The sequence below is a fragment of the Afipia sp. GW821-FHT14H12 genome, assembly GCF_058803465.1.
Genome location: NZ_JBXAOZ010000002.1, coordinates 173015 through 288357, shown reverse-complemented (window position 1 = coordinate 288357; position 115343 = coordinate 173015). Strand labels below are relative to the sequence as shown.

At 61.4% G+C, this 115343-nt stretch carries 96 protein-coding genes and 2 tRNA genes (1 of these 98 cut by a window edge); 50 read left to right on the top strand and 48 right to left on the bottom strand.

All coding sequences use genetic code 11. The features are described from left to right. On the bottom strand, positions 1–891 hold the 5' portion of the coding sequence (locus tag AC1RNA_RS12920) for a L,D-transpeptidase (protein ID WP_492951370.1). It extends 453 nt beyond the left edge of the window; the window shows 891 of its 1344 coding nt (coding positions 1–891); its start codon is at positions 889–891; its stop codon lies off the left edge, out of view. Here AC1RNA_RS12920 and AC1RNA_RS12915 point away from each other — a divergent pair. Then, positions 824–1102: a hypothetical protein gene (locus AC1RNA_RS12915; protein ID WP_492951561.1), complete on the top strand. Its 279-nt coding sequence runs from the start codon at positions 824–826 to the stop codon at positions 1100–1102. The genes AC1RNA_RS12920 and AC1RNA_RS12915 overlap by 68 nt on opposite strands. A gap of 9 nt (positions 1103–1111) precedes the next feature. Beyond that, positions 1112–1642: a CreA family protein gene (locus tag AC1RNA_RS12910; protein ID WP_492951369.1), complete on the top strand. Its 531-nt coding sequence runs from the start codon at positions 1112–1114 to the stop codon at positions 1640–1642. A gap of 75 nt (positions 1643–1717) precedes the next feature. On the opposite strand, the gene AC1RNA_RS12905 is transcribed toward AC1RNA_RS12910, so the two are convergent. Genes AC1RNA_RS12905 through AC1RNA_RS12895 form a run of 3 tightly spaced genes read right to left on the bottom strand, consistent with a single transcriptional unit; the run spans position 1718 to position 2464 of the window. Further along, positions 1718–1957 carry a DUF6719 family protein gene (locus tag AC1RNA_RS12905; RefSeq protein ID WP_492951368.1) on the bottom strand — a complete coding sequence of 80 codons (240 nt, stop codon included), beginning with the start codon at positions 1955–1957 and terminating at the stop codon, positions 1718–1720. Between the two features lie 14 nt (positions 1958–1971). Beyond that, positions 1972–2121 carry a hypothetical protein gene (locus tag AC1RNA_RS12900; RefSeq protein ID WP_009339314.1) on the bottom strand — a complete coding sequence of 50 codons (150 nt, stop codon included), beginning with the start codon at positions 2119–2121 and terminating at the stop codon, positions 1972–1974. Between the two features lie 10 nt (positions 2122–2131). Next, entirely contained in the window at positions 2132–2464 is a 333-nt protein-coding gene (locus AC1RNA_RS12895) for a DMT family transporter (RefSeq protein WP_197083248.1), read from the bottom strand. A 230-nt stretch (positions 2465–2694) separates the two neighbouring features. On the opposite strand from AC1RNA_RS12895, the gene AC1RNA_RS12890 reads away from it, so the two are divergent. The 6 genes from AC1RNA_RS12890 to AC1RNA_RS12865 all read left to right on the top strand — a co-directional run bounded on the left by AC1RNA_RS12890 (position 2695) and on the right by AC1RNA_RS12865 (position 13272). Continuing rightward, on the top strand, positions 2695–5886 hold the full coding sequence (locus AC1RNA_RS12890; RefSeq protein WP_492951367.1) for an efflux RND transporter permease subunit: 3192 nt from the start codon (positions 2695–2697) through the stop codon (positions 5884–5886). Beyond that, entirely contained in the window at positions 5876–7054 is a 1179-nt protein-coding gene (locus AC1RNA_RS12885; RefSeq protein ID WP_492951366.1) for an efflux RND transporter periplasmic adaptor subunit, read from the top strand. The genes AC1RNA_RS12890 and AC1RNA_RS12885 overlap by 11 nt, the downstream gene beginning before the upstream one ends. 286 nt (positions 7055–7340) lie before the next feature. Further along, a complete protein-coding gene (locus AC1RNA_RS12880; protein ID WP_492951365.1) occupies positions 7341–8456 on the top strand; it encodes a methyl-accepting chemotaxis protein in 1116 nt (371 codons plus the stop codon). A gap of 235 nt (positions 8457–8691) precedes the next feature. After that, on the top strand, positions 8692–9897 hold the full coding sequence (locus AC1RNA_RS12875) for an efflux RND transporter periplasmic adaptor subunit (RefSeq protein ID WP_492951364.1): 1206 nt from the start codon (positions 8692–8694) through the stop codon (positions 9895–9897). Next, complete coding sequence (locus AC1RNA_RS12870; RefSeq protein ID WP_492951363.1) at positions 9894–13064, top strand: efflux RND transporter permease subunit; 3171 nt, start codon at positions 9894–9896, stop codon at positions 13062–13064. The genes AC1RNA_RS12875 and AC1RNA_RS12870 overlap by 4 nt, the downstream gene beginning before the upstream one ends. Before the next feature lie 58 nt (positions 13065–13122). Next, positions 13123–13272: a hypothetical protein gene (locus AC1RNA_RS12865; RefSeq protein WP_084292415.1), complete on the top strand. Its 150-nt coding sequence runs from the start codon at positions 13123–13125 to the stop codon at positions 13270–13272. A 3-nt stretch (positions 13273–13275) separates the two neighbouring features. Here AC1RNA_RS12865 and fabG read toward each other — a convergent pair whose 3' ends face one another. Together fabG and AC1RNA_RS12855 are read right to left on the bottom strand one after the other, a co-directional pair. Continuing rightward, on the bottom strand, positions 13276–13956 hold the full coding sequence (gene fabG / locus AC1RNA_RS12860) for a 3-oxoacyl-ACP reductase FabG (RefSeq protein WP_492951362.1): 681 nt from the start codon (positions 13954–13956) through the stop codon (positions 13276–13278). Between the two features lie 38 nt (positions 13957–13994). After that, complete coding sequence (locus AC1RNA_RS12855; RefSeq protein WP_492951361.1) at positions 13995–14543, bottom strand: hypothetical protein; 549 nt, start codon at positions 14541–14543, stop codon at positions 13995–13997. Positions 14544–14905: 362 nt separating this feature from the next. Between AC1RNA_RS12855 and AC1RNA_RS12850 the strand changes: the two genes are divergently transcribed. Next, positions 14906–15148: a pentapeptide MXKDX repeat protein gene (locus AC1RNA_RS12850; protein ID WP_492951360.1), complete on the top strand. Its 243-nt coding sequence runs from the start codon at positions 14906–14908 to the stop codon at positions 15146–15148. Between the two features lie 54 nt (positions 15149–15202). On the opposite strand, the gene AC1RNA_RS12845 is transcribed toward AC1RNA_RS12850, so the two are convergent. Beyond that, positions 15203–16063 carry a hypothetical protein gene (locus tag AC1RNA_RS12845; RefSeq protein ID WP_492951359.1) on the bottom strand — a complete coding sequence of 287 codons (861 nt, stop codon included), beginning with the start codon at positions 16061–16063 and terminating at the stop codon, positions 15203–15205. 379 nt (positions 16064–16442) lie between these two features. On the opposite strand from AC1RNA_RS12845, the gene AC1RNA_RS12840 reads away from it, so the two are divergent. Both AC1RNA_RS12840 and AC1RNA_RS12835 read left to right on the top strand, forming a co-directional pair. Further along, positions 16443–16748 carry a hypothetical protein gene (locus AC1RNA_RS12840; protein ID WP_009339326.1) on the top strand — a complete coding sequence of 102 codons (306 nt, stop codon included), beginning with the start codon at positions 16443–16445 and terminating at the stop codon, positions 16746–16748. Positions 16749–16852: 104 nt separating this feature from the next. Next, positions 16853–17074, top strand: a complete 222-nt coding sequence (locus AC1RNA_RS12835; RefSeq protein WP_009339327.1) for a hypothetical protein — start codon at positions 16853–16855, stop codon at positions 17072–17074. A gap of 64 nt (positions 17075–17138) precedes the next feature. Here AC1RNA_RS12835 and AC1RNA_RS12830 read toward each other — a convergent pair whose 3' ends face one another. Both AC1RNA_RS12830 and AC1RNA_RS12825 read right to left on the bottom strand, forming a co-directional pair. After that, the gene (locus AC1RNA_RS12830; protein ID WP_492951358.1) at positions 17139–18509 is read right to left on the bottom strand and encodes a sigma-54-dependent transcriptional regulator; all 1371 of its coding nucleotides are present in this window, start codon (positions 18507–18509) and stop codon (positions 17139–17141) included. Next, positions 18506–20365, bottom strand: coding sequence for a sensor histidine kinase (locus AC1RNA_RS12825; RefSeq protein WP_492951357.1), 1860 nt, complete (start codon positions 20363–20365; stop codon positions 18506–18508). Before AC1RNA_RS12825 ends, AC1RNA_RS12830 begins: the two co-directional genes overlap by 4 nt. A gap of 232 nt (positions 20366–20597) precedes the next feature. Between AC1RNA_RS12825 and AC1RNA_RS12820 the strand changes: the two genes are divergently transcribed. Together AC1RNA_RS12820 and oxlT are read left to right on the top strand one after the other, a co-directional pair. Further along, on the top strand, positions 20598–21929 hold the full coding sequence (locus AC1RNA_RS12820) for a dicarboxylate/amino acid:cation symporter (protein WP_492951356.1): 1332 nt from the start codon (positions 20598–20600) through the stop codon (positions 21927–21929). Between the two features lie 250 nt (positions 21930–22179). Beyond that, a complete protein-coding gene (gene oxlT / locus AC1RNA_RS12815) occupies positions 22180–23496 on the top strand; it encodes an oxalate/formate MFS antiporter (RefSeq protein WP_492951355.1) in 1317 nt (438 codons plus the stop codon). A 158-nt stretch (positions 23497–23654) separates the two neighbouring features. Here oxlT and AC1RNA_RS12810 read toward each other — a convergent pair whose 3' ends face one another. From AC1RNA_RS12810 to AC1RNA_RS12800, 3 genes are all read right to left on the bottom strand, one after another. Next, entirely contained in the window at positions 23655–24140 is a 486-nt protein-coding gene (locus tag AC1RNA_RS12810) for a hypothetical protein (RefSeq protein WP_492951354.1), read from the bottom strand. Between the two features lie 87 nt (positions 24141–24227). After that, on the bottom strand, positions 24228–25019 hold the full coding sequence (locus AC1RNA_RS12805) for a hypothetical protein (RefSeq protein WP_492951353.1): 792 nt from the start codon (positions 25017–25019) through the stop codon (positions 24228–24230). Between the two features lie 13 nt (positions 25020–25032). Next, positions 25033–28785, bottom strand: coding sequence for a vitamin B12-dependent ribonucleotide reductase (locus AC1RNA_RS12800; RefSeq protein ID WP_492951352.1), 3753 nt, complete (start codon positions 28783–28785; stop codon positions 25033–25035). 654 nt (positions 28786–29439) lie between these two features. Between AC1RNA_RS12800 and AC1RNA_RS12795 the strand changes: the two genes are divergently transcribed. Further along, the gene (locus tag AC1RNA_RS12795) at positions 29440–30375 is read left to right on the top strand and encodes a DMT family transporter (RefSeq protein ID WP_492951351.1); all 936 of its coding nucleotides are present in this window, start codon (positions 29440–29442) and stop codon (positions 30373–30375) included. A gap of 63 nt (positions 30376–30438) precedes the next feature. Here the strand turns inward: AC1RNA_RS12795 and AC1RNA_RS12790 are convergent, their stop codons facing one another. Continuing rightward, positions 30439–30864, bottom strand: a complete 426-nt coding sequence (locus tag AC1RNA_RS12790; protein ID WP_009339334.1) for a BA14K family protein — start codon at positions 30862–30864, stop codon at positions 30439–30441. Between the two features lie 240 nt (positions 30865–31104). Between AC1RNA_RS12790 and AC1RNA_RS12785 the strand changes: the two genes are divergently transcribed. Both AC1RNA_RS12785 and AC1RNA_RS12780 read left to right on the top strand, forming a co-directional pair. Further along, positions 31105–31515 (top strand): NADH:ubiquinone oxidoreductase subunit NDUFA12, encoded by a 411-nt coding sequence (locus tag AC1RNA_RS12785; protein ID WP_009339335.1) that lies wholly within the window; start codon positions 31105–31107, stop codon positions 31513–31515. 128 nt (positions 31516–31643) lie between these two features. Beyond that, entirely contained in the window at positions 31644–32564 is a 921-nt protein-coding gene (locus AC1RNA_RS12780) for a DUF2155 domain-containing protein (RefSeq protein WP_492951350.1), read from the top strand. A 15-nt stretch (positions 32565–32579) separates the two neighbouring features. Here the strand turns inward: AC1RNA_RS12780 and aat are convergent, their stop codons facing one another. From aat to AC1RNA_RS12735, 9 genes are all read right to left on the bottom strand, one after another. Next, complete coding sequence (gene aat / locus AC1RNA_RS12775) at positions 32580–33266, bottom strand: leucyl/phenylalanyl-tRNA--protein transferase (protein ID WP_048756189.1); 687 nt, start codon at positions 33264–33266, stop codon at positions 32580–32582. 31 nt (positions 33267–33297) lie between these two features. Continuing rightward, positions 33298–34380 (bottom strand): sensor histidine kinase, encoded by a 1083-nt coding sequence (locus AC1RNA_RS12770; protein ID WP_492951349.1) that lies wholly within the window; start codon positions 34378–34380, stop codon positions 33298–33300. Then, positions 34377–34817, bottom strand: a complete 441-nt coding sequence (locus AC1RNA_RS12765; protein ID WP_009339339.1) for a response regulator — start codon at positions 34815–34817, stop codon at positions 34377–34379. The genes AC1RNA_RS12770 and AC1RNA_RS12765 overlap by 4 nt, the downstream gene beginning before the upstream one ends. Continuing rightward, positions 34810–36345 carry a sensor histidine kinase gene (locus AC1RNA_RS12760; protein WP_492951348.1) on the bottom strand — a complete coding sequence of 512 codons (1536 nt, stop codon included), beginning with the start codon at positions 36343–36345 and terminating at the stop codon, positions 34810–34812. The genes AC1RNA_RS12765 and AC1RNA_RS12760 overlap by 8 nt, the downstream gene beginning before the upstream one ends. A gap of 75 nt (positions 36346–36420) precedes the next feature. Next, positions 36421–37776 carry an acetyl-CoA carboxylase biotin carboxylase subunit gene (gene accC / locus AC1RNA_RS12755; protein ID WP_492951347.1) on the bottom strand — a complete coding sequence of 452 codons (1356 nt, stop codon included), beginning with the start codon at positions 37774–37776 and terminating at the stop codon, positions 36421–36423. A 37-nt stretch (positions 37777–37813) separates the two neighbouring features. Next, positions 37814–38305 (bottom strand): acetyl-CoA carboxylase biotin carboxyl carrier protein, encoded by a 492-nt coding sequence (gene accB / locus AC1RNA_RS12750; RefSeq protein WP_009339342.1) that lies wholly within the window; start codon positions 38303–38305, stop codon positions 37814–37816. Between the two features lie 35 nt (positions 38306–38340). Continuing rightward, complete coding sequence (gene aroQ, locus AC1RNA_RS12745; protein ID WP_009339343.1) at positions 38341–38796, bottom strand: type II 3-dehydroquinate dehydratase; 456 nt, start codon at positions 38794–38796, stop codon at positions 38341–38343. Positions 38797–39053: 257 nt separating this feature from the next. After that, a complete protein-coding gene (locus tag AC1RNA_RS12740) occupies positions 39054–39818 on the bottom strand; it encodes a DsbA family protein (protein ID WP_009339344.1) in 765 nt (254 codons plus the stop codon). Positions 39819–39847: 29 nt separating this feature from the next. Then, positions 39848–41254, bottom strand: a complete 1407-nt coding sequence (locus tag AC1RNA_RS12735) for a M48 family metalloprotease (RefSeq protein WP_492951346.1) — start codon at positions 41252–41254, stop codon at positions 39848–39850. A gap of 162 nt (positions 41255–41416) precedes the next feature. On the opposite strand from AC1RNA_RS12735, the gene AC1RNA_RS12730 reads away from it, so the two are divergent. Next, a complete protein-coding gene (locus AC1RNA_RS12730) occupies positions 41417–42604 on the top strand; it encodes a pyridoxal phosphate-dependent aminotransferase (protein WP_492951345.1) in 1188 nt (395 codons plus the stop codon). A 116-nt stretch (positions 42605–42720) separates the two neighbouring features. Here the strand turns inward: AC1RNA_RS12730 and AC1RNA_RS12725 are convergent, their stop codons facing one another. Further along, entirely contained in the window at positions 42721–45645 is a 2925-nt protein-coding gene (locus AC1RNA_RS12725; RefSeq protein WP_492951344.1) for an Rne/Rng family ribonuclease, read from the bottom strand. Positions 45646–46340: 695 nt separating this feature from the next. On the opposite strand from AC1RNA_RS12725, the gene AC1RNA_RS12720 reads away from it, so the two are divergent. The 4 genes from AC1RNA_RS12720 (at position 46341) to AC1RNA_RS12705 (ending at position 52216) form a co-directional block, all read left to right on the top strand. Beyond that, positions 46341–47657, top strand: a complete 1317-nt coding sequence (locus tag AC1RNA_RS12720; protein WP_492951343.1) for an N-acetylmuramoyl-L-alanine amidase — start codon at positions 46341–46343, stop codon at positions 47655–47657. Positions 47658–47820: 163 nt separating this feature from the next. Beyond that, complete coding sequence (locus AC1RNA_RS12715; RefSeq protein WP_009339349.1) at positions 47821–50310, top strand: penicillin-binding protein 1A; 2490 nt, start codon at positions 47821–47823, stop codon at positions 50308–50310. Between the two features lie 92 nt (positions 50311–50402). Beyond that, positions 50403–51534 (top strand): peptide chain release factor 2 gene (gene prfB / locus AC1RNA_RS12710; RefSeq protein WP_492951342.1). Its coding sequence is split into 2 segments (ribosomal slippage): positions 50403–50471 and positions 50473–51534, totalling 1131 coding nucleotides; the frame shifts between segments, so codons are not numbered across the junction. A gap of 22 nt (positions 51535–51556) precedes the next feature. Beyond that, the gene (locus AC1RNA_RS12705; RefSeq protein WP_492951341.1) at positions 51557–52216 is read left to right on the top strand and encodes a dihydrofolate reductase family protein; all 660 of its coding nucleotides are present in this window, start codon (positions 51557–51559) and stop codon (positions 52214–52216) included. Between the two features lie 16 nt (positions 52217–52232). Here the strand turns inward: AC1RNA_RS12705 and AC1RNA_RS12700 are convergent, their stop codons facing one another. Continuing rightward, complete coding sequence (locus tag AC1RNA_RS12700; RefSeq protein WP_492951340.1) at positions 52233–53579, bottom strand: peptidoglycan DD-metalloendopeptidase family protein; 1347 nt, start codon at positions 53577–53579, stop codon at positions 52233–52235. Between the two features lie 70 nt (positions 53580–53649). Further along, the gene (locus AC1RNA_RS12695; RefSeq protein WP_492951339.1) at positions 53650–54243 is read right to left on the bottom strand and encodes a peroxiredoxin; all 594 of its coding nucleotides are present in this window, start codon (positions 54241–54243) and stop codon (positions 53650–53652) included. 263 nt (positions 54244–54506) lie between these two features. Here AC1RNA_RS12695 and AC1RNA_RS12690 point away from each other — a divergent pair, with 263 nt between their 5' ends. After that, positions 54507–58085 (top strand): YhdP family protein, encoded by a 3579-nt coding sequence (locus AC1RNA_RS12690; protein WP_492951338.1) that lies wholly within the window; start codon positions 54507–54509, stop codon positions 58083–58085. A gap of 3 nt (positions 58086–58088) precedes the next feature. Here the strand turns inward: AC1RNA_RS12690 and tyrS are convergent, their stop codons facing one another. After that, positions 58089–59342: a tyrosine--tRNA ligase gene (gene tyrS / locus AC1RNA_RS12685; protein WP_492951337.1), complete on the bottom strand. Its 1254-nt coding sequence runs from the start codon at positions 59340–59342 to the stop codon at positions 58089–58091. 82 nt (positions 59343–59424) lie between these two features. Here tyrS and AC1RNA_RS12680 point away from each other — a divergent pair, with 82 nt between their 5' ends. Next, positions 59425–60522 (top strand): anhydro-N-acetylmuramic acid kinase, encoded by a 1098-nt coding sequence (locus AC1RNA_RS12680; RefSeq protein WP_492951336.1) that lies wholly within the window; start codon positions 59425–59427, stop codon positions 60520–60522. A gap of 5 nt (positions 60523–60527) precedes the next feature. Here the strand turns inward: AC1RNA_RS12680 and AC1RNA_RS12675 are convergent, their stop codons facing one another. Continuing rightward, positions 60528–61175, bottom strand: a complete 648-nt coding sequence (locus AC1RNA_RS12675) for an alpha/beta hydrolase (protein ID WP_002716045.1) — start codon at positions 61173–61175, stop codon at positions 60528–60530. 204 nt (positions 61176–61379) lie between these two features. On the opposite strand from AC1RNA_RS12675, the gene AC1RNA_RS12670 reads away from it, so the two are divergent. The 8 genes from AC1RNA_RS12670 to AC1RNA_RS12635 all read left to right on the top strand — a co-directional run bounded on the left by AC1RNA_RS12670 (position 61380) and on the right by AC1RNA_RS12635 (position 68624). Further along, positions 61380–62561: a cysteine desulfurase family protein gene (locus AC1RNA_RS12670; protein ID WP_492951335.1), complete on the top strand. Its 1182-nt coding sequence runs from the start codon at positions 61380–61382 to the stop codon at positions 62559–62561. A gap of 96 nt (positions 62562–62657) precedes the next feature. Then, complete coding sequence (sufB, locus tag AC1RNA_RS12665; RefSeq protein ID WP_009339359.1) at positions 62658–64157, top strand: Fe-S cluster assembly protein SufB; 1500 nt, start codon at positions 62658–62660, stop codon at positions 64155–64157. Positions 64158–64210: 53 nt separating this feature from the next. Further along, on the top strand, positions 64211–64432 hold the full coding sequence (locus tag AC1RNA_RS12660; RefSeq protein ID WP_009339362.1) for a hypothetical protein: 222 nt from the start codon (positions 64211–64213) through the stop codon (positions 64430–64432). Then, positions 64432–65190 carry a Fe-S cluster assembly ATPase SufC gene (gene sufC / locus AC1RNA_RS12655; protein ID WP_048756168.1) on the top strand — a complete coding sequence of 253 codons (759 nt, stop codon included), beginning with the start codon at positions 64432–64434 and terminating at the stop codon, positions 65188–65190. Before AC1RNA_RS12660 ends, sufC begins: the two co-directional genes overlap by 1 nt. A 12-nt stretch (positions 65191–65202) precedes the next feature. After that, positions 65203–66513: a Fe-S cluster assembly protein SufD gene (sufD, locus tag AC1RNA_RS12650; protein ID WP_492951334.1), complete on the top strand. Its 1311-nt coding sequence runs from the start codon at positions 65203–65205 to the stop codon at positions 66511–66513. Beyond that, the gene (locus tag AC1RNA_RS12645) at positions 66510–67757 is read left to right on the top strand and encodes a cysteine desulfurase (RefSeq protein ID WP_198007814.1); all 1248 of its coding nucleotides are present in this window, start codon (positions 66510–66512) and stop codon (positions 67755–67757) included. The genes sufD and AC1RNA_RS12645 overlap by 4 nt, the downstream gene beginning before the upstream one ends. Then, positions 67754–68140 (top strand): SUF system Fe-S cluster assembly protein, encoded by a 387-nt coding sequence (locus AC1RNA_RS12640; protein ID WP_009339370.1) that lies wholly within the window; start codon positions 67754–67756, stop codon positions 68138–68140. Before AC1RNA_RS12645 ends, AC1RNA_RS12640 begins: the two co-directional genes overlap by 4 nt. A gap of 76 nt (positions 68141–68216) precedes the next feature. Next, positions 68217–68624, top strand: a complete 408-nt coding sequence (locus tag AC1RNA_RS12635; RefSeq protein ID WP_009339371.1) for a HesB/IscA family protein — start codon at positions 68217–68219, stop codon at positions 68622–68624. Positions 68625–68636: 12 nt separating this feature from the next. Here AC1RNA_RS12635 and AC1RNA_RS12630 read toward each other — a convergent pair whose 3' ends face one another. Beyond that, positions 68637–69704 (bottom strand): GGDEF domain-containing protein, encoded by a 1068-nt coding sequence (locus AC1RNA_RS12630; RefSeq protein WP_009339373.1) that lies wholly within the window; start codon positions 69702–69704, stop codon positions 68637–68639. Between the two features lie 107 nt (positions 69705–69811). Beyond that, positions 69812–71230: a DEAD/DEAH box helicase gene (locus tag AC1RNA_RS12625; RefSeq protein WP_009339375.1), complete on the bottom strand. Its 1419-nt coding sequence runs from the start codon at positions 71228–71230 to the stop codon at positions 69812–69814. Between the two features lie 288 nt (positions 71231–71518). Between AC1RNA_RS12625 and AC1RNA_RS12620 the strand changes: the two genes are divergently transcribed. Beyond that, on the top strand, positions 71519–72763 hold the full coding sequence (locus AC1RNA_RS12620) for an FAD-dependent oxidoreductase (protein ID WP_492951333.1): 1245 nt from the start codon (positions 71519–71521) through the stop codon (positions 72761–72763). Here the strand turns inward: AC1RNA_RS12620 and parE are convergent. Further along, positions 72760–74829: a DNA topoisomerase IV subunit B gene (gene parE, locus AC1RNA_RS12615; protein ID WP_492951332.1), complete on the bottom strand. Its 2070-nt coding sequence runs from the start codon at positions 74827–74829 to the stop codon at positions 72760–72762. The genes AC1RNA_RS12620 and parE overlap by 4 nt on opposite strands. A 180-nt stretch (positions 74830–75009) precedes the next feature. Here parE and AC1RNA_RS12610 point away from each other — a divergent pair, with 180 nt between their 5' ends. Beyond that, positions 75010–75546, top strand: a complete 537-nt coding sequence (locus AC1RNA_RS12610; protein ID WP_492951331.1) for a DedA family protein — start codon at positions 75010–75012, stop codon at positions 75544–75546. A 235-nt stretch (positions 75547–75781) separates the two neighbouring features. Further along, positions 75782–76840 carry an N-acetyl-gamma-glutamyl-phosphate reductase gene (gene argC / locus AC1RNA_RS12605; RefSeq protein ID WP_009339383.1) on the top strand — a complete coding sequence of 353 codons (1059 nt, stop codon included), beginning with the start codon at positions 75782–75784 and terminating at the stop codon, positions 76838–76840. Positions 76841–76877: 37 nt separating this feature from the next. On the opposite strand, the gene AC1RNA_RS12600 is transcribed toward argC, so the two are convergent. Continuing rightward, entirely contained in the window at positions 76878–77276 is a 399-nt protein-coding gene (locus AC1RNA_RS12600) for an MAPEG family protein (RefSeq protein WP_009339385.1), read from the bottom strand. A gap of 142 nt (positions 77277–77418) precedes the next feature. Continuing rightward, positions 77419–79218, bottom strand: coding sequence for a PHA/PHB synthase family protein (locus AC1RNA_RS12595; protein ID WP_492951330.1), 1800 nt, complete (start codon positions 79216–79218; stop codon positions 77419–77421). 178 nt (positions 79219–79396) lie between these two features. Between AC1RNA_RS12595 and AC1RNA_RS12590 the strand changes: the two genes are divergently transcribed. The 6 genes from AC1RNA_RS12590 to recJ all read left to right on the top strand — a co-directional run bounded on the left by AC1RNA_RS12590 (position 79397) and on the right by recJ (position 86119). Then, positions 79397–79762 (top strand): hypothetical protein, encoded by a 366-nt coding sequence (locus AC1RNA_RS12590; RefSeq protein WP_492951329.1) that lies wholly within the window; start codon positions 79397–79399, stop codon positions 79760–79762. Between the two features lie 113 nt (positions 79763–79875). Next, complete coding sequence (locus tag AC1RNA_RS12585; RefSeq protein WP_009339389.1) at positions 79876–81093, top strand: LL-diaminopimelate aminotransferase; 1218 nt, start codon at positions 79876–79878, stop codon at positions 81091–81093. 24 nt (positions 81094–81117) lie between these two features. Continuing rightward, positions 81118–82440, top strand: coding sequence for a homoserine dehydrogenase (locus AC1RNA_RS12580; protein ID WP_492951328.1), 1323 nt, complete (start codon positions 81118–81120; stop codon positions 82438–82440). Between the two features lie 50 nt (positions 82441–82490). Further along, positions 82491–83486, top strand: coding sequence for a class II fructose-bisphosphatase (gene glpX / locus AC1RNA_RS12575; RefSeq protein ID WP_009339391.1), 996 nt, complete (start codon positions 82491–82493; stop codon positions 83484–83486). Positions 83487–83505: 19 nt separating this feature from the next. Beyond that, a complete protein-coding gene (locus tag AC1RNA_RS12570; protein WP_492951327.1) occupies positions 83506–84216 on the top strand; it encodes a haloacid dehalogenase type II in 711 nt (236 codons plus the stop codon). A 61-nt stretch (positions 84217–84277) separates the two neighbouring features. Beyond that, entirely contained in the window at positions 84278–86119 is a 1842-nt protein-coding gene (gene recJ, locus AC1RNA_RS12565; RefSeq protein WP_492951326.1) for a single-stranded-DNA-specific exonuclease RecJ, read from the top strand. Positions 86120–86124: 5 nt separating this feature from the next. Here recJ and AC1RNA_RS12560 read toward each other — a convergent pair whose 3' ends face one another. Then, positions 86125–87348: a lytic murein transglycosylase gene (locus AC1RNA_RS12560; RefSeq protein WP_492951325.1), complete on the bottom strand. Its 1224-nt coding sequence runs from the start codon at positions 87346–87348 to the stop codon at positions 86125–86127. An 80-nt stretch (positions 87349–87428) separates the two neighbouring features. Further along, a complete protein-coding gene (gene efp / locus AC1RNA_RS12555; protein ID WP_009339395.1) occupies positions 87429–87995 on the bottom strand; it encodes an elongation factor P in 567 nt (188 codons plus the stop codon). Between the two features lie 141 nt (positions 87996–88136). Here efp and epmA point away from each other — a divergent pair, with 141 nt between their 5' ends. The 5 genes from epmA (at position 88137) to AC1RNA_RS12530 (ending at position 91232) form a co-directional block, all read left to right on the top strand. Further along, on the top strand, positions 88137–89174 hold the full coding sequence (gene epmA, locus AC1RNA_RS12550; RefSeq protein ID WP_492951324.1) for an EF-P lysine aminoacylase EpmA: 1038 nt from the start codon (positions 88137–88139) through the stop codon (positions 89172–89174). Further along, on the top strand, positions 89159–90232 hold the full coding sequence (locus tag AC1RNA_RS12545; protein ID WP_492951323.1) for a lysine-2,3-aminomutase-like protein: 1074 nt from the start codon (positions 89159–89161) through the stop codon (positions 90230–90232). The genes epmA and AC1RNA_RS12545 overlap by 16 nt, the downstream gene beginning before the upstream one ends. Before the next feature lie 34 nt (positions 90233–90266). Then, positions 90267–90548 carry a hypothetical protein gene (locus AC1RNA_RS12540; protein WP_048756152.1) on the top strand — a complete coding sequence of 94 codons (282 nt, stop codon included), beginning with the start codon at positions 90267–90269 and terminating at the stop codon, positions 90546–90548. Between the two features lie 205 nt (positions 90549–90753). Further along, positions 90754–90828: transfer RNA gene (locus AC1RNA_RS12535), tRNA-Glu, on the top strand. Positions 90829–90896: 68 nt separating this feature from the next. Continuing rightward, positions 90897–91232 carry a hypothetical protein gene (locus tag AC1RNA_RS12530; RefSeq protein ID WP_492951322.1) on the top strand — a complete coding sequence of 112 codons (336 nt, stop codon included), beginning with the start codon at positions 90897–90899 and terminating at the stop codon, positions 91230–91232. 191 nt (positions 91233–91423) lie between these two features. Here AC1RNA_RS12530 and AC1RNA_RS12525 read toward each other — a convergent pair whose 3' ends face one another. Together AC1RNA_RS12525 and AC1RNA_RS12520 are read right to left on the bottom strand one after the other, a co-directional pair. After that, entirely contained in the window at positions 91424–91873 is a 450-nt protein-coding gene (locus AC1RNA_RS12525) for a VOC family protein (RefSeq protein WP_048756150.1), read from the bottom strand. A gap of 238 nt (positions 91874–92111) precedes the next feature. Continuing rightward, complete coding sequence (locus AC1RNA_RS12520) at positions 92112–92375, bottom strand: hypothetical protein (RefSeq protein WP_492951321.1); 264 nt, start codon at positions 92373–92375, stop codon at positions 92112–92114. Positions 92376–92686: 311 nt separating this feature from the next. Here AC1RNA_RS12520 and AC1RNA_RS12515 point away from each other — a divergent pair, with 311 nt between their 5' ends. The 3 genes from AC1RNA_RS12515 to AC1RNA_RS12505 all read left to right on the top strand — a co-directional run bounded on the left by AC1RNA_RS12515 (position 92687) and on the right by AC1RNA_RS12505 (position 94096). Then, the gene (locus tag AC1RNA_RS12515) at positions 92687–93352 is read left to right on the top strand and encodes a cold-shock protein (RefSeq protein ID WP_040298275.1); all 666 of its coding nucleotides are present in this window, start codon (positions 92687–92689) and stop codon (positions 93350–93352) included. A 129-nt stretch (positions 93353–93481) separates the two neighbouring features. Further along, positions 93482–93964 carry a DUF192 domain-containing protein gene (locus AC1RNA_RS12510; RefSeq protein ID WP_492951320.1) on the top strand — a complete coding sequence of 161 codons (483 nt, stop codon included), beginning with the start codon at positions 93482–93484 and terminating at the stop codon, positions 93962–93964. Positions 93965–94019: 55 nt separating this feature from the next. Next, positions 94020–94096: transfer RNA gene (locus tag AC1RNA_RS12505), tRNA-Pro, on the top strand. Between the two features lie 222 nt (positions 94097–94318). Here AC1RNA_RS12505 and AC1RNA_RS12500 read toward each other — a convergent pair. From AC1RNA_RS12500 to AC1RNA_RS12490, 3 genes are all read right to left on the bottom strand, one after another. After that, complete coding sequence (locus AC1RNA_RS12500; protein WP_009339404.1) at positions 94319–94708, bottom strand: hypothetical protein; 390 nt, start codon at positions 94706–94708, stop codon at positions 94319–94321. Between the two features lie 192 nt (positions 94709–94900). After that, positions 94901–95164 (bottom strand): hypothetical protein, encoded by a 264-nt coding sequence (locus tag AC1RNA_RS12495; protein WP_492951319.1) that lies wholly within the window; start codon positions 95162–95164, stop codon positions 94901–94903. Between the two features lie 30 nt (positions 95165–95194). Continuing rightward, a complete protein-coding gene (locus AC1RNA_RS12490; protein WP_492951318.1) occupies positions 95195–95551 on the bottom strand; it encodes a hypothetical protein in 357 nt (118 codons plus the stop codon). Between AC1RNA_RS12490 and AC1RNA_RS12485 the strand changes: the two genes are divergently transcribed. Continuing rightward, positions 95525–102808, top strand: a complete 7284-nt coding sequence (locus AC1RNA_RS12485; protein ID WP_492951317.1) for a DUF5801 repeats-in-toxin domain-containing protein — start codon at positions 95525–95527, stop codon at positions 102806–102808. The genes AC1RNA_RS12490 and AC1RNA_RS12485 overlap by 27 nt on opposite strands. A 65-nt stretch (positions 102809–102873) precedes the next feature. Here AC1RNA_RS12485 and AC1RNA_RS12480 read toward each other — a convergent pair whose 3' ends face one another. The 6 genes from AC1RNA_RS12480 to AC1RNA_RS12455 form a co-directional block, all read right to left on the bottom strand. Then, positions 102874–103905: a transglutaminase-like cysteine peptidase gene (locus AC1RNA_RS12480; protein WP_492951316.1), complete on the bottom strand. Its 1032-nt coding sequence runs from the start codon at positions 103903–103905 to the stop codon at positions 102874–102876. A 235-nt stretch (positions 103906–104140) separates the two neighbouring features. Next, positions 104141–105394 (bottom strand): HlyD family type I secretion periplasmic adaptor subunit, encoded by a 1254-nt coding sequence (locus AC1RNA_RS12475; protein WP_492951315.1) that lies wholly within the window; start codon positions 105392–105394, stop codon positions 104141–104143. Then, positions 105381–107621, bottom strand: a complete 2241-nt coding sequence (locus AC1RNA_RS12470) for a type I secretion system permease/ATPase (protein WP_492951314.1) — start codon at positions 107619–107621, stop codon at positions 105381–105383. The genes AC1RNA_RS12475 and AC1RNA_RS12470 overlap by 14 nt, the downstream gene beginning before the upstream one ends. Positions 107622–107809: 188 nt before the next feature. Further along, complete coding sequence (locus AC1RNA_RS12465) at positions 107810–109492, bottom strand: TolC family outer membrane protein (protein ID WP_492951313.1); 1683 nt, start codon at positions 109490–109492, stop codon at positions 107810–107812. Positions 109493–109822: 330 nt separating this feature from the next. Further along, positions 109823–110284 (bottom strand): hypothetical protein, encoded by a 462-nt coding sequence (locus tag AC1RNA_RS12460; RefSeq protein ID WP_009339410.1) that lies wholly within the window; start codon positions 110282–110284, stop codon positions 109823–109825. Between the two features lie 47 nt (positions 110285–110331). Next, positions 110332–111477 (bottom strand): OpgC domain-containing protein, encoded by a 1146-nt coding sequence (locus AC1RNA_RS12455; protein WP_492951312.1) that lies wholly within the window; start codon positions 111475–111477, stop codon positions 110332–110334. A 178-nt stretch (positions 111478–111655) separates the two neighbouring features. Here AC1RNA_RS12455 and AC1RNA_RS12450 point away from each other — a divergent pair, with 178 nt between their 5' ends. Continuing rightward, the gene (locus tag AC1RNA_RS12450; protein WP_009339412.1) at positions 111656–111961 is read left to right on the top strand and encodes an ETC complex I subunit; all 306 of its coding nucleotides are present in this window, start codon (positions 111656–111658) and stop codon (positions 111959–111961) included. 93 nt (positions 111962–112054) lie between these two features. Here the strand turns inward: AC1RNA_RS12450 and AC1RNA_RS12445 are convergent, their stop codons facing one another. From AC1RNA_RS12445 to dctP, 3 genes are all read right to left on the bottom strand, one after another. Then, complete coding sequence (locus AC1RNA_RS12445; protein ID WP_009339413.1) at positions 112055–113371, bottom strand: TRAP transporter large permease; 1317 nt, start codon at positions 113369–113371, stop codon at positions 112055–112057. After that, positions 113368–113895 (bottom strand): TRAP transporter small permease subunit, encoded by a 528-nt coding sequence (locus tag AC1RNA_RS12440; RefSeq protein ID WP_492951550.1) that lies wholly within the window; start codon positions 113893–113895, stop codon positions 113368–113370. Before AC1RNA_RS12440 ends, AC1RNA_RS12445 begins: the two co-directional genes overlap by 4 nt. 128 nt (positions 113896–114023) lie before the next feature. Continuing rightward, positions 114024–115013, bottom strand: a complete 990-nt coding sequence (dctP, locus tag AC1RNA_RS12435) for a TRAP transporter substrate-binding protein DctP (protein ID WP_492951311.1) — start codon at positions 115011–115013, stop codon at positions 114024–114026. Between the last annotated feature and the right edge of the window lie 330 nt (positions 115014–115343).

The following is a 115343-nucleotide window of genomic DNA, read 5'->3' as shown; positions in this document are numbered from 1 at the left end:
AGGCGTTTGCGGCGCAGTGGTTTCAGGCTTGGCTGCATCGCCCTTGGCGGGCTCGATCGCCGTCCCGGACGTGGCGAGCGGAACGGTACCGCTGGCGTCCGCGGTGCGGATCGGCGCGGCGATGCTGTTGGTGGTTTGCAGGCTGGTTTCCAGATTGAGGATCGGTTTCAGCTCCGGCAGGGCGTCGGTGGTGTCGCTCCTGTCGGCGGCAGCCGTCACCTTGGGCTCGGGCCTGTGGGTGAACAGGAGCGGGTGTGCGAAATCGACCGGCGACAATTCACCGGGCGCGATCACGACGCGCGCGCCCATCCGCGTCCAGCCATACATCCGGACCGCGAAGTTCATCGGCATGCGGATGCAGCCGTGCGAGGCGGGGTAGCCCGGCAGCACGCCGGCATGCATTGCCACGCCTGACCACGTGATGCGCTGCATGTAGGGCATCGGCGCGCCGCTGTAGATGTTGGAGCGGTGAAACTTCTCCTTGCCGATCACGCTGAACACGCCCATCGGGGTCGAGTGGCCGCGCATGCCTGTGGAAATCGGCGTTTCCGCGTACAGGCCGTTTGAATCGTAGATCTTGAGCCTTTGTTCCTCGATCGAGATCGAGATCAGGAGCGGGCCCTTCGGCTTGGCGGTTTCCTTGATGACGATCGGCTTCTGCGCCTTGCGGACGTGCTTGACGCGCGGCTGTTCAGGCTGCGGCGCCGGAATAACCCGATCGGAATCGAAACCATCACTGTCCCAGAAGAACTGCGCGTGCGCGGCTGAGGGCAGGACGACCAATGCCATCGCCGATACCAGGGCGATCCGCCGGATCGCGGCCATGGAATTCAATGTCTGCAAGACCTGCTGCCTGGTGCTCATGACAGATAATTGGTTATTCACGCCCATTCCCGCTATTGGCTGCCTGGTGCCTGAATCTTGGTGTCGCGAACCGCCCGGCGGGTTCACCGCCGAATCGACTGGGGAACGCTATCCGTTGAGGGCTGATATCCGATTAATAAACCCCGGCTTCTGGTCACAAACACGTTTCTTTTCCCCAAAAGCTGCCTATTTGCTGTTCAGTCTGCCGCCTGCGCCCGTGTGGGTTGTGCCAGCCTGAAAGGCCCAAATGTTCCAGCCAAGTTGTTTCTGGCGCGGTCTTGTCTCCGCCGCCGTTCTGTCTGTTTCCCTCGTTGCACCCGCGCTGGCGGCCGATGAGCCCGACCTGATCTTCCGCCGCTCGACCGTGTTCAAGTTGCTCAGCCCCGATGACAAGCTCGCGACATACGGGATCGACGATCCTGATGTTGAGGGTGTCGCTTGCCATTTCACGGTACCGGAGAAGGGCGGCTACAAGGGCTGGCTCGGACTTGCCGAACAGGTTTCAGACATTTCGCTATCCTGCCGTCAGATCGGGCCGATCCGCATCAAGGCGAAGTTCGAGCAGGGTGAGGATATGTTTCGCCAGCGCCGCTCGCTGTTCTTCAAGAAGATGCAGATCGTGCGAGGCTGCGATGTGAAGCGCAACGTGCTCGTCTACATGGTGTACTCGGACAGGCTGATCGAAGGTTCGCCGAAGAATTCGACCTCGTCGGTGCCGATCATGCCATGGGGGAGTGCGGACTTGATTCAGAAGTGCGGAGACTTCCTCTCGAAGTAGTGCGGGCTAGTGTCCCGAATCCGAAGTTCGCCTCACTATGCGGCATCTTCCGTAGCGAACTTCTGAACCACCACACTAGTTCGGCCGCGGACCCTTGCGGGAGACGCACTGCTTGACGGTGCCGACGCCCTGTGGCGTCAGCTTGGTGCCGGTGATCTGCTTGATTTCGCCAGCCTTGCAACTGCCGTCGTCGACCCAGATGCGCTGTCCGAGCCGGATGCTGGTGATGTCGCTCTCGCGCGAGACGATCTCCGCGGAGGCGGGCACCATCCACGCGACGAATGCCAGCGTTGTGAGGATCAATCCGGCCCGCATCGATATCTCCCGCGTTACTTGCTCTGCACCTTCAGGCCATCCGGCCCGACATTGATCTGCAAGCCCTTCGGCTCCTTCTTGGCCTCATAAAGGTTGTAGCTGAGGATGCCGATGCCGGCGATCAGCACCGCGATGATGAGAACCAGGATGTTGCGGTTGGGCATGTGGTTGTTCCTAATGGGCCACGGTTTTTGAGAATAGATTGATGACCGCGACGCCAGCAATGATGAGTCCCAGCCCGAGGATGGCAGGCATGTCCAGACGCTGGCCGAACCAGACCAGCCCGACCAGGGTGATCAGCACCACGCCGAGGCCTGACCAGATCGCATAAGCGATGCCGACCGGCATTGTGCGCAGCACCAGTGACAGAAAATAGAATGCCGCCATGTAGCCGAGCGCGGTCAGGATCAGCGGCTTTGGCCGCGTGAACTGCTCGGACGCTTGCAGTGCAGCAGTTCCAATGACCTCAAAGATGATGGCCATGATCAGGTACAGATAGGTCATGATCTATCGTACCGGTGCATGGCTGATTCTAGAAGCCGGACAGCGGTGCGGCGCGATGTGCGAGGACCGATAAATTGGACGTTCTTACAGCCACCTAGAGGTTGTGGAACACCAGACTGTGACCGTTGTGACATTGCCTCATGCCCCCTGAATTCCGTATAGATTGTGCGTGGCTCTGAGCCTCTTTCCCTTCGGGGATTTTCACAAAGATCGCCGGTCGGAATGCGCTGTCCATGAACAAGCTCGTCAGTATTGCTCTGCAACGGCCATATACGTTCGTGGTTCTTGCTCTGTTGCTGATGATCGCGGGTCCACTGGCGGCGCTGCGCACGCCCACCGACATTTTTCCGGATATCGGAATTCCGGTGATCGGTGTCGTCTGGAACTATACCGGCTTGCCGCCGGACCAGATGGCTGGCCGCATCGTGACGCCGTTCCAGCGCGCGCTCACCACCACCGTCAACGACATCGAGCATATCTCGGCCAATTCCTATACCGGCATCGGCATCATCAAGATTTTCTTCCAGCCCAACGTCGATATCCGCACAGCCAACGCGCAGGTGACGGCGATCGCGCAAACCATGCTCAAGCAGTTGCCCGCGGGCGCGACGCCGCCGCTGATCCTGAACTACAGCGCATCGACCGTGCCGATCCTGCAGCTTGCGCTGTCCGGCGACGGGCTGACCGAGCAGAACCTCGCCGACTTTGCGACCAACCAGTTGCGCACGCCGCTCGTCACGGTGCCGGGCGCGGCGATCCCGTGGCCCTATGGCGGCAAGATGCGGCAGATCCAGATCGACCTCGACGCCACCGCGCTTCAGGCGCGGGGTCTTTCGGCGCAGGATGTCGCCAATGCGCTGGCGGCGCAGAATCTGATCACGCCGGTCGGTACCCAGAAGATCGGATCGTTCGAATACAGCATTCAGCTCAACAACTCGCCGCTGAAGATCAACGAACTGGGTAACCTGCCGATCAAGGCGGTCAATGGCGCGATGGTGTATATCCGCGACGTCGCGCATGTGCGTGACGGCAACCCGCCGCAGACCAACATCGTGCATGTCGACGGCAACCGCTCGGTGCTGATGATGGTACTGAAAGCGGGCTCGATCTCTACGCTCGACATCATCGACGGCATCAAGAAGAAAATCGTCGAGGTCAAGGACACTTTGCCGGAGACGCTGAAGATCGGGCTGGTCGGCGACCAGTCGATCTTCGTGCGCGGTGCGATCTCTGGTGTTGCCAAGGAGGGCATCCTCGCCGCGATCCTGACCAGCATCATGATCCTGCTGTTTCTGGGGAGCTGGCGTTCGACGGTCATCATCGCGATTTCGATCCCGCTGTCGGTGATGGGGGCGATCATATGCCTGTCGCTGATCGGAGAGACGCTCAACATCATGACGCTTGGCGGTCTGGCGCTGGCGGTGGGCATTCTGGTCGATGACGCCACGGTGACGATCGAGAATATCAATTACCATCTGGAGCAGGGGAAGGAGGTCGAAGCCTCGATCCTCGACGGCGCAGCGCAAATCGTGACACCGGCTTTCGTTTCGCTGTTGTGCATTTGCATTGTGTTCGTGCCGATGTTCTTCCTCAACGGCGTCTCGCGCTTCCTGTTCGTGCCGATGGCGGAAGCGGTGATGTTCGCGATGATCTGGTCGTTCCTCCTGTCGCGCACGCTGGTGCCGACGATGGCGAAGTATCTGTTACATCCGCACCCGCACGACGAGAACGGAAACCCCATCCCGCCAGCTCCGAGCAACAATCCGCTGGTACGTTTCCAGCGCGGCTTTGAACGGCGTTTCGAGCGCTTCAGGGCCAGTTATCGTGCGCTCCTGGAAATGGCGCTGCACCATCGCGGTGTTTTCGTCGCGGGATTTTTCGGATTCGTCACGGTGTCGTTCCTGCTGGTGCCGTTTCTCGGCCGGAACTTCTTTCCATCCGTCGACGCAGGCCAGATCCTGATTCACGTCCGCACCCAGATCGGCACGCGGGTGGAGGAGACGGCCAATCAATTGGCGGACATCCAGAAGGCCATCCGTCAGGCCATCCCGCCGGACGAACTGGATACCATGACCGACAACATCGGTATCCCGTACAGCGGCATCAACATGACCTATAACAACACCGGCGTGATCGGAACGCAGGATGGTGACATCCAGATCAAGCTGAAGGAAGGTCACCAGCCGACGGATATCTACGTCAAGGCGCTGCGCGAGCAGTTGCCGCGCGCGTTTCCGGGCGTGACGTTTGCGTTCCTGCCTGCGGACATTGTCAGCCAGATCTTGAATTTTGGCTCGCCCGCACCGATCGACCTGCAAATTCGCGGCGCCAATATCGACGCGAATTTCAAATATGCCAACGATCTCTTGCGGCGTATCCGCCGTATTCCCGGCGTGGCGGATGCACGCATCCAGCAGTCACCGAATGCTCCCGCATTTCAGGTCAATGTTGACCGCACGCGCGCGCAATATGTCGGCGTGACCGAGCGGGACGTGACCAACAGTCTCGTCGTCAATCTGGCTGGCTCGTCGCAGGTGGCGCCGACCTATTACCTCAATCCGCAAAACGGCGTGTCGTATTCCGTGGTCATGCAGACGCCGCAATACCAGATCGACTCCCTGAACAAGCTCGAGACTCTGCCGATCAATGCCGCCGGTGCAACGAGCCTGCCGATCCTTGGCGGCATCGCCGATATCAAGCGGGCGGCCACGAGCGCGGTGGTGACGCAATACGACATCCAGCCGATGGTCGAAATTTACGCGATTCCGCAGGGCCGCGATCTCGGGGCGGTCGCCGCCGATATTCACAAGGTCCTGAACGAGACAGCGAAGGATTTGCCGAGAGGCAGCTCCGCGGTGCTGCTCGGGCAAGTGCAGACCATGAACAGCGCGTTCTCGGGACTGCTGTTCGGTCTGATCGGCGCGATCATTCTGATCTATCTTCTGATCGTGGTGAACTTCCAGTCATGGTCCGATCCATTCGTGATCGTCACGGCGTTGCCGGCGGCACTGGCGGGCATCGTCTGGATATTGTTCGCGACCGGCACGACACTATCCGTGCCTGCCTTGACCGGCGCGATCATGTGCATGGGCGTCGCTACCGCCAACAGCGTGCTCGTTATCGCGTTTGCCCGCGAGGAGCTGGATCGCCTCGGCGATCCGATCGAGGCCGCGCTGGAGGCAGGTTTCGTGCGTTGCCGTCCCGTGCTGATGACGGCGCTGGCCATGATCATCGGCATGACGCCGATGGCGCTCAGCCTGGGCGAGGGCGGCGAACAGAACGCGCCGCTCGGCCGCGCCGTGATCGGCGGCCTGATATTTGCAACCGTTGCAACCCTCATGCTCGTCCCGGTGGTGTTCAGCATGGTCCACCACAAGCGTTATGCGAAGCCGCAGGCTTCCCCGGAGATATCTCATGCCGTCTGATCCGCGCGTCCAGATTTCACAGCGCAAGCTGCGCCTCGCCGGAATCGCCGCCGGTGTCGTGATCGTGGTGACCGTCGTCACGGGAATCGTGCTGCGCGAGAACGGGAATGCGCGGTTGCGCGAGTGGACCGATGCGCAGGCGATCCCGACCGTTGCCGTCTCCAAACCCAGCGTCAAGGCGCCGAGCGCGCACCTGACTTTGCCGGGTCGCCTCGAGGCTTATTATCGCGCGCCGATCTATGCGCGCGTCAGCGGCTACCTGAAGAACTGGTATGTCGATATCGGAGCCCAGGTGAAGGCGGGCCAGTTGCTCGCTGAAATCGATGCGCCGGATCTCGACCAGCAATTGTTGCAGGCGCGCGCCGACCTTGCCAACGCAGAGGCGGCTTCGAAGCTCTCTGCCGCGACGCTGAAGCGCCGCCGGGCGCTGCTCGCTTCCAACTTCGTATCGCTGCAGGAGATCGACGAGCGCACCGCAGATCTGTCCAGCAAGGATGCTCAGGTCAAGGCAATGCAGGCCAACGTCGATCGGCTACAGGCGCTGGCAGGATACAAGCGTGTCGAGGCGCCGTTCGACGGCGTCGTGACCGAGCGCAACACCGATGTGGGCGCACTGATCAATGGGGGCACCGGCAGTGGTGCGGCGATGTTCGTCGTCTCCGACATCAAGAAGCTGCGCGTCTACGTCAACGTGCCGCAAAGTTACCTGTCGGCTATCAAGGTTGGCAGCACGGCGTCGATCCTGGTGCCGGAATATGTCGGGCGTTCGTTCCCGGCGGTCGTCGAATCGTCCTCCCAGGCGGTTGATGTAGGCTCCGGCACATCACGAATGCAATTGACACTCGATAATGCCAGCGGGGAATTGCGGCCCGGCTCCTATGCCGATGTCACGCTGAATCTGACAAGCGAGAACAATCTGCTGACGATCCCGTCCAGCGCTCTTATTTTCAACCGGGACGGCTTGAGCGTGGCCACGGTCGATGACGATGATCGCCTTCGCTTCAAGAAGGTGACGATCGCGCGCGATCTGGGCCGCGAGATCGAGATTGCGACCGGGCTCGCGGCGCAGGATCGTATCGTGGTGACACCCGCTGACGGCGTGGTGGATGGCGATCGCGTTCGGATCGCGGGAAAGCAGACGGGCGAGAAGACTTCCAGCGCCCAATAACACTCAAACGGCCTGAACGAGACGATTTCCCCGGTGTTGGCGCGCAGCGCCGGGAGAGGCCGTGCGCGCGTGGCCGGTTTTGTTTGGTTAAGGGAATCACAATCAATCGGGGGTACTATTTTGCCGCTCTGATACTTTGATTCTTTCCCCGGGGGACATGATGTCGCTTCTCGATAGATTTTCGCTTGTTGCCAGAATGGGATTGGTCGCTGCAATTGCGACCGCGCTGGCCGGAGGCTTGGGTTTTTATGCGGGAAGCGCGTTGGAGGCAGGATCGGTCTCGAGCATGGCCGTTATAATCGGCGGGGTATGTATCGGCACAGGCCTCGTCCTCTGGGCCGTCAAAAGCGGCCCGATGCGGGCCATTCAAGCGCTTGGCGAGAGCTTGCAGGCGATCTCGGCGGGGCGGTTTGGCGGCAGCATTCCTTATGCCACACAGGGCGGCGAGCTTGGCACACTGGCGGCGGCCGTTGAGACAGTCCAGAGCAGGATCGCTCATTTGCAGATGATGCAGGGGCAGAACGATGCTGCCCAGCAGCGTTCGGCCGAGGAGCGGCGGGAGGCGATGGCCTCGCTCGCTGACCGGTTCGAAACCAGCATCAACGCGGTTGTCGAGGCGGTTGCAACATCCGCGTCGCAAATGCAGTCGACGGCTGAATCGATGGCGGCGAGCGCCAGCAACAACAGCGATCGCGCCTCCGTCGTCGGCAGGGCTTCAGACAATGCGCGACAGAATGTGCAGACCGTGGCTGCGGCCGCGGAGGAATTGAACGCTTCGGTCTCGGAAGTCTCGCGTCAGGTGATGCAGTCGAGCGAAATCGCGCGCAAGGCGGTCGGCGAAGCCGAACAGACCAATTCCACGGTGCAGTTGCTCTCGGGTGGGGCCGAGAAGATCGGACTTGTTGTCCAGCTTATTCAGAGCATCGCCGAACAGACCAATCTTCTGGCGCTCAATGCTACCATCGAAGCGGCGCGCGCGGGCGAAGCAGGGCGCGGCTTCGCCGTGGTCGCTTCCGAAGTGAAGGCGCTCGCGACACAGACGGCGAAGGCGACCGAGGAAATCGCGTCGCAAGTCACCAACATGCAGTCCACCACGGCGGATGCCGTTCTGGCGATCAGCGGCATCGCCGGTACTATCAAGCAGATGAGCGATATCGCGGGCGAAATCTCGTCGGCGGTCGAGAAGCAGGGTGCCGCGACCGGCGAGATTGCCCGCAGCATTCAGGCGGCCGCTACGGGCTCCAACGAAATCAGCGAGCATATTGGCGGCGTCGGCGAGGCCGCGGCTGCGACCGGCGCGACGGCGACAGAAGTGCTCGCGCGGGCGCGCGATCTCGATCGGCAGGCGGGCTTGCTGCGCCGCTCTGTCGAGGAGTTCCTCACGCAGGTACGCGCGGCGTAATCAGCATCTATCGTGCCGGATTTGAGAACCCGACACCTTTGATTCTCTTCACAAAAGAATCATCTTGGTCTTTTGGCTAGAGGTGGTTGCGCGGGTTGCCCCGCGTGACCATCTTGCCCCGACCGGCATTCGCCGCATGACACACTTGCTCTCCGCTTGACCCAAGCGCGATTGCAAATCTCATCTGGATCGTTTCAGATGACGGTGCGTGTTGTTTCTTTCGGGGCTGACTTGAATGATTGAACGATCCGCGACGCTTTTTCCTTTTCATTCCGTTCGCCTGCCTGCCATCGCGCGTCTTGCCGCCGTGGTAGCGCCGTTGATGGCATTGGGCCTTTCGGGCTGTGGCCCGAGCCAGAACCAGCAGGCCGCCGCGCCACCGCCTTCCGTTACCGTCGCTCATCCCATCAAACGGACGGTCACGGACTGGGATGAATTCAGCGGGCGCTTCGATGCCGTTGAGCAGGTGCAGATCCGTGCGCGCGTCACCGGCTTTGTCACCGGTGTCGAATTCAAGGACGGTGCCATCGTCAAGGCTGGCGACCTTCTCTACACGATCGACCCCCGGCAATATCAGGCTGTCGCCGAACAGGCGCAGGGGCAGTTGCAGGACGCCAAGGCCCATGTCGAACTCGCCAAACGCGAATTGGAGCGCGCCAGCTCGCTGATCAAAACCGATGCGGTCTCGCAATCGGTCGTCGATCAGCGCACCCAGCAATTGCAGACTGCAGAGGCTTCCGCTCTGCAGGCCGAGGGTGCATTGAAGCGTGCGCAGCTCGATGTGGAATTCAGCCAGGTCCGTGCGCCGATCACCGGGCGTATCAGCCGCCATCTTGTGACCGTTGGCAATCTCGTGCAGGGCAGCGAAAGCGGCGCGACGCTTCTGACCTCGATCGTGTCGATGGACCCGATTCATCTTTACTTCGACATGGATGAATCGATCTATCTGAAGAATTCGAGACTTTGGTTCGAGGGCAAGCGCCCGAGTTCGCGCGATACGCCGAACCCCGTGCAGGTGCTGCTTGCGGGCGAAACGAAGCCCTCGCACATGGGCAAGATGGACTTCCTGGATAACCGGCTCGACGTCGGCACCGGGACGCTGCGCGGCCGCGCGCTGGTCGACAATCACGATCTTTCGATCCTGCCCGGTCAGTTCGCGCGGGTTCGGGTGCTGGGCAGTTCGCCGTACGAGGCGTTGCTGCTGCCGGATACCGCGATTGCCACCGATCAGTCGCGAAAGATCGTGTTCGTCGTCAAGAGCGACAATACGGTGATCGCGAAACCCGTGGTGCTTGGTCCCATCGACGATGGGCTGCGAGTCATCAGGGAAGGGCTGAATGCGGATGACAACGTCATCATCGAAGGGCTGCAGCGCGCGCGCATAGGCGCGAAAGTTTCGCCGCACGCGCCGGAATCCGACAAGGGCAACGCCAAGCCATGAACCTCGGCCGTCTTTCCATCAATCAGCCCATCCTCGCGATGGTGCTGTCGATTGTGCTGCTGATCGTCGGCGCGATTGCCTACACCACGCTGCCTGTCGCTGAGTATCCGCAGGTTGCGCCGCCGACCGTTGTCGTCACCACGCAATATCCTGGCGCGTCGGCGCAGACGGTGTCCGACACCGTTGCGACGCCGATCGAGCAGCAGATCAACGGCGTCGAGGACATGCTGTACATGTACAGCCAGGCGACCTCCGACGGACAGTTGAAGATCACCATCACTTTCAAGCTCGGCACCGATCTCGACAAGGCGCAGGTGCTGGTGCAGAACCGCGTGGCGATCGCGCAGCCGCAATTGCCGGAGGAGGTGCAGCGCAACGGCGTCGTCACCCGCAAGAACAGTCCCGACCTTCTGATGGTCGTGTTCATGCTGTCGCCGAACGATGCTTACGACCAGCTTTATATCTCAAACTATGCGTTGCGGCAGGTACGCGATCAGTTGCTGCGGCTCGACGGCATCGGCGACATCCAGATTTTCGGCGCGCGCGATTATTCGATGCGGCTGTGGCTCGATCCGGACAAGATCGCCAATCTCGGCATGACGGCGGGAGACGTTCTTGCGGCCATTCGCGCGCAGAACCTGCAGATCGCGGGCGGCATTCTCGGCGAGCCTCCGATTGCGGATCGTGCCCTTCAGGAGAGCCTGACCTTTACCGGCCGTCTGAAAGATCCGTCGCAGTTCGAGGATATCGTCATCAAGGCGGGCGCGGACGGGCGCACCGTGCGGCTGCGCGACGTAGCTCGGATCGAACTTGGGGCGCTGTCCTACACCACCAACAGCTTCCTGCTTCGCAAATCCGCAGTCGCGCTGCTGGTCTCGCAGCGGCCGGGGTCCAACGCGCTGGCAACGTCGAAAAACATCTCGAACGAGATGGAGAGGCTGAAGGCCGGTTTCCCGCCCGGACTTGAATACAACATCGGCTACAACCCGACCGAATTCATCGCGCAGTCGGTCAGCGAACTGATCAAGACGATCTATGAAGCGATGGTCCTCGTCGTCGTCATCGTCGTGCTGGTGTTCCTGCAGGGTTGGCGGCCCGCGATCATTCCGATCGTGGCGATCCCGGTGTCGCTGGTCGGCACCTTCGCGGTGATGGCCGCGCTCGGGTTCTCGGTCAACAATCTGACGCTGTTCGGCCTAGTGCTGGCGGTCGGCATCGTTGTCGACGATGCGATCGTGGTCGTCGAAAATGTGGAGCGCCACCTTGGCGCCGGGATGACCCGGCGGGACGCAGCCCTTCTCACGATGCAGGAGGTGGGCGGCGCGCTCGTTTCGATCGCGCTGGTGCTGTGCGCGGTGTTTGTGCCGACCGCCTTTCTTGGCGGCATCTCCGGGCAGTTCTTCCAGCAATTCGCGGTGACGATTGCGGTTGCGACGGCAATCTCGTGCTTCTGCTCGCTGACCCTGTCGCCGGCGCTGGCGTCTCTCATTCTGGAATCGCATCACGAGAAGAGGCCGCCCGCCAAATGGAATCTTCCCGCACAGTGGTGGGGACGATTTACAGGTTATTTCAATCGCGGGTTTGATTGGCTGTCGGACAGTTATGCAACGGCGGCTGATTTCGTGATCCGTCATTCCGTGGTGATGCTTGGAGTTTATGGGTTGCTGATCGGCTCGGCCGGGTGGCTGCTTGTCAGCACGCCGAAAGGATTCATTCCGGCGCAGGATCGTGGCTACGTCATCATCTCGGTGCAATTGCCGGGCGCGGCCTCGCTGGCGCGTACCACGGCGGTTGTGCGCCAGATCGAGAACATCGCGCTTGGCACCCCGGGCATCATTCGCGTGGCGGCATTCGCCGGCCTGTCGGGCGCGACACGCACGCAGGCGAGTAATGCGGCGGCACTCTTTCCAGTATTCGATGAGCCGGAGGAGCGGGCCCGTAAGGGGCTGACCGCGCAGGTGATTACGAACGAACTTCGCAAGCGGCTCTCCAAGATCGAGAGCGCCTTTATCATCGTGGTGCCGCCACCGGCCGTGCCGGGCATCGGCACCGGCGGCGGTTTTGCGATGCGTGTGCAGGACCGCGAGGGGCGGGGACCTGAACTGCTCGCCGCCGCGACAACGGAACTGGTCGCTGCGGCCAGAAAGGCGCCGGGCCTGACGGCCGTGTTCTCGCCGTTCACCGCGGACACTCCGCAGGTTTTTGTCGATATCGATCGGCAAAAAGCACAGATGTTGAGAGTTCCGATCCAGAATGTGACGGAAGCGATCGAGACCTATTTCGGGTCGACCTACGTCAACGACTTCAACATTCTGGGCCGCACCTATCATGTCACGGCTCAGGCCGACTTGCCGTTCCGCAGGGAGACAACCGATCTTGCCCGCGTGAAAACCCGCAATTTGGCTGGCGACATGGTGTTGTTGGGCAGCGTGCTTAATTTCCGCAACATCTCCGGCCCGGATCGCGTGGCGCGTTACAATCTTTATCCGACGGCGGAATTGCAGGGCGATACGCTGCCCGGCACCAGTTCGGCCACGGCCATCGAGGAGATGAAGAAGCTAGCGGCGGATATTCTGCCGAGCGGGTTCTCCTATGAATGGACCGACCTCTCGTATCAGCAGGTGACGGCGGCGAATGCGGGACTTTATGTATTCCCGGTCTGCGTTCTGTTCGTGTTCCTTGTGCTCGCCGCACAATATGGAAGCTGGACGCTGCCGCTGTCGGTTATCCTGATCGTACCGATGTGCCTGCTCGCTGCCACCATTGGCGTGCGCATCATGGGGCAGGACATCAATATCCTGACACAGATCGGGTTTGTCGTGCTGGTGGGGTTAGCTGCGAAGAACGCAATTCTGATCGTCGAATTCGCGCGCGATATCGAGCATGAGGGCAAGGACACGCTGCATGCGGTGATCGAGGCGTGCCGCCTGCGGCTGCGGCCGATCCTGATGACGTCGTTCGCCTTCATCCTTGGCGTGCTGCCGCTGGTGATCTCAACCGGTTCGGGCTCGGAGATGCGTCAGGCGGTCGGCGTCGCGGTGTTCTTTGGAATGCTGGGCGTGACGCTGTTCGGACTGCTGTTCACGCCGATCTTCTACATGCTGATCCGCAAGCTGTTCCCGGGTTCGGTGACGATACCGAGCAAGGATCTCGGCGCGAACATCTGAGTGGGAACGTCGACGTAAAGGAGGCGTTGACCGGATTATTACGTCTCGGGAGAGAATCATGATCCGGAAACTGGCGTCGGGCGAATACCGGCTGTACTCACGCAAGGTCAATCCGAAGACCGGCAAGCGCCGCAATCTCGGCACGTTCAAGTCGCGCGCGGCGGCGGAGAAGCACGAGCGCGACGTGCAGTACTTCAAGCGGCACTGAATGTCAGACGCGTCCGCTGACGGGGATCAACGCGCCGGTAACGGCGCTGGCCTCGGGACTTGCGAGAAACAGGATGACGCTCGCGAGTTCCTGCGGAGTGACCCAGCTGGAAAAATCCGCCTTCGGCATGTCGCGTCGGTTGGCGGGCGTGTCGATGGTGGACGGCAGCACGGCGTTGACCGTGACCTTGCCCTTGAGTTCGGCCGCGAGCGTTTCGGTCAGGCGATGCACGCCGGACTTGGAGGCAGCGTAGGGGCCCATGCCCGCGCCTGCCTTCAATGCGCCCAACGCACCGATGTTGATGATGCGCCCCGACCCCGAAGCGGTCAGATGCGGGATCGCCGCACGCGAGGCATTCAATGCGGTCAGTGTGTTGACGCGGTAGAGCCGCTCCCAGGTCGCCGTGTCGCCCTCAGCCACGGTCTGGAATGAAAAAGCACCGGCGATGTTGATGAGCGTATCGAGCCGCCCGTAATGGGCGACAGCCGCTTCGACGGCACGATTAGCTTCGCTCGGTTCGGCAAGGTCGATGCCGCCGATCTCGATGCGGGTCGGCCGTGGCGTGCCTCGGGCCGCGGCATGATCGATCAGGGCGAGGCGCGCGCCGCGTTCAGCCGCTTCCGCGACCACCGCACGGCCGAGCGCACCCGAGGCGCCGGTGATCGCGACGACTCTGTCCTGCATCGATGCTCTCCGCTGTGGCGGGCCTTGAGGCTGTGCCGTTACAAGCTGAAAATACTGACGTCGCGCAGCAACGCGCTGGCGCGGGTCGTGGCGGCGGAGTCGGGCAGCGAACCATCGAGCCGCTCGTTGTCGCGCCGGTCGGCATCGAAGACCTGCTTGGGCGTCAAAGCGGGGCGCTCCCGGCCGAACACCGGCGTCTCCAGCCATGACGGCTTCGGCGGAAGCAGGCGCATCGAGCCGAACGCTGCCGTCTCGATATGATCCTCCGTGGTGTCGTCATCATTGTCGGCCAGATCATCTGCCAACTCATTTGCCGAATCATCCGCCGCAATTTGGCTGTCCGTTGAATCGGAATCGTCGGCCTTCAGGGCAAACAGGGGTGTTTCGCGCGACTTGCGGAACGGGAAGGGGAAGTCTTCCATCACGGTCACGTCGTCGCTGGCGGGCTTGGGCGGCTCCGGTGCGGCTGCACGCGGCGCCGGGATCACATCTTCCCCCACGGGACGGTCGATCTCATGGCCGCAACCAGCGCAGCCATAGGTGAAGGAGACGCGATCGGCGGTCCACTGCACGTCCTTCACGCCCATCAGGTGCTGGGTACAATGGGGGCAGATCACGACGTCGGGTTTGAAATCGCGAAGCTGAACGTGACTGAGCATGGGTACACCCTCCGCACGCGCGAGCGGAGAACCCGGAACGGACGCCGACTCGCCACAACATACGGTCGGAATTTACGCCGCCGCCGCTCGGATTCGTGGGCCGAAGCCGCGTCATGCACAGCTTATTTGACGCTGTGGAAAGGCCGATCCGGACCCCTCCGCGGGATTTGTTACATGCCCGAAAAAAAATTTCCCGGTGGTCCGGCCCGGGAAGCGGCGTAACGGCGGCGGAAGCGGGCCGTAGGGACCAGAGGCGGCGTGACCGTCTTTCCATTGAAGAGGATCATCCTATGAACACCAGTGTCCGGATTTCGCTCCTTGCCTCGGCCCTTGTCGCGGTGGCTGCTTTTGCCGCCCCGGCGATCGCGCAGGACAAGATGGGCCACGATGCGATGAAGCAGGATCAGATGTCGAAGGATCACATGAAGAAGGGCGATGCGATGACCAAGGACGGCATGTCCAAGGACGCGATGAAGAAACATGACGGCATGAAGAACGACGCGATGAAGCCCGCGGACGGCATGAAGAAGTAAGCGCCCGTGCCGGTGTCCTGCGGCGTCCTCCGGGCCGCAGGACATTGGCGGCCCTTAATGCCTGACGAAGTAAAGCGGTGTGCGCAGGGTGAACTGGAATGCGGGCTTCGGCGTCCAGAACATCGTCGCGGTTAGGCCGAACAGGCGGTTGTCGTTGTCGTCCATCCGGTCGAGGTCGGCCCGGAGGATTGGCTGGGTGAAGGAGTGCAGCGACAGCAGCGACTGGCCGGGCGGCAGGAACGGGGCGAGCGCCGAGGTGTTCGCGCCGCCGAACGACTGGACGCCCGCGCGGCCGGTCAGCTTCCAGTTGTTGGGCCATTGGTAATAGGCGCCGATATAGCCGATGATTGCCGGGCGGACCGAGGCGAGCCCGGAATCGACCCGGATATTGGTCACTTGCACGCCTGCGAGCAGGGCCCGCGTCTCGTCGGTATCGAAAGCGTAGGCCGCCTCGGTCACCGTGGTGAGATTGGTCGTCGATAGCGGGCCTTCGGTTGCGGACTTGGTGAGCGTCGAGAGCACCGTCACGGTGGGGAACGGCCCGCCATTCTGCTCGATGATGTCGGCCTGAATGCCGACGTTCCAACTCGCGACAGCCACCGACGACCAGGGCGTGAGATCGGTTTTCGAGGTACTCGCCGTGATCCCCCCAAATACCGAGAAGCGCTCGTTGAAATCGACGGTCAGCGGCAGGTCGATCGAGGCTCCCTGGCCCGAGACCGACGACAGGGATGACAAAGAGGGCAGCGACAACGAATTGCCGAAGCCGATATTCAGCGTCCCGGCGGGCACGGTGAAATAGTTGGTCCGCATGTCGACATAGATATTCGGCAGTTGCGAGGCACTCGCCTTCGGGGCCTTGGCATCGTCCTCGCCGTTGCCCGCGAGAGCCGCCGTCGGACAAGCCGCCGCCAAGGCCAGCAGGGCTGCAACGGCGAAGTGCTTCCGCCGGCCTACAGGGCACGGGCGGGAAGAGGATATATGTCGTGTGATGTCAGCAGTCACCCAAGCGAGCCCCGGCCGAACGGCAGGTCTGCGCGTTCGCTTGCCTTGCAGTATAGGCAAGCTGGGCGTGCCGCCAAGGCTGACAGAACCGAGGCATCGATTCGCCTCTCATCAAGAAGCAAAATTTTCCCGGCAAATTTTTCTCAAGGCACGGATTGATCCGCGCCGCGTCAGGGAGGGCTGTTACAGGCCATTGGAAAGGCGTGTCTTTTGTACCCGCGCCGATGGCACGCGGCTTGCTGAAGATAATTGAAATTCAGATTCGTCCGTGAGGGAGCCAGCAACCGCCATGTCCATCTCACCGTCAGGTATGACCTCGTCGTCCGTGCCTGCCACCTCGTCGTTATTGGGAAGTACGTCGGCCAAGAACAAGCCGTCGGCGGAGGATCAGTTTCTCAAGATCGCCGGCGAGACGCCGCAACAGCGGATGTTCAATGCGATGTTGAGCCAGCTTGGCATCAGCGAGGATGACTTCAAGGCCATGAGTCCCGCCGAGCAGCAAAAGGTGACGCAGAAGATCCAGGAGATGATCCAGCAACAGGCGCAGACCGGCGGCGCCAAGGCGCCCGGGCTGGTCATGGACAAGTCCGTGTGATCTTACCGTGGGGCTGGGGCAGCATGTAAATTCCATCGTTCCGGCTGTTGTCAGAATAAATGGATCGGATAGGCTGGAGGCCTTATTTCACCGGGAGTATCCCCATGAAGCGCTTCTCTCTTGCGATCCTGTTGAGCCTTTTTGTCGCCTCGCCCGCTTTCGCGGACGCCGCCTGCAAAGCCGTCAGTGCCGACGGCAAGCCGCTCTCCGGTGCGGCGAAGGCGAGCTACATGAAGAAGTGTTGCGAGACCAACGCCAAGAGCGCCGACGGCAAGCCACTGTCGGGTGCCGCCAAGAACTCCTACGTCAAGAAGTGCATGGGCTGAGGGACGGCCTCATGCTGAAACACGAAGCCCCGCGCGAGCGGGGCTTTTTGTTTTTGGTATTGGGTCAATTGGCTTTCGAGAAGGTGCTGCGCACGATGCCGTGGCGTTGCAGCTTGTCGTAGAAAGTCTTGCGCGGGATGCCGAGCGCTTCGATCGTGCGGCGGACGTCGCCGTCATGGCTCTCCAGCGCCTCGCGGATGACCGACGCCTCGAACCGCTCCAGCCGTTCAGGCAGGGGCAGCGTGTTTTCGGGCCGCCCTCTGGCGTTGTCCTGCGTTTCCTGATCGAGGCCGAGCACGAAGCGTTCGGCGAAATGCGACAGTTCCCGCACGTTTCCCGGCCAGTCGTGATCGCGCAGATAGCGATGCACGGAAGCCGGAATGTCAGGCACAGGCCGCTGGAAGCGTGCGGCGGCGCGGTTGGTAAAATAGCCGAACAGCATCGGGATGTCGTCGCGCCGTTCCCGCAGCGGCGGGATCGACAACGTGACGACGTTGAGGCGGTAGTAAAGGTCCTCACGGAAGTTGCCGCGCTGTGCGGGATCGCCGAGATCGACCTTTGAAGCGGCAACGATACGCAGGTCGACAGGACGGACTTCATTGGTGCCGAGCGGTGCGACCTCGCGCATTTCCAGCACACGCAACATTTGCACCTGGACCGACGGCGGCATGCTTTCGATTTCGTCGAGAAACAGCGTGCCGCCATCAGCATGCTGGATGCGCCCGAGCCGCCGCTTCTGGGCGCCGGTGAAAGCACCTTGCTCGTGACCGAACAACTCGCTCTCGATGATGCTCTCTGGCAAGGTACTGCAATTGAGCGCCACGAAATTATTGGCTGCGCGGCGGCGGCTCCAGCGGTGCAGCAGCGTTGCGACCACTTCTTTGCCGGAACCGGTTTCTCCTGTCACCAGCACGTCGACATCGGTATCGGCGATCTGGCGCAGCGTTTGTCGCAACCACTCCATCGCGGGCGTCTGGCCGATCAGGGGCAGGCCGTTTTCGGCCTCGATCGCAGCCTCGCGCAGCGAGCGGTTCTCCATCACCAGTTTCCGCTTTTCGGCGGCATGCCGGACGCTGTGCGCCAGCCGCTCGGCGGCGAAAGGCTTTGTGATGAAGTCGTAGACTCCATCCTGGATCGCCTTCACGGCCATCGGAATATCGCCGTGGCCGGTGATGAGGATGACCGGAATATCGGCATCCTCCTGTTGCAGGCGCTGGAAGAACTGCAACCCGTCGATACCTGGCATGCGGATGTCGGATACGACGACGCCATTGAAATGCCGGTCGAGTACGGCAAGCGCATCTGCCGCCGCGGTGAAGGCCTGTACCTGAAATCCGGCAAGCTCCAGCGTCTGCTGCGTTGCCTTCAGAAGATCGCGGTCGTCATCCAGCAGGACGACGGAGAGGGGATCGTTCGATGCTACGCTCTGTGTCATGGAGCCCTCACCAGATAGATCGTGAAGCATGTGCCGTGTTCGCTGCTGTCGACATCGATGCGTCCGCCATAGTCGGAAACGATCTCCTTGGAGATCACGAGGCCGAGGCCAAGTCCGTTTTCCTTCGATGTATTGAACGGCGAGAACAGCGAGCGCCGAATGGCTTCGGGAATGCCGGGGCCATTGTCGGAGATTTTGACGGCGACCTCGTTGCCACGGGACGCAACCGAAATCTCGACACGCGGATCAGGGCGCCCCTCCAGCGCTTCCAGCGCGTTCTGGAACAGGTTGATGAGCACCTGCTCAAGGCGGATGCGCGTGCCCGACACCTTGAGGCCGGAGGCGGGAAGGTCGTATGTCAGCGCCTCCAGATGGCCGGCGAAGCGGCTTCGCAGCAGCACCACGGCGCCGTCGATGGCGTCGCGTAACTCAACAGATTCGGCGGCGGTTCGTCCCTTGCGGGCGAACGCCTTCAACTCGTCGGTGATGGAGCCGATGCGTTCCGTCAGCGATGCGATCTTTCCGAGATTGTCCGCAGCCGATGAAGGTTGGCCGCGCTCGAGGAAAGTCCGCGCGTTGTCGGCATAGGCGCGGATGGTGGCGACTGGCTGGTTGATCTCATGCGCAACGCCTGCCGCTACCTGCCCGAGGATGGCGAGGCGGTTGGCTTGCACCAGTTCCTGCTGGACGATCTGCAATTTCGCTTCGGTGGTGCGGTGATCGGAAATCTCGATCTCGAGCCGGTCGCGGGCGCGGCTCAGATCCTCCGTGCGTTCCGCCACGCGCCGTTCCAGCTCCACGCGCGCCATTTCGCTTGTCGCGATGCGCATCTGCGCGGAGTGGCGGCGCCAGAGCAGGAAGGCGGCCAGCGCAAGCAGGGGGATGAAGACACCGAGCGCCAACAGGCGCGCCTCGCGCATGGCGGCCGCCGCCGCTGGCTCGACCGGCACCAGATAGTCCAACCGCCAGGGTGTCGACGGCACCCGCGCTGTCAGCCTGAGATATTCGGCTTTTGGGCGATCCGGCAGCGTTGCGCGCACAAGCGAAGTGCTGGGATCGATGGTCTGGATCGGTGTGATCGGAAGCGGCATCAGTGGCGCATCATCGAACTGAAGGCTGCCGCGGATGGTGGCGAACATCGTTTCGGTCAGCTTGCCGTCAGTCAGGAACCGCCACGATGGGATGCTGGTGATGAGCACGACACCGTGCTCGTCGACGACATAAGAGGGGCGGTTGCTTTCGTGCCAGTCCGCCTCTAGCTGGTCGAACTCCATCTTGACGACGACCACGCCAAGCGGCTTGTGCAGGGGGCCGACGATCCGTGAGATATAGAGTCCCGGCTTCTTGCTGACGTTGCCGAGCGCGAAAAACTCGGCCGTCCCTTCCTTCATGGCGTGCACGAAATATTCGCGGAAGGAATAGTCGTTTCCGACGAAGCTGTCCGAGTCCCGAAAGTTGCTGGAAGCGATGGTGAGGCCGTCGGTGCCGATGACGTAGAGCACCGCTGCCTTGGTGCCGGCGACGAGCCTTGCCAGCTTTTCGTTGAGGCGGCCGACGGAGGCAGCATCGCCGATGGCGAGCGCGTCATGGACCCGCTGGTCCTCGGAGAGAAGCAGCGGAAGCGCGCGCGGGCTCTCCAGCACGGCGCGCAGCAGCGCCACCTTGAGATTGGCATCGGTATGGCCCTGTTCGGCGAGCATCTTGAGTTCGCGCGCGCGGCCATAGAGCCCTGCGATCACGACAGTGGCGCAGGCGAGTGCGAGCGCCAGCACGGCAAAGCCGATCCAGACGCGGCGTGCCCGCTTCCGGAGTTGGCCGGGCGTGAGGGCAGGTGCTGACTGTGCTGTCGGCGGCATGGCGTATCTGTGCATTTTTCTGCACATCGCTCAATACCGTAAGTGCGAATTATCGCGCAAAACTGACTGGCCGCACCCGTTCAGATATCGAAAATCTATAAATATCAATGTTTTGAGGAGAATAATCCTGCTGGCACGCAGGTTGCTGATGTCTCTCGCGGCGGCTGTTGGCCGCGACAACTCAACAATCGACCCCGAGACGGAACACCGCCATCGGGGCTGGGAGGCTAACATGCAGAGCACTTTCGAGGCCGTGGAGAAGCACGGCAAGGTTCCGTTCTACCGGCATCTCTATTTCCAGGTTTTGGCGGCGATCGTCGCGGGCGTCCTGCTCGGGCACTTCGACCCCGGCGTCGGCGCGGCCATGAAGCCGCTCGGCGATGCCTTCATCAAGCTGGTGAAGATGGTGATCACGCCGGTGATCTTCCTGACGGTTGCGACCGGCATCGCGGGCGTGTCGGACCTCAAGCGCGTCGGCCGCGTTGCCGGCAAGGCGATGCTCTATTTCCTGACGTTCTCGACGCTGGCGCTGATCCTCGGTTTGATCATCTCGAACGTCGTGCAGCCGGGCGCGGGCATGCACATCGATCCCGCGACGCTGGATGCCAAGGCCGCCGCCGCTTATGCGGCCAAGGCGCATGACGCCTCCATCGTCGGCTTCCTGATGGACATCATTCCGAACACCATCGTCGGCGCGTTCGCCAAGGGCGATATCCTGCAGGTGCTGTTCTTCTCCGTGCTGTTCGGCATCGCGCTGGCGATGGCCGGGGAACGCGGCAAGCCGATCGTCGATTTCCTGCAGGCGCTCACCAACCCGGTGTTCCGCCTGGTCGCGATCCTGATGAAGGCAGCACCCATCGGGGCATTCGGCGCGATGGCCTTCACCATCGGCAAATACGGCATCGGTTCGATCGCCAATCTCGCCTTCCTGATCGGCACATTCTATCTCACGTCGCTGTTGTTCGTGCTGGTCGTGCTCGGCGCGGTCGCCCGCTACAACGGTTTCTCGATCCTGGCGCTGATCCGCTACATCAAGGAAGAACTGCTGCTGGTGCTCGGGACCTCGTCGTCGGAGGCGGCATTGCCCGCGCTGATGACGAAGATGGAGCGCGCGGGCTGCGACCGCTCGGTCGTCGGCCTCGTGATTCCGACCGGCTATTCCTTCAACCTCGACGGCACCAACATCTACATGACACTGGCGGCGTTGTTCATCGCGCAGGCGACGGACACGCATCTGAGCCTCGCGGACCAGATATTGCTGCTCCTGGTGGCGATGCTGAGCTCGAAGGGGGCTGCGGGCATCACCGGTGCGGGCTTCATCACGCTGGCCGCGACGCTGTCGGTGGTGCCGTCCGTGCCGATCGCGGGCATGGCGCTGATCCTCGGCATCGACCGCTTCATGTCGGAATGCCGCGCGCTGACCAACTTCGTTGGCAACGCGGTGGCGACCGTCGTGGTCGCGCGCTGGGAGAAGGAACTCGACCAAGAGAAATTCGCCGCCGCGCTGGCGGGCGAATTGCCGGAGGACGAAGCAGCCTACGAACCTGAATTGCAGGCAGCGTAAAGAAGCAAACTAAAAACGGGGCCGATGTCCGAAAGGAGATCGGCCCCGTTCTTATTTTTATCCCGAGATTGATCAATGTGTAGCTGCATATATCGCAATACGATATGTACGAAAGTTAATTGTGGCGGTGGGAACGCAAGCTTCCTGCGGCGGATTGTCCCGGCAGAATTCAATTCATCACTGCTGGCACCCCGCAGAAGCCGGTGAAAGCTGACCTCGTGAGCGCCTTGCCCGCAGGGGAGTGCTCACCATGTCAACCTCAACAGCAATACTGCAAAATCTGGATTCCACTCCAAGCGCAAACCGCTGGTGGCAGCTTGTCTTCGGCATCATCTGCATGGCCAGCGTCGCCAACCTGCAATATGGCTGGACGCTGTTCGTGTTGCCGATTCAACATCAGTGGGGATGGAGCAAGGCGGAGATTCAGGTCGCGTTCTCGATCTTCATCCTGCTCGAAACCTGGCTGGTGCCGTTCGAAGGCGCCATCGTCGACCGCATCGGCCCGCGCTGGATGGTGCTCGCGGGCGGCATCTGCACCTTCCTCGCATGGTTCATCAATTCACAAGCCTCGTCGCTCGGGATGCTTTATCTCGGCGGCGCGATTGCAGGCATCGCCGGCGGCGCGGTCTATGGCACCTGCGTCGGCAACGCGCTGAAATGGTTTCCCGACAAGCGCGGACTGTGCGGCGGGCTGACGGCGGCGGGATTCGGCGCCGGTGCTGCGATCACCATCGCGCCGATCCGTGCGATGATCGAAAGCAGCGGCTATCAGCATACGTTTCTGGTGTTCGCGATCATCTACGGCGTCATCATCGTGGTCGTCTCGAATTTCATCAAGGCGCCGCTTGCCAGTGACACGGTGCCGCTGGCCAAGATCAAGGTGCCGCAGGGCGCTGACGATGTGCCGCCGTCGCAGGCGGTGCGCTCCCCGATCTTCTGGACCATGTATCTGATGTTCTTCCTTGTCGCGGCAGGCGGCCTGATGTCGACGGCGCAACTGGCGCCGATCGCGAAGGAGCGCGGCATCTCCGACGCGATGGTCGTGATCTTCGGCATGAGCACGCCCGCGATCGTGGCCGCACTGACCGCGCACAACATCACCAATGGCGTCGGACGTCCGCTGAACGGCTGGATCTCCGATCACATTGGCCGCGCCAACATGATGGGAATCTCGTTCGGGATCGAGGCGCTGTGCCTGGCCGCGTTCGGGTTCTTCGGCACCACGGCGATCTCGTTCATCATCACCGACGCGCTGGTGTTCCTGTTCTGGGGCGACATCTTCAGCCTGTTCGCGGCGACGGTGGGCGATGCGTTCGGCCGCAAATACGTCACCGCCAATTACGGCATCATGTACACCGCCAAGGGTGCGGCCTCGCTGCTGGTGCCGGTCGGCAATCTGCTGACCCAGACGACGGGCAACTGGCACATCGTCTATGCGCTGGGCTGCGGCATGAACATCGTCGCGGCATTGCTCGGCTTCTTCGTGCTGAAGCCGATCATCAATGAGCGGCTGAAAAAGCCCGCGGCGGGCGGCGTGCATGACGCGCATGCTGTGCCTGCGGAGTGAGGTCGGCGGCGAGTGGTGGTTTACAAAACCGCTGCATGAGAAAACAAGAAGCCCCGCGAGAGCGGGGCTTTCGTTTGTGCAATGTCTGCTGCTAAGAGGCCGGCTGTTTCCGTGATGCCTGCGGCGGTGCAGGATCCGGAGAAAATACGATAGATTTTCTATGACTCCTCTGGAAGAAAATTAGGCCAGAGGCCCTCGATTACTGCTTTAAGAGCAAAAGAAAGAGGTATTTGCGTTTTGTTTTTACGATGGACTGTAACCTCGCTTACTTGAGATTGTCCCCATATTCTAAGTGCCGCTCCTTCTTTGGATGATGAAACACCCCAGAGCGCCATAGGTGATCCAGTCTCGTAAAAACCAGCGGTTGCGTACAGATGCTTGTAGACAGTTGCTACACTTTGAATCGTTCGGAAATTTGGTTCGATCTCTCCAAGATAAATCAATAGCGATTTCTTGGTTGGCCAACGGGCAACTCGTTTTGGATCATGTCGTGCGTAAAATGCATAAAAGATATCAGCTTGTTGAAAGGCGGCGATACTTGCATTGAATCCCAACCGAATGTCACTCGGGCGATTCAAGAAGTCCTCAAAATTCGGGCGCACAAAGAAATCATAGAATAATCTAGGCGTGGTTTGATTAGGCATATCGTTCGTTGTAGCCTGGTATGAGTCAAGGCGCGCAGGACGAAGATATTTACTACGAAGAAAATTTTTGCCTTGGTCTGTTGTATTTCAGGGCAACGTATGGATGGCGATTGCCAGCCCAACAATGCTTGCTACACTCGCAATAAACGCAATGGCTTTATTATCTAATACCCAATTGTAAGCACCCCTAAGCCGTCCACCGTGCATCTCCCACCAAGTGGTGTTTGTTTTAAGCTGGCGGTTGCAAGCTCTTTCGGCGATATTTGCGACGACGTCTACTTTCCGAAGGGTGGATTGATGCAAGCCTACAAAATTGCGTTTCTCGAAGGCCTCGGCTTCTTGCGGCCCAGTTAAAAAATCACGTGGCTTTATAGAATTTTTGGCTAAGAGAGATTCTAGTCGAGGGTGTCCAATATAGCTAACGCCATATATGTCAATTAGAAGTCTCGCGAGATCGAATTTCTTTTCGTCGTCGATGATAAATGGTTGTCCGCCTAATACGCGATGCCGGTGTTCTATCGCTGCGAATCCGTAATTGATGTCCCTCATATTCCAATGCAGGTACTTCATCCCTTTATGACTGCCGACATGGTCATAGAAAGCATCAAGCATTTGCCGTTCTAGTGCATCATACTCTGCTTCGATTTGGTCGAACGGTACACCGCGCTCCTCTGCGACCTGATGAATTGAGAACGAAATAGTTTGGCCGGAATCGAGTTTTCTTACCGCGATTGAGGTGATGCGAGGCGATGCTCCGTTGGGCCGGTCATAAAAACTTTCGCAAGAATAGTGGATCACCCAGACGTTCGGCGAGTCGACAAAAATCGAGACTAGCTTTCCATAGCTCGATTTTTGCTTCTTTTGGTCCGGGGCCGTCATTTTTAAATAAGTCTCACGAACACCCCGTCGTGCTTCCGCAGGTGTCGCACTTCATGCAGGTGCCGTTGCGCACCAGCGTGAAGTTGGAGCACTCCGAGCACATGTCGCCTTCGTAGCCGCGGGCTTTGGCTTCCGCGCGGCGCTCGGCCTTTGTGGGCGCGGCTGGTGCGGCGGCAGCGGTTGCTGCCTGTGCCGAGCCTGCCTTGCTCCACTGCTGCGCCTCGAGTTTCTCGGTCGGCGAGAGTGCACGCTCGGGCTCCGCGGTCTTCAGCGCCGCTGCACCTTCACCACCACCTGACGCCATCGCGGTGACACGCGACCCGCCGACAGGGGCGGAGTCGTTGTGCGCGGTGACGGCCGCGCTCGCGCCGCCCTGCATGACGACAAGGTTATCGGAGCGGGAGCGGGTGAGGCCCTTGGAGAGATACTTGCTCGGGCCGCTCTGCGCCTTGCCTTCGTTCACGCCCTTGCCGAGCGCATCGAACTGCGTCTCGCTCGGATCAACATGGGCGAGGTCGTAGCGCGACAGGTAGCTCACCGCGAGTTCGCGGAACACGTAGTCCAGGATCGAGGTCGCGTACTTGATGGAGTCGTTGCCCTGCACCGGGCCCGCGGGCTCGAAGCGGGTGAAGGTGAACGCATCGACATACTCGTCCAGCGGCACGCCGTATTGCAGGCCGAGCGAGACGGCGATGGCGAAGTTGTTGATGAAGGAGCGCAGCGCCGCGCCTTCCTTGTGCATGTCGACGAAGATCTCGCCGAGGCGGCCGTCGTCATATTCGCCGGTGCGCAGATAGACCTTGTGGCCGCCGACGATCGCCTTCTGGGTGTAACCCTTGCGGCGGTCCGGCATTCTCTCGCGCTCGCGCGAGACATGCTCGACCACGCGCTCGACGATCTTCTCGACGACCTGCGTGGCGCGCGCGGCCATCGGCTTGTCGTGGAACGCCTCGATCGCATCGTCTTCGTCGTCATCGTCGGCGATGAGCTGCGAGTTGAGCGGCTGCGACAGCTTCGAGCCGTCGCGATAGAGCGCGTTGGCCTTGAGCGCGAGCTTCCATGAGAGGAGGTAGGCCGACTTGCAGTCGTCCACCGTGGCGTCGTTCGGCATGTTGATGGTCTTGGAGATCGCGCCCGAGATGAAGGGCTGCGACGCCGCCATCATGCGGATGTGACTTTCGACCGACAGATAACGCTTGCCGACCTTGCCGCACGGATTGGCGCAGTCGAACACCGCATAGTGCTCGTCCTTCAAATGCGGCGCGCCTTCCACCGTCATCGCGCCGCAGATGTGGACGTTGGCGGCCTCGATGTCGCGCTTGGAGAATCCGAGTGCCGCGAGCAGGTCGAAGCCCGGCACGTTCATCACTTCGGGGGCGATGTGCAGGCTGTCGCGGATGAAGTCCTCGCCCAGCGTCCACTTGTTGAACACGAACTTGATGTCGAAGGCGGTCGGCAGGGCCTTCTCGACCTTCGCCAGCGCTTCATCGGTGAAGCCCTTGGTCTTCAGCGAGGAGGCGTTGATGCCCGGCGCGTTGGACAGCGAGCCGTGGCCGACGGCGTAAGCCTCGATCTCGGCGATCTCGCTCTCGCGATAGCCGAGCGCGCGCAGCGCCTCCGGCACGGCGCGGTTGATGATCTTCCAGTAGCCGCCGCCTGCGAGCTTCTTGAACTTCACCAGCGCGAAGTCGGGCTCGATGCCCGTGGTGTCGCAATCCATCACGAGGCCGATGGTGCCGGTCGGCGCCACCACCGTGGTCTGCGCGTTGCGGAAGCCGTTGGCCTTGCCGAGTTCAAGCGCACGGTCCCATACCGCCTTGGCATGATCGACGATGTCGGCCTGCGGGCAGGAGGCATGATCGAGCGGCACCGGATTGACGGCAAGCGCCTCGTAACCGGCGGCTTCGCCGTGTGCTGCGCGGCGATGGTTGCGGATCACGCGCAGCATGTGGCTCGCGTTCTTCTTGTAGCCGGGGAAGGTGCCAAGCTCGGCGGCCATTTCGGCGGAGGTCGCATAGGCCGTGCCGGTCATGATCGCGGAGAGGGCGCCGCACAGCGCGCGGCCTTCCTTGGAATCGTAGGGCAGGCCCATGGTCATCAACAAGCCGCCGATGTTGGCGTAGCCGAGGCCGAGCGTGCGGAATTCGTAGGAGAGTTCAGCAATGGCCTTCGACGGGAACTGCGCCATCATCACCGAGATCTCGAGCACGACGGTCCACAGCCGGCACAGATGCTCATAAGCATCCGCATCGAAACGGCGGGTGTGGGTGTCGTAGAACGTCAGCAGATTGGCGGAGGCGAGGTTGCACGCCGTATCGTCGAGGAACATGTACTCCGAGCACGGGTTCGATGCGCGGATGTCGCCGGACGCCTTGCAGGTGTGCCAGTCGTTCATCGTGGTGTTGAAGTGCAGGCCGGGGTCGGCGGAGGCCCACGCGGCGTAGCCGATCTTCTCCCACAGATCGCGGGCCTTGAGCGTCTTGGTGACCTTGCCGTTGGTGCGGCCGATCAGATTCCACGGGCCATCGGTTTCCACCGCGCGCAGGAAGTCGTCCTTGAGCGAGACGGAGTTGTTGGAGTTCTGGCCGGAGACGGTGAGGTAGGCTTCCGAATCCCAGTCGGTGTCGTAGGTGTCGAACGCAATGTCGGTGTAGCCCTGACGCGCGAACTGAATCACGCGCTTGATCATGTTGTCGGTGACGAGCGCGCGGCGGGCGAGCTTGATCTCACGCTTCAGCGCCGGGTTTTTCTCGGGCAGGTAGCAGTCGTCGCCGGGGCCTTCGCAGTTCACGCAGGCCTTCATGATGGCCTTGAGGTGCTTCTGGTTGATCTTGGAGCCCGTGACCAGCGCCGCGACCTTCTGCTCCTCGCGCACCTTCCAGTCGATATAGGTCTCGATGTCCGGATGATCGGCATCGACCACCACCATCTTCGCCGCGCGGCGCGTGGTGCCGCCCGACTTGATCGCGCCCGCAGCGCGGTCGCCGATCTTGAGGAAGCTCATCAGGCCCGACGAGCGGCCGCCGCCCGACAGCTTCTCCCCTTCGCCGCGCAGCCGCGAGAAGTTCGAGCCGGTGCCCGAGCCATACTTGAACAGGCGCGCTTCACGCACCCACAGATCCATGATGCCGCCTTCGTTGACGAGGTCGTCCTCGATGCCCTGGATGAAGCAGGCGTGCGGCTGCGGATGTTCGTACGAAGACTTCGACTTGGTCAGCTTGCCGGTCTTCCAGTCGACGTAATAGTGGCCCTGGCCGGGACCGTCGATGCCGTAGGCCCAGTGCAGGCCGGTGTTGAACCATTGCGGCGAGTTCGGCGCGACCATCTGCCGGGCGAGCATGAAGCGCAGTTCGTCGTGGAAGGCGTGGGCGTCGTCTTCCGACGTAAAGTAGCCGCCTTTCCAGCCCCAGTAGGTCCAGCAGCCGGCGAGGCGGTCGAAGACCTGCTTGGCGGTGAGTTCGCCGACGAAGCGCTCGGACTCGGGCAGGGCAGCGAGCGCTTCGGCGTCCGGCACCGAGCGCCACAGCCATGACGGCACGGTTTCTTCCTCGACCTTCTTCAGGCGCGCGGCGACGCCGGCCTTGCGGAAATACTTCTGCGCCAGCACGTCGGAAGCGACCTGCGACCAGAACTCGGGCACCTCGACGTTGTCGAGCTTGAACACCACCGAGCCGTCGGGATTGCGAATCTCGCTCGTCGTCAGCCGGAACGAAATGTCGGCGTAGGGTGACTGATCGGCCTTGGTGTAGCGGCGTTGAATTCGCATCGTATGCCCCGTCTCAATGTCCGGCGGTTCCGCATTCCCGCGGCGCCGGAAGATTTCAGTTCGCGAACCGTGGTTCGCCGTTCAGCCATGATCTGGCCCGAATGCGGCCCCGGCCTATTTAACTCTGCGGAGCATCATCGGGTTCTGCGGCCCGATTGGCTCCAACGCCCACCCACCAAATTCATTCCCGCTTTGTGTTCGCGGGCCAGGCTTCAAAAACCGCAGACAAATCCTCTGTCCGCAGCCTCCTTCGGCACAGCGGAGTTGTCTGTTGGCTTGTTGCGATAGGGGTCTGGCGCCAACGCAAATACTCCGCACCTGACAGTCTGAACGCTAGGACGACTCCCGCGCGCCCGTCAAGGATTAGTACTCAATCCTGAATCAAACACTAAATATGGTGGAAAACGGGGATTGCCAGTGGCATCCAGCCTCCTTGGGCCGTGTCTCCCGCCAGCAAAGTATGGGTGAGTCCGTCCCGATTCCAAAGGCGAAAATGACCCTTTTGAGAGGTTCCCGCTCACGGCAAAGGCATGCAGAAACTGTCGCCGTCCATGCGTCCAATCTGGCGCTTTTCGGGTGGACCGTGGGGCTCGCGCGTGGCTTTCTCCCCGTCTTCCACAATCGTTGTGGGTACAGATTCTCCGAGAGCAGCCGATGGACCAGCGCGTGCCGGGCGAGCCGATCATGGTGTCGCCCCCGTATCCCTCGACCCAACCACCGCACGAGAACCGTGCCGTCGGCTACGCGTTGCTGTTCGTCGCCACCATTATCTGGGGCATTAACTGGCCCGTCTCGAAATGGCTGCTGCATGAACTGCCGCCGCTGACGCTGCGCGGCCTGCCGGGGGTGTTCAGCTCGCTGATTCTTGCAGGTTTCGTTCTGGCCAAGGGGCAGTCGTTGCGCGCGCCGCGTGGTGAATGGGGCAAGCTCATTCTTTATGCGGCGCTGATGGTCGGCTTCTGGATGGGGCTGATGGGGCTGTCGCTGGTGCATCTGCCGGCATCGGAAACCGCGATTCTCGGCGCCACGATTCCGGTGTGGGCTGCGGGCCTTGCCTGGCCGATGCTTGGCGAACAGCTTTCCGTGCTGCGGGTCATTGCTATTGCAATGGCGGTCGGGGGCGTCGTGCTGTTGATAGGCGGCGACAGCATCAGCGTATCCTGGGAGAAGATGCCGGGAATCGCTTACGCGCTGATAGCAGCGCTTTTGTTTGCCCTCGGCGCAGTTCTCGCCAAACGGCGGCCCATCGCGCTCCGCCCGCTACCGGGTGCAGTCTGGCAGATCGGGCTTGGCTGTTTTCCCGTGGCGCTGATCGGCATTCTGTTCGAGCACCCGCACTTCGGCGGGATGTCCACGCTTGGCTGGGCGCTGTTCGGATTCAGCACCATTTTTCAGGGAGCGATCGGCTATGCGTGCTGGTTCGCCGCGCTGGAGCGGCTGCCAGCCTCGACTGCCGCGGTCGGGACATTGATCGTACCGGTGATTGGCGTGGTGGCGTCGGCGATCTCGCTGGGAGAGCCGCTCGGAATTCCCCAGATCGGCGCATTGCTGCTGACGGTCACGGGCGTTGCCATCGCGGCGCGTTCGTAAGCCGCCGCCAATGAAAAAGCGGCGTATCGCTACGCCGCTTTTCTTCATCCGTTACATGAAGACTTATGGGCAAGGATGGCGCAGGCCATCGTAACCGAGGAACGTGCCGCTGCGCGGATCGTAGGATTTGTAGCGCTGCATGCAGTAGCTCACGCCATCGCCTTCAACATAGGCAGGAGCGGGGGCGTAATAGCCATAACCCGGACCATAGTAGTACGGACCCTGGCTGGCCGCGATGGCGCCGCCGATCAGTGCGCCGGCCGCGAGGCCTGCACCGACGCCGCCCCAGCCCCAACCGCCATGGCGATGATATCCACCACGATAGCCGTAGTAACGCACCTGGGTCACATCCGGCGATGCGGTTGCTGCATTCGCCGTCGAAAGGGCCGAAGCTGCCATCAGAGGGGCAGCATTTGCACTGGAAGCCATGGAAAGCGGCAGGGCGAGCGCGATGGCGGCTACTGCGATACCCTTGGTCAAATTCGTCATTTTGAACTCCAAAATCCCTGTCAGACGGTGGTTTCAACCATTTCAACGCGCGGGATTTGAACGCGTTCCATGAAGTTCCCGAAATGTCGGAAGGGTTTTCGGCGCTTCTGTGGCAAAGTTCCATGACAAAATGCCGTACCTTTGTAGAAGCTGCAGTGGTATCCGAAGCTGCATCTGGACAACGGCAAGGGCGGGTGGCATCAAGGGCGCGCAATGCTCCCCGATCGCACGGATTCTCGCATGAAGCTGTTTCTCTTGAGGATTTTTACCTGGTGGAACGGATTCACGTTCGGGACCCAGTTCTGGACCTGGCGGTTTGGCGAGCTGGTCGGCACCGACGAGATGGGCAATCGCTATTATCGGACCAAAGGCGGCAAGATCGACCCGACGCTCGGGATCGAACGGCGGTGGGTGATCTATAACGGCTATGCCGAGGCCACCAAGGTCTCGCCGGATTGGCACGGCTGGCTGCATCACAGCGTCGACGTGCCGCCGACCGAGGAACATTATACGCCCCGTGAATGGCAGAAGCCGCACCGCCCGAATCTGACCGGCACACCGGCAGCCTATCGTCCTTCCGGTTCGACGCTCGCGAGCGGCCAGCGCCCCTCGGCGACCGGCGACTATCAAGCCTGGACGCCGGGAAGCTGAACGGGCCGATGAGCGGCACGCCCTTTCGTTGCCGCAATGCCCGTGTTAACCGGTGGCCTCGCGCGACGCGGTTTCCGTAGAATATCGCGGATCCGAATCGTCCAGGAATTGTCCAAGCAGAGCGCGCAATGTCCCGAACCGCCGCCACGATTTTGTTTGCGACATTGATCGCGGTGCCGCCGCTTGCTTTGCCGTCCGCGCGCGCGCAGATCGGCAATATCTTCTCCGATCAGCCGTTGCGTCCTCCTGCTGGAATCCAGCGCGGTGATCCTTCACAGGATCCCGACGAGGAAGAAGTGCCTGAAATTCCGCAGGGCCGCCTGTTGCCCGCGCCGCAGCAGCCGCGGCCATTGCCGCGAGGGCAGGCCGCGCCTTTGCCGGGCGCCGTGCAATCCGAGCCTCTTGCGCCGCCGCCTGGCAGCGCAGCGGCTCCTCCACAGCAACAGCATCCGGGTGTTGCGGCCAATCCGCCGGCAGCCAATGCGTTGCCTGGCTTGCCACCGGGGCAGAAGCAGCCGCGCGGCAACCCGCAGCAATCTCCCGCGACTTTGCAGCCCGGCGACGAGATCGTGACCGAGCCGCCCGCCGTGAAGATTCCGAACAAGAAGGCGGTGTTCTCCGGCCTCGACAAAATCACCGGCCGCATCATCACATTCGATGAGGATATTGGCGAAACCGTTCAGTTCGGCGCGCTGCGGGTGAAGACCGATGCCTGCTACACCCGCCCCGCGACAGAGGCGGCCAACACCGACGCGTTCGTCGAGGTCGATGAGATCACGCTCCAGAATGAAGTGAAGCGGATTTTCTCCGGCTGGATGTTCGCGGCGAGCCCTGGTCTGCACGCGGTCGAACATCCGATCTATGATGTCTGGCTGACGGATTGTAAGGGACCGGAGCAACCGGTGACGGCGCAGAACGAGCCGGTGAAGCCCGCGCCGCCGCCCGCGCAACAACAGCAGCCAAAGCGCCAGCCGCGGCCTCAGCCGCCAGTTCAGCAACCTGTGCAGCAGCGCCAGCCCGTACCGCCGCCGCCCGGTGGTTTCCGCTAGCAGTATCCTGACGGGTCAGGCCTGATCGCTTGTCCCGCGCAGGATCGCGAGTGCGTCCGCGCCACTGACGGGCCGTTCGACTGGCAACGCGAAGAAATCTCCCGCCAATTGAATGGAGCGGTCGAGCAGCGAACGATACTTGCGGCGTGAGACTTCGATAGCGCCCAGACTGCGCAGATGTTCCGTCACGAATTGCGTATCGAGGAGCCCGAAGCCGCCCGCGATCAAACGCGCGGCGAGGTGAACCAGTGCCACTTTGGAGGCGTCGCGGCTGCGGTGGAACATGCTTTCGCCGAAGAACGCGCCTCCGAGCGACACGCCATACAGCCCGCCTGCAAGCTCATCGCCGTTCCATGCCTCGATGCTGTGGCAATGACCGATCCCGTGCAGCGCGCCGTAGAGCTTGCGGATGCGGTGGTTGATCCATGTGTCCTCACGCCCGGGCTGGGGAGCCGCGCATTCGCTGATGACGCGCTCAAAGGCGGTGTTGACCGTGACGCGATAGCGGTCCGAGCGCACGGTGCGCGCGAGGCGTGAAGAAATATGCAGGCCATCGAGCGGGAAGATGCCGCGCTGTTCCGGCTCCACCCAGAACAGGCTGGGGTCGTCGGCGCTTTCCGCCATCGGAAAGATGCCGCAGGCATAGGCCCGCAACAGCACCTCGGGCGTGATTTCGGACGTGGCGGTGTCGCGCGAGCTCATAAGCCCATTGTAGCTGAAGATGCCGCTCTCGTCAGGCGGGGGTGGGGGGCGGCGGTTTGCCGGAAGGGCTGAAATTGATCACGATCCGCGTGCCGGTGTGCGAGGGATCGCGTTCCACGCTCGCATCGAGCTTGATCGCCATGGCGCTGACGATGCGCTGGCCCATGCCGGTGGAGCGTGGATCATGTTTGGCCTGAAAGCCGACGCCTTCGTCGGAGATCACGAGCTCGATGTCCTGCGCGCGATTGCGCAGATCGACGTGGATCGGCCCTGCGCCGTTGGGATAGGCGTATTTCACGGCATTCATCACAAGCTCGTTGACGATGATGCCGATGCCGACCGCGCGATCCGGGTCGATCTCGATGGGGTCGGCGTTCAGCGTCAGGCGCGACATTCGATTGCCCTCGGCGGAGCGGCGCAAATCTTCCAGCAGCGCTTCCAGATACTGGTTCAGCATCACGCTCTTGAGGTCGTGCGAGGTATAGAGGCGGCGATGCACCTGCGCGACTGCTGCGACACGGCCCATTGCATTCATGAGCGCAGCCTTGACGTCGTCGTCGTTGCTCGATGATGCCTGAAGGTGCAGCAGCGAGGCGATGATCTGCAGCGAATTGCCGACGCGATGATTGACTTCGCGCAACAGCATTTCACGCTCTGCTGCAAGCGCCGCATAGCGGTCGCGCGAGGCATGGACTTCAGCTTCTGCTTCGTCCCGGGCCTTGCGCATGCGCGCAGTTTCCAGCGCGCCCGTCACGGCGGCGTGGAGCAGGGGAACGAAATCGCCCTTGGTGTCTTTGACGATATAATCGATGGCGCCGGCCTTCAGCGCCGCAATGGCGATCTGGCTGTCTTCCGAGGCGGTGACGAAGACAATGGGCGGGGTCGCCATCGGCAGCCGATAGATTTGCTCGAGCGTCGCGAGGCCATCGAGACCGGGCATGTGCTGATCGAGCGCGACGACGTCAATGCCGCCTTGTTTCAGGCGTTCAATACCGGTTGCTCCATCGGATGCGTGTTCGACGTCGATTCCGTGGCGGTTCAGGCCGCGCTCGACCAGCCGGGCAAGTCCCGGATCATCATCGACATAGAGTAATCGCGGGTTAGGAGGCGTCATGCTTTGACTGGCGGCACCTGTATCACGGAAAAGAACAGGCCAAGCTGCCGGATAGCGTTGGCGAAGCTTTCGTAATTGACCGGCTTGGTGATGTAGACGTTGCAGCCGAGTTCGTAGCAGCGCTTGATTTCCTGCGCGTCGTCGGTGGTAGTGAGCACCACGACGGGAGCGGATTTCAGCGTTGCATTGTCCTTGACGCGCTTGAGAATGTCGATGCCTGTCATGTCCGGCAAATTGAGGTCGAGCAGGATCAGAAGCGCCTGCCCCTTGTGCTGGTCGGCAGTCCCGTCGGCGCCGAACAGATAATTGATTGCCTCGGTACCGGTGGCGAAGGGAATAATGTCGTTGTTGACGCCGGAGCGACGGATGTTGCGCTCGATCAGGCGCGCGTGTCCCTCGTCGTCCTCGATCATCACAATTTTTACAGGGCTACCCATACGATTTCCCTTGCCTTGATAAATTCCACTGTGCGGGTAGCGCTATCGTAAACGTGCTACCCTTGTCGAGTTCAGATGAGACTGTAATGGAACCGCCGAGCCGACGGACCAGCGCCCGCACGTGCGCAAGACCAATTCCCTGGCCGGGCTTGTCCTGTGTGCCCGCGCGGCGGAACAGATCGAAAATACGGTCATGGTCGTTAGGATCGATGCCCCGCCCGTTATCGATAACGTCGTATACCACAAAGCCAAGCTTGGTGCGGCCGCGGACGCTGATTTCACCTGGGACGTCGTTCCGCAGATACTTCAGTGCGTTTTCAAGCAAATTAGAGAAGATTTGTTCCAATGCGAGGCGGTCGCTGACCAGATTGGGCAGCGGATCGATGTTGATCTGCGCGTGCGCTTCGGTGGTCTGGTGCGTCATGCTGTTGGCGATTTCCTGCAACAACGCGCGCATATCCACATTGACGGGATTGAACTCGCGTCGCCCCTCGCGCGTGAGCTTGAGGATTGCACTGATGAGGCGGTCCATCTTTCCGATCGAGGACTTGATGAACCCGAGCGCCTCGGAAAAATCCTCGGACAATTTCTTATCTTCGGGCGCGAGGATGAGTTCGTCCGTGCCGCCTTCAGAAATCGCTTCGGGCGGCGCAGCGTCTGCGGCGCGGCTGTAGCGTGAGATGCGGCTGAAAATATCGCCGCGCAATTCTTCCAACTCGCTGGTGAAACCCATGATGTTGACGAGAGGCGAGCGAAGATCGTGACTGACGATATAGGCGAAGCGCTGAATTTCCTGATTGGCCTCGCGCAGATCGCCGGTGCGTTCGTCGACGGCAGATTCGAGATTGAGATTGATGTTGCGCAGGGTTGCTTCCGCTTGATCGCGTGCGCGTGTGGATGAGCGAATGAGCAGAATGGACAGTATCGCCAGCAGAACGATGAAGGCGCTGCCGGCAATTGTCACGAACATGTTGAGAGATTGGCTGCGATCGGCCGCTTCGGTGCGAAGTTCAAACAGCCGATTTTCCTCGACGCGCATGTTGCGGCCGACGTCGAGGATGCGGTCCATCTCGTCGTTTCGGGAGATTTCCATCAGGGATGAACGAGCCTGATCGGTATGATCGTTCTCAATGTCGGAAACCGCACGAAGGAGAAACTGAAGCCGCTGCTTTACCAGATTGTCCAACTCGGCAACATTGCGCTGCTCGATTGGATTATCCTGTGTTAATTTTTGTAACCGCGAAATCGATGGGCCAATCAAGGCCTCGGCTTTTTCGAAATCGCTGCGATAATTGTTGTCCTTGGTCACGAGAAAGCCGCGTACCGCATTTTCGGCACGCTGGATTTGAAGCTGGACGGTGCCGATCTGGCTTTCGACCTCGACCGTGTGGGTGACCCACAGGGCATCGGTCCGCGCACGGTGGCCGAGATAAAGCGAAGCGGCGCTGATCGCGACGAGAACGAGAAAGCCGGCCGTCAAAAGACCGACCTGCCACACCGTACGAAGGCGCGCGGCTTCTGAAGTCACGACAGCCTCTCGATCGCGTTCGTCAATCAGGCGGACTCCGCTGGTTGGCAGGACGAGGCGGGATGTGCCGTTCTTTTAATGAGGCTTTGTATCTCCGCTGGCAAGATATTGTTCGAGCCAGTGAATGTGATAGTCGCCGTCGATGATGCTGGGCTCGCGGGCCAGTGCCCGGAACAGCGGTAGCGTGGTTTCGACGCCATCGATGACAATTTCATCCAGCGCACGGCGCAGCCGCATCAGGCATTCGCCGCGGGTTTTGCCATGGACGATCAGCTTGCCGACCAGAGAGTCGTAATAGGGCGGAATAACGTAGCCCTGATAGACCGCTGAATCGATCCGCACGCCGAGACCGCCGGGCGGATGGAACTGGGTGATCTTGCCGGGCGAAGGACGGAAGGTCACCGGGTTCTCGGCGTTGATGCGGCACTCGATGGCGTGGCCGTTGATGGTGACATCATTCTGCGTGCAGGGCAGGTCGCCGCCTGCTGCGACGCGGATTTGCTCCAGCACGAGATCGATGCCGGTGATCATTTCAGTGACCGGATGCTCGACCTGGATGCGGGTGTTCATTTCGATGAAATAGAATTCGCCGTCCTCGTAGAGGAATTCGATGGTGCCGACGCCGAGATACTTCATCTCGCGCATCGCGTTCGCGCAGATTTCACCGATGCGGTGACGCGCTGCCGGCGAAATGATCGGCGAGGGGCTTTCCTCCCAGACTTTCTGGTGGCGGCGCTGCAGCGAACAGTCGCGCTCGCCGAGATGGATCGCGCCGCCGCGGCCGTCGCCCAGAATCTGGATTTCGATATGACGTGGCTTGCCGAGATATTTTTCCAGATAGACCGAGCCATCGCCGAAGGCGGCCTTGGCCTCGTTGCTCGCGGTGGAAAGCGCCAGCATCAGATCGGCTTCGGTCTGCGCGACCTTCATGCCGCGCCCGCCGCCGCCCGCAGCGGCCTTCACCAGGACCGGGAAGCCGATTTCCTTGGCGATCGCCATGGCGTCATCACCCGGGCTGACGCCACCATCGGAACCCGGAACCACCGGAATGCCGAGGCGCTTGGCAGTCTTCTTCGCCTCGATCTTGTCGCCCATGGTGCGGATGTGCTCAGCCTTAGGGCCGATGAAGTCGAGATCGTGTTCGGCGAGAATTTCCGCAAAGCGCGCATTCTCCGACAGGAAACCGTAACCGGGATGCACGGCATCGGCGCCGGTGATCTCGCAGGCGGCAAGCAGCGCGGGGATGTTGAGATAGCTGTCCTTGGCGGCGGGCGGGCCGATGCAGACGCTCTCATCGGCGAGGCGCACATGCATGGCGTTGGCGTCGGCAGTAGAGTGCACGGCGACGGTCGCGATGCCGAGCTCCTTGCACGCACGCAGCACGCGCAGGGCGATTTCGCCGCGATTGGCAATCAGAATCTTGTCGAACATCGTGCCTGCCTTGGCGGGCCCCTTGGAGGCCGTGGATTTATTCAATGATGACGAGGGGCTCGCCGAACTCGATCGGCTGGCCGTCTTCGACAAGAACCTGCGTGACCGTGCCGGTGCGCGGCGACGGAATCTGGTTCATCGTTTTCATCGCCTCGACGATCAACAGCGTGTCGCCGGCTTTCACCTTGGTGCCCACTTCGACGAAGGGCTTCGCGCCGGGCTCGGACGCGAGATAGGCGGTGCCGACCATCGGTGAAGGCACCATGCCGGGATGCTTGGCGACATCGAGGAGCGGAGCGGCAGTTCCGGCCGGTGAAGCGGCCGTAGCGGCTGGCGCTGCAGTGACAACAGGCGCAACCGGGACACTGGCTGCGACCGTGACGTTGCGCGCGATGCGGACGCGAAGGCCTGAGCGCTCGACTTCGATTTCGGTCAGATTGGATTCATCCAGCAGCGCCGCGAGATCGCGAATGAGATCGCGTTCGTCGATTTTGCCGGGGGTGGTTTTGTCTTGCGGCTCACGGGCCATGTCGGATTCCAGAATTGCGCGGGGACAGTGATCGATCAGGTTTTCGCCGCAAGACCGATCCGGGCGGCGAGGCCCTGGATCGCGAGCCTGTAGCCCTCGATACCGAACCCGCACAAACTCGCGAAAGCTGCCTTTGCGATGAAAGATTGGTGACGGAAGCGTTCGCGTGCATAGACGTTCGAGACGTGAACTTCAACCGTTGGGATTTGTACGCCAACAAGGGCGTCATGGATCGCAATCGAGGTATGCGAATAGCCGCCAGCATTGATGATAATGCCAACGGCTTTCTTGGCCGCGGCCTCTTGGATGAGATCGACGATTTCACCTTCGCGGTTGGTCTGGCGGCAGACGGCTTCCGCGCCAAAGCGGCTGGCGGTGTCGCGGCACAGCTTCTCGACGTCGGCGAGGGTATGATGACCGTAGATTTCAGGTTCTCGCGTGCCCAGAAGGTTCAGGTTCGGGCCGTTGAGCACGTAAATCGTCTTGGTCATCCGAATGCTGATCCCTGAAATCGCGAGATGCGCCAAAAAGCGAAGCGCTGCCGGGGGTTATAGGTAATCTTAACCCGCGAGGGAAGCCTTTCTGCCGCGCCTTGGGGATAGGCAGGTTCCCGCCGGGGCGGAGAAAACCCCGTAAAAACCATGCAAATCTTTGATTAACCAATGTCCAAGGTCGGACCTGTGCGAACCCGACAAAGGCCCGCGCCGGTCTTCTGCCGGGCGCGGGCTTTTGAATGCAGAATTGAGGATCAGCAGCTTTCCTTGCCACAGCGGGCCAGCGCGACCTTCTTGGTGAGGTCGGAGAGCCCGACCGCGCCAACCACGACATCCTTGCCGATCACGTAGCTCGGCGTGCCGGTGAGGCCCATGTCCTCGGCGATCTTGAAGTTCTCCTTCAAGGTCTCGTTGATCTGGGGGCTGGTCAGATCCTTCTCGAGCCGCGCCATGTCGACACCCACTTCCTTGGCGACGGCGAGCGCGCGTGCCTTGTCGGCCTGACCGTGGCCGCCCAGTAGCTTCTGGTGGAATGCGAGATATTTCTTGCCCGACGGGTCCTGCATGTGCACGGCGATCGCAACGCGCGCGGCTTCAACCGAACCCGGGCTGAGCACCGGAAATTCCTTCAGCGTGACGCGCAGGTTCGGATCGAAGTTGATCAGGTCGAGCATGTCGCCCATGGCGCGCTTGCAGTAACCGCAATTGTAATCGAAGAACTCGACGAAATTAACGTCGCCCTTCGGGTTGCCGAGCACCACGCCATGCGGGGAATTGAACAGCGCATCGGCGTGCTTCTCGACAGCGGCCTTCTGCTTGGTGACTTCGGCTGCGGCCTGGCGGCGGCCGAGTTCTGCGGAGGCCTCTTCCAGCACTTCGGGATGGGCGATCAGATAGTTTCTGACGACCGTCTCGATGTCCTTGCGTTGTGCATCGGTGAACGACTGCGCCGACGCGGCGATGGGAAGGCTCACGGCAAGCGCGAGAGCGAATGGTGTGAGCGAGCGAAGGGACAGCATGGAGACTCCTTTGGGCCGGTAGGGCGGCGTCAGTTCTTGATCGATTTCGTATTGACGATGTCGTCGGCACGAACCCATCCGGGCGAGCCGATCGGAAAACGGGTCTTGGCGCGAGAGGCGAGGTCGCGCGCGGTCTTGTGGTCGCCACGCAGATAGGCGGCATTCGCTGCGGCAAGATCGGCGTCTGCAAGGTCGCCCTTGCGGCCATAGGCCATGGCGATTTGAGTGTAGCCGATAGGGGCCTCGGGTTCGCGCGCCAGCGCCGCCTTGAGAATCGAAATAGCCTCGTTTGCGTAGGCCTTATTATCCGACGCCACCAGCGCCTGACCAAGTAACATCTCAATGAGCGGCGCCTGATGCGACAGTTGGACCGCTTTGCGGAAGGGTGCGATGGCCTCCGTGGGACGGCCTCCTTCAAGCAGCGCCTGTCCTTTTAGCTCGTAAAAATACGGGTTGGCAGGCTCGACCTTGATAAGCCCATCGATCTGGGCGATGGCGCTGCGCGGATCGCCATGAAGATAGGTGGCGATGGCTCGGGCGTAGCGGGCTGGCAGGCTGTTGTCGGACATCGGGTAGCGGCGATACACGGTCTCGGCGCGCTCCATGAAGCCAGAGACCTTCGCGCGCATCATATCGTGGCGGTGTTGAAGCGCCGGATCGTCCTTCTTGTTCCAGTAAGGACTCGATTTTGCGAGTCCTTCGAGAGCCTCGACGCGCTCGGCAGGCATCGGGTGCGACTGCATGTAAGGGTCGGCGCCGTAAGCGGAGAACAGGCTCTCGTTCTGGAATCGCTTGAACGTCTCGTACATGCCTTTCGTGGATTGTCCGGTCGCATTGAGGAATTTGACGCCAGCCTTGTCGGCGCTTTCTTCCTGCTGGCGCTGATAGGACAACAGCGAGCGCATGATCATGGATTGCGGAGCGGCAACCGCCGCAGCACCACCGGCGCCTGCACCCGCTCTTGCACCCGCGACCGCCGCGCCGACGCCGAGCAGCATGGCGACGATCATCTGCGTTTGCGCGTTCGCGATCTGCTGGCGCATCTTTGAAAGATGGCCACCTGCAAGGTGGCCTGTTTCGTGGGCGAGCACGCCGATGAGCTGGTTCGGCGTTTCCGATTTCAGCAGCGCGCCATAATTGACGAAGATGCGTCGGCCGTCGGCGACGAAAGCGTTGAAGCTCGGGTCGTTGATGATGACGACCTGGATGTTCTGCTTCTCCAGCCCGGCGGCGCGCAGGATCGGCCGGGAATAGTCGCGCAGCAGTTGCTCGGTTTCCGTATCCCGCAGCAGGGGCGGCCCTTTCTTGGTATCCGCCGAAACCGGGCCTAGGACAGGCCAACTCGTCAGCAAAAGCGCCACTGACGTGAGCGTCGCAATCGCGCGACGGGCGAAGCCGGGTCGGGCCGGTGCGGTCTGGGCGGTAAGTAACGTCATGGGCGCGGCAGGCAAATCCGTCTGGTGCGAGCCACCGGCAATGGAGTGCAGCGGTAGCGCATGGTAAAGACTGTTCAAGGGACGGAATGCGGCGGGAGCGCGGCGGCGTTATCGAACCGCACCTGGCCAGTTCCGTTTTCAATCATGGGCATAGCAGATTTCATGCGTGATGGGAGAATTCGCTCTACGACGGAGCTTTTGACGGCCTCGCGCCGGGGCGATGTTCCACCGTTCATGGTGATGGACGTGATGGCGGCGGCGGCCCGAATCGAGGCCGCGGGCGGCCATGTGATCCACATGGAGGTCGGCCAGCCTGCGTCACCAGCGCCAGCTACGGCACGGGCGGCAGCCAAGGCTGCGATCGATACCGGGCGGCTGGATTACACCTCGGCACTAGGCATCCCGTCACTGCGGCAACGGATCGCGCGCTACTATCGTGAAACCCATGGCCATGACGTCGATGCCGAGCGGATCGTCGTCACCACCGGTTCGTCGAACGCCTTCATCCTGGCATTTCTGACGCTGTTCGAGCCGGGCGACCGGGTGGCGGTGACGCTGCCGGGTTATCCGCCGTATCGCCATATTCTGACGGCTCTCGGCTGTGAGCCGGTGCTGATCGAAACCACCGCCGCAACCCGCCATGCGCTGAGCGGTGAGATGCTGCTCGCCGCGCATCGCAAGACGCCTCTCAAGGGCGTGCTGGTGGCAAGCCCGGCCAATCCTACGGGCACGATGATGAGCCGCGAGGCGATGGCGGAATTGATGGCGGCCGCCGCCAGCGAGAACATCCGCTTCATTTCTGACGAAATTTATCATGGTCTCGATTACGCGTTTGCCGCGACCACGGCGGCGGCGTTGTCGGACGACGCCCTCGTCATCAACTCCTTCTCGAAATATTTCTGCATGACGGGCTGGCGCGTCGGCTGGATGGTGGTGCCAGCGCCGCTGGTGCGGCCGATCGAGCGGTTGCAGCAGAATCTGGCGATCTCGGTGCCGACGCTTTCGCAGATCGCGGCGGAAGCCGCGTTCGACGGCAAGACCGAGATGGATGCGATCAAGCACGGTTATCAGGATAACCGCCGCCTGCTGATTGAGGGATTGCCGCGCGCGGGCCTCGACAGTTTTCTGCCCGCCGATGGCGCATTCTATCTCTATGCAGATGTCTCGCGTTTCACGAACGACAGCTTCGATTTCGCCCGCCGCATGCTGGAGGAAGCGCATGTCGCGGCAACGCCCGGCATCGACTTCGACCCGGTCCACGGCAAGTCATTCCTGCGCTTCTGTTACGCAGGCTCAAAGGCGGAGACGGAAGAAGCCATTGCGCGGATTACGCAATGGTTGAGGCGTTAGGGTAGCTCGTCTCACCTCTCCGTTGAGGAGAGAAATGGATGGCTCAAAAAAGAACCCGGCTCAAGGAAGCGATCCTTGGCCGGGTTCTTCTTTTTATTGTCTGAAGCGGTGCGCGCTTATTCAGACCGGCGAGACCACCAGCCCATGCGGCGCGGCGCGGAGGGCGCAGGCTCGGCAGGTGACTGCGGCTCGGACGGCTCAGGCGAGGAGACCGGCGCCGGTGCCTCGGGCGCAGGCGTGTCGCTGAAGAAGAAGCTGACCTTCTCGCGCACGGTGGAGCGGCGCGAAGTCTTTTCCTCGTCATGCACGGGAGCCGGAGTCTCGTCCGCAGCCGGTGCGGATGGCTGTGCAGCCTCTGCGGCTTCCTCGACCGCGGGCTCGAATGTCTCGGGCTGCGGTGCCTCAAAAGATGGCATGCCGAGATCGCGCGGTTCTTCGTGCGGTTCAAACGAGGAATCCGCTTCGGTGTCATTGCCGGAAGCGGCTGCTTCCTCGCCATTGGCATTGTCATGATTGCCACGGCGGCGGCGGCCACCACGACGGCCACGACGGCGCGGGCGACGTTCGCCATTGTCCTGATCGGCACGCGCGGGAGCGGCGTCGGACTCGTCCTCGCCATCCTCGCCGGTTTCGACCTGAGATTCTTCGCCGGAAACGGCATCGTCATTGGCAGGAGAGGCCTGTGTGGCATCGCGGCCTTCGCCGCCACGGCCGCGTCCGCGACGGCGGCGACGGCGTCGGCGTGGTCCCTCGTCGCCTTCGCCGCGGGCCTCAGTCGTCTCGGCATCTGCGGTTTCGCCGTTCTCGGCCTCAGCTTCGACGTCTTCCTCGAAGAACTCGTCCTCGTCGTCGAACTCTTCGACTTCGACCGGCTGCGCGGCAACACGCGCGGCGAGGAGAGCCTTGGCAGCCTCGGTGGTGTGCACCTGTTCGCCGCGCTCGATGATGAAGGCTTGCTGGCCGTTCACCGTTGTGTCGGCGATCACCGACAGCGTCACCTGGAAGGCTTCTTCGAGGTCGCGCAGATGGCCGCGTTTGTGGTTGAGAACGTAGAGCGCCACATCGGTGCGGGTGCGCACCGAGTAATTGTGGGTGCCGCTCTTCATCAGTTGCTCTTCAAGGCTGCGCAGCAGTTGCAGAGCGACCGACGAGACGGAGCGGACATGCCCGGTGCCGCCGCAGGTCGGGCAGGGCTCGGTGGAGCTTTCGAGCACGCTGGCGCGGATGCGTTGGCGCGACATTTCCAGAAGGCCGAAATGCGAGATGCGCCCGACCTGGATGCGCGCGCGGTCCTGCCGCAGGCAATCGCTCATCTTGCGTTCGACTGCGCGGTTGTTGCGCTTCTCGTCCATGTCGATGAAATCGATGACGATCAGGCCCGCGAGGTCGCGCAGCCGCAACTGACGGGCGACTTCTTCGGCGGCTTCGAGATTGGTCTTGAGCGCGGTGTCCTCGATGTGATGCTCGCGCGTGGAGCGGCCCGAGTTCACGTCGATCGAGACCAGTGCTTCGGTCTGGTTGATGACGATGTAGCCGCCGGAACGCAGCGTCACGGTCGGCGAGAACATCGCATCGAGCTGGCTCTCGACGCCCATCCGCGAGAACAGCGGTTGCGTGTCGCGATAGGGCTTCACGGCGCGGACGCTGGATGGCATCAGCATCTTCATGAAGTCGCGTGCTTCCTGATAACCGGCATCACCCGACACCAGCACCTCGTCGATCTCCTTGTTGTAGAGATCGCGCAGCGAGCGCTTGATCAGCGAGCCTTCCTCGTAGACGAGGGTAGGGGCCTGCGACTTCAGCGTGAGGTCGCGCACCGTCTCCCACATGCGGATCAGGTATTCGAAGTCGCGCTTGATTTCCGGCTTGGTGCGCGAGGCACCGGCGGTGCGCAGGATGATACCCATGCCTTCCGGCACGTCGAGGTCCTGCACCACGTCCTTGAGGCGGTTGCGGTCCTGCGCCGAGGTGATCTTGCGGCTGATGCCGCCGCCGCGTGCGGTGTTCGGCATCAACACGGCATAGCGTCCGGCGAGCGACAGGTAGGTCGTAAGCGCCGCGCCCTTGTTGCCGCGCTCTTCCTTGACCACCTGCACCAGCATCACCTGGCGGCGCTTGATGACTTCCTGAATCTTGTACTGGCGGCGCGGGCGGAAGGCGCGCTCCGGCACTTCTTCCAGCGCGTCGTCGCCGCCGACGGATTCGACCTGTTCTTCTTCCTCGGCCTCATCGTCATCCTCGTCTTCGTCGCTGTGGGCGACGGACGATTCAACATGCTCGCTTTCGGAGTGTTCGTGGTCGGCATACGTGTCGTCATGAGCCTCGTCGTCAGACGCATGGTCATGATCGTGGTCGTGGAGGTGTTCATCGTCATGATGGGCGAAATCGCCCTCAGGCTGCGCCGCGGCAGACGGATCGAAAAACGGATCGTCGATGCTTTCGTCGGCCTGGTCGCCGTAGTCGTTGCCTTCGATGCTCGGCAGCGGTTGTGCGTTCGCACTCGGCACTACCGAAGGCGCGACGGAGGCGGGCGTCACGCCATCTTCCATCGGTTCGTCGTCATAGCCATAGCCGCCGAAAGGCTGCGGCTCGGTTGAATCGTGCGGGAAGGCCGGCGGCGCGTCAGCGGCTGGTGCGCTGCCCTCGACGATCGCGCTTTGCACGCGCTCGCCACGGTCGCGACGGCGCGAATTACGATGGCGGGAACGGCGGCGGCTTGCGCGGTTCTCGTTTTCCTCTTCGGCCTCGCGGTGCGCGCGCTCGTCGGCCTCGATCAGGGCCTGACGGTCGGCGACCGGGATCTGGTAATAGTCGGGATGGATTTCGCTGAAGGCAAGGAAGCCGTGGCGATTGCCGCCATACTCAATGAACGCAGCCTGGAGCGAGGGCTCCACGCGGGTGACCTTGGCGAGATAGATGTTGCCGCGAAGCTGCTTGCGTTGTGCGGATTCGAAATCAAACTCTTCGACGCGATTGCCGCGAACCACGACGACCCGGGTCTCCTCCGGGTGGGTGGCGTCGATCAACATTTTGTTGGGCATTTTTGGACTCATGGCGGCGGACGGCAGGCCCGGCGGCTAGCGCAGCATGCGCGGCCGGACGGCGGAACGGTCCACCTGATTCGGGGGTGAGGGGAAGGCCAAACCGCAAAGCGATGCCCCGTGCCGAATCCAGCCCGAACGTCTTCCGTTGCGCAAACGCGTCGCGTCGGATTGTCGTGGGACCTGGGAAGACCTCTTGGGAGGCCCGGATCGGCGTAACAGTGTGGCGCATCTAAGCAGCGGCCCGTCTAAATCGTTCGGCAGCGGTGTGCTGCCTTGTCTTGCCAACGGGACCAGCAGGAGCTGGGTGCATTAAAAGCCAGCCGACGTTGTGAGCGCCGGATTGGCAGTCCGCGTCCTTGCGGGCGCGAGCCGGTTGCCGTCTGGCTTCCTGTTTCTCCCGAACCTCGAACCGGCTTTCCGGACCCGGCCGCGCGCTGCGCTGGCTGGGAGGAGGGTCGGTCAATCCGTTGGGCCTCAATACATTTTGGGGCCGAACGCTGGTGCGGGAGTTGAACGCGATACAACCGGAAGTTCAAACCGTCAGCAGACAAAACATACGGTCATTGGGGTCTTCTGGCAAGGGAAGCGTCACGCGACTGCAACACAAGCCCGTAAACAGTCTTTCAGGGGTAAGCAGCGGTTAACCGTGGAGTCCTATTGGGATAAAAGGGGGCGCCGAGGCGGGGGATTTCTTGAAAAGCTGGACGAAAATCCGCGTTCTGCGGGCGATCACCGCCAGTTTTGCCTGGGCGGCGCTGTCCAGTGCCCCGGCGGCGTACGCGGTTGAGTCGGTTCCGCCACGCCCGGAAGTTGCAGCCAGCCTGCCGGTCGCATCCGATGCGCGCGTTGCGGGCGACGAGCGGCAATCGCGCTTCATCCTTGATCTCGACCGCAAGGTCGACGTGCATGGCTTCGTGCTGGCCGATCCTTACCGGGTCGTGGTCGACATGCCCCAAGTGGCATTCCGCTTGCCCGAGGGTAGCGGCAAGATTGGCCGGGGGCTCGTGCGGGCATTCCGCTATGGCATGGTGATGCCCGGCGCCTCGCGGATCGTGATGGATTTGAGCGGTCCGGCGAAGATCGAAAAGGCATATTCGCTGGATGCGGCCAACGGTCAGCCGGCAAGGCTGGTGGTTGAACTGGCGGCGTCCGACGCGGAAACGGTGAAGCGCGAAGCGCGGCAGGCCGCGACACAAGGGTTGCGTCCCACCGTTGTCGCCGATGCTGATCCGAATGCGAAAATTCCACCGCAGACGGCCAAGCCTGAGGATTCCCGTCCCGTCATCGTGCTCGATCCCGGCCATGGCGGCATCGACAACGGCACGGTCGCTTTCAGCGGCGAAAACGAGAAGGATCTCGTGCTTGCCTTCGCCAAGGCGCTGCGCGAGCACATTGAAAAATCCGGCAAATATCGCGTGGTGATGACGCGCGACGACGACACCTTCATTCCGCTCGCCGAGCGCGTGAAGTTCGCCCGCGACCACGCGGCCTCGCTGTTCGTATCCATTCATGCAGACGCATTGCCGAAGGCGGAAGGCGATGCGCAGGGCGCCACGATCTACACCTTGTCCGACCGCGCCTCTGACATCGAGGCGGAGAAGCTGGCGGAGTCCGAGAACAAGGCCGACGCCATCGCCGGTATCGACCTGACCGAGGAGCCGACCGAGGTGGCGGATATCCTGATCGACCTCACGCAGCGGGAAACGCGAGCATTCTCAAGTCGGTTTGCTAAAACCCTGATGTACGAGATGAAGACTGTGGCGCGGATGCATAAGCATCCTCTCAAGTCCGCCGGGTTCCGGGTTCTGAAGGCGCATGACGTGCCGTCGGTGCTGGTCGAGTTGGGTTACGTGTCGAACAAGGGCGACCTGCACAATCTGGTCTCGGATAGTTGGCGCGAGAAAACGGCTGGTTCCGTCACCGCCGCGATCGATGCGTTTTTTGGTCCGCGTGGTGGCGCTCCGGCCACACGGATGAGCGCCGGGGCATCCGTGAGCGCGAAGCCCTGATAGAGCCCTAGTTTGGACACAGGCTCCGCTTTATAGAGGATCGGGAAAACTGAATCGGTCGCCCGCAAGCGCCTGCCTCAGTGCTATGGTTCCGCCGCGATCCGGTCGCGCTGAGCGAGATCGCCCCGGCCAGAGGCGGCTTTAAACTGAATATGGATTGAGAATGCGGTTGCTGGTGCGCTTCCTGGGGTTCCTTTTTGCCGCCGGAACGATCCTGTTCCTGGTTGGCGTCAGCGCCGTCGCGGGCCTGCTCTGGCATTACTCAAAAGACCTGCCGGACTACACCCAGCTCAAGAACTACGAGCCTCCGGTGATGACGCGCGTTCATGCCGCCGATGGTTCGCTGCTCGCCGAATACGCCAAGGAACGCCGTCTCTATCTGCCGATCCAGGCGATCCCCAAGCGCGTGATCAATTCCTTCCTCGCCGCCGAGGACAAGAATTTCTACGAGCATGGCGGTATCGATTTCACTGGCATGGCGCGCGCGGCATTATTGTATGCGCAGAACTACGGCTCGAACCGCCGCCCGCAGGGTGCCTCCACCATCACCCAGCAGGTCGCGAAGAACTTCCTGCTGACAAACGAAGTCTCCTTTACCCGCAAGATCAAGGAAGCCTTGCTGGCGATGCGCATCGAGCGCACCTACAGCAAGGAAAAGATCCTCGAGCTTTATCTCAACGAGATCTATCTCGGTCTTGGCGCCTATGGCATCGCCGCTGCCTCGCTCGTTTACTTCGACAAGTCGGTCAACGAATTGACGATCGCGGAAGCGGCCTATCTCGCCGCTCTGCCGAAGGCGCCCGCCCAGCTTCATCCGGTGCGCAACCATGATCGCGCGGTCGAGCGCCGCAATTACGTGATCGACCGTCTTGCCGAGAATGGCTGGATCAAGCCTGCGGAAGCCGCCGCCGCGCGCAAGGAGCCGCTGGTCGTCACCAGCCGCAGCAACGCGACGCATGTCTTCGCGGGCGAGTATTTCGCCGAGGAGGTCCGCCGCGACATCTTCGAGCGCTACGGCGAAAAGAAACTCTATGAGGGCGGCCTGTCGGTGCGCGCCACCCTCGATCCAAAATTGCAGGTGATCGCACGCCAGGCGATGGTCAAGGGTCTCGTCAACTACGACGAGTCGGTCGGCTGGCGCGGGCCTGTCACCAAAATCGATATCAGCGGCGACTGGGGCATAAAACTCGCCGAGGTCAAATCGCTGTCCGACGTTTCACCGTGGCGCATGGCGGTGGTGCTGGAGGCGAACGACCAGTCCGCGCGCATCGGCTTCCAGCCGGGCCGCGTGCTCGGTGGCGCGGTCTCCAAGGCGCGTGATACTGGCCTCGTGACCATGGACGGCGTGCGCTGGGCTAAAGCCGCCTCGGGGCCGACCCGCTACAAGGCGCCGACCAAGGTGACACAGGTGCTGACGCCGGGCGATGTGGTTTACGTCGATCCGCTGCTTGGCAAGGACGGCAAGGTGGTCGAGGGGCAATACCGGCTGCGCCAGATTCCCGAAGTGTCGGGCGGCATGATCGTGATGGACCCGAACACCGGCCGCGTGCTGGCCATGAGTGGTGGTTTCTCGTTCGACCAGAGTCAGTTCAACCGCGCCACGCAAGCCTACCGGCAGCCCGGTTCATCCTTCAAGCCGATCGTCTATTCGACCGCGCTGGACAACGGCTACACGCCGTCGAGCATCGTGGTCGATGCGCCGATCGAAATCGATCAGGGCTCTGGCAATGTGTGGCGGCCCGAAAACTATTCGACCGGCAAGTATTACGGTCCGCAGACGCTCCGCTTCGGCCTCGAGCACTCCGTCAATAACATGACGGTGCGGCTTGCGCAGGATATCGGCATGCCGATCATCGGTGAATATGCCAAGCGCTTCGGTGTCTATGACGAATTGCCGAACTATCTGTCCTACGCGCTTGGTGCGGGCGAGACGACCGTAATGCGCATGGTGACGGCGTATTCGATGATCGCCAATGGCGGCAAGCGCGTGAAGGCGACCTTGATCGATCGCATCCAGGACCGCTTCGGCCACACCATCTACAAGCACGACCAGCGCGAATGCCGTGGCTGCGATGCGCCGGAGGGTTGGCACAACCAGCCCGAGCCGACGCTGATTGACCGGCGCGAGCAGGTGCTCGACCCGATGACGGCCTACCAGATCACCTCGATGATGGAAGGTGTGGTCCAGCGTGGCACCGCGACCGTCGTGCGCGAGGTCGGCAAGCCGATCGCGGGCAAGACCGGCACCACCAACGAGGAAAAAGACGCCTGGTTCGTCGGCTTCTCGCCGAATATCGTTGTCGGCCTGTATATCGGCTACGACAAGCCGAAGCCGCTCGGCCGTGGCGGCACCGGCGGCCATCTCGCCGCGCCGATCGCCAAGGATTTCCTCAAGGTCGCGCTGGCGGACAAGCCTGCGGTGCCGTTCCGCGTCCCCGCGGGCATCAAACTCGTGCGCGTCGATCTCAAGAGCGGCATGCGGGCGGGGCCGGGCGATACCGGCCGCACCATCCTCGAGGCCTTCAAACCGGGGACCGCACCGCCTGACAATTACGCGGCCATCGGCATGGCCGACGGCAACGGGCAGGTGCTCACCGTGTCGCCCGACGCGGATCGCGCGATCATGCGCCCGGGTACCGGCGGCCTTTATTGACCTGATTGCATCGGCGCGCCGCAGCGGCTAAGTCCTGCGGCACGATTTGCGCGCGTGCGCTTCCTTGTTTGAATGAGAGACGAAGAACCAAGATGCGTCCTGAAGTCGAACGCCTTGTCGAAGAGATCAAGCAGTCAGTCGGGCTGCTGAGGAGGCATCTTTGACGTCGATACCGCAACCGCGCGTCTCGCCGAACTGAACAACCTCGCCGAAGACCCCAATCTCTGGAATGATCCGCAGAAAGCTCAGAAGCTGATGCAGGAGCGGACCTCGCTCGAAAACCAGCTTGGTGGCATCGGGCGGACCGAACGCGAACTCGAGGACCAGATCGGCATGATCGAACTCGGCGAGGCCGAGAACGACGAGGCCGTGGTGACCGAGGCCGAAAACGCGCTGAAGGCGCTCAAGAAGGATGTCGCGCGCCAGGAGCTGGAAGCGCTGCTCTCCGGCGAGGCCGACAAGTTCGACACCTACCTCGAAGTCCATGCCGGCGCGGGCGGGACCGAGAGCCAGGACTGGGCCTCCATGCTGTTGCGTATGTACACGCGTTGGGCCGAGCGCAAGGGCTTCAAGGTCGAGTATCTCGAAGAGACGCAAGGCGAAGAAGCGGGCATCAAGTCCGCGACGATCCAGATCAGCGGCCACAATGCCTATGGCTGGCTCAAGACCGAAGCAGGCGTGCACCGCCTCGTGCGCATTTCTCCTTACGATTCCAACGCACGGCGGCACACGTCGTTTTCGAGCATCGCGATTTTCCCGGTGGTCGACAATTCGATCAAGATCGACATCAACGAGTCCGATGTGCGCGTCGACACCATGCGTTCGGGTGGCGCGGGTGGCCAGCACGTCAACAAAACCGAATCCGCGGTGCGCCTTACGCATATCCCGACCGGCGTGGCCGTGGTCTGTCAGGCCGGGCGCTCACAGCACAAGAATCGCGCGCAAGCGTGGGACATGTTACGCGCGCGGCTTTACGAGATTGAACTGAAGAAGCGTGAAGAGCAGGCCGCCGCCGATCAGGCCGCCAAGACCGATATCGGCTGGGGCCATCAGATTCGCTCCTACGTGCTGCAGCCGTATCAGATGGTGAAGGATCTGCGCACTGGCGTGCAGACGTCGGACACGTCGGGCGTACTCGATGGCGATCTCGACGAGTTCATGGCCGCGACGCTGGCGCAGAAGGCCTTCGGCACCGCGCCCGGCCAGATCGAGGACGTGGACTGATTTTCTTTGTTGAGGAGCTGCGATGAATGCACAAGGCAAACTAATCGTTCGCAGCTTCTCGGTCTCCCTTGATGGCTATGGTGCTGGCCCGGATCAGAGTCTCGACAGCCCGCTCGGTGTTGGCGGGTTTGGCCTGCATCAATGGGCTATGGCCACGCGCACGTTCCAGAACAAGGTCTTCGGAAGGGACGGCGGCGCAACCGGTCCTGACGACGATCTGGCCGCGATGGGTTTTGAGAATCTCGGCGCGTGGATCATGGGTCGCAACATGTTCGGCCCAGTTCGTGGCGCCTGGCCAGATGAAACCTGGAAGGGCTGGTGGGGCGATGAGCCGCCATACCACTGTCCGGTTTTTGTCCTGACCCACCACGCACGTGCGCCGATCACGATGAAAGGCGGCACCGTCTTTCATTTTGTAACGGACGGAATCGAGGTGGCGCTTGACCGTGCGAGACAGGCGGCCGGGGGCAAGGACATTCGTGTCGGCGGCGGCGTGACGACGATCCGCGAGTATCTTCGCGCGAGGTTGATCGACGATTTGCACATCGCGATTTCGCCGGTCCTGCTGGGGCGCGGCGAAGCCCTTTTTGACGGGATCGATCTTCCTGCGCTCGGCTACACGGTCAGTGAGCATATCGCGACACTGAACGCCATGCATCTGCGGTTTCACCGCAAGGATTGAGCAGGCGAGTAAACGATCAGCCCTGAGCGAACCGCGCGCCCGCGCGCAGAAAACGCTGCGGGTCGACGGCTTCGCCGTTGATACGCGTCTCATAATGCAGGTGCGGTCCAGTCGAGCGGCCGGTGGAGCCGACTTCGCCGACCACTTCGCCGGTCTTCACGATATCGCCGACTTTCACGTCGATTTGCGACAGGTGTCCGTAACGGGTGGCAAGACCGTTGCCGTGATCGATCTCGACCATCCGGCCATAGCCGCCTGACCATCCTGCGGATGTGACTTTACCGTCGGCGGTGGCGCGCACCGGATCGCCGGTCGAAGCGCGGAAATCGAGGCCGGTGTGCATCGCGGGCCGCCCCACGAATGGATCGTTGCGTACGCCGAAGCCTGAGGACAATTCGATTTCTCCGACCACCGGCTTGCGATAGGGCACCATCGCTAGCGTGCGGTTGAGCTTGTCGACTTGCGCGCGGCTCAACGCGACACGATAGAGCTGCTTGTCGAACGCACTCGCGTTGGCGGTCGGAGCGCGTACCGGAATGTAGGGACCGCCGACATGCCCCCTCGGTGTTGCGGCTTCGAGCTTCGCCATGTTCAGCCCGAGGTCGGAGATCAGGCCATGCACGCGCTGCAGCCTCGTGTCGTAACGTTTCTCAGCCGCATTCAGGCTTGCGACCTGACGGTTTTCGATCTTGTCGAGAGAGGATTCCAGACGCGCCAGCAGGTTGCCGGATTCGTGTTTGGCCGCCATGCGGCTGTGTGACGTTCCGAAGACCGACGGGCGCACGTCGAGGCGCGCATGGCGTTCCGATGGCGTGGTATCGACCGGCGCGATGTCGTTGATCGGGGAAGGCTTCGGCGTTCCGCGTGGTGTATGGGTTGGCCGGATCGAGCCGGTGGCTGCATTGTCCGGTAAACCCATCAGCGCATTGGTGCGTGATTCCAGCGTGGACTGGCGGCGCAGGATCTGCGTGAGCTTCTGGTCGTATTCTTCCTGATCGAGCAACTGACGGCTGGTCGTGCGGTCGATCCGCGAGCGAAGCTCCGCGATGCGGTCCTCATAGGCGTATTGCATATCGGCCTGACGCGCGATCAGACGTGTCAGCACGTCGTCGCGGAAGGCAAAATAGGTCGCGGTCGCGGCCGACCATGCCCCCATCAGGATGATCGATCCGGTGATGATCCAGAATACGACCGGCCCGACGCGGACCTGCTTGCCGTGATGAATTAGGGCGTAGCCGTTGGGCTTGGATCGCGGTTGCGGGGTGTTCCGGGCCGGTGGAGGCGGACGACGAGGCATCTGGCGCCCGTCATCATGCGGATAGTGATGGGGCGTGTGATTGTACTGACGGTAGGGCGGCGACATCGGAACTCCTGAGCCGGCCAAACAAGCGGCGCGGCTGCCAGAAGCGATCTGACACCGTCATGGTTAATATTCAGGAAAATGCCTCGCGAATGGCGTCGAGCACGGCCTCGGCGTGGCCGGCGACTTTCACGTTCCGCCAGATTTTGATGATGCGGCCTTTGGGACCGATCCAAACCGTTGTGCGAAGAATTCCGTCGAAGGTTCTTCCCATAAAGGACTTTTTGCCCCAGACGCCATAGGCTTTGAGCATCGCAAGCGTCTCGTCCGAAGCGAGGGCGATGTCGAGGTCATGCTTCTTGCGGAAGCGCTGCAGGGCTGCCTGCGAATCGGCGGAGACGCCGAGGATGGCGGTGTCGAGCGCTTTGAACCGGGGTGAGAGGCGGGTGAAATCGGCAGCTTCCAGCGTGCAGCCGGGGGTATCCGCGCGCGGATAAAAATACAGGACGAGATTGCGTCCGGCGGAGTCCTTGAGCGATACGCTGCCACCGTCGTCGCGGGAAAGCCGGAAGGCGGGAGCCGCCATGCCTTCGTTGAGGATGTGAGTCTGCCCGGCTGTGGCGGGAGCGGTCTTGGTGGTTGTCCGGGGCTTCTTCGTCCCGACGGCTTTCGTGGCAGCTTTCCTGACGACCTTCTTGGAGGTTTTCTTGTTCGTTTTCTTGGCCATACGCCTTCCTTTCGTCGCTTTCAGCCCGTCAATTGACCCTGCCTAACGCTGCGGCAGAAGGGGCCTGCCGGGATCGCCTGCTGGGCATTTGCCAGCCTTGGGATTTACCGGCCTTGGGATACACTGACGCGGGATTCGCCACGCCCGCTGTTGGACGGGACATATAACAGACGGGATTCGCTGCATGCCGCGTTCTGAGCCATTTTCCCCGGCGATCAGAACCCGCACCGTAGCCAATCAACGCTCAACGCCAACGTGAGGCAATGCAGGACTCCAAGCCTCAGAAAGCGTCGCGACCTCAAACGAGCCATTGGGATGCTCCCGAGTGGGAGGATGAGCGCTGCCATCAGGCACGGCGTCTGCTCAAGCGCCGCCGTGTCGGCTTGCACCGTCTGACCGCACCTTTCGCAAGACTTGGTCACCGGATTCTCGATACGGTCTGGCTGCGCCGGACCATCGCCACGTTCGGCGTTCTCGCCATCGTCTTCGGCGTCGGTTTTTTCGGACTGTGGCTGCGTCTCGGCGCGGGGCCGATCAATCTCGATGTCGTCACGCCATGGCTCGCGTCCGCCATTGAGCAGAACCTCGGGCGCGATCACACCGTCCAGGTTGGTGGCACCCAGATCGAACGCGCGGGAAGGATCAGGGTCGCGGTGCGCCTGCGCGACATCGTGGTGCGTGATCACAACGGCGCCATCGTTGCGAGCGCCCCGAAGGCGGAAGTGCGCCTGTCCGGCATGGCGCTTTTGTTCGGCACGCTGCGCGCCGAGACGCTGCGGCTCGTCGATGCGGAATTGTCGGTGCGGATCACGCCGGACGGTGAAGTGATAGTGTCCACCGCGGGCACCACGCAACCGCTCGCCACCGGCAAGGTGCCGGTGAAGCCTCTGGTGATAGCGCCCCCCGACTACCCGCAGGCTCCACCCGCGGCGGGACAGCCCTCAGCGGTCGCCGCGTCTGCGCCCGGATTGCTTGCGGTGATGAGCTGGCTCGACACGCTCGGCTCCAAGGGACTGGACGGCCAGAGCCTGAACGAGATCGGCCTGCGCAATGGCTCCCTTCTGGTGGACGACCAGCAGAGCAAGACGAAATTTTCTTTCGACAATATCAGTCTCAGCTTGAGACGGCCCACGGCCGGCGGCGTTGTGATGACCGTGGGTGAAGAAGGTGTGGATGCCTGGTCGCTCAGGCTTGGCGTTGGCGCACCGCAGAACGGCGTGCGGCAGGTCGAACTGACGGCCAACAAGGTACCGACCAAAAACCTGATATTGGCTGCGCGGCTCAAGGATTTCACCTACACTACCGACGGCATGCTGCTGAGCGGGGAGATCAAGGGCGAGGTCGGCCGCGACGGCTTGCCGACTTATCTCGGCGGTGTCTTCTCCATCGGCAAGGGCAGCATCATCGACCGCGCCACGCCGGACTATCCGATGGCGATCGATCAGATCGAGGCGCGCCTTGATTGGGATGCCGGGCGGCGTGTCATGGTTGCGCCGTTCCAGATCACCTCGGGAAGCAATCGAGTCACCTCGCTCGCCCATCTGGAGGCTCCGAACGGACGCACGCCGAACTGGCAGCTCGGACTGTCCGGAGGCACGATCGTGCTCGCCGGTCCCAAGGGAGAGAATCCGGTCATCTTCAACCGCATCGCGGTGCGCCTGCGGTTCGATACCGAACATCGCCGGATCGTCATGACCCAGTGCGATATCAGCAATGGAGAGGTCGGCGTCGCAGGCTCGGGCGCGGTCGATTACTCGATGCCCGCGGCGCAGGTTCAGCTCGGCCTTGCGACGACGGCGATGCCTGCGTCGACGCTGAAGAACATCTGGCCGATCCTGATCGTGCCGGAGGTGCGTGAATGGCTGATCGAGCGCGTCAGTGGCGGCACCTTGCAGCATCTCGACATCGCGGTGAACGCGCCGATCCACACTCTTGCGCGCGGCGGCCCGCCGATCCCGGATGAAGGCTTGTCGGTCGATTTCTCGGCAGCGGGCGTGGAACTGCATCCGCTCGATGAATTGCCTATGGTCCATAACGCCGACATGAAGGGCCATGTCAGCGGCCGAACGGTGAAGGTCACGATCGGCCAGGGCGGCGTCGATACGCCGGGAGGACGCAAGCTCACGATTTCCGACGTTCTGTTCCAGGTCCCCGATCTGGTGCCGAAGCCTGCGCCGGCCAGCGTACGCTTCCGCCTCGACGGGCCGGTGCCAGCGGCTGCTGAAATTCTTCAGTCGGACCGGTTGAAAGACGTCAGCGGGAACATGATTGATCCCGCTACAAGCAAGGGCAATGTCGCGGCGGTCATCACGCTGAACATGCCGTTGAAAACAGCGCTGACCAAGGAAGACACAAAATACACCGTCAATGTCGATCTCGGCGCGGTTTCGATCGACAAGCTCGCGATGAACCAGAAGCTGGAAGCCAACACGCTTAAGCTCGTCGCTGACAATCAGGGCTATCGCGTCAAGGGCGACGTGAAGATCGCAGGCCAGCCAGCCTCGATCGACTATCACAAGGATGCCGATGGCGATGCGGACATCCGCCTCGCGGCGACACTCGACGATGCCGCACGTGCCAAGCTCGGGGTCGATCTCGGCCCAAGCGTCTCCGGTGCGATCCCCGTGAAGATCAGTGGCAAGATCGGCGGCGACGACAGCAAGCTTGGAGTCGAGGCGGATCTCACGGCCGCCAAGATCGACAACATCCTCCCGGGCTGGACCAAGATCGCGGGCAAGGCGGGGCGCATCACCTTTAACGTCGTTCACAAGCCGCAAAGCACGCGTTTCGAGGATGTCGTCATCGACGGCAGCGGAACATCGATCAAGGGCACCGTGGAGGTCGACCAGAACAATGATCTGGTCAGCGCGGTATTTCCGACCTTCTCGCCTTCGGAAGGCGACAAGGCCTCGCTCAAGGCGGAGCGGGCGAGCGATGGTTCGCTGAAGGTGACATTACGCGGCGACGTGTTCGACGGGCGCGGACTTATCAAGAGTGCCCTGTCGGGAAGCTCAAAGAGTGGAGGCAACACCAAATCGGCAGTCAAGCTCGACAATTTCGATGTTGATGCCAAGCTTGGCGCGATAGCCGGTTATTATGGCGAGGCGCTTCGCAGCGTCGATCTCAAGTTCTCGCGCCGTGGCGGCACGATCCGCGCTTTTTCGCTGTCCGGTAAACTTGGCCGGGATACACCGGTAACTGGCAGTCTGCGGTCGCGCGGGCGTGGCCGTGACCTGCTGTTCGTCGAAACGCACGATGCGGGCGCGCTGTTCCGCTTCACCGACACCTACTCGAAGATGGTCGGTGGCGAGATGTGGGTGGCAATGGATACGCCGACCGCCGACGACACGCCGCAGGAAGGCCTGCTCAACGTCACCGACTTCACCGTCAAGGGCGAGGCGGCACTGGATCGCGTGGTCAACAATGGCGGCAACGTCAACAATCCGAAGGGGATTGCCTTCACGCGCATGCGCACCGAATTCACCCGCCAGACCGGCCAGCTTCGGATCAAGGATGGCGTGGTGCGTGGGCCCGCGGTCGGCGCGACCATCGAAGGCGACATCGACTATGCCGCCAACCAGGTGCGGATGAGCGGCACTTTCGTGCCGATGTACGGGTTGAACAACATGTTCGGGCAAATCCCGATCGTGGGTCTCGTGCTCGGCGGCGGCAGCAACGAGGGCCTGATTGGCGTGACCTATGAAGTCGTCGGCACGCCGGGTGCGCCGGTGCTGCGCGTCAATCCGATTTCGGCGATGGCGCCGGGCGTGCTGCGCAAGATATTCGACTTCAACACCGGCAAGCAGCAAAGCCTGCCGCCGGATTTCCAGTCGATGCAGTAAGCGTCAGACCGGCTTCAGCAACACATGCCGCTTTTTCCCAAGAGAGAGTTTGATAACTCCCTCCGGCGTCAGCACATCCGGCGTGAGCATCATTTTGTCGTCGGTCACAGGCGTGTCGTTGACGCGAATGCCACCGCCCTTGATCTGGCGGCGCGCTTCGCCGTTCGAGGCGACGAGGCCTGCTTTTACGAACAGTGCAAGCACGCTTGCGCCGGACTCCAGTTCGCCGCGCGAAATCTCGAGCGTGGGCAGGTTCTGCGCGATCGCGCCTTCCTCGAACGTGCGCCGCGCAGTTTCGGCGGCTTCATCCGCCGCCATGCGTCCGTGCACCACGGCGGTGGCCTCGGTTGCGAGAATTTTCTTCGCCTCGTTGATTTCGGCGCCGCCGAGCTTTTCGAGCCGTGCGATCTCATCGAGCGGCAGCCGCGTGAACACTTTCAGAAAACGGCCGACGTCGGCGTCCTCGGTGTTGCGGAAGTACTGCCAGAAATCATACGGGCTGAACACATCGCCGTTGAGCCAGACAGCGCCCTTTGCGGTCTTGCCCATCTTCGCGCCGGACGAGGTGGTGAGCAGCGGTGTGGTCAGCGCGTAGAGCTGCGGTCCGCCCATGCGATGGCTGAGATCGACGCCGTTGATGATGTTGCCCCACTGGTCGGAGCCGCCCATCTGCAGGATGCAGCCGTATCGCCTGTTGATTTCGACGAAGTCGTAGCCCTGCATGATCATGTAGTTGAATTCGAGGAACGACAGCGACTGCTCGCGGTCGAGCCGCAGCTTCACGCTGTCGAAGGAGAGCATGCGGTTGACGGAGAAGTAGCGGCCGACGTCACGCAGGAACGAAACGTAGTTGAGCTTCAGCAGCCACTCGGCGTTGTTGATCATCAGCGCATCGGTCGCGCCTTCGCCATAGCGCAAGATGCGCCCGAAGATTTTCTTGATACCCTCGATGTTGGACGCGATGGTGGCCTCGTCGAGCAGCTTACGCTGTTCGTCGCGGAACGAGGGATCGCCGACCATGGAGGTGCCGCCGCCCATCAGCGTGATCGGGCGATGCCCGGTCTGTTGCAGCCAATAGAGCATCGTCACCGAAATAAGGTTGCCGATATGCAGGCTGGTCGCGGTGGCGTCATACCCGACATAGGCCGTGATCGGCCCCTTGGTGCAGGCGTCATCCAGCGCCGCGGGATCGGAAATCTGGTGGATCAGTCCGCGCTGTTCCAGCACATTGAGGAAATCGGACTTGTAGGCGGTCATGCGGGACTCTTTGGCAATTTAGCGATTTTTAGAGGCTCCGTGGTGTATCAGGTCCGGCATCCAATTCAACCGGAGGAGCGGCATGCGTAACGCGATAGGCCTGATGAGCGGCACCTCGCTCGACGGGGTCGATGTCGCGTGGCTGCGGACCGATGGCGAGCAGATCGAATCCTTCGGACCAACGGGATACCGGCCCTACAATGCCGAGGAGCGTGCCGTGCTGCGCGCGGCGCTCGACGCCGCTCCCCGGATTGTGCGGCGTGAGGAGCGCCCGGCCGAGGTGTCGGCTGCCGAGGATCTCGTCACACGCGCGCATGCGGAGGCTGTGGAATCGTTTCTCGCCACGCATGGGATTGACCGCTCCACGGTCGATGTCGTGGGTTTTCACGGCCAGACGGTTCTGCATCGGCCGTATGATCGCCTCACGGTGCAGATCGGCAATGGTGGACAGCTCGCGAAAGCGCTGGGACTGCCTGTGGTGTACGACTTCCGTGCCGCCGATGTTGCGGCCGGCGGGCAGGGTGCGCCGTTGGTGCCTGTCTATCACCGCGCGTTGGCGCGGCTGGCCGATTGCGCCATGCCCGCATGCATCGTCAATATCGGCGGCGTCGCCAATATCACCTACATCGACGACGATGCGCTGATCGCCTGCGACACCGGCCCCGGCAACGCGCTGCTGGATGATTATCTGCTGCGACACACTGGCGAGGCGATGGACCGGGACGGGCAGGTCGCCGCGCCGGGCGTGCCTGACTCCGACTGGATCGCGCAGGCGCTCGAACATCCGTTCTTTGATAGGCCTGCGCCGAAGTCGCTTGACCGCAACGATTTCGCATCCTTCACCGTCGAGGGCATGACGCTTGAGGATGGCGCGGCAACGCTGACGGCCTTCACCGCGGCCTCGATCGCTGGAATCGTGGATCGGTTGCCGAACCAGCCCGCGAGTTGGATCGTGGTCGGCGGGGGCGCCAACAATCCGACCCTGATGCGCATGCTGGCCGAACGACTGGCGCCGATACCCGTGATCACCGGCCATGATCTCGGCTGGCAGGGCGATGCCATCGAGGCGCAGGCGTTTGCCTATCTCGCGGTGCGCAGTCTGAACGGCCTGCCGCTGACATATCCCGGCACCACGGGCGTTAGCGCGCCCCTGACCGGGGGTTTACTCGTGCGTCCGTAAGAGCCTTAGCGCACGTTGGCGAGGCGCATGTCGAGATAGGACGTGATCGATTCCATCAGCGGCTCGAGCCGGTCCTGGAAGAAGTGATTGGCGCCGGGAATGACCTGCTGGTCGATCACGATGCCCTTCTGGGTCTTGAGCTTCTCGACCAGCGTGTTGACGTCCTTGGCAGGCGCTACGATGTCCTTGTCGCCGTGAACGATCAGGCCGGACGACGGGCAGGGCGCAAGGAAGGAGAAGTCATAGCGGTTCGGCTCAGGCGCGATCGAGATGAAGCCCTCGACTTCGGGCCGGCGCATCAGAAGCTGCATGCCGATCCATGCGCCGAATGAGAATCCGGCGACCCAGCAGGCGCGTGCTTCGGGGTTGATCGTTTGCGCCCAGTCGAGCGCCGCTGCCGCGTCGGAGAGTTCGCCGGTGCCATGGTCGAACGAGCCCTGGCTACGGCCGACGCCGCGAAAGTTGAAGCGCAGCACAGAAAAGCCACGGGCGACGAATGAATAATACACCTGATAAACGATCGGGTGATTCATGTTACCCTGAAACTGCGGATGCGGATGCAACACCATCGCAATCGGGGCGTTCTTCTGCTTCGCGGGGTGGTAGCGTCCTTCAAGACGGCCGGCGGGGCCGGTGAAAATAACTTCAGGCATTGTGGTCCTTAAGAATATGCTCGTTCAACGCCGTGCCCGCCCAACCTCCGTCGCGGCCCAATGTCAGGATGCCGCCACGCCAAGGGAAGGCGCCCGAATACGAGGCCGACTTCTAACATGGGTGGCAGGTGAAAAAGCAAGCAGATTGCGCCGTATCCGCCTGTTCCGGGCTGGAAAATGACGACAAAGCAATGAGTTGATGTGATGGTTGGTATGACTGGACGGCAATTGGCAAAAACCCGCGTCTATCTCGACTGGAACGCCACCGCGCCAATGCGCCCGCAGGCCAAGGCGGCGATGCTGCAAGCCATGGACCTGCAGGGAAATCCGTCCTCGATTCACGCGGAAGGCCGCGCGGCGCGGAAGATCATCGAAGATGCGCGCGCCAACATTGCCAAGGCACTCGGCGCACGCAGCGCCGATGTGGTTTTTACCTCCGGCGGAACCGAGGCCAATGCGCTTGCCCTGATGCCCGGGTTGCGCCGCGATCGCGATGTAGCGACGCGGCTTATCGTCTCCGCTATTGAACACGCGTCCGTGCGGTCTGGCGGCCGGTTCCCGGTCGAGGATATTCAAACCGCGCCGGTCACACCTGCCGGTGTGGTCGATCTTGAGAGGCTTCGGGCCTTGCTCGCGGACGGCGCGCCGGCGCTGGTTTCGGTGATGCTCGCCAATAACGAAACCGGGGCGATCCAGCCGATCGCGGAGATAGCGGAACTCGTCCATGCCGCTCACGGCATTCTGCATGTCGATGCGGTTCAGGGATTTGGAAAGATTGATATTGATATCAATAAATTAGGAGCTGACCTTCTATCGATTTCTGCACACAAGATTGGTGGCTCCAAGGGAGTCGGGGCTCTGGTCCTGACCGAGCGCGTGACAGGTTTTGAACCTTTCATCACGGCCGGCGGGCAGGAGAAGGGCCGCAGGGGCGGAACCGAGAATCTACCGGGCATTGCCGCATTCGGGGCCGCCGTGGCCGCGCATCTTGAAACCGGCGCAGCCGCCATGGCGCGGATGCAGAAGCTTCGGTCGAAATTCGAGGCAGGACTACGCGCGGTAACGCCCGAACTGGTCATCTTTTCCAGCGATGTTCCCCGGGTGCCGAACACCACCTTGTTTGCAGCGCCAGGCATGAAGGCGGAAACTGCTGTGATTGCCTTCGATTTGGAAGGTATGGCGGTATCGTCCGGCTCGGCCTGTTCCTCCGGGAAAGTTCATGCCTCGCCCGTCCTGACGGCGATGGGCGTGAAGCCCGAGGTGGCGCAAGGAGCCGTGCGTTTAAGTCTGGGCTGGGACACCACAGAAGCGGAGATTCAATACCTTCTTGAGGCTTGGATATCTCTCTCAAACGTACTAGTTAAAGGGACGGATGCCGTCGCTTGAACCGTTCTAAAAAATAGACGATAACAAGAACGAAACACGTCAACGACATTCATGTTGGCCCACTGCGGTCCTTGAAACCGCGAGCGGAGAAGTACAATGCCAGCCGTCCAGGAGACGGTCGATCGGGTTCGCCAGATCGACGTCGATCAGTATCGCTATGGGTTTGAAACCCAGATCGAATCGGAAAAGGCTCCGCGTGGCCTGACTGAAGACACCATCCGGTTCATATCCGCCAAGAAAAACGAACCCGCCTGGATGCTCGAATGGCGTCTGGAGGCGTTTCGCCGTTGGCTCACCATGGAAGAGCCGACCTGGGCGCGCGTCGATTATCCGAAGATCGACTATCAGGATCTCTATTACTATTCCGCGCCGAAAAAGAAGAAGGAGGTCGCTTCTCTCGACGAGATAGATCCCGAAATTCTCAAGACCTACGAGAAACTCGGCATTCCGCTACGCGAAGTCGAAGTGCTCGAAGGCGTCGTGCGCAAGGATGAAGACGGCAACGAGGTGAGCGAGCGCCGCGTCGCGGTCGACGCCGTGTTCGACTCGGTGTCGGTCGCCACCACGTTCCAGGCCGAGTTGAAGAAAGCCGGCGTGATCTTCATGCCGATCTCGGACGCGATCCGCGAACATCCGGACCTCGTGAAGAAGTATCTCGGCTCGGTCGTGCCGACCTCGGACAATTTCTTCGCGACGCTGAACTCGGCAGTGTTCTCCGACGGCTCCTTCGTCTATCTCCCGCCGGGCGTGCGCTGCCCGATGGAGTTGTCGACCTATTTCCGCATCAACGAGCGTAACACCGGCCAGTTCGAGCGCACGCTGATCATCGCCGACAAGGGTGCTTACGTCAGCTACCTCGAAGGTTGCACCGCTCCGCAGCGCGACGAGAACCAGTTGCACGCCGCCGTGGTCGAGCTCGTCGCCCATGACGACGCCGAGATCAAATACTCGACGGTGCAGAACTGGTATCCGGGCAATTCGGAAGGCAAGGGCGGCATCTACAATTTCGTCACCAAGCGTGGCGACTGTCGCGGCAAGAATTCCAAGATTTCGTGGACGCAGGTGGAAACCGGCTCCGCCATCACCTGGAAATATCCGAGCTGCATCCTGCGCGGCGATAACTCGCGCGGCGAATTCTATTCGATCGCGATCTCGAACGGTTTCCAGCAGGTCGATTCTGGCACCAAGATGATTCATCTTGGCAAGAACACCACGAGCCGCATCATCTCCAAGGGCATTGCGGCGGGTGTCTCGCAGAACACCTATCGTGGTCTCGTCACGGCTCACCGCAAGGCGACTGGCGCGCGCAACTTCACCGCCTGTGACTCGCTTTTGATCGGTGACAAATGCGGCGCGCACACCGTCCCCTATATTGAAGCCAAGAACTCATCGACCCAGTTCGAACACGAGGCGACAACCTCGAAGATTTCCGAAGACATGCTGTTCTACTGCGTGCAGCGCGGTCTTTCGCAGGAGGAGGCGGTTGCCCTCGTCGTCAACGGGTTCGTCCGTGACGTGCTGCAGCAACTGCCGATGGAGTTTGCAGTCGAGGCGCAGAAGCTGATCTCGATTTCGCTGGAAGGAAGTGTGGGGTAGCCGTGAATAGGTTCTGGTTCAGACCTAAAACGTACGGCTACGGAGTGACGCCTGTGACCTGGGAAGGCTGGGCTGTCGTCGTGGCATATGTCGCTGTGGTTCTGGCCGGAGTACTGCGCCTCACCCATCAGGATCAAACGGGTACGACATGGCTGTTTGCGATAGCCATGATTGCCGTCGCAACGGGTGCGATGGTTTTTGTCGGTCGGCAAAAGACCGATGGAGACTGGCGCTGGCGATGGGGCAATGTGGATAAATCTGGAAAGGTAAAGTGATGACCGCGTTACTGGAAGTCAAAGGCCTCAAGGTTCAAGTCGAGGACAACGAGATCCTGCACGGGCTCGACCTCACCGTGAACGAAGGCGAGGTTCACGCGATCATGGGGCCGAACGGCTCGGGCAAATCGACTCTGTCGCATGTCATCGCGGGCAAGCCCGGTTACGACGTGACTGGCGGCGAAATCCTGTTCAAGGGCGAAAACCTGCTCGAGATGGAGCCGAATGAGCGAGCCGCCAAGGGCGTGTTCCTGGCGTTCCAGTACCCGATGGAAATTCCGGGCGTCGCCACCATGACGTTCCTGCGCACTGCACTGAACGCGCAGCGCAAGGCGCGCGGCGAGAGCGAATTCTCGACCCCGGACTTCTTGAAGAAAGTGAAGGAAGTCGCGGCCAGGCTGAGCATTCCGCAGGACATGCTCAAGCGCGGCGTCAATGTCGGGTTCTCGGGCGGCGAAAAGAAGCGCAACGAAGTGCTGCAGATGGCGCTGTTCGAGCCGAGCCTGTGCATCCTCGATGAGATGGATTCCGGTCTTGATATCGACGCGCTGCGCATCGCGGCCGACGGCGTCAATGCCCTGCGCGGAAAGAGCCGCTCGATGATCGTCATCACGCACTATCAGCGGCTCCTCAACTACATCATTCCGGATGTCGTCCATGTGATGTCGAAGGGGCGCGTCGTGAAAAGCGGCGGCAAGGATCTTGCGCTGGAGCTGGAGAAGTCCGGCTACGCGCAGTTTGAAGATAAAGCGGCGTAAGCGGGTATCGCGATGAACGTTGCATTGATCAAATCGACAGAGCAGCCTTACGGCGAGTTGTTCGCCGAGGCGCGCGAGCGTCTGCCTGGCGATGGCCTTGTTGCAAGCGCGCGCAAGGCGGCCTTCGATGATTTCGCTGAGCGCGGCTTGCCGCATCGGCGGATCGAGGAATGGAAGTACACCGACCTGCGCGCACTTTTGCGCACGGTTGCACCTCTTGCGCCGTCGCCTGAAAAGGCAGCGCTGGCGCTGGCTGCAAAAGCGGTTGAGGCACTCGGCATTGAGAATACGTGCCGTCTGACGCTGGTCGACGGCGTATTCGCGCCCGAATTGTCCGATCTGGCGACGCTCGAAAAGGGCGTTCGTGTGCAGACGCTGCGCGAAGCGCTGGGCGCGGGCAAGACCGATCTGTTGAAGACGAAGGTTGCCTCCGATGCGATGATCTCGCTGAACGGGGCACTGGCAACCGATGGCGTGATCGTCATCGTGGACGATAACGTCACCTTGAGCCGGCCGATTCACATCGCGCATGTCGCAACGGCCTCCTCGGCTTCGGTTGTGACGCGCTCGCATGTTCGGATCGGCGACAAGGCGCGCGTGACGCTGGTCGAGAGCTTTGTCGGCGCCGAGGGCGCCGCCACCTATCAGGTTTATGATCAGGTGGAAGTGTCGATCGGCGATGACACCGAATTGCAGCATGTGCGTCTGATGGAAGACGCGCGCGATGCCGCCAACATCACCACGGCTGCATTCCGGCTCGGCGCGCGTACCAAGCTCAATAGCTTTGGCCTTACTCAAGGCGCAGCGGTCAGCCGTTATCAGGGCTTCATCACCTTCGCGGGCGAGGGGAGCGAACTGTCCACCAACGGCGTGAATCTGCTCGGCAGCCGCCGCCATGGCGACACCACGCTGGTGGTCGATCATGCGGTGCCGAACTGCATCAGCCGCGAGGTGTTCCGTGCGGTTCTCGACGACCAGTCTCATTCGGTGTTCCAGGGCCGCATCATCGTGCGGCAGGATGCCCAGAAGACCGACGGCAAGATGATGACGCGCGCGCTTTTGCTGTCCGACGATGCGGAAGCCGACAACAAGCCGGAGCTTGAGATTTTTGCGGACGACGTGGCTTGCGGCCATGGCGCGACGGCGGGTGCGATCGACGAGGAGCTGTTATTTTATCTGCGTGCACGCGGCTTGCCGGAAAAGGAAGCGCAGGGTTTGCTGATTGCGGCCTTCGTCGGCGAAGCGATTGAATCGATCGTTGATGAGGGATTGCGTGACATCGCGATTGCTACAGCCGATCGATGGCTGGCGGCGCGGGGCTGACCATGCATCCCGCAGTCACCAACGGCTCCTACGACGTCGAGAAAATTCGCGCGGATTTCCCCGCGCTGGCGACGAAAGTGTATGGGAAGCCGCTGGTGTATCTCGACAACGCGGCATCGGCCCAGAAGCCGAACGCCGTGCTGGATCGGATGACGCAGGCGTATCACTCCGAATACGCCAATGTGCACCGCGGCCTGCATTACCTCGCCAACGCGGCGACGGATGCCTATGAGGGCGGCCGTGCCAAGGTCGCCGCTTTTCTCAATGCCGCGCGCAAGGAAGAAATCATCTTCACCCGCAATGCGACCGAGGCCATCAATCTTGTGGCCTCGTCATGGGGTGAGCCGAATATCGATGTGGGCGACGAGATCGTCCTCTCGATCATGGAGCATCACTCCAACATCGTGCCGTGGCATTTTCTGCGTGCGCGCAAGGGCGCGGTGCTGAAATGGGCGCCGGTCGACGACGAGGGGAATTTCCTGATCGAGGAGTTCGAAAAGCTCCTCACCGAGAAGACGAAACTCGTCGCCATCACCCAGATGTCGAACGCACTCGGCACAGTGGTGCCGGTGAAGGATGTGGTCCGGCTCGCGCATGCGCGCGGCATTCCTGTGCTGGTCGACGGCAGTCAGGCGGCGGTGCATCTGACCATCGACGTGCGGGACATCGGTTGCGATTTTTATGTCTGCACCGGTCACAAGATTTATGGCCCGACCGGGATCGGCGCGCTGTACGCCAAATATGACCATCTGGTTGCGATGCGCCCCTTCAACGGCGGCGGCGAGATGATCCGCGAGGTCGCGCAGGACTGGGTGACCTACGGCGATCCGCCGCACAAATTCGAGGCAGGCACGCCGGCGATCGTGGAAGCGATCGGGTTCGGCGCCGCCATCGATTATGTGAATTCCATCGGCAAGGACCGCATCGCTGCCCACGAGCACGATCTGCTGGTTTACGCGACCGAGCGGCTGCGCGAGATCAACTCGCTGCGGCTGATCGGCACCGCGAAGAACAAGGGCCCGGTGATCTCGTTCGAGATGAAGGGGGCACACCCGCACGACGTCGCCACCGTCATCGACCGGGCCGGCATCGCGGTGCGGGCAGGGACGCATTGCGTCATGCCGCTTCTGGAGCGATTCAATGTGACGGCGACCTGCCGTGCCTCATTCGGGATGTATAATACCCGCGCCGAGGTCGATCACCTGGCGCAGGCGCTCGTCAAGGCAGGAGAGCTTTTCTCATGAGCGAAGCAGATTCCGCAGAGAAGGTAGCCGAAGCAGCAAACCGGGTGGACACCACCTCGGCGCTGTCGCCTGAGGAAACCGAGCGGCTTGGCGCGGACATTGTGGCCGCGTTGAAGACCGTCTACGATCCCGAAATTCCGGCCGATATTTACGAACTTGGCCTGATCTACAAGGTCGACATCAAGGATGGCCGGGCAGTGGACGTGCAGATGACGCTGACCACGCCGAACTGTCCTGCCGCAGGCGACCTGCCGAATTTTGTCGAAAACGCCATTGCGAGCGTGCCGGGCGTCGGCCCGGTGACCGTGAACGTGGTGTGGGAACCGCCGTGGACGCCGGACCGGATGTCCGACGAGGCCCGTCTCGTTCTCAATATGTGGTGATTTGGACGAATCGCGGAATTCTGGCGTGATTTGCAAAGGTCACGTCCGGCATTGAAATGCCGAAGGAAGTAGCCAAATGACGGGTATGACTCCTAACGCTCCCACATCCGCAGCCAAGCCGGCCCGCCCGCGTCCTCAAGTGATGCGTCTGACCGAAGCTGCAGCCAACCGCGTTCGCGAGCTGTCTTCGCGCGCTGACTCCGAGATCATTGGCCTGCGCGTCGGCATCAAGAACGGCGGCTGTGCGGGGATGGAATACACCGTCGAATACGCCCACGACGTCCGACCGACCGATGAGGTGGTGGAAGACAAGGGTGTGAAGATTCTGGTCGATCCGAAAGCCGTGATGTTCCTGCTCGGCACCGAGATGGATTTCAAGGTCGACAAGATGGCGGCGCAGTTCGTCTTCAACAACCCGAACCAAACAAGCGCATGCGGCTGCGGCGAGTCCGTCCAGCTGACGCCTGCAAAGATCGACGGCTAGAGTCGTCGCTTTTCAAGCAACCTGAATACGAACGTTGGGCGTGAACTCGGGGTCTGCTTCGCAGATCACGCGGTTGCGGCCGTGCCGCTTGGCGGCGTAGAGGCAGGCATCGGCGCGGTCGATCAGGGCGGGGGCATCGTCACCGGATTGGAAGACCGAAACACCGGCGGAGATGGTAACACGACCGAGAATCTCTCCGGTCGACTTCTTCTTCAATTGCTTGGACATGACGGCGCGGCGGATATTATCGGCTACGGCGAGGGCTTGGCGCATCGAGGTGTTGGGTAAGATCACGGCGAACTCCTCGCCGCCGTAACGCGCCGTGAGGTCCTGGCCTTTGATATTGGCCTTCAACGCCAGCGCCACCAGGCGGAGTACCTGATCGCCGGTAAGGTGGCCGTAATTGTCATTGAACGATTTGAAGTGGTCGATGTCGATCATCAGGAGCGACAACGGTTCACTATTCTGCTGGGCATGTTCGACGGCTGCGTCGAGCGCGCGGTCGAAATATTTGCGGTTGCCGAGCGAGGTGAGAGGATCGGTAAGGCTTTCGGTGCGGATCGCCTCGAGGCTGTCCTGAAGGCTTGCGATCTCGAGCTTCGAAGTCGCCAGTCGCGCTTCCAGGGCCTTGTTGGTGAGGTTCATCTCGCGGGTGGACTGGACCAGCGCATGGATCACAAGGTTGATCTGCGCCTTGTCCTTGGCCTTCTGGAGTCGGGTGGTGGCACCCTCAAGATCGGTGCTGAACGAGCTCGTCATGCCGATCGCGTCGGTGATGAGGCCCATCACATCGTCGATCTCGTTGATGACACGGGAGCCGACCTTGTCGATCCGGTCGGTCATCCGGGTTTGCGACAGATATGTATCGTGGATTTGTTCGAGGTCGGCTTCGGTCAGCTTGCCGCTGCGCAGCAGCGTTTCATTGATGACCTTGTTGAGTTCGATATTGTAGCCGGTCGCGTAGACGTACCAGATCTCGTAATTGCGGGGAATCGCACTCTGGCGCAGGGATCTGATTTGACCCAATGCGACTTCGGCGAACGCGAGGGTGCGCTCGTGTTCTTCAAGAAGACCAATCACGGTGCGTCCCCAGGCAGCCTTCTGCAGCCAGCAAAATTCTAAAATATGGCCGCACGATAGGTTACGTTCGTGAAGGAGGGGTAAACGCCTCCGGTCATATACGTACCTTACCCACGGGCGCGGACAGGGCGCAGCAGAAACGCCGGTAAATGTGAATGATCGCCGGGCTCTACGTGATCTTGCGTTGCAGCAGCCATCGGAAGGCGGCCGAGCGACGGCGGCGGAGCCGCAGGCGTTCTGGCCGATGATTTCGGTGACGGAGCCGGCTTGGCGGCAGGCTTGGCCGAGGTCTTTTCCCGATCGCGATGCTTCGAGCGTTGGCCGCCGCGCCGCGATTTGCGGGGTGCCGGGCCATTCTCTGCGATAACTGCATCGGCTTCAACGGAGGCGGCTGCGGTCCGCGCGTGGCCTTCCGCGTGCGGGATAGACTGCCCGATCAGCTTTTCGATCGCGAGGATTGATTTCTGGTCCAGAGGCGAGACGATCGAGATTGCGGTACCGAGACGGCCGGCGCGGCCGGTACGGCCGATGCGGTGAACGTAATCGTCCGGGTGATGCGGGACGTCGAAATTGAAGACGTGGCTGACCTCAGGAATATCGAGACCGCGGGCCGCGACGTCGGAGGCGACCAGCAACGGCAACTCGCCCTTGCGGAATTGTTCGAGCGCGGCCATGCGCGCGCTCTGGTCCATGTCACCGTGCAAGGCGGCTGCGCCGAAACCGTGCTTTTGCAGCGACTTGTGCAGGATCGCGACTTCGCGCTTGCGGTTGCAGAAAATGATGGCGTTCTTCAGATCCTTGGCGTCGCGCAGGAGTTGGCGCAGCAGTTCGCGCTTTTCGTGCGACTCCTTGCCGGTGCTGATCTGGAACTGCGTGACGGTAACTGCGGTCGACGCTGGCTTGGAAACTTCGACCTTCACCGGATTGTGCAGGAAGGTTTCGGTGATGCGGCGGATTTCCGCCGGCATGGTCGCTGTGAAAAACAGCGTCTGGCGCGTGAACGGCACCAGCTTGCAGATGCGTTCGATGTCGGGGATGAAGCCCATGTCCAGCATGCGGTCGGCTTCGTCGATCACCAGGAGTTCGACGCCAGTCATCAGGAGCTTGCCGCGCTCGGTATGGTCAAGCAGGCGGCCCGGAGTAGCGATCAGCACATCGACGCCACGCCCAAGCTTGGCGTCCTGGTCGCCGAACGAGACGCCGCCGATCAGGAGGGCAACATTGAGTTTCTGGCCGACGCCGTAACGGTCGAAATTCTCCTTCACCTGCGCTGCGAGTTCGCGCGTCGGCTCGAGAATGAGGGTACGGGGCATCCGCGCCCGTGCGCGGCCCTTTTCCAGCAGCGTGAGCATGGGCAGCACGAACGCCGCCGTCTTGCCGGTGCCGGTCTGGGCAATGCCAAGCACGTCTCGCCGGTCGAGCACATGGGGAATTGCTTGTTCTTGAATGGGCGTGGGGGTGGTGTAACCGGTGGCTGCGACTGCAGCGAGAACCTTGTCGGACAAGCCGAGATTGGAAAAGGACATTGAGCCTCTACACGAGATCGCCGTTCGGACTTCTCGGAAATACTGCCGCGCTCAACCCCGGAACGGCATGCAGTTCATGCACGGGGATGACTAAATCGCGGACAAGCGGCTTATCAGGCAGTCGCGTTTCGACTCTGGCCGCGTGCCCGGAACATAGGACGGAATCGCCCAAAGTCAATGTTTTTGGCGGGAAACCACCTGAAACCCTTAATATTTATCCATTTCATGACATTCTCGGCGGCCGCCGATGGCCTTGTTGAGCCGGGTTCCGGAACAGGAGGAGAAGGCATGGATGAGGTATCCCGATCCGTCGAAACCATCCGCGTCCAATGTTGCGTCGTAGGCGGAGGTCCCGCCGGAATGATGCTCGGCTATCTGCTGGGTCGCGCGGGCATCAAAACCGTAGTGCTGGAAAAGCATGCCGATTTCTTTCGCGATTTCCGCGGCGACACGGTGCATCCCTCGACCATGCAGGTGATGCAGGAGCTGGGCCTGCTCGCCGACTTTCTCAAAGTGCCGCATGATGAGATCAGCAAGCTGGAAGGACAGTTCGGCACGACGTCGATCCGGCTGGCCGATCTGTCGCATTTGAAGACGCCATGTCCGTTCATTGCGTTCATGCCGCAATGGGATTTTCTGAACTTCATCGATTCACAGGGCAGGCTTTTTCCCGAATTGCAGGTTCGCAAGAAGACAGAAGCTGTCGAGTTGATGAAGGACGGCGAGCGCGTCATCGGCGTCATCGCGAAAACCGAACAGGGGCCGATCCAGATCACTGCCGATCTCACGGTGGCCTGCGATGGCCGTCATTCATTGATGCGCGAACAGGCCGGGATGGTCGTGGAAGATATCGGCGCGCCGATGGATGTGCTGTGGTTCAAGGTCGGCAAGCCGGAAGGGTCGACCGATGGTGTATTTGCGCGAATCCAGTCCGGGCAAATGATGGTGATGCTTGATCGCACCGACTACTGGCAGTGCGCTTACGTCATCGCCAAAAATGGATACGAAAAAGTCAAAGAAGGTGGACTCGATAAATTCCGCTCCAACATCGCCAAGCTGGCGCCGATCACGCGCGACCACATAGGGGATGTAAGGACCTGGGACGATGTGAAGCTGTTGTCGGTTCAGATTGACCGTCTCACGCAATGGGCGAAACCCGGCTTTCTGTGCATCGGAGACGCGGCGCATGCGATGTCGCCGGTCGGCGGCGTCGGCGTCAATCTCGCGATCCAGGATGCGGTTGCGGCAGCGAACTTGTTGTTCGACAAATTCGGAAATGGCGTTCCGTTGCTGGATGATCTCAACCGCGTGCAGGCGCGGCGCGCGTTTCCGGTGCGCGCGACGCAGGCGATTCAGGTGTTCGTGCAGAACCGGCTGATCAACCGCGCGATCACCGACAAGCAGTTCTCGCCGCCGCTGGTGATGCGCATAGTCAGCAGTTCACCCTGGCTGCAAGGCCTGACCGCGCGCATGATCGGAATCGGCGTTCGCCCCGAGCATGTCCATACGCCCGAGGCGAAACGAGCAGGTTAGACGTCGAGCAATTCTTCCGGCGCGAATTCGGCTTTTTCCGTGATGAACTCAAAGCGCGCCTCGGCCTTGCTGCCCATCAGCCGTTCAACCGACGTTGCGGTGCTGTCGCGGTCTTCCGTCGCCAGCACGACCCGCAGCAGCGTGCGCTTGCGTGGGTCCATCGTGGTTTCCTTGAGCTGATTGGGCATCATCTCGCCGAGGCCTTTGAAGCGGCCGATTTCGACCTTGGCGTTGGCGTGGAATTCCTTTTTCAAAAGCTCATCGCGATGCGCCTCGTCGCGCGCGTAGAGCGTCTTGCTGCCATGGGTCATCCGGTAGAGTGGCGGCACCGCGAGGTAGAGATGGCCTCCATCGATCAGCTTCGGCATCTGCCGGTAGAAGAAGGTGATGAGCAGGGAGGCGATGTGCGCGCCGTCCACGTCGGCGTCGGTCATGATGATGATGCGTGAATAGCGCAGATCGTCTTCACGGTAGTTGATGCCGGTGCCGCAGCCGATTGCCTGAATGAGATCGGACAATTGTGCGTTGGCCACCATCTTGTCACGCGTGGCGGAGGCGACGTTGAGGATCTTGCCGCGCAGCGGAAGAATGGCCTGGGTCTTGCGGTCGCGCGCCTGCTTGGCGCTGCCGCCTGCGGAATCGCCTTCGACGATGAACAGTTCGGAGCCTTCGGTCGCGGTGTTGGTGCAGTCGGCGAGTTTGCCGGGCAGGCGCAACTTTTTCACCGCGGTCTTGCGCGAGATTTCCTTCTCGGCACGGCGGCGCAGCCGTTCGTCGGCGCGCTCGATGATGAAATCGAGAAGCTTGTTGGCCTGAGTCGGGTTGCCGGACAGCCAATGGTCGAACGGGTCCTTCACCGCCTGTTCGACGATGCGCTGCGCCTCGGCGGTCGCGAGGCGGTCCTTGGTCTGTCCCTGGAATTCCGGCTCGCGCACGAACACCGAAAGCATCACGGCCGCGCCCACCATCACGTCTTCGGAGGTGATGGAAGACGCCTTCTTGCCCTGGCCGGTACGCTCGGCGTGATCCCGAATGCCGCGCAGAAGCGCGCTGCGCATACCGGTTTCATGCGTGCCGCCGTCAGGCGTTGGTACTGTGTTGGTGTAGGATGACATGAAGCCGTCGGCATCGGCGGTCCATGCCACCGCCCATTCGCAGGCGCCGTGTGCGCCGTTGCGCCCCGATTTGCCGGAGAAGATGTCCGGGTGCACCAGCGTGTCGGAATGGATGGCCGCGGCAAGATAATCTTTCAGGCCGCCGGGGAAGTGGAACGTATCCTCGGCGGGCACGTCCTCGATGCCCTTGAGCAGTTCGGGCGCGCATTTCCAGCGGATTTCGACGCCGCCGAACAGATAGGCTTTGGAGCGCGCCATCTTGAACAGGCGCTGCGGTTTGAAGACGGCCTTGCCCCCGAAAATTTCCGTATCCGGCTTGAAGCGGATCGAGGTGCCGCGGCGGTTGTGGACCTTGCCCAGTTCTTCCAGCTTGCCCTTCGGCTTGCCGCGCTCGAACGTCATCCGGTAGAGCTTCTGGTTGCGGGCGACCTCGACGACGAGCTGCGAGGAGAGCGCGTTCACCACCGAGACGCCGACGCCATGCAGGCCGCCCGAGGTCTCGTAGACCTTGGAGTCGAATTTGCCGCCGGCGTGCAACGTGCACATGATGATTTCCAGCGCCGACTTGTTCTTGAATTTCGGGTGCGGGTCGACCGGAATGCCACGGCCGTTATCGATCACGGTCAGATATCCGTCCGCGCCAAGCTCGACCTCGATGAAGCTCGCATGACCGGCCAGCGCCTCGTCCATCGAATTGTCGATGACTTCGGCGAACAGGTGGTGCAGCGCCTTTTCGTCGGTTCCGCCGATATACATGCCCGGACGGCGGCGCACCGGTTCCAGCCCCTCCAGAACCTCGATGTCGGCGGCGGTGTAGCCAGCCTCCGCGCTCGAGGGCTTGGCGGAGGGTGCGGCCGAGCCGCGCGGCTTGCGGTCCCCAGAAGCAAACAGGTCGTTCGCCGCTTTCGCGGATGAGGTGGATTTTGCGTTTGCTTTCAGAGGTTTCGCCATGGACTTCAGTTCTAACAGTCTGATAAAGGGCACGAATCGTTGATGATCACTATGACATGAACGACGTGACAATGTGGCGGGCAACCCTCATCTAGGCAGGGTCGCATTGCCTGGGGAGCAGGATGCTTCCAGTGCCGGGCCGGCTTTTCGAGTGCCGGTTCTCAAGAATGAGGGACGTGAATGGCACTGGAAGAGATGGTTCGCGGCGTGGTTGAGTTCGTCCGGGAACATCAGGTGTGGGCCGCACCCGTTGTCGGCGCTCTCGCGTTCGGTGAATCGCTGGCTTTCGTCTCGCTCGTGATCCCCGCATGGAGCGCGCTGATCGGCATCGGCGCGTTGGTCGGCGCGAGCGACGTCAAGTTCTGGCCGGTCTGGGTGGCGGCGTCGCTTGGTGCCGCGCTCGGCGATTGGTTGTCCTATTGGCTCGGCTTTACCTTCAAGAACCAGGTCACGCATATGTGGCCACTATCGCGCTACCCCGAAATGCTACCGCGCGCGGAGCGGTTCGTCAGCAAGTGGGGTGTGCCGGGCATTTTCATCGGGCGGTTCTTCGGGCCGCTGCGCGCTGCGGTGCCGCTGGCCGCCGGGGTTTTCGAGATGCCGTATTGGCACTTCCAGGCCGCGAATTTCTCATCCGCCTTCGTCTGGTCGGCAACGCTACTGCTGTTCGGCGACGCCCTCTCGAAGCTGGCGGCCTGGTTCTGGGCGATGGTCTAAGAGCAGTCTGCAGGGTCGAGGGGCGGAGTGCTGCTTGACCCTGCGCCAAGGGGGTTTTATATGCGGCCCCATGATCGAACCCGCAAACAGAACCCTCCGTCGCCGCCGCTTTGCAATTTAGCGGCTGGTCGCGTTTGCTCGATCCAATGCCGCAGGATAGGTCCGCGGCGCCTTGTCTCTTTCAACAAATCGCCGCATCACCTGTCCCGCGTTCTGTCGGATAAGGACCATTGTCATGGCTGAAAAGAAGAAGATCGGCATTCTAGGCGCCTCCGGTTACACCGGGGCAGAACTTGTGCGCCTGTTGCTGCGGCATCCACGCGTCGAGATCGTTCTTCTGACGGCCGACCGCCGCGCCGGGCACAAGCTGGGCGATGTGTTTCCGCAGTTCGCACCTTACGATCTGCCGCAGCTTGTCTCCATCGAGAGCGTCGACTGGGCAGCCGCCAAGCTCGATCTGGTGTTCTGCGCACTTCCGCATGCCACGACGCAAAAAGTGCTGAAGGACCTCTTGGCGAAAGCGCCGGAGACGAAGGTGGTCGACCTGTCGGCCGACTTCCGGCTGGGCGATCCCGCCGTCTACGCGAAGTGGTACGGGCACGAGCATCATGCACTCGAGTTGCAGAAGGAGGCCGTGTATGGCCTTACCGAAATCTATCGCCGCGACGTGAAGAAGGCGCGGCTCGTCGCCAATCCCGGCTGCTACACGACCTGCGCGCAACTGCCACTCATTCCTCTGCTGAAAGCCAAGGCGATCGAGAGCGACGAGATCGTGATCGACGCGAAGTCTGGCACGACGGGCGCTGGCCGTTCGGCGAAGGAAGACACGCTGTTTTCGGAAGTCTCCGAGGGCTTCCATGCCTATGGCGTGGGGCACCATCGGCACATGTCCGAACTCGATCAGGAGTTCTCCAAGGCGGCGGGCAAGGATGTCGTGGCGACCTTCACGCCGCACCTCACGCCGATGAACCGCGGCATCTACTCGACGATCTATGTGCGCGGCCGGCGCGGAAAGACCGCCCACGAACTGCATGACATCCTGAGCAAGCAGTACGAGAAGGATCCGTTCGTTTACGTGCTGCCATTCGGCAAGACGCCGGACTCGCGCCATGTGCGCGGCTCGAACATGACCTTCATCGGCGTTGCCGAGGATCGCAAGCCGGGGCGGGCGATCATCGTCTCGACGCTCGACAACCTGACCAAGGGCGCGTCGGGGCAGGCGGTGCAGAACATGAATGTCATGCTCGGCTTTGCCGAGACGCTCGGCATCGATCAGCCGGCGTTGTCGTCGTGATGTGAAAAGAGCCGCGCGAGCGGCTCTTTTTTTGTTCTCAAAAGACGCGGAAAATCGCGAGCGCAAGAACAGCCTGCGCAAGAAAGCCGACGACGAAGGCCAGCGTCCGCAACACCGGTACGCCGAGTGCGTAGATGATGACGTGAGCAAGCCGCGACCAGAAGTAGACCGCGCAGGCAAGCACCGTCCATTTGCTCGAATAATCGATCGCATTGAGGATCAGCACCAGCGGCGCGAAAATCGCGAGATTCTCGACCGCGTTGTCGTGCGCGAACATCATCCGGTTCGCCCATTCGGCATGTGGCTTGTCGCCGCGCGCCGGATTGGCCATGGCACCGCCTATGCCGCGCACTGCGCAGCGGTTGAGGATGTAGGGGACCCACAGCACGCCGGTCAAAATCACGGTCAATGTCAGCCAGAACAATTCTCGCGTCATCGCCTGTTCCTTTCTTCGCAGCCCTGCGAATCTCGCCGGTCATACCCCGGCGCCGATGCCTTGTTCTAGCTGAACTGCGGAACGGGGCCAACAGAACGACAGGTTCTGAAGGGATATCCGGCATCGGGAGGCAGGCGGTCGTTCAGGCGCGCATCCGGACGTAGCTGCCCGGCGCTTCTTCCAGGATCGTCATGGATGCGCCGGCGGTACGGGCGGGAACGGTCTCGGAATCGAGGCCTTCGACCCATGCCCGCCAGTCCGGCCACCACGAGCCCTGATGCTCGGTTGCGCCGTTCATCCACTCTTGAACCGTTTCGGCGGCCGCATTGCCGCCGGTCCAGTACTGATATTTGCCGGAGGCGGGCGGATTGATCACGCCGGCGATATGGCCCGAACCGCTGAGGACGAAGCGAACCGGTCCGCCGAAGAATTGCGAACCGTACAGCACCGATTGCGCGGGCGCGATATGATCGTCCTTGGTCGCTAGGTTGTAGATCGGCGTCTTGATCTTCGACAGATCGAGCCGCGTGTTGTCGAGCACCATTGTGCCGGCCGACAGCCGGTTCTCGAGATAACAGTTGCGCAAGTAAAAGGAATGGTTGGCGCCCGGCATCCGCGTCGCATCGGCATTCCAGAACAAGAGATCAAAACTCGAAGGCTCCTTGCCCTTGAGATAGTTGCTGATGACGTAGGGCCAGATCAGATCGTTCGAGCGCAGCATGTTGAAAGCCATGGCCATGCGCGTGCCGTGCAGGACGCCGGTCTGCTGCATGTCGCGTTCGAGCGCGGAAAGCTGGCTTTCGTCAATATAAACCATCAGGTCGCCGGCATGGGTGAAGTCGACCTGCGCCGCCATGAAGGTGGCGGAGGTGGTGCGCACGCGGCGCTTGTCGGCCAGCCATGCGAGCGTGGTGGCGAGCAGGGTGCCACCGATGCAATAGCCCATGGTGTGGACTTTCATCTCGCCGGTCGCCTTCTCGATCGCGTCCATCGCTGCGAGCGGGCCTTCGCGCATGTAGTCGTCGAAGGTCTTGCCGCCGAGGGACCTGTCCGGGTTGACCCACGAGATCACGAACACCGTCAGGCCCTGATCGACGAGCCATTTGATGAAAGACTTCTTCGGCGTGAGATCGAGAATGTAGTACTTGTTGATCCAGGGCGGCACGATCAGGAGCGGCGTGCGCAACACATGCTCCGTCGTCGGCTCGTACTGTATGAGCTGCATGATCTCGTTCTGGTAGATCACTTTACCCGGCGTCAGAGCGAGATCCTTGCCGATCTCGAATGTCCCGCCAGACTGCCGGATCTTCAGCGTCCCGCCGCCAGCCTGAATGTCCTCGGCCAGCATCTGCATGCCACGGAACAGGTTGTCGCCGCTGCTCGCGATGGTTTCCCGCAGCACTTCGGGATTGGTCAGCACGAAGTTCGACGGCGCAAAGGCGTTGGTGAGCACCTGAACGTAGAATTCGGCTTTCTTGCGGGTATGTGGATCGAGGCCTTCCGCATTTTCCACCAGCTCATGCGCCCATTTCGTCGTGAGCAGATAGAGCTGCATAATGAAATCGAAGAAGTGGTTGGATTTCCACTCCGGATCGGCGAAGCGCTTGTCCTTCGGTGCGGGGGCGATGGTGGGCTCTTCCTCGGCCCCGGCGAGCTTGCGCGAGAACTGGCCCCACAATTCGAGATAGGCTTTGCCAAGCCGCATCTGCACGTCGCTGGCGCGATCTGCATCCGCGAGCCAGTATTCGGCGACCTCGGCGAAAGTCTTGATGACTTCGCCCATTTCACCGGGGGCACGGTTGTTGATGTCGCCGGTCTCACGCGGCTGCAGGAACGCGGAAAGCGCCTTGCCCCCGCTTTCCATGGCGCGGGCCAGATTGAACGCGAACGCATCGGCATCGAAAGGCTTGGTCGTCGGAGTGTCGGTCGGGAGCGCGCTCATGAAGACGATATATCCGCGTGTCGTGACGAAGGATTATTTTGCCTGTCTCTCAGTTAAACGAGCTTCCTTTCCAATAGCTATATGCGTTGCAGCAGATGTCTTGGTTCGGACATATTCGGCCTGCAATGCGCCGCGTCAAAGCGCACAGCCGGAAATTTAACGCTTTTCCGGAATATCGGTGCGCGGACCGCGTTGGAATGGAATTGGCGCGGAATGGAGTGGGGCCAGGTTGATGTGCGTGCTGCGTCACTATGGAAAGCGGGTCTGGATGGGGGCGGCGATGCTGGCGCTTGGCCAGATGCTGGGCGGCTGCGCGTCCCACGTCGCCGATATGCCCGTGGTTGGTCTCCCGGCCAATACGCCCGAGCGGCCCGCTGTCGCGCCCGATTACCTCCCGGTCAATGACACGCTGCCGCCGCGCACGGACACCCCCCTGACTCCCGAGCAGCGCGCCCAGCTCACGCGCGAACTCACGGCGGCGAGGGACCGGCAGGAGGGCGTGAAGGCAAAAGCCTCAAAGACTTCAAATCCCCGCGCAGACTGAATTCCCGCGCTTCTGGCGGGTGGCGCGAACCGAGGTTCGTGTTAGAAGAAGCCATCGCGTCCTCAGTGATTTGCCGTCTGAGGGCCCTTAACCGGGCTCGGAGCCTTGAATCCATGGAAGAATTCTACCGTATTCGCCGTTTGCCACCCTACGTTTTCGAGCAGGTGAATCGGGCCAAGGCTGCCGCGCGCAACGCAGGCGCCGATATTATCGATTTGGGCATGGGGAACCCGGATTTGTCCGCCCCGCCGCACGTCCTGGAGAAGCTCAAGGAGACGCTGGGCAAGCCCCGGACGGACCGCTATTCGGCGTCCAAGGGCATTCCCGGCCTGCGCCGGGCCCAGGCGGGCTATTACGAGCGCCGCTTCGGCGTGAAGCTCAACCCCGAGACCCAGATCATCGCGACGCTGGGCTCCAAGGAGGGTTTCGCCAACATGGCTCAGGCGATCACCTCGCCGGGCGACGTCGTGCTGGTGCCGAACCCGAGCTATCCGATCCATGCGTTCGGCTTCCTGATGGCGGGCGGCGTGATCCGCTCGGTCCCGGCCGAGCCGACACCACAGCTTTTTGCTCATCTGGAGCGCGCGATCATCCATTCGATCCCAAAGCCGATCGCGATGGTGGTCTGCTATCCGTCGAACCCGACGTCTTATGTCGCCTCGCTCGATTTCTACAAGGACCTTGTCGCGTTCGCGAAGAAGCACGAGGTCTTCATCCTGTCCGACCTCGCTTATGCGGAACTCTATTACAACGGCGAGCCGCCACCGTCGGTGTTGCAGGTGCCGGGTGCGATCGACATCGCCGTCGAATTTACCTCTATGTCGAAGACCTATTCCATGGCCGGCTGGCGTATGGGCTTTGCGGTCGGCAACGAGCGGCTGATCGCGGCGCTGACGCGGGTGAAGTCCTATCTCGACTATGGTGCCTTCACGCCGGTTCAGGTCGCGGCCGTGGCGGCGTTGAACGGTCCGCAGGACTGCATTCAGGAGATGCGCGACACCTATCACAAGCGCCGCGATGCGATGGTGGAAGCATTCGGTCGCGCGGGCTGGGATATTCCGCCGCCAGCGGCGTCGATGTTTGCCTGGGCGCCGTTGCCCGAGAAATTCCGCAACATCAGCAGCATGGATTTCGCTACGTTGATGGTCGAGAAATCGGGTGTGGCGGTGTCCCCCGGCTCAGGCTTCGGCGAGCACGGTGAAGGTTTTGTCCGCATCGCGATGGTGGAAAACGAGCAGCGCATCCGTCAGGCGGCCCGAAATATCCGCCGCTTCCTTGAAGCGGGCGTTGAAACATTGCACAACGTGGTTCCTCTCGCCAACCGGCGCTAACTTATCCGGCAGGTCAAACAGAAGATGGTCGCTCCGCTCAGAGTGGGGATTGCGGGGCTCGGCACCGTGGGTGCCGAGGTCGTGGGTCTGATCGAACAACAGAAGCGCGCGTTGTCGCTGCGCTGCGGACGTGGCGTGCGCGTGGTGGCCGTTTCGGCGCGCTCGAAGGCCAAGAAGCGCAAGGTCGATCTCACCGGCATCGCCTGGGCGAGGAATGCGCTTGCGATTGCGACCGACCCGAAGATCGATGTGTTCGTCGAACTGATGGGTGGTTCGGGCGATCCCGCGCTATCTGCCATCGAGGCGGCATTGCGCAGCGGCAAGTCGGTTGTGACCGCGAACAAGGCGCTGATCGCCAAACATGGCTCGCGTCTGGCGGCGCTTGCGGAAAAGCACGGCGGCGCGCTGAACTACGAAGCCGCTGTCGGCGCGGCCATTCCCGTCATCAAAACGCTGCGCGAAGGGCTTGCCGGCACCGGCATTGATCGCGTCTATGGCATCCTCAACGGCACCTGCAACTACATCCTGACGCGGATGGAGCGGGAAGGGCTGTCGTTTGCCGAATGCCTGAAGGATGCGCAGCGGCTCGGTTATGCGGAAGCCAATCCGTCGTTCGACGTCGATGGTCACGACACCGCGCAGAAACTGGCGATCCTCGCGAGTCTTGCGTTCGGCACCAAGGTCAACCAGAGCGCGGTGTACGTCGAGGGCATCTCCTCGATCGCGCCGGAAGATCTGCGTGCTGCCGAAGAGCTGGGCTATCGCGTCAAGCTGCTTGGTGTTGCGGTGAGAACCGAAACCGGCATCGAGCAGCGTGTGCATCCGACCATGGTGCCGCGTACGTCCTCGATTGCACAGGTGATGGACGTGACCAATGCCGTGACCATCGATGGCGATGGCATTCCGCCGATCACGCTGGTCGGCCCCGGCGCAGGTGGTGCGGCAACTGCGTCTGCCGTCGTAGCCGACATCGCGGACATCGCGCGCGGCGTGCGTACGCTGCCGTTCGGTCGCCCTGTTGGCAAACTCAAGGTCACCACGAAAGCGCCGATGAAACGCCACGAAGGTGGCTATTACATTCGTCTGATGGCGCGTGATCTCACCGGCACGGCGGCGACCATCGCCACGCGGCTGGCGGAGCAAAAGATTTCGATCGAGTCGATCGTGCAGCGTCACCCTGACGGTGCGTTCGATGCGGCCAAGGCGAGCGGCAAATCTTCGCCGGTACCGGTCATCCTGATTACCTACGCGACTACGGAGGATGCCGTGCGCCGCGCGTTGCAGGCCGTGCAGCAGGATCGCGTCATCACCGGGCGGCCGCAGGTCATTCGGATCGAGAAGAATTAAAACGATAAGACACATGCCGCCACGAGCGGCAGACGATAGGAGCTTTACTGATGTCGACCATTTCCGTCCCGCCGCAGCTCTTGCTTGAGCGCATCCTGACACTGGAAATTGTGCGCGTGACGGAGCGTGCCGCGGTGTCGGCGGCGCGCCTGCGCGGACATGGCAACGAGAAGGCCGCCGATCAGGCAGCGGTCGATGCGATGCGCCGCGAGTTGAACAAGATTCCAATCAAGGGCACGGTCGTGATCGGCGAGGGCGAGCGCGACGAAGCCCCGATGCTGTTCATCGGTGAGAAGGTCGGCGCCGAGTTCGGGCCGGAAGTCGACATCGCGGTCGATCCGCTGGAAGGCACTACGCTGTGCGCCAAGAGTATGCCGGGTTCGATCGCCACCATGGCGATGGCCGAAGGCGGCACGCTTCTCAATGCGCCCGACGTTTATATGCAGAAGATCGCTGTGGGGCCCGGTTACGCCAAGAACGTGATCGACCTCGACGCGCCGCCGGCCGAGAACATCCGCCGTCTCGCCCGCGCCAAGGACGTGCATCCCTCTGCGATCACCGCACTAATCCTCGACCGTCCGCGCCATGCCGACATCATCAACGCCGTGCGTTCGACCGGTGCCGCGGTGCGCCTCATCACCGACGGCGACGTCGCTGGTGTGATCCACACCGCCGATCCTGAGAACACCGGCGTCGATATTTACATCGGCACCGGTGGCGCACCGGAAGGCGTACTAGCTGCGTCAGCGTTGCGCTGCATCGGCGGCCAGATGCAGTGTCGCCTGATCCTCGATACCGACGAGAAGCGGGAGCGCGCTGCCAAGATGGGGATCAAGGATCCCGGCATGATCTATGGCATTGAGGACATGGTGAAGGGCGACTGCCTGTTTGCTGCAACCGGCGTGACAGACGGCTCGCTGCTGTCCGGTGTTAAGTTCCGCAAGCACACCATCGAAACCGAGACGGTCGTGATGCGTTCCGTCACCGGTACCGTTCGCTACATCAAGGCGGAGCACCGCCAGCTCGAGAAATTCCACCTCGACTGATCAACGCAAGGCCGCAACGATGTCGGACGTGAAAGCACTGCTGTTCGATACGTTCGGCACCATTGTGGACTGGCGCGGCAGCCTGATCGCGGATTTCACCGCATGGGGCGAGGCGAGGGGCCTCACGGCCGATTGGGTCGCGCTGGTCGATGCATGGCGCAGTGCTTATCGCCCCTCTATGGACGAAGTGCGTCGCCATCCCGAGCGCGGCTTTCTCACGCTTGATGAATTGCAGCGTCAGTCGGTCGAACCGCTTGCGGCGCGGCTCGGCATCACAGGACTGACCAAGGACGATTTCCATTATCTGACGCACGGCTGGCATCGCCTGAAGCCGTGGCGGGACAGCGTGCCGGGCCTGACGCGGCTGAAGACCAAGTTCGTTATCTCGCCGCTGTCGAACGGCAATGTCGCGCTGATGACGAACTTGTCCAAGCATGCGGGTCTGCCTTGGGACCTGATCCTATGCGCGGAAATCTTCCAGCGTTACAAGCCGGACCCGGAAACCTATCTCGGCGCGGCAAAACTCCTTGGCCTCAAGCCGGAGCAGGTCATGATGGTGGCGGCGCATAATTACGATCTTATCGCTGCGCGCAGCCTCGGACTGAAAACCGCCTTCGTGCCGCGCGTCACCGAGTACGGACCGCACCAGAAAGAGGATTTCGAAGCCACGAGCGATTGGGACTTCGTGGTTGCGGATATCGAGGATCTGGCCGGCCGGCTGGGTTGCTGACGGCGCGTTTTTCGCGAATCATTGCAACGCTCGCGCACGATCCCTATCTGCGGTCCTCAACATGACGCCTCCTGTCACAGCATTGCCTGTCGAGACCCCGCATGCCTTCCTCGGCGTGGCGCGCTCGGCCACGGGTAAATTGTGGCGCGACCGGCTCGACGCGCGCGGCGCGGCGCAGGCGCTGGCCATCGTGCAGCGCTATCAGTTGCCGGAAATGCTGGCGCGGATCATCGCCGGGCGCGGCATCGACATCGACGCGGTCGAGGATTTTCTGGATCCGACCATCCGCAAGCTGCTGCCCGATCCCTCGACGGTCACGCAGATGGAGGCCGCGGCCAAGCGCATCGCAGATGCGGCGACGCGTGGCGAGATGGTTGCGATCTTCGGAGACTACGACGTGGATGGTGCGACTTCGGCGGCGCTGTTGGCCTGGCATCTGCGCCATTGCGGGCTCGATCCGCTGATTCACATTCCCGATCGGATTTTCGAGGGCTACGGCCCGAATGTCGAGGCGATCCGTTCGCTGTCGTCGCGTGGAGCGAAGCTGCTGGTGACGGTCGATTGCGGCACCACCAGCCTTGAACCGCTCGCGGAGGCGCGCAAGCTCGGCATGGATGTGGTGGTCATCGACCATCATCAATGCGGCGACGAACTGCCCGTCGTCAACGCACTTGTGAACCCGAACCGGCCGGACGATCTGTCGGGACTGGGACATCTCGCGGCGGTCGGCCTCGTATTTGTGACGCTGGTTGCCGTGAACCGCGAGTTGCGCGTGCGCAATTTCTGGACCGCCGAGCGGCCCGAGCCGAACCTGCTCGACATGCTGCATCATGTGGCGCTCGGCACGGTCGCCGACGTGGCGCCGCTGCTGGGGCTCAATCGCGCCTTCGTCGCCAAAGGGCTGATTGCGATGCGCCGCCGCGATCATGTCGGCCACACCGCGCTGATGGATGTCGCGCGCCTCAACGGCCCGCCGGAAGCGTGGCACCTCGGCTTCATGCTCGGGCCCCGTATCAATGCAGGCGGCCGCATCGGTCGCGCCGATCTTGGCGTCCGGCTGTTGCTCGAAGGCGATGTGTCGGAAGCCGCACGCATCGCCGCCGAACTCGATCGGCTGAATGTCGAGCGGCGGCTGATCGAACAGGCCGCTGAGCAGCAGGCCGAAGCGGAGGCTCTGGCCTCGCTCGGGCTGGAAGACAAGGGATCGGTGATCGTCACCGCATCCGAGGGCTGGCACCCGGGCGTGGTCGGCCTTGTGGCATCGCGCCTGAAAGAGAAATTCTCGCGGCCTGCATTCGCCGTGGCGCTGGAGCCGGGCGGCATTGGCACGGGCTCGGGCCGTTCGATTGCGGGCGTCGATCTCGGCAAGGCGGTGCGGGAGGCTGTATCAGAGGGCTTGTTGATGAAGGGCGGGGGCCACGCGATGGCGGCGGGCGTGACACTGAAGAAGGATCGGCTCGCTGAATTCCGCGCCTATCTTGAGCAGAGGCTCGCCGAGGATGTGGCCAAGGCGCGGCATGTCGACGAATTGTTCATCGATGGCGCGGTGAGCGCGCGTGCCGTCACAACCGATTTTGTCGAAACGCTCAATCGCGCGGGACCGTTCGGCACTGGCAATCCCGAGCCGATGATCGCGCTGCCTTCGCACCAGTTGGTCTACGCCGATGAGGTTGGTGGCGCGCACATGCGCGTGCGGTTGAAGTCGGGTGATGGCGCGATGGTCAACGGCATCGCGTTTCGCTCGGTCGGCCAGAAGCTCGGCAATGCGCTCGCGGACAATCGCGGCCAGATCGTGCATGTCGCCGGATCGCTCAGTATCGACCGCTGGCAGGGTGCGGAGCGGGTGCAGTTGCGGATTTCCGACATCGCCGTGCCGGAGCGTGAACCGGTTTCCATCCGATAAGTACGTTACATGCTGCGCAATCGTGCCAGCACCGTGAGCCCGGCATAGCCGTCAGCAGGCAATCCCACCTTGGTCTGAAAGTCCTTTACCGCTTTCATGGTGTCGTTGCCGACACGCCCGTCAGTGCCGCCGGTGTTGAACCCGGCTCTGGTCAGGCGAGTCTGCACTTCCTGAATTTCGGCGAGCGTCAGTGCGCGCTCGGAGCCGGGGAAGGGGTGCCGGAACGGCGGCTCGCCGAGAATGCGGTCGCCAAGGTGGACGATGGCGAGCGCATAGTTCATCGACGGGTTGTAGCTTCTGACTGCGAAGAAGTTTGGTCCGATCAGAAATGAAGGACCGCCATCGACCGGCGTCCACAGCTTCGCCATGTCGTGTGGTCGCGGAAACGGCTTGCCGTCCGCGCGCCTTACGCCTGCCGCCACCCATTGCGCATAGCTGAGGTTTCCCTTTGCGCGGCTGCTGCCGACGACCTCGTAACCCCAGTGCTCGTTGCGGTGATACTTGCCCCGATTGACGAGATAGCGCGCGGTCGAGCCGAGCGCATCGTCCGGCTTGCCGAAGGGCGAAACGCGGCCATCGCCGTCATAGTCGAAGCCGACATTGAGCCAGACTTCCGGCATCCATTGGGTGTGGCCCATCGCACCCGCCCATGAGCCGCGCATTTCCTCCGGCGTGCTCCAGCCGCGCTCGACGATGCGCAGCGCGTTGATGAGCTCGGTTTCCCAATAGGCCTTGCGGCGCGGCGCCCGCCACGCCAATGCGGCGAGCGAGGGAAACACGGGCCGCATGTGGTTCTTCTGGACCAATGGATCGCCGAATGCGCTCTCGACACCCCACAGCGCCAGCAGCGTGCCGCGCTCGACGCCGAAATCGCGTTCGATGCGCGTGAACAGCGCGCCATGCTGGCGCAACGCTTCCTTGCCCGCGCGGATGCGCCAGTCCGAGACGCGACGATTGATGTACTGCCAGAGTTCTTCCTTGAACTCCGGCTGGTTGCCCATCTGCGCGAACACGCTCATGTCGGGCTCGATCCGGCCCATCACGTGCGTGTAGGTGGCGTTTGAAACGCCCTTGGCAAGGGCCTTGGCGCGGAATGACTCCCGCCAGGCATCGAAGCCCGGCGGCGCGTTTGCAAAAGCGGATGTGGACACGAGCGCAAGCGTGCCTGCGCCAAGGAGAAGATCGCGGCGCGTCCATGCGCGCGGAATGCGGGAATCATTCTCGATCATCGGCCCAGTCTAGCGGCGTGAGGCGGGAGCTGCCAAAGCCAAAACCGCGCAGACGCGGGGCCGATAATGTGTAAGGAACCTTAGTCCTTGGCGCGTTCCACGTAAGAGCCGTCTTCCGTCATCACCACGATGCGGGTGCCGACACCGATATGCGGCGGCACGGCGGAACGGACGCCGTTCGACAGCACGGCTGGCTTGTAGGACGACGACGCGGTCTGTCCCTTGGTGACCGGCTCGGTCTCAACCACTTCGAGCGTGATGCGCTGAGGCAGGGTGATCGCCACCGCGACGCCTTCGTGAATCGCGAGCTTCACGGTCAGGTTCTCGGAAAGGTACGGCGCGGAGGTGCCGACGACATCCTTCGGCACCATGAGCTGCTCGTAGCTCTCGTTGTTCATGAAATGGAAGCCGTCATCGTCGGCATAGAGGAAGTTGAAGTCATGATCCTCGACATGCGCGCGCTCGACCTGATCGGTGGTCTTGTAGCGCTCGGAGATCTTCACGCCGTCGCTGATCCGGCGCATTTCGATCTGGCTCACCGGCGTGCCCTTGCCGGGATGGATGTTCTCCGCGCTCAGGACCACATATAGCTTGCCGTCCTGCTCGATGATGTTGCCTTTGCGGATCGAACTTGCGATGACTCTCACGGATCAATTTCCTAATCTGAGGGGCCGGCAGCGGACCCGCGAAGGGGCACGAACGGCGTTTGGGGCGGTTTCGGGCCGCAACATACTGATTTGTCCCGCTGACGCCAGCCCCAAGGGTAGCTTTACGAGCCGATTTTGCTGATGCCGGTTCCCCCCAAAACCTCGCCCTGGTGGGACAGGGACCGCCATCGGGACCGCCGGCCGTTCCTGTGCCAGCGCGCGGCCATTACCCGCGCCGTCCGGGACTGGTTCGGCGCGCAGGACTTTGTCGAGGTCGAGACCGGGATTTTGCAGGTGTCTCCGGGCAATGAGACCCATCTGCATGCCCTGCGAGCCGATCTGCCGGGTGAGGAAGGGCAGATTGCGCGCTATCTGCGCACCTCGCCGGAATTCGCCTGCAAGAAGCTTCTGGCGGCGGGCGAGGACAAGATTGTTGAGTTCGCGAAGGTGTTTCGCGGCCGCGAGGACAGCCCCCTGCATCTGACCGAATTCACCATGCTGGAATGGTACCGGGCCAATGCGCCCTACGAGACCATCATGGCGGATTGCGTCGCCGTGATCGCGCGGGCGGCCGAGGCAGCAGGCACAACGCAGTTCTCATTCCGCGGTCGAATGCTCGATCCTCTCAAACCGCCGCAGCGGCTGACCGTGGCGGAGGCGTTCGAGCGTTTTGCAGGGATCGATCTTCTGGCGACGATTGAAAGCGCACAGGGCAACCGCGATGCGCTGGCGGCACAGGCAGCGGCCAAAACCCATGTCAGCGGCGATGACGACTGGTCGGATATCTTCAGCAAAATATTGACCGCGCATGTCGAGCCGAAACTCGGCGACGGCGTGCTGACGATCCTGCATGAATATCCCTCGCCGGAGGCCGCATTGGCCCGAGTCCAAGCGGGCGATCCTCGCGTCGCGGAGCGGTTCGAGGTTTATGGCTGCGGGGTGGAGCTTGCCAACGGCTTTGGCGAACTGACAGACGCGGCCGAGCAGCGCCGCCGCTTCATCTCTGCCATGGACGAGAAGGAACGGCGCTATCATGAGCGTTATCCGCTCGATGAGGACTTCTTTGCCGCCTTGGCACAAATGCCGCCGGCTTCCGGCGTGGCGCTCGGCTTCGACCGGCTGGTGATGCTGGCGAGTGGCGCAACGCGGCTCGATCAGGTCATATGGGCTCCATCGTGAAACCTTCCACCACGCTGCGGCGGCCAGCCGAACTTGCCGCCCAAAAACTGGTCTCACGCGAAGCGTTGCCCGCGCTGGAAACGGTGGCGGCGCGTTACGCCATCGCCATTACACCCCCCGTTGCGGCGTTGATCGACCCCAACGACCCAAACGATCCGATTGCACGGCAATACGTGCCAAGCACGCAGGAATTGCAGATCGAGCCCGTCGAGCGCCCTGATCCGATCGGTGACAACGCCCGCTCGCCGGTCGAGGGGATCGTGCATCGTTACCCGGACCGCGTGCTGCTCAAGCTCGTGCATGTCTGCGCGGTCTATTGCCGGTTCTGCTTCCGCCGCGAGATGGTGGGGCCGGGCAAGGATTCCGCGCTGTCGGACCATGCTTACGCCAAGGCCATCGATTACATTCGCACGCACTCGGAAATCTGGGAGGTGATCCTGACCGGCGGCGATCCCCTGATGCTGTCGGCGAGGCGGCTGAAGGAGATCGTGAACGACCTTGCCGCCATCCCGCACGTCAAAATCATCCGCTTCCACACCCGCGTGCCGGTCGCCGATCCCGCGCGCATGACGGACGAGGTCGCGGAGGCATTGCATCATCCCGACGTGACGACGTGGGTTGCGCTGCACGCGAACCATCCGCGCGAACTGACGGCCGAGGCCCGCGCGGCTTGCGCGCGGCTGATCGATCGCGGGATTCCGATGGTCAGCCAGTCGGTTTTGTTGCGCGGCGTCAACGATACGGCGGAGACGCTGACGGCCCTGATGCGTGCCTTCGTCGAGTGCCGGATCAAGCCCTATTACCTGCATCACGGCGATCTCGCGCCCGGCACGTCGCACCTGCGAACAACGCTGGAGGAGGGCGAGGCGCTGATGCGGCAGTTGCGCGGACATGTCTCCGGCCTTTGCCAGCCTGACTATGTGCTCGACATTCCTGGCGGTTACGGCAAGATTCCTGTGGGGCCAGCCTATCTGTCGCAGCAACGTGACGGCGAACGGATGCAACCAAGGCGGCTTGTGGACTATTGTGGTGGTGTGCACTCTTATCCACCGGCGTAGCATCGCCGGCACCGATCAGACAAAAGGAGTCGTCATGCGGACATCGGTGAAAACGATAGGATCGTTCTCGGTGCTTGCGATGACCGTGGCCTTGGTGGCTGCATCGGGTGCCTTCGCGCAAAGCGGCCGTAACGCAGCAGGGAGCGGCTCAAACGCTCCCGCCAATTCCACCTTGGGGTCAGGCCCGGTCATGCAAGCGCCGGTCGGGCATTTGCAGCCCCGCCGCGACCCGTCTTTGGGCGATCAGCCTTATCAGGCGACGGCCGAAGAAAAGGCGCTCGACCGCAAGATCAAGAGCATCTGCCGCGGCTGTTGAGACGGCGTTCACCGGCCGGGCGGTATGGCGGAGAAGGGTGCTTGCCGCTGCGGCGAAACGCCATTATACGTTCCCAGCCTTGAGCCGGAGCGCTGTTCCGGCCTTGGGAAAGCCGCAGGCATCGACCACCTAACCCGTTGATCCTGTACGAATTTCCTCGCGAACACCCGCAGCTTGCGCGCTTGGCGCGAAGGCAGCCGGATTCGCTCCCTTCGTCTATCGGTTAGGACGCCACCCTTTCACGGTGGAGAGAGCGGTTCGATTCCGCTAGGGAGCGCCACCTTTTCTCGGATTTTCACGACGATGTGCCGATTGCAGGCGACCCGCGCGCTTTGATAGAGCGAGCCTATGTTGCGTCCGAAACTCGTTGCTCTGGTTACGGTCCTGTCAGCGGCCTGCCTTTTGGCAGGCGTACGCTTGTCATCGGCGGACATCGCGACGGTGCGCTGCGTGATCCAACCCGATGCAAAATCGGCAAGCATCTCCGTCACGAACCCACTGAACAGTGAAGCCTCATGCCGAGCAACATGCGCGTTTGAGACCGCGACTTATGACGACAAGCCGCGCATCACCTGCACCGGCCCGGTTGCTGCAGGCAAAGAGATTGAGCTTTGCGTGATGCATGCGAAAACCAGCCCACTTGTGAAATTTCTCGAAGGCTCAGCCGATTGCCGCAAGCTGTGATGAAAAAAGCCTCGCGCGAGCGAGGCTTTTGGTCAGTGTCCAAAAAACAGCCATAGAAGAATAATCACCGGAATCGGCACTCCCAGTAGCCATAGCAATAGCCCGCGTCCCATCTGGTCCTCCTCGATTAGCGTTCGGTACGAGGAAAACGAGGGGGCTTTATGCATGTTCCGCGATTGCGATACGAATGCCTACCAGTGGCCGGTGTTTTTCATCGACAACCACGGCTCCTGCGGCGGCAGAGCGTTGCCCTTTTGCAGGAGTTCGATCGAGTGCAGATCGGGTGAGCGGATAAAAGCCATCTGTCCGTCGCGCGGCGGGCGATTGATGACAATGCCGAGTTTGGAAAGACGTTCGCAGGTCGCGTAGATGTCGTCGACCTCGTAGGCGAGGTGGCCGAAGAAGCGGTCCTCACCATAAGCCTCCTCATCCCAATTCCAGGTCAGTTCGACAAGCGGTGCGCCGCGTCCCGGCGATTGCTTCACGAGTTCTTCGTCTTCCGGCGCGGCAAGAAAGACCAGCGTGAAGCGGCCCTTTTCGTTCGCCATCCGGTGGGATTCCTTCAGCCCCAACGCGTCGCAGTAAAACTTGAGGGCGGCATCGAGGTTGCGGACGCGAAGCATGGTGTGGAGGTAGCGCATCTTGAAACTTCCGGTTTGCGAGGAAGGGAAGCAGATGATTTATAGCCTCGCCGTCTTCAATTGAAGGGGTGAACGCGGTGGACAACGCGCATGGAAAAGCCCCGCCAGCGGGGACTGGGCGGGGCTTTTTGGGAATGAAGCCTGGGGGAGAGCTTCATATTGTCAACGCGCGTCTCGCGGATTTGTTCCGCCCGTTTCATCTGAAATGATAAAATTGTAATCTGTGCCGCCGGGGCATCTATCGCGCGGACGATGAACGTCGTTGCCGGGCTGGCTCGAAATTCACATCTGTAGCGGTCGTGGAGAGTTGCTCGTCGGTTTCATCAGGCTGGCACGACTGGATGTGATAGCCCTCGTCGAGCACCTGCTTCGGTGCCTTCTTCTCCTCGTCAGTGGGAAGATCGACGACGAGACCCGCTTCCTCGGCTTTCTTCCAAACTTCTTCGCGTGAGCGATAGGCCTTGCTGATCTGCTCACCGTTCGTAAAGAGCGCATAAGGCATGGATACCTCCGTTCGCATCAACGCACGGCACGGTTTTCCGGTTCCCGCCATGGGTGGAGAACAGCCGGACGGGAATGCGGGGCTAATCCGGCGATGGCGTTCTTGATTGACGGTTCATCGAGAACCCGGGATGGATTCGTAGCGGCAAGCTGTTCATAGCTCTTGCCGGATTCGATTTTGGGCTTTTCCGCCTAACGCGGAATGTTATCGTTTCCTTACGCGAATCGCGTCGCAGCATCGTTGAAAGATCATCGATGAGCGCAATCCAGCCGGGCTCGCAGCGCAGGCCTGGCAGCGTGGGGCCCGGAGTCATGGGGACGGACAATTTCGAGTCCAAACGGCTTGCCGAGCAACAGCTCGGAGGTGGTTCAGCATCTCGGCTCGGCTCGCAGGAATTTACCGCACCGCAAGGCCGAAACAACACTGACCCGTTCGCAGGACTGGACGATGGCGCAGCTGCCAATCTGGTCGAGCTCAGCGGCGTCATCAAATGGTTCGACGCCTCGAAAGGCTACGGCTTTATCGTTCCCGACAATGGCTGGCCGGATATTCTCCTACATGTGACGGTGCTGCGGCGCGACGGCTTCCAGACAGCCTATGAGGGCGCGCGGCTGGTGTGTGAATGCGTGCAACGGCAGAAGGGCTATCAGGCTTTTCGCATCCTCTCGATGGATGAATCGACCGCCATTCACCCGGCGCAGATGCTGCCGCCGCGCACCCATGTCAGCGTGACGCCAACAAGCGGGCTCGAGCGCGCACAGGTGAAATGGTTCAACCGCCTGCGCGGGTTCGGCTTCGTGTCGTGCGGCGAGGGCACGCCGGACATCTTCGTTCATATGGAAACGCTGCGCCGCTACGGCATGACCGAATTGCGGCCTGGCCAGTTCGTGCTGGTGCGTTATGGGCCCGGTTCCAAGGGCATGATGGCCGCCGAGATCCAGCCCGAGGTCGGGGCGGGTGGACTGTCGTCCCACTAATTCTGATCTGCCGTTTGCTGGTTTGGCCAGCGGGCGCTTGCGCATCATCCACGTCAACGTGATGAGGCGAAAGCTGACGCCTGCCGGGCGATTTGCTATGGGGCCGCGAGATCAAAACCAAGGCGGCCGATGATGTTTGGAATTCCGGGATTGAGAGCAGGGCGGGCAGCCGTGGCATTACTGGCGCTCAGCCTTGGCTGCGGCCTCGCTGCAAACCCCACGCAGGCTGCGGATATGCAGACGCTGGAGATTGTCACCAAGTCCGGCGTCAAGGTTTTCAACGTCGAGATCGCCAGGACGACCGAGGAGCGCGAGCGGGGCCTGATGTACCGCAAGGAGTTGCCTGACGGGCAGGGCATGCTGTTCGACTTCTCGCCGCAGCAAGAAGTGTCGATGTGGATGAAAAATACCTATGTCTCGCTCGACATGATTTTTATCCGAGCCGATGGCCGAATTCTGCGGATCGCGGAAAACACCAAGCCGCTGTCGGAGCGGATCATCTCATCGGGCGGCCCGGTCAAGGCGGTGCTGGAGGTGGTGGCTGGAACCGCACGGAAGGACGGGATCGCAGCCGGCGACCGGGTTGCGGGACCGTTGTTCGACCGGAATTAAAGGCCCTATCCGATACCTTGCTGGGGTGATGCGAACAGTGTAACCACTGGCGTCCCGGGGTATAGCGTAGCCTGGTAGCGCGGCGGTTTTGGGTACCGCAGGTCGCAGGTTCGAATCCTGCTGCCCCGACCAACTCATCTTAAATCCAAGAATTTCCAGACATCTGGTTGAAAAATCAGATTATTTGGCGTTTAGCTGCGAGCCCGGCAGCGCCATAACGGCGCCTATAGGCTGCCGCCCTGAAAATGGAAAGCACGGAGAAAGCCGCTGGCGATGGCCGCGGCTTGGGCTTGTCGCGCCGAAAATCCGGCTCGCGATCCGAAGCCGGGATCGGCCCCAAGATCAGCCCCAAGATCAGCCCTTGGTGTAGAGCACCGCCGGCGCAGCGGGGTCCAGCGTCTGGCGCGACACGGTGCAGGAGACCGAGGCGTTCTTGTGCAGGAAGAGCAGGGCTTGGTCCTGCATGCCATCGAACCAGATGCCACGGCCGGCATAGCGGTAGCCGACACCCATCGGGATCAGCCGCATCCGCACGGCGCTATGCGGCGCAAGGCTCAGCGTGCCGGTGACGACATCGCCCTCGGGGCTGACCGCGCGCGGGCAGAACGGGTAGTCGCGACCGTTGTCACAGCTCAGGACGAAATCCGCGCAGTTTGCTTTGGCTGGCGTCGCCGTGGTGCAAGCGATTGAAAAGGCAAGAGCAAATAAGGCGGACGAGGCAATGAGAGTGCGTTGAATCATCATAATGAAATCCCCCGCTGGGATTTCTAGCGGAAGTCCTCGCGGACAACAAGCCGGAGTTAACGAACCTTAACGGGCAATCGCCCTTGGGTTGTGTGTGGCGGGCTTAACCCAAACCAGACAATTTGAGGCAAAAGCGCTTGCGTTTTCTTGACGTCGGATCGTTAGAAAGGGATTATTCAGCTTAATGATTTCTTAATTTTTTGAGGGGCCGCAAGGATCGGCTTCCGGGAGGATTTTATGAACGAGCGCGTCTGGATTGCTCAGGCTGACACCACTCCTGTTCAGAACCCTGCTCCTCTCAAAGTTGTAACGGTCGTGAAGCCTGGGAGCGAACAGGCGATCACCATCGATCTTGGCTTCGATCAAAAAACGAAAGTCGATCTCTCGGCGGTCGCGAACGAGAAGATGACGATGGTGCATGTCGGCACCAAACTCATCGTTCTGTTCGACAACCATTCGACGGTGACGATCGAGCCGTTCTTCGATTCAACCGGCAAGCCGCTCGCCAATCTCGATGTCAATCTCGGCGCGGGGCACGATGTCACGGGCGATCAGTTCGCTTCGCTGTTTCCGATCACCGAAGACCAGTCCGTGCTTCCGGCGGCGGGCGGAGTCGGCAGCCCCGCGAGCGGCGCCGACTTCCACAATCCGACGGTCGATCCGCTCGCGATCGGCAATCCGTTGCCGCTGCTTGGGCCGGAGGAACTGGGTAATTTCCAGGTCAACCTTCCACTCGGCCCGCAATCCAACTTCATCGATACCGCGCCGGATATCACGCTGACGCCTGCGGACGTTGATTTGAACGGCCACAACATCGTGGACGAAGCGGGCATCGTTGCGCATATCGGGCAACCGGGCGGCACCGCGGCAGGCAATGGCAGCGCCGTCGCTCACGGCACGTTCGCGCTGAGCGATGTGGACGGCCTTGCCGACATCAAGAGCCTGACCATCAATGGCACGGTGATCGCGATCGCCGATCTGGTCACAGCGACGACGGCGACGCCGATCGTCGGCTCCAATGGCCACGGCACGCTGGTGATCACGGACTATGACCCCACCACCGGCATCGGCCACTACACCTACACGCTCAACACCTCCGTCACCGAGAGCCCCGCTCAGAACAACGGGACCGATACGGTCGCGAACGGTGACTCGTTCACGATCGTGGTGACGGACAACAGCAATATCGCGTCGAATCCCGCGACGCTCCTTGTCGATATCAAGGACGACGTGCCGTCGATCACGGTGAGCCAGAGCGTGCCGACGCTGACGGTGGATGAAAGCTTCCTGCCGAATGGCACCACTCCGGGCCCGGGTCTCGGCCACACCGTCGATACGGCGGATTTTTCTTCCGCGTTCACAGTGGTGGAGGGCGCCGACGGCGGAACGGTCAGTTACGCGCTGACCCTTGTGTCCGGTTCATCCAATCTCATCGATACCGCGACCGGCCAAGCCGTGGTGCTGACGGAGAGCGGCAATACCATCTCCGGTTATGTGACGGGTCACGTGGGTGACTCGAGCTACCTCGTCTTCACGCTGTCTGTCGATGCAGCAAGCGGCAGCGCGACGCTCACGCAGGATCGTGCGGTTCACGAGCTTGATACGAGCAACAACAACGAAGGCATCAGCCTGGACAGCAATCTGGTGACCCTGACGGTCACGGCGACCGACGGGGACGGCGATGTCACCTCGAAGACGCTGGACCTTGGCAGCAGCGTGACTTTCCAGGACGACGGCCCTGTGCTGTTGGCAAATGCTTCCACGACCGCGACTGTCGATGAAGACAATATTCACGACCTGCTGACACATGGCAGCAGCCCGGATTTCTTTGGCGGCACAGACCTGTTGGGCGCTGCGTACACGACAGGCTCGCTGTCAGGTCTGGTGAACTTCGGCGCGGACGGCAAGGGCAGCTTCTCGTTCGTCACCGGCGCTGAACGGACCAGCGCGCTGGCGTCGCTCAACGCCCTCGGCCTGACGTCGCACGGCGAAGCACTCACTTTCAGCATCAGCAATCTGACCGGCGATCTCATCGCGACCACTGGTTCGGGTTTCAACACCCACGTCGTTCTGGATCTGCATTTGTCGTCGAACGGCAGCTATATTGTCCAGTTGTTCGATGCAATCGATCACGACACGCCCCCGGCCAATACTGCTGACGAAAATACAACGCTCCAGGAACACGGGCAGAATACTCAGGTCGATTCCATCGACTTCGGGCAGATCATTCAGGCCACCGATGGCGACGGCGACCACGTCACGCTTGACGGTGCGTTCAACGTGAAGGTCATCGACGACGTCCCGCATGTTTCATTGTCGACCAATCCTATTGTCTATGTCGGAATCGATGAATCCGCAGGTTCGCAGGATGGATTCCTTGGCTTGCCGCCGAACGACACGACCTCCAGTTCGGTCCGCAATATTTTCGCGACGTTTGAAGCTACCCATGCCGGGACCGACCTCGGCAACGATACCGATATTGCGCATGCGGTGGCGGGTTCGCCCGCGATTGCCTACGCGCACGGGGCGGGGCCGCTTGTCATCCCCAACATCGCCGGCGGTGCCGACGGCGTGTCGTCCATTGCCTACTCGCTACAGGTTCCCTCGACTGGTGTGTATTCGGGCGTTCAGACCACCGATGGGCATAACATCTATCTGTATGAAGACGCTGCGACGGGCCTGATCGTGGGCCGCGTTGGCGGCACTGATCCAGCCCACAACGACGCCAATGCCAATGGCACCATCGCCTTCGCCATCGCGATCGAGTCGGATGGTGATATCGACATCGCGCAGTATCTGTCGCTGAAGGAATTCGACACCAGCAAGAACAACGAAACAGTTTCACTTGCCGACGGCGCGATTCAGGCGAAAGTCATCGTCACCGATGGCGATGGTGACACCGCCTCCGATACGACCAACATCGGCAGCCATATTCTGTTCTACGACGATGGTCCGAGCGTATCGGTTGCCGCGGTCTCGGATGCGAATGTGGTGATCACGACCTATGACATTTTGGGCGGCAGCGATTCCTCGACGGCTCTCTTTGGCTCACTGTTCACGGCAACGCCGACTTATGGCGCGGACGGTGAGGGCTCGGGCCCGGCCTGGAGCTACAGCCTGAATATCAATGGTTTCGGAAACCATGTGAACTCCGGTCTGACGGCCATAGTTGGGGGCAAGATCTATCTGGCCGAACTGTCCGACGGAACGATCGTCGGCTACACCGGCTCGCAGGCGCCGCACAGCATCGACAGCTCTGTTGTGTTCTCGATATCGGTTGACGGCAACGGCACCGTGACGCTGACGCAGTACGCGGCGATCAACCATGGGTCCGGCGACCTGGCCTCGCTCGCTGACAGCCTCATTCAGTTGACGGCGTCGGCAAACGTGACGGACGGCGATGGCGATGGAGGGAGCGGAAGCAAGACCATTAACATTGGAGCCAACCTCCACTTCCAGGACACGATGCCGTCTGCCGGCTCCAATAATACCGTCAAGCTCGACGACGAAACCGCTGTCCATACCTATGCCACTCAGAATGCGGGTGGCACGGGTGACGTCCCAGCCTCAAACACCACGGGCACGCTTGCGCACACATTTGGTGCCGATGGTGCGGGTTCGGTCCTGCTGCAAAGTGCGACCCTGCCGGCAAACGAGGGCTTTACACAGGTCGTCACTAACGGCGGCAAGACCCTGACGATCTATCAGGAGCAGAACGGCCATACGGTTGCGGTTGTCCAGGTCTCGCTGACCGATTCCACCTCTGGCAATTACACCGTCACCGAACTGAACCCGATCTTCCAGCCGACGCACAGCACGACCGAGGACAACGTCCAGTTCACCGTCAACTACCAGGTGACGGACGGCGATAGCGATGCTGCTCCGGGCAGCTTCCTGATTTCCGTGAATGACGACACGCCGACGCTCGGTGCCATCGAGTCGATCACGGTCAGCGATAACGCCATCCATACCGGCACGATCGCGTTCAGCGCTGGCGCGGACGGCGTGGGCACGGGAGTTCTTTCCGGTACACCGCCGGCCAACCTGACATCGGGCGGGCAGGCCGTGCATTACTGGGTCAGCGCCGACGGGCACACCCTGATCGGCTATACCGGCAGCGCACCGTCAGGCAGCGATCAGCCTGATCCGAGCCATCAAGTGTTTGTGCTGACGCTTAATGCCAACGATCAAGGGTATTCGTATCAGCAGATTCAGGAATTCGACAACGCACACACGACCACCGACTTTATCGGCAATTCTAATTTTAGTTATCCGAATGCGCCGAATGGCGAAGTGGACGTGACATATAGCGGTGGCACGATCGCGAAGGTGACCGGCTCCGGGAGCGTCAATGGCTCGAGCACAGGCTGGGGCATCGGCAGCGATACTTTCACGGGTGCCGACCACCTGCACTTCGATTTCAAGCAATCCGATACCGGCACGGCGACGAGCAGCGTCACCTACAGCTTCCATAAAGACGGCAGCGTCGATTATGTCGTGCATTACTCCGACGGCACCTCTGACACTGTTTCTGGCTATGCGGCCACGAAGGACGGCACTCTGACGCTCACCGCGCCAACCGGTGCCACAATCGATTCCGTCGACTTCACCGGCAACGCGGGCACACCCAATGGCGGCTTCAAGATTGTGCTTGATGGCGCTGATGTCGACACCACCACGACTTCGCCGACGAGCGATCTTGGATTCCACGTCGCGCTGACCGATGGCGACGGCGATGCCGTCGGCGGCGATTTCACTGTCACGGCCCAGAACAACACGCCGCCGACAATCGATGTGCACCCGACGGACCCGACCAACCCGCTCGACGCCCATAACCTCGTGAACGAGGCCGGGTTGCCGGTCATCGGCTCGGACGCAAACGCGGACAGCGAGACCACGCACGGCACGATTCATCTGTTCGACGCGGACGGCACCTCTACCATTCAGTCGTTGACGGTGACTCTGGGCGGGTCGTCCCAGCAGGTGAATATTGCAGACATCACCGGCAGCACTGGCCACACGTTCGACTTCACCAGCGGCAACGCGCACGGCACGCTGACCATCACCAACTACGATTCGAGCACCGGAGACGCCGATTACACCTACACGCTGACCAAGCCGGTTGACGAGACGACAGCGAACAACGGCGCCGACATTATCACCGACGGCGACACCTTCACGCTGACGGTGACCGATGGCAGCGGCGCGACCGGCAATGCTACGCTGGACATCGATATCAAGGATGACATCCCGAGTTCCCCCGCGCTTCAGACGGCTACCGTTCAGGCCGGTGACGCTGCCGGGCACTTCAATGTCGCGTTCGTGCTCGATTTCTCGCAGAGCATCAGCAACAGCGATTTCACCACCATGCTCGCGGCCGTCAAGGAAGCTGGCGACAAGCTGTTTGCGAACGGCGGTCAGGGCGCGGTGACGGTTGTTGACTTTGCCGAAGGCGCTCACACGGTTGGCACGTTCACGACCCAGAGCGCGTTCGACAACGCGATGGCGGCTGTCGTCAGGGGGAATGACATCCGTGGCACGGACTACACGGATGGCGTCAATCAACTGATGAACCATTCCAGTTTTGATCCGACGCAGCCGAACAGCCAGGTGTTCTTCGTCAGCGACGGTGCGCCGAACGAGGATCTGGGTACGGGTGGTGCATCCCTGAGTGACAGCACGGCGGCGGCCTGGCAGTCGTACGTCACGGATAACCACATCCACGTCGAAGTCTTCGGCGTGGGCGACGCGATCAACAGCAACAACAACCAGCTCAAGCTGGAGCAGATCGACGTTGACGGTCACACCGACTATCACGACGTTACGGGCTTTGATTCACTCGCCGATCAACTCACGGCGAGTGCCAGCGGCGGCAATGTGACGGGCAACATCCTGCACAACGTCGATTCCAGCATCATCTATGCTGACTTCGGCGCTGACGGCCCCGGCAATGGCGGCGGCATCCAGTCGATCACGGTGACGACGGCGGCCGATGGTCCGGTGACGTTCACATACAACGCCGCAACCAACACCATTGTTGGCGGCAACAGCTTCGACCAGCAGGGCAACAGCACTCTCAGTGTCGATACCGAATATGGGCATCTGAGCTTCAACTTCGCGACCGGCGATTACAGCTTCTCGGCCGCGAATACGACGACCGGCCACACCGAGGTTATCGGCTATACGGTGGTGGATGGTGATGGCGACACCGCTACGGGCGAGATCGATATCAATATCGTGCCACCGCCGCCGTCGCTGACTGTTTCGGATACCTCCGCAACCGAAGGCAGCTCCGAGATTTTCACCATCAACCTGTCCCATGCGGCGAGCGGACCTGTTGATGTGACGCTGTTGCTGACCAACGGCACCGCGGGAAATACCGATTACGATACGAATGCCAATCATCTTTTCGTCAACTACAATGACGGCAATGGATTTGTGGCCGTCGGGGCAGGTGGTGTCATTCATATTCCGACAGGCACGACGAGCGTTGAAGTCAGCGTTGGAACCACCAACGACTCCTTGGTGGAATCCAACGAGAACTTCACGCTGACCGCGACCGTTACGTCGGGCAACACCACCAACACGTCCAGCACCGGCACGGCGACGATCGTGGATAATGATCATGCGCCGACGATCGACGCCGATAATCTCTCGGTCGTGTCGAATTACGGAGCCAACCTGTTCACGGTCACGGACGCTGCGTTCCTGCATTATGCGTCGGACGCGGATGGCAATACGCTGACGATTACCGATGCGAGCGGGTCTGTGTTTACCAACCTCTCGCACAGCGGATCGGCGATCACGATCGACGACAACGACACGTCCAACTCGCCGCCCGATACGTTCACCTTCACGGTGAGCGATGGCTTTAACCCGATCACAAGCGATCCGGTGACCTACAGACAGGATACGAGCGGCGCAATTGATGGCACCAACAACGATGACATCATCGTCGCGGCCGCCATTCAGCAGACGACGATCGGATTTAATAGCGGCGGATACGATGTTGGTGACGTGGTTTCACTTACCGTCGACGGCCACACCTACAGCTACACTGTGGAATCCGGTCATACTTCAGCCGAGCAGGTCTATGACGCGCTGAAGAGCGTGAGCGTGAATGGCGTGACGCTGGCCCATAGCCTCGATGCTGATGGCGTCTCATGGGCGAACAACCTGACCAGCAACGCTGTGACGCTGACCGGCGCGCCGGACGCGGATTTCACGGTGACGTCAGGGATAAACAACGTTGCCCAGATTCACACCTACGCGATTGATTTTAAGGACAACATTAGCGGATTCAGCAATAGCAGCACTGAGACGATCAAGCTTGTGATCGATGGCGTGACTTATTCCAGCGACGGAACCCACGGAGGATTTTCAGATAATAGCCGTTTCGATAACACGGCGAACGATCTCCTGGGCAAGATCGAGAGCAGCATCGCGAGCGTGACCACTGACAGTTGGTACGATACTACTAACAATACATTCCACATCTACTCCACCTCGGCTCTTTCGATTACGTCGGCGACATCGACGGCGTCGAACGACACCAGCGGTGATATTGGTTCGGATCAGACGCTGAATTCCACGCAACCGGCACCCTCAGTCACCACTACCGACGGCGCAACGCTGAACGGCAATGGTGGTGACGATTATCTGATCGGCAGTCATGGCAGCGACACCCTGACCGGCGGGACAGGCAACGACCAACTGTATGGCGGTGACGGATCCGATATTTTCAAGTGGCAATCCGGCGATCTGGCATCCGGCAGCGTCGATACCATTCTGGACTTCCAGACTGGTACGGGTAGCGGCGATCACGACACGCTTGATCTGTCGGCTCTGTTGTCTGGCTATAGCGCGTCTCAGGCGGCGAGCCACGTTCGGTTCCAATACGACGACGGACAAAGCTCGCTTGCGAGCGCAGGATCGCCCCATTCCGATAACGGCGATGTCACCGTCCAGGTCAATTTGAGTGGCAATACGTGGACAAACGTAGCGGTGTTGCACGATACAGGTGCAAATCTGACGTCTGGCAGCGACGCCATCCAGATGATCCTGAACAGCACGCAGGGCGTTCAGACGTACCACGTTTAAAAGCACTTCAGAGAAAGCAAAAAGGGCGCCGCGAGGCGCCCTTTTTTATTGCTTGCCTGAATTGCTCACATCAGCAGCGGAAGCTCACCGATGGCGCCGCCTGCGGGCGAGGCGCTGGCCTCTGCGCCGGTCCACTCGGCTGCGCCGATTGCATCGGCGGCGGGCAAGGCATCGGTCTCGCCGTCAAGCGCATCGCGTTTGGCATAGGGCGTCGCGAACAGTTGCACGCCACGATAGTTGATCGCAAACAGCGGCGTGAAGGACGAGATCTGGCTGTCTTCGCGCAACAGCGCGCTGCGGTTGTCCATGATCAGCCATTTGCCCTCGTGGTGCACGGCGAGCACCGCATGATCCTCGCGCACGGCGCGGTCGCGCACCAGCACAAGCCGCAGGTCTTCCGCAGCAAAGCCGGCTTCGCTGAGCGCGGCATATTTGGCGATGGCATAATCCTCACAGTCGCCTTGGCCGGTCGCGAAGGAGGAGAGCGCCGAACTCCAGCGATCGGCGACGCCATACTGCATGCTGTCGCTGACGTAGCGGATGGCGAGATTGACGTTCTGATTGATATCCTCGAGCTGTGCGCGGCCGCTTTTCGCCTTTGCCGAGGCGACGAAGCGCGCGAACTGTGCAGCCGCAGGCGAGCAGCTGCTCGCATCGTTCTGGCACCGGTGCAGGCTTTCCGTATCCTTCGCCATGTCGGCTTCAAGCCCACGCCACTTGCGCCACAGCGCACCTTCCGGCGCGCGGAATGCGAACAGCCCGAATGGCTCAGGCCCGTTCGCCGGGGCGATCTGGACGGAAGGCGTATCGGTTACAATGCCGGTCGGCGTCAGGGAGGCCAGTTCGACATCGTTGCCGGACGCGGCAGTCCCGCGCTTGGTGGCATCGAGCTTGGCCAGCACGCCGTTAATGGTGAAGAACTTCGCCTGCGGCGGTGCTACCGGCGCGTCATCGAAACGCAGCACATGGTCGCTGGCCTGCACGCTGCCGCGTGCACGCGCCGCGACTTCCGTGGCCGTTCCAGCCAGCACCAGCATGCTGCTCAGCATGGCAATGCCAGCGGCGAATGGTTTGGACACCCTTGCGACAGGCGACATTGTTGACGTCCCGTATTGCGGGATCGTCAGCCAGCGTCTTCGCGCCGTACTTCGTCCCGTCTGTTATCGGGACCAGTGTTAGGGGCGTGCGGCTTCGCGAGCGTTAAATGCGCTTAAGCCGAGGAACTATTGTCGAAAGCGCGGTCAATTGAGGCTTTTCGGAAATGTTCGGATTTGATGAAACCTAATCCATAAAACATTAACGATACGGGGCCGCTCCAAATAGACCGGCGCGTCAATGCTCGCGCAACGCCTCGTCGCGCAGCATGCGGGCGGGCTTCATCATGTAGTCGAGCACCGACTTTTCGCCGGTCTGCACTTCCACAGTCGCCACCATGCCGGGAATAATGGGAAGAGGGTGCTCCGCTGTGCCGAGGTGGTTCTTGTCGGTGCGGACGATCACACGATAGAAGCTCTCGCCTTTCTCGCCACGCTGCTCTGATTTGTCGTCGACGATGGAGTCGGCGCTGATGCGCTCGACCTTGCCTTTCAGCGAACCGTAAACCGATGAGTCATAGGCGGTGATCTTGACCACTGCATTCTGCTGCGGGCGAATGAAGGCGATGTCCTGCGGACGGATGCGGCCCTCGACAAGCAGAGAGTCATCGAGCGGGACGATGTCCATCAGATTGGCGCCGGGCTGCACTACGGCGCCGACGGTCGTGACGTTGAGCTTGTTGATGATGCCGTTAACCGGAGATTTCAGATCGGCGCGACGTACGCGGTCCTGCGCCGACTTCGTGGTTTCCTCGAGCACGGCGAGGTCGGCACGCGATTTTGCGAGATCTTCTTCGGCCTGCGAACGGAACGTGGCCTTGGCGGTAGAAATGCGGGCCTGCGTTTCCGCGAGTTGACCGCGCATGTCCGATTCCTGCCGCTGCAGGCGCAGCATCTCGATTTCGGGCACGACCTTCTGTGTGTAAAGGTTCTGCGTCAGTTGGACTTCGCGGCTGAGGAGTTTGAGCGAATCCGACAACCGTGTCGCCTGTTGGGTCAGCACATCCACATCCTGCGCGAGTTTCCTGGCCCGTGCGTCGAACACATTCTGTTCGGTCTGCACGGCTTGCGGCGCACGTTCTGCGAGCTTGTCCGGAAATGTCGGTTTTGGCAGCCCTTTTACTTCAGCTTCGAGGCGCGCAACACGCGCAGCGTTGGCAAAGCGGCGTTCGCGCACCTCTCCAAGATCGGCCAAAAACTTGGTGTCGTCGATCCGCATCAACACCTGGCCCTGTTTGACGATATCGCCTTCCTGAACCAGGATATCCTGAACGATGCCGCCTTCCAGGCTTTGCACCACCTGCAATTGCCGCGAGGGGATGACACGGGCGTTGCCGCGCTTGACCTCATCGAGAACGGCGAAGTGCGCCCAGATGATGCCGACGACCATCAGGGCGACGGTCGTGCCCAGCAGGATCAGCGAGGCGCGAGGCGTTTTCAGCTCGGCAGCGGCCCGTACGTCATTGGCGAAGGAGAAATCAGAGCTTCGCATGGGGAGCCGTCTGGGGCCTGGTATTGGGTTTGGCGCCTTGCGCGGTCGCCGTGTTCTGTAGCCGTGCGATCACGAGATCGCGCGGGCCGTCGGCGATGAGTTTGCCCTGTTCGAACACCAGAAGGCGATCGACCAGTGCGAGCAGCGACAGGCGATGGGTGGAGACGATGATTGTCATCTCCTTCTGCTTCAGGGCCTTCAAGCGCTCGAGGAATTCCGCCTCGCTGCGCGTGTCGAAATGCGCGGTCGGCTCATCCAGGAACAGCACCTGCGGCTTGCGGATCAGCGCGCGCGCCAGACCGATCGCCTGCTTCTGGCCGCCGGACAGGCTGCGGCCGCCTTCCGCGATCGGCAGATCGTAACCGAGCGGATGATGAGCCGCGAACTGCTCGACACCGGCAAGACGGGCGGCCTCGAGAATTTCGGCATCGGTCGCTGCTGGATAACCGAGCGCAATGTTGTCGCGCAGCTTACCGAAGAACAGGTCGGTATCCTGCAGCACGAAGCCGACGCCGCGCCGCAGATCCGCAGGATCGAACTGCCGCAGATCGACGCCGTCGACCAGCACGCGGCCTTCGTCGGGCTGATAGAAACCCGAGATCAGCCGGCCAACCGTGGTCTTGCCCGAGCCGATCCGCCCGATAATGCCGACGCGTTCGCCCGGATTGATTTTGAACGTGACGCCGTCCAGCGCATTGACGGACGCATTGGGGTATTTGAAGTGGACGTTGTCGAAGGTGATGGACTCGCCCTTCACCTCGCGGGCGATGTAGGTGCGTCCCACCGGGCGTTCCCGTTCCAGCGTCATCAGCTTGTCGATCGAACGCATCGCAACGATTGTCTGTGTCGCGCGGGTGATGACGGCGGCGATGCCGGCGATCGGCGACAGGACGCGCCCGGCCAGCATGTTGGATGCGATCAGCGCGCCCATCGACAGCTTGCCGTCGAGAATGAGGAACACGCCGACGACGATCATCATCATGCTGGTGAGCTGCTGCGCTGTGCTCGCGGCGGTCAGCGACAAGGTCGACCAGAAGTGCACGTCTTCGCCCGAACGCGCGGTCGCGGCAACCGAACGCTCCCAGGCGTTCTGCATCTTGGCCTCTGCGCCGGTCGCGCGAACCGTCTCGATATAGGAGAGGCTTTCGACCAGTACGCCATGACGTGCGCTGGATTCGGCCTGCAGGCGGTTGACCGCGTCGTTGAGCGGGCGCTGCAGGATCACGCCGACCAGGATCATGATCGGCAGCATGGCTAAAGGAATCCAGGCGAGCGGGCCTGCGATGATGAACAGGACGATGATGAAGATCAGCGCGAACAGAAGGTCGGTTGCCGACACCACGGTACCGGAGGTGAAGAAGTCGCGCACGGAATCGAAATCGCGCATCTGGTTGGCGAGAATGCCGACCGATTGCGGCCGCTGCGCCATCTTGATCGAGAGGATGTGCTCGAAGATCTCGGCCGCCAGCACCACGTCGATCTTCTTGCCGGTGACGTCGATGATGCGGGCGCGCACGGTGCGCAGGACGAAATCGAACACTATCGCCAGGCCAAGGCCAATCGCCAGCGCGACCAGCGAGGGAATAGCCCCGTTTGGCACCACGCGGTCGTAGACGTTCATCACGAACAGCGGCGCCGCGAGCGCCAGCATGTTGACAATCAGGGCGGCGACGGCGACGTGGCGATAGTTGGCGCCGAAGCGTTGGACCACCGACCAGAACCAGTGCTTGCCCGGTATGCCACCCGCGGCCGCGACGCGATCCGTGGTCATGGCAACGGGCCGCAGCAGGAAGGCGTAACCGAGATAATCCCGCTCCATTTCATGGATCAGGAGTCTCTCGCGTTTGCGGGTCGACGGATTGATGATCTCGATCGTCTCGCCATCGGTCGCCATCAGGATGCGCGTGCTGCGATCATGAAAAATCAGAACCGCAGGCAGGACGAGCGATGGGATGTCGGCAAGGTCGCGCTTGGTGGCTTCGACCTCGAGCCCGGCACGGGCGGCGGCGCGTGAGAACAGGTTCGGTGTCAGTTGATCGTGTTCGATCGGCAGACCGGACAACAGCGCGTCACGCGTGATGGCGCGGCCATGATGGGCAGCAACGAACAGGAGAGCGTCGGAAAAGGAATCGTGTTCAGGCTTTGCATCCGCCACAGGCGCGGCATCCGGCAACGGCGAGCCGATCGGCTGCCCGGAAGGAAACGCTGCACGCGCCTGAAGATTCACGGTACTGGTCCTTTGGCCGACCCTCCGGCCAGCGACTGACGATCATAATCGATCGCCGTTATTCCGGCCTCAAGATTCGAGCCCGGAAAGCCCGGAGCCCTGCGGACCGTGATCCGACCCGATCCGCACTAATATTTAGGCTATTTTTAGCCTTTCAGCGGACCGCGCGGGTTAACCGGACCTGCCTTTTAGGGGTTAGTCTTAACGCCCCGAACTGCGGCATTGAACCAGGCCGGCACCGAGGAACTGGTTTCCGTGAACTCGGCTGCGGCAAAGGACAGGGCGCTGCCATTACCGGCGGTCTGGTTCGAGGAACGCAGATCGACCGGCTTCGGGGAACGGCTCTGCTCAAGCCATGCCGGATTGTGGCCGTTCTGGATGGTCGGTGTCGGAGACCAGACCTGCCAGCGGTCCCCGGAATTCACGATAGCGCCGGCAGCCGGGGTATATGGAATCGCGGAAGGGGTGCCCGTGACATTGAGCGGGTTCGAGCCGGTGGACGGCAGGTTCCATATGAACGGCGCGATCTTGGTCGGGAACGGTCCGAACGCGACTTGATCGAGCGGGGCGGCTTCGACCGGCGGCGGTGCCTTCAGATAATCGAGGAGGGTGCCCATCGCGGCCAGCAACTGATAATCGGCGAACACGATGACACCGCGCGCCGAGGTCAGCGAGACGGCCGCGTTGAAATACTGGTTCTCGGCATTGAGAAGGTCGATCAGCGAGCGCTGGCCGAGTTCGTATTCCTTACGGTAGGCGTCGATCGCCTTGCGATCGGCGGCGAGCTGGCGCGTGAGGGCGCCGATGCGGCTCACGGTGATCGTGCGCGCGGACCACGCCTTGTCGATCGATTCAAGCGCGTCGCGCTGGAGCCTGGCGTGGGCCATGTTCTGTTGGTTGTAGCGCTCCGCCATTTCAGTGCGCCGCCAGGTGTCCTGGCCGCCGCGGAAGATATCCCACGACATCACGACCTTGCCGGATACGTCGTCACGGCGGCCGATATAGGTGTCGGAGTCGATGCCGCGCGAGGCACGGCCTTCAAGCGAGACGGTCGGCACGAACGAGCCAGCGGTCGCATGGAAGGCATGGCGCGCTGCATCGGTGTCGGCCTGCGAGGCCTGAAGCGTCGCATTGTGATGGATTGCGACCGCAAGCGAAGCATCCTTGCTGGTCGGCATGCCCCTCAGCGTGCTGGGGAAGCGCAGATTGTAGGGCTCGACACCGACGACCTTGCGATATTTCGCACGGGCATCCTCGAGGCTGCGTTCGAATTCGGACAGCGCGGCCTTCGCCGCTTCCACGCGTTCTAGCGCCTGCTGCAGATCGCCCTCGCCGGAGCGGCCGCCTTTGTAGCGGGACTCGACGTTATTGAAGATTGCCTCGTGGTTGGCGACGTTCTGGCGTGCGAGTTCGACAAGGCGGGTGTAGCGGACGACGTCGATATAGGCTTCTGCCGCATCGAGTGCGATCAGCTCGGTGCGCTCGCGGACGCGGAAGGCGGACGCATTCACGCGCGCGGTCTGACGCCAAACCTCATTGATCGACGTGAATCCATCGAACAGCAACTGGCGGACAACGACGGACGCGTACCGGCCATGCATCGTCATGCCGCTGCCGGCAGGAGGAGTGGCGATGTTCTGGGTGAAGCGTTCGGGGCCCGCATTGGCTTCCAGACGCACCTGAGGCAGCAGTGTACCTTGCGTTTGCCGCAGCTCGCTTTCGGTCGCACGGCGATTGGCCGACGCCTCACCAACTCCCGGATTGGTCTGGATCGCTTGTTTCAGCGCATCGTTGATCGAAAACGGTTCGGCCTGAACCGAAGACACGCCAAACGACAACGCAAGCAATGATGCGGATAAAATAAACTTCATAAAATCTGTCCCCAGTAACGCGACATTAACTTGGGGCAAAATTCCAGACAATGGCGTGATTGTGAAAGTTCAGCGCAAAATCGCCATGTTTGAATATATCTATCTATATCAATGTTTTATCCAAGGTAACGCACGTCATAGATTAAATTTTTCTCTTCTCCCATACCATTCTTGAAATATTATTCTACGAAATTCGAAATTATACGAAATAAATAACATAATTATCATATGAAGAAGAAAATAAATCTCAGAACAAGCCTCGAAATTGTTGTTTCGAGGTAACAGCCGACAACTATTCGGTTGCAGAGCGCGGTCCTGACAACTCTTTCCTTAAATTTCCCGGCCGCGATTCTGCCCCGTGCCGACTGTGATGGTGATCTGCTGCGTTTCGGTGCGGCCGTTGGGATAGGACACGCTCAGGGTCAAGTGGTCGCTGCCGGCGAAGTTTGGCTTGGAACGGTAGATGCCAATGAAGGCGGGCACCTCAAGCGCCATGCAATTCTTGTAATTGGTCAGGGAGACTTTCGCGCGCTTGACCGTGGCCGAGCCATTTTCGGGAGGCACGACCATCTGAATCGCAGGCAGGGGGCCGGAGCTGCAATTCGCCAGCACGTTGATATAGACGCCGATCCGGATGTCCTTGCCGCTTGCACCTTTGGCGGTACGCTGAACCGTGGTGCTCTGTGCGTATGACCATTGCGGCAGGCAGACTGCGATAGCCGCCGAAAACAGGCACGCAAGCCACGGCCGCCCGCTCAGTCCACCCCGCATCAGCGACGATTGCCTTCGCATCGGATATCTCCCAGCCCGGATTCCTATAGCCCTGCGTGATCCATCCATCAATTTTTTGGAGGGGCCGGCGGCGGTGCGGGCGCCTTGTCTTGCCGCTTCGACCAGTTTCCGTAATAGGCGATGGCGGTCATGATCGCGAGGCCGGTGAGACTGACCCAGATCTGGCTCCAGAGCGTGCCGTAGCTCATCATCAGGACGAAATGCCCGGCGAAGGACAGAAAGACGCCGACGCAGAACACCTGCAACGATTGCTGGCCGCATTTGATTAGCGGATCGAAGATCTTCCATTGCAGGCCCGGCCAGTCCTTGCGCACGAAGCGCGTGACGAGAAAAGCCAGCGCTATGAAATGCAGGAAGCGGTAGGGCGCGAGATTGGTCTTGTCGTTCGGATTGAAGGTGTCCACGAGCCATGTCGGAAACAGCGCTCCGAATTCCGGGAAGCGGCCGGCCAGCGTCATCAGGAAGGCAAAAACCAGGTAGAGCGCGGCCATCCACAGCAGGAACGGCAGGCGGATCGCGACCCGCACCTCGCGGATTCCAGCCACCGCCACCCATGCGCCGAGCACGAACAGCACCTGCCAGCAGAACGGATTGAAATACCAGACGCCGCCTGGGTAGGCCGGCAGGTTCCAGCCGAAATGCCGGGCCGCGAAATAGAGCAGGAGGGAGCCCGCCATGGTAAGGTTAGGCTTGCGCAGCAACAGCCACAGCACCGGGCCGAAGCAAGCCATCAGCACGATGTAAAGCGGCAGCACGTCGAGGTTGAGCGGCTTGAAGCGCAGCAGCAAGCCTTGGGAAATCGTCTGAATCGGGCTGTCCACCAGCCCCGCGATGTTGAACTCGTTGATGATCTGGGGGTCGCTGTAGCGCAGCGCCACCCAGCCGATGGCGGCGACATAGATCACGAACAACAGGACATGGGCGACGTAGAGTTGCCAGACCCGCTTGAGCAGCCGCGTCACGCCGACGATGAAGCCGCGCTGGATCATCATCCGTGCATAGACGAAGGCGGCGGTATAGCCCGAAATGAAAACGAACAGGTCGGCCGCGTCGCTGAATCCGTAATTCCGCGTCGTGATCCAGTTCACGGCGTTGTTGGGGATGTGGTCGAGGAAAATCGCCCAGTTGGCGACACCACGGAACAGGTCGAGACGCAGGTCGCGGCCTTTTAAAAGGGTTGCCTTGAGGTTCATCAAATATTCCGTCTCGGAGCCGGACAGAGGCGAGGTGGAGGCGGGTAACGCCCCGGCCGGACAGGCAGGGCGCGGATTGTTACGCGAACGGAGTGCGGTTATATAGGAGCCCGAGCCGTTCGCGGAACACGTCCATGAACAAGCTCATGTGATTTTTCGATCTTCAAGGCCTCGTGACATGACAGCCCGTATCTTCAAGCCCGCCAAGAACGCCATGCAGTCCGGCAAGGCCAAGACCAAGGAATGGCAGCTCGATTACGAGCCGGAAAAGCCGCGCGTCGTCGAACCACTGATGGGCTGGACCAGCTCGGCCGACATGAAGCAGCAGGTGACCCTGCACTTCCATACCCGCGAGGAAGCCGTGGCGTATTGCGAGGCCAACGGGATCGCCTATCAGGTGCAGGAGCCAAAGGAATCAGTTCGCCGGCAGGTCGCTTACGCGGACAACTTCGCATTCCGCCGCAGCGAGCCCTGGACGCACTGAGTTCGGATAAATTTCGGGAAACAAAAAAACCGCGCGAGCCTGTCTCGCGCGGTTTTTTGTTGTATCGCGTGCGCGAGCCGCGCCGCTAACGGGCTATTTCCCCGGTCCCATCAGATAAGTAGGCAACCAAGTGGCGATGTCGGGGAAGATGCAGAGCACGATGATTGCAAGGAACATGCAGAGCACATAGGGAAGTGTTCCCCACATCACCTTCGCGAGAGGTACGTCCGGCGCGATCGCGTTGACGATGTAGATATTGAGGCCGACCGGCGGGTGGATGAGGCCGATCTCCATGTTGATCGTCATAATGACGCCGAACCAGATCGGATCAAACCCGGCTGCCGTAATGATCGGCAACAGGATCGGGCTCGTCATCAAGATAATCGCGGCAGGCGGAATGAAGAATCCGCAGACCAGCAGGAAGATGTTGATGAGGAGCATCAACACCCACTTGTTGGCGTGCATGTCGGCGATGCCCTGCGCGAGCGTCTGTGTGAGGTAGAGCGATGTCAGCATGTAGCCGAACAAAACCGCCGCTGCGATGATCGTGAGGATCATCACCGACTCGCGCATCGTGTCGCGCAGGATGTGCCAGATTTGCGCTGGCGTCCAAAGCCTGTAGATCATGATCGCAAGAACGAGACACATCGCCGCTCCGACACCCGCCGCTTCCGATGGGGTCGCGATGCCGCCATAGAGCGCGTACATCACGCCGGCGATGATGAAAAGAAACGGCGAGATCTTCGGGACGGCTTCGAATTTTTGCTTCCATGAATAACGGAAGCCTGCGGCATGTGATCTGAAGCCTTTGCGCCAGATCGCGAATATCGTCCAGATCATGAAGAATCCGGTCAGCATCAGGCCCGGAACAATGCCGGCAATGAACAGTCGCCCGATCGAGGTCTCGGTAGCGATGCCATACAGGATGAAGGTGACCGAGGGCGGGATCAGAATGCCAAGCGTGCCACCGGCGCAGATCGAGCCGGTCGCGACCTCATCCGGATAACCACGCTTGCGCATCTCCGGGATGCCCATCTTGCCGATCGCGGCGCAACAGGCGGGCGACGAGCCGGTGAGCGCCGCGAAGATTGCGCAAGCGCCGAGGTTGGAGACGACGAGGCCGCCCGGAAGACGATAGAGCCAGCGATCGAGCGCTTCATAAAGATCCTTGCCCGCAGGAGAGGATCCGATTGCCGCGCCCATCATCACGAACATTGGAATAGCCACGAGCGTGAATTCGTCGAGGCCGGACCAGTAGGTTTCGGCGACAACATGCAGGGCGTCGAAGCCTTGGAAGGCGACAAGAAACACCACGGCAATCGCCCCGAGTCCGAATGCCACCGGGATTCCCGACAGCAGGACCAGAATCGTTGTGACGAGAACCAGCGAACCTTGGATTGCAGGACTCACGGCGTCTCTCCCAAGGCTTCACGGGCAAGAGCACGCGCGACGTCTTCGGCATCTTCCTTCGCCGCCATGCCGAACGGCGGCGAACGGTGAGTTATAACGGACAGCAAGTCGGCGATGTATTGCAGCAGCAGGATGCCGAGGCCGATCGGCATCGCAAAGTAAGGCGCCCACAAAGGCGCACGCCAGACTGTGTCGGAATGCCAATCCTGCACCCAGGCCTCATGCCAGTACATCGTGGTCAGAACAAACAGGATCAGGACGAAACCAAGAGCCAGACTTCCGGTGGATACGGCAAGCCAGTAACGCGTCCGCGGCGATACATGCAAAGGCACGAGATCGACGTTTACATGCCCACGGGTCAACAGCACATAGCCGCTGCCAATAAAGGTCGCCGCCACGATCAGGTAGGTGACCATGTCGATCTGCCAGATCGTGTTGAGATTCAGAACGTAACGTTCGACAACAAGATCGCAGATGACGAGAACGGCCGCACCGATCATGAGGGCCGCGATCACGCCCGTCACGCGTGACAAGAATGTCACCGCTCGAATGTATGAGTCCAACATCCCCAGATTCCAGTCGGAAGGCAGTGTGTGAAGAGGACAATGCAATGCCGGCCGGCGAATATCGCCGGCCGGTGCGTTTGCGAGGCTTACTTGACCGCGAGCGCTTCGTCGATCAGCTTTTGACCGTTGGGAACACTCTTTGCGAATTTTTCGTAGGACGTTTTTTTCGCTTCGTCGATCCAGAGCTTGTATTCCTCATCGGTCAGCGTGACGACTTTGGAATTATGATCGCGGAAGGCTTTGAGCGTCTCCTCGTTCATCGCATCTGCCTTGCCTTCGTAATAGGCTTGCGCCTTCTTGCCAGCTGCGATGATCACGTCCTGCTGTTTCTTGTCGAGCTTGTCGAAGCTCTTCTTCGACATCAGAACCGGCTCGTACATGAACCAGAGCGCGTTATTGCCCGGAGCAGTCAGGCACTTCGCCACTTCATAGAGACGCATGGAGCCGAAGCTGCCGAGGCTCGTATCGGTGGCGTTGATGACGCCCGTCTGGAATGCGTTGTAGATTTCGTTCGAGGGCGGGCTCACGATGCTCGCGCCCGCCGACTGCCACATGGCGGCGAAAGTCGGGCCGGCTGCGCGGACTTTCAAGCCCTTCAGGTCGGCAGGCTTGGTAATGCAGCCATCCTTCGCCGCGAGGCCGCCCGCGAACCATGCGTCCGATAGCACGATGACATTGTGCTTCTCGATCTCGGCGCGGATATCCTTCATGAACTGCGAGTCGTTGATGCGCTTTGCGCGCTCCTGACTCCGGATCAGGCCAGGCATCAGAGTTGCGCTGAACACCGGCACCTTGCCGCTGGCGTAGTCGAGCGGAAGGAGGGTGATGTCGAGCTGGCCGTTGACCATCGCGTTCCACTGTTCTTTTGGCTTGAACAGCGAGGCGCCCGGATAGACCTGAATGTTCAGGCCCACATTCGCGTCTTTCGCTTCCTGGGCGATCATCTGCACCATGTCGTCACGAACGTCATGCTTGCCGCCCGGGAACTGATGCGATGCTTTCAGGGTGGTCTCGGCATTACAGGCGCCGGAAATTGCAATGGCGGCTACGCCCGCCAGGATCGCGTAGAACTTCATACATTCCTCCCTTGGTGTGTTGTGTTTTTATGGCAGCATAACGTGAGCTCTTGGCCGCTTGTCAAAGACAAGATCGGGCAATCGCAAATATCGAAGCTGGGGTGATGCCTAACCGGCCCGGATCAGATCTGCGGCGCATCCGGCCGCGGACATCCCTGACGCAAGAGCGTGGCGACGTGTAAGCATGTTTCTCTCCCTGAACTTTTATTTCGCTTTCTTATTTTGCATGCAGTCTAGCAGGAAGGTTCACGGCGCGAAGCTCTTTTGATTCAGCCATTGGTATGGTTCTAGTGGTTCGTAACGTGCTGTGGCAGCATATGTTTGCGGCAG

Bases quoted from the DNA above. Each gene is read 5' to 3' on its own strand.
- AC1RNA_RS12915 (WP_492951561.1), top strand. From the start codon at position 824: ATGGAATTCAATGTCTGCAAGACCTGCTGCCTGGTGCTCATGACAGAT.
- AC1RNA_RS12910 (WP_492951369.1), top strand. From the start codon at position 1,112: ATGTTCCAGCCAAGTTGTTTCTGGCGCGGTCTTGTCTCCGCCGCCGTT.
- AC1RNA_RS12905 (WP_492951368.1), bottom strand. From the start codon at position 1,957: ATGCGGGCCGGATTGATCCTCACAACGCTGGCATTCGTCGCGTGGATG.
- AC1RNA_RS12900 (WP_009339314.1), bottom strand. From the start codon at position 2,121: ATGCCCAACCGCAACATCCTGGTTCTCATCATCGCGGTGCTGATCGCC.
- AC1RNA_RS12890 (WP_492951367.1), top strand. From the start codon at position 2,695: ATGAACAAGCTCGTCAGTATTGCTCTGCAACGGCCATATACGTTCGTG.
- AC1RNA_RS12885 (WP_492951366.1), top strand. From the start codon at position 5,876: ATGCCGTCTGATCCGCGCGTCCAGATTTCACAGCGCAAGCTGCGCCTC.
- AC1RNA_RS12880 (WP_492951365.1), top strand. From the start codon at position 7,341: ATGGCCGTTATAATCGGCGGGGTATGTATCGGCACAGGCCTCGTCCTC.
- AC1RNA_RS12875 (WP_492951364.1), top strand. From the start codon at position 8,692: ATGATTGAACGATCCGCGACGCTTTTTCCTTTTCATTCCGTTCGCCTG.
- AC1RNA_RS12870 (WP_492951363.1), top strand. From the start codon at position 9,894: ATGAACCTCGGCCGTCTTTCCATCAATCAGCCCATCCTCGCGATGGTG.
- AC1RNA_RS12865 (WP_084292415.1), top strand. From the start codon at position 13,123: ATGATCCGGAAACTGGCGTCGGGCGAATACCGGCTGTACTCACGCAAG.
- fabG (WP_492951362.1), bottom strand. From the start codon at position 13,956: ATGCAGGACAGAGTCGTCGCGATCACCGGCGCCTCGGGTGCGCTCGGC.
- AC1RNA_RS12855 (WP_492951361.1), bottom strand. From the start codon at position 14,543: ATGGGCGTGAAGGACGTGCAGTGGACCGCCGATCGCGTCTCCTTCACC.
- AC1RNA_RS12850 (WP_492951360.1), top strand. From the start codon at position 14,906: ATGAACACCAGTGTCCGGATTTCGCTCCTTGCCTCGGCCCTTGTCGCG.
- AC1RNA_RS12840 (WP_009339326.1), top strand. From the start codon at position 16,443: ATGTCCATCTCACCGTCAGGTATGACCTCGTCGTCCGTGCCTGCCACC.
- AC1RNA_RS12835 (WP_009339327.1), top strand. From the start codon at position 16,853: ATGAAGCGCTTCTCTCTTGCGATCCTGTTGAGCCTTTTTGTCGCCTCG.
- AC1RNA_RS12830 (WP_492951358.1), bottom strand. From the start codon at position 18,509: ATGACACAGAGCGTAGCATCGAACGATCCCCTCTCCGTCGTCCTGCTG.
- AC1RNA_RS12825 (WP_492951357.1), bottom strand. From the start codon at position 20,365: ATGCCGCCGACAGCACAGTCAGCACCTGCCCTCACGCCCGGCCAACTC.
- AC1RNA_RS12820 (WP_492951356.1), top strand. From the start codon at position 20,598: ATGCAGAGCACTTTCGAGGCCGTGGAGAAGCACGGCAAGGTTCCGTTC.
- oxlT (WP_492951355.1), top strand. From the start codon at position 22,180: ATGTCAACCTCAACAGCAATACTGCAAAATCTGGATTCCACTCCAAGC.
- AC1RNA_RS12810 (WP_492951354.1), bottom strand. From the start codon at position 24,140: ATGCCTAATCAAACCACGCCTAGATTATTCTATGATTTCTTTGTGCGC.
- AC1RNA_RS12805 (WP_492951353.1), bottom strand. From the start codon at position 25,019: ATGACGGCCCCGGACCAAAAGAAGCAAAAATCGAGCTATGGAAAGCTA.
- AC1RNA_RS12800 (WP_492951352.1), bottom strand. From the start codon at position 28,785: ATGCGAATTCAACGCCGCTACACCAAGGCCGATCAGTCACCCTACGCC.
- AC1RNA_RS12795 (WP_492951351.1), top strand. From the start codon at position 29,440: ATGGACCAGCGCGTGCCGGGCGAGCCGATCATGGTGTCGCCCCCGTAT.
- AC1RNA_RS12790 (WP_009339334.1), bottom strand. From the start codon at position 30,864: ATGACGAATTTGACCAAGGGTATCGCAGTAGCCGCCATCGCGCTCGCC.
- AC1RNA_RS12785 (WP_009339335.1), top strand. From the start codon at position 31,105: ATGAAGCTGTTTCTCTTGAGGATTTTTACCTGGTGGAACGGATTCACG.
- AC1RNA_RS12780 (WP_492951350.1), top strand. From the start codon at position 31,644: ATGTCCCGAACCGCCGCCACGATTTTGTTTGCGACATTGATCGCGGTG.
- aat (WP_048756189.1), bottom strand. From the start codon at position 33,266: ATGAGCTCGCGCGACACCGCCACGTCCGAAATCACGCCCGAGGTGCTG.
- AC1RNA_RS12770 (WP_492951349.1), bottom strand. From the start codon at position 34,380: ATGACGCCTCCTAACCCGCGATTACTCTATGTCGATGATGATCCGGGA.
- AC1RNA_RS12765 (WP_009339339.1), bottom strand. From the start codon at position 34,817: ATGGGTAGCCCTGTAAAAATTGTGATGATCGAGGACGACGAGGGACAC.
- accC (WP_492951347.1), bottom strand. From the start codon at position 37,776: ATGTTCGACAAGATTCTGATTGCCAATCGCGGCGAAATCGCCCTGCGC.
- accB (WP_009339342.1), bottom strand. From the start codon at position 38,305: ATGGCCCGTGAGCCGCAAGACAAAACCACCCCCGGCAAAATCGACGAA.
- aroQ (WP_009339343.1), bottom strand. From the start codon at position 38,796: ATGACCAAGACGATTTACGTGCTCAACGGCCCGAACCTGAACCTTCTG.
- AC1RNA_RS12740 (WP_009339344.1), bottom strand. From the start codon at position 39,818: ATGCTGTCCCTTCGCTCGCTCACACCATTCGCTCTCGCGCTTGCCGTG.
- AC1RNA_RS12735 (WP_492951346.1), bottom strand. From the start codon at position 41,254: ATGACGTTACTTACCGCCCAGACCGCACCGGCCCGACCCGGCTTCGCC.
- AC1RNA_RS12730 (WP_492951345.1), top strand. From the start codon at position 41,417: ATGCGTGATGGGAGAATTCGCTCTACGACGGAGCTTTTGACGGCCTCG.
- AC1RNA_RS12725 (WP_492951344.1), bottom strand. From the start codon at position 45,645: ATGCCCAACAAAATGTTGATCGACGCCACCCACCCGGAGGAGACCCGG.
- AC1RNA_RS12715 (WP_009339349.1), top strand. From the start codon at position 47,821: ATGCGGTTGCTGGTGCGCTTCCTGGGGTTCCTTTTTGCCGCCGGAACG.
- AC1RNA_RS12705 (WP_492951341.1), top strand. From the start codon at position 51,557: ATGAATGCACAAGGCAAACTAATCGTTCGCAGCTTCTCGGTCTCCCTT.
- AC1RNA_RS12700 (WP_492951340.1), bottom strand. From the start codon at position 53,579: ATGTCGCCGCCCTACCGTCAGTACAATCACACGCCCCATCACTATCCG.
- AC1RNA_RS12695 (WP_492951339.1), bottom strand. From the start codon at position 54,243: ATGGCCAAGAAAACGAACAAGAAAACCTCCAAGAAGGTCGTCAGGAAA.
- AC1RNA_RS12690 (WP_492951338.1), top strand. From the start codon at position 54,507: ATGCAGGACTCCAAGCCTCAGAAAGCGTCGCGACCTCAAACGAGCCAT.
- tyrS (WP_492951337.1), bottom strand. From the start codon at position 59,342: ATGACCGCCTACAAGTCCGATTTCCTCAATGTGCTGGAACAGCGCGGA.
- AC1RNA_RS12680 (WP_492951336.1), top strand. From the start codon at position 59,425: ATGCGTAACGCGATAGGCCTGATGAGCGGCACCTCGCTCGACGGGGTC.
- AC1RNA_RS12675 (WP_002716045.1), bottom strand. From the start codon at position 61,175: ATGCCTGAAGTTATTTTCACCGGCCCCGCCGGCCGTCTTGAAGGACGC.
- AC1RNA_RS12670 (WP_492951335.1), top strand. From the start codon at position 61,380: ATGGTTGGTATGACTGGACGGCAATTGGCAAAAACCCGCGTCTATCTC.
- sufB (WP_009339359.1), top strand. From the start codon at position 62,658: ATGCCAGCCGTCCAGGAGACGGTCGATCGGGTTCGCCAGATCGACGTC.
- sufC (WP_048756168.1), top strand. From the start codon at position 64,432: ATGACCGCGTTACTGGAAGTCAAAGGCCTCAAGGTTCAAGTCGAGGAC.
- sufD (WP_492951334.1), top strand. From the start codon at position 65,203: ATGAACGTTGCATTGATCAAATCGACAGAGCAGCCTTACGGCGAGTTG.
- AC1RNA_RS12640 (WP_009339370.1), top strand. From the start codon at position 67,754: ATGAGCGAAGCAGATTCCGCAGAGAAGGTAGCCGAAGCAGCAAACCGG.
- AC1RNA_RS12635 (WP_009339371.1), top strand. From the start codon at position 68,217: ATGACGGGTATGACTCCTAACGCTCCCACATCCGCAGCCAAGCCGGCC.
- AC1RNA_RS12625 (WP_009339375.1), bottom strand. From the start codon at position 71,230: ATGTCCTTTTCCAATCTCGGCTTGTCCGACAAGGTTCTCGCTGCAGTC.
- AC1RNA_RS12620 (WP_492951333.1), top strand. From the start codon at position 71,519: ATGGATGAGGTATCCCGATCCGTCGAAACCATCCGCGTCCAATGTTGC.
- parE (WP_492951332.1), bottom strand. From the start codon at position 74,829: ATGGCGAAACCTCTGAAAGCAAACGCAAAATCCACCTCATCCGCGAAA.
- AC1RNA_RS12610 (WP_492951331.1), top strand. From the start codon at position 75,010: ATGGCACTGGAAGAGATGGTTCGCGGCGTGGTTGAGTTCGTCCGGGAA.
- argC (WP_009339383.1), top strand. From the start codon at position 75,782: ATGGCTGAAAAGAAGAAGATCGGCATTCTAGGCGCCTCCGGTTACACC.
- AC1RNA_RS12600 (WP_009339385.1), bottom strand. From the start codon at position 77,276: ATGACGCGAGAATTGTTCTGGCTGACATTGACCGTGATTTTGACCGGC.
- AC1RNA_RS12595 (WP_492951330.1), bottom strand. From the start codon at position 79,218: ATGAGCGCGCTCCCGACCGACACTCCGACGACCAAGCCTTTCGATGCC.
- AC1RNA_RS12585 (WP_009339389.1), top strand. From the start codon at position 79,876: ATGGAAGAATTCTACCGTATTCGCCGTTTGCCACCCTACGTTTTCGAG.
- AC1RNA_RS12580 (WP_492951328.1), top strand. From the start codon at position 81,118: ATGGTCGCTCCGCTCAGAGTGGGGATTGCGGGGCTCGGCACCGTGGGT.
- glpX (WP_009339391.1), top strand. From the start codon at position 82,491: ATGTCGACCATTTCCGTCCCGCCGCAGCTCTTGCTTGAGCGCATCCTG.
- AC1RNA_RS12570 (WP_492951327.1), top strand. From the start codon at position 83,506: ATGTCGGACGTGAAAGCACTGCTGTTCGATACGTTCGGCACCATTGTG.
- recJ (WP_492951326.1), top strand. From the start codon at position 84,278: ATGACGCCTCCTGTCACAGCATTGCCTGTCGAGACCCCGCATGCCTTC.
- AC1RNA_RS12560 (WP_492951325.1), bottom strand. From the start codon at position 87,348: ATGATCGAGAATGATTCCCGCATTCCGCGCGCATGGACGCGCCGCGAT.
- epmA (WP_492951324.1), top strand. From the start codon at position 88,137: ATGCCGGTTCCCCCCAAAACCTCGCCCTGGTGGGACAGGGACCGCCAT.
- AC1RNA_RS12545 (WP_492951323.1), top strand. From the start codon at position 89,159: ATGGGCTCCATCGTGAAACCTTCCACCACGCTGCGGCGGCCAGCCGAA.
- AC1RNA_RS12540 (WP_048756152.1), top strand. From the start codon at position 90,267: ATGCGGACATCGGTGAAAACGATAGGATCGTTCTCGGTGCTTGCGATG.
- AC1RNA_RS12530 (WP_492951322.1), top strand. From the start codon at position 90,897: ATGTTGCGTCCGAAACTCGTTGCTCTGGTTACGGTCCTGTCAGCGGCC.
- AC1RNA_RS12525 (WP_048756150.1), bottom strand. From the start codon at position 91,873: ATGCGCTACCTCCACACCATGCTTCGCGTCCGCAACCTCGATGCCGCC.
- AC1RNA_RS12520 (WP_492951321.1), bottom strand. From the start codon at position 92,375: ATGCCTTATGCGCTCTTTACGAACGGTGAGCAGATCAGCAAGGCCTAT.
- AC1RNA_RS12515 (WP_040298275.1), top strand. From the start codon at position 92,687: ATGGGGACGGACAATTTCGAGTCCAAACGGCTTGCCGAGCAACAGCTC.
- AC1RNA_RS12510 (WP_492951320.1), top strand. From the start codon at position 93,482: ATGATGTTTGGAATTCCGGGATTGAGAGCAGGGCGGGCAGCCGTGGCA.
- AC1RNA_RS12500 (WP_009339404.1), bottom strand. From the start codon at position 94,708: ATGATGATTCAACGCACTCTCATTGCCTCGTCCGCCTTATTTGCTCTT.
- AC1RNA_RS12495 (WP_492951319.1), bottom strand. From the start codon at position 95,164: ATGGTTGTCGAACAGAACGATGAGTTTGGTGCCGACATGCACCATCGT.
- AC1RNA_RS12490 (WP_492951318.1), bottom strand. From the start codon at position 95,551: ATGCGCAACGATGCCCGCTTCGTCCACGATGTTGTGGCCGTTCAAATC.
- AC1RNA_RS12480 (WP_492951316.1), bottom strand. From the start codon at position 103,905: ATGTCGCCTGTCGCAAGGGTGTCCAAACCATTCGCCGCTGGCATTGCC.
- AC1RNA_RS12475 (WP_492951315.1), bottom strand. From the start codon at position 105,394: ATGCGAAGCTCTGATTTCTCCTTCGCCAATGACGTACGGGCCGCTGCC.
- AC1RNA_RS12465 (WP_492951313.1), bottom strand. From the start codon at position 109,492: ATGAAGTTTATTTTATCCGCATCATTGCTTGCGTTGTCGTTTGGCGTG.
- AC1RNA_RS12460 (WP_009339410.1), bottom strand. From the start codon at position 110,284: ATGCGAAGGCAATCGTCGCTGATGCGGGGTGGACTGAGCGGGCGGCCG.
- AC1RNA_RS12455 (WP_492951312.1), bottom strand. From the start codon at position 111,477: ATGAACCTCAAGGCAACCCTTTTAAAAGGCCGCGACCTGCGTCTCGAC.
- AC1RNA_RS12450 (WP_009339412.1), top strand. From the start codon at position 111,656: ATGACAGCCCGTATCTTCAAGCCCGCCAAGAACGCCATGCAGTCCGGC.
- dctP (WP_492951311.1), bottom strand. From the start codon at position 115,013: ATGAAGTTCTACGCGATCCTGGCGGGCGTAGCCGCCATTGCAATTTCC.